Below are 115,343 nucleotides of genomic sequence, written 5' to 3'. Positions count from 1 at the left end.
TCCCGCAGGGGCCGGTCACCGGCGCCATGCCACTGCTGCCGATCCAGCGCCGGTTTTTACAAGAAGCGGGCGACCGCCAGCATTTTAATCAGGCCGTCCTGTTACGTGTTCCTGCCGACCTGGACAGCGCCGCACTGCAAGCGGTGGTGCACCACTGGTATCAACGCCACGATGCCTTGCGCCTGCGCTTTGTGCAGGATGCCAACCACCACTGGAGCGCCGAGCACCAGCCGTTGGACGACGCTATGCTGGCCGCCAGCTGGGAACAGGTAGACTACCGCGATGCCGACAGTGTAAGTCGCAACGCCCAGACCCAGCAGCGCGCCATGAACATCCACACCGGCCCGCTGTTTAAAGCGATCCACTACCGGCCAGACGACGGTGCCCCAGACGGTTACCGGCTGTTGCTGGTAGCACACCACCTGATTGTCGACGGGGTGTCCTGGCGTATCTTGCTGGACGACGCACAACAGTGGCTGGGTCAGGCCAGCCGGGGCCAACCGCTACGGCCTGCCGCCAAGACCAGTGCCTACCAGCAGTGGGGCGAGTGGTTGCAGGATTACGTTCACAGTGACGCCTTCCAGTCGCAAAAGGCCTACTGGCATCAGCAGATATCACGCCTGGCCAGTGCCGACGCACAGCGACTGCACGCCGAACAACCGCGCTGCCAGCACGGCGACGCCGGGCACATCACCCTCGACTGGAGCGCCGAACACACCCGCGCGCTGCTGTCCCAGGCCGGGCGCGCCTACCGCACCCAGGTCAATGAGCTGCTGCTGTCCGGGCTGCTGCTGGGGCTTAGCCGCTGGTCCGGTTGTACTCAGGTCCTTATCGACCTGGAAGGGCACGGCCGTGAGAGCCGCGACGAACGCATCGACCTCACGCAAACCGTGGGCTGGTTTACCAGCGTTTACCCCCTGGCGTTGAGTCTGCCGGACGGCGACAACGACGACCTGGGCCGGTTAATCCAGCAGGTAAAACAGCAGTACCGCGCGGTGCCCGATCACGGTATCGGCTATGGCCTGCTGCGCTATCTGGCCGATGACCCGGTGCTGGCCGATGGGCCCCAGGCCCCGGTGGTGTTCAATTACCTCGGCCAGTTCGACCAGGTCGTCAACGACGATGGCCCGTTCGCGGGGGCACCGGAATCCCGTGGCGATGACGTCAGTCCTGAGCGCGCCATGAGCCATGCGTTGAACTTCAACGGCCTGGTCGCCGACGGCTGCCTGTCGTTTGACTTGAGTTATGACCCCCAGCAATACAGTGCCGAGACCATGGCGGCGCTGGCGGACGCGGTGCAACACAGTGTGACGGCGTTGATCCAACACTGCCTGGACCCGGAAAGCGGTGCCGTCAGTGCCGCGGACTTCCCGTTGGTGGCTATGGACGATGCCGTGGTGCGGGACTGGCCACACCAGCTCAACTGCCGGCCAAGGGATGTGGAAGACCTCTATCCCGCCACCCCGATGCAATCCGGCTTACTGTTCCACAGCCTGTTGGTACGCAGCGCCTACGTCACCCAATTGCGGCTGACCTTCGAGGGGGATCTCGACACCCAGGCCTTCCGCCAGGCCTGGCACACCTTGCAGCAACGCCACGCCATCTTCCGCACCGCCTTTGTGGGCGAAGATCACGGCCAGTTGCACCAGGCGGTACTCGCCAATGCGCCGGTTCCCTGGCATAGCGATAACCTGCGCCACTTATCGGCCGAGGCGCAAAATGCCCATATCGAAGCGTATCGCGACGCCGAATACGAGGCGGGGTTTAATCTGCATGCGGCACCACTGATGGCCGTTGCGCTGTTCCAGACCCTGAGCGCGGCGGGCGAACCGCAAACGCAGCTGCTGTGGAGTCACCATCACGCCCTCAGTGATGGCTGGTGCCTGGGGCTGATCTTCAGCGAACTGCAAAGCGCTTACCGCGCCGCATTACACGGGCAGGCCCCCGCGCTGCCCCCGGTCACCCCGTACCGCGAGTACATTGCTTGGTGGCAGCGCCAGGACATGGCCGCCGCGCGCACCTACTGGCAGCAGGTGCTGGCCGATATCGACGGCCCGACCCCCTTACCCGGTGGACGGGTGAGCGTCGACGACCTCGCCGCACCGGCCGTCCAGCATCACCTGCAGCTCAGCGCCGCCGCCAGCGACCGCCTCAGCGCCCTGGCGCGATCCACACAAACCACCGTCAACACCCTGTTACAGGCGGCCTGGTCTTACCTCCTGGCACGCTACAGCGGTGACGATACCGTCGTGTTCGGCACCACGGTCTCCGGACGGCCCGCCGACCTGCCCGGTGTGGAAAGTATGGTTGGCCTGTTTATCAATACCTTGCCCGTGGTGGTGACCGTCCCCAACGACAGCCCCATCGAGACCTGGCTGCAGACACTCCATCAGCAACAACATGCGCGCAACACCTACAGCTACATCCCGCTGGCGGATCTTCAGCGGGAGCGGGGCATCAGCCCGCTGTTTGACAGCCTGCTGGTGTTTGAAAACTACCCGGTGGATCGCTTGCGCGAGCAACGTGATGAGGTCGATCCGGCGGCGTTGCGGGTGGTCGGTAGCGCCAGCGTGGAAGCCACCAACTACCCCTTATCGATCACCGCCAGCCTGTCGGACTGCCTGCATGTGAAACTGACCTATCAGCCGGCCCAGTTGTCCCAGGCCCAGGTGGAACGCCTGGGGCAGCAGCTGTTGCGGGTGCTGCAACAACTGGACAGCGCCACGCACGTCGGCGAGCTGAGTCTGCTCAGTGCGGCGGAGACCCAGCAGGCGCTCACCGCGCTGCAAGGGCCGAGGGTGGCGTACCCCGATACCTGCCTGCACACCCAGTTCGAAGCCCAGGTCACACGGACACCGGATGCAATAGCGGTTGTCGCCGACGACGGCGAACTCAGCTATGCCCAGCTAAACGCGCAAGCAAACCAGGTGGCGCGGGCGTTGCGGGCGAGGGGGGTTAGCACCCAGACCCTGGTTGGCCTGTGCGCCACGCGGTCTTGCGCCATGCTGGTCGGCCTGATCGGCATCCTCAAAGCCGGCGCTGCCTATGTGCCTATCGACCCGAACTACCCGCCTGCGCGGCAGACGCACCTGTTGGAAGACAGCGGCGTCAACTGGGTGGTCACCGCCGGGGTCAGCGAACTCGCCAGCACCGAGCACCAGTGCCAAACCCTCGCCCTCGACAGCGACCACATCCAGGCCGAACTCCTTACCCTGGATAACGACAACCTCAACCTCAGCGACATCAACCCCCGCGCGCTCGCCTATGTCATCTACACATCCGGATCTACCGGAAAGCCTAAGGGTGCGCAGGTGTACCAGTACAGTTTCAGCAATCTCTGTGCATGGTATGCAACGAGCCTTGGCGAAATCTCGCGCGGGCATGTGCTTGTATTCAGTTCTTTGTCTTTCGACTTAACCCAAAAAAACCTTTGGACGCCGCTGTTTAAAGGCGGCACTCTGGTGCTTCACGAAGCGTCATTCTTCGATCCGAAAGTCATTAACAACACAATTGCCAAACACCGTATCGACTATATCAATTGTGCCCCGAGCGCCTTTTATCCATTACTCGAGCAATGCAATGCGGAAACCGAAATTGCGGGCCTGAAAGCGGTTTATCTCGGCGGTGAACCTATTGCCTGGGCCAGAGTGCGCGACTGGTTTTTAACGAGCGATTGTCGGCTTTGGAATTCTTATGGTCCCACCGAGTGCACAGATGTGGTGGCGGCATATGAGTTTGATCGTGACGATGCATTGTTAAGTGAAAACGCCTGGAATCCGCCAGTTGGGAATGCGCTTGCCAATATACATCTATTCGTATTGGACGAATCACTCAAGCCATGCCCGCAAGGTGTTGCTGGTGATTTGTATATCGGTGGTGAGTGCGTCGGAGCCGGTTATTTTGGCAATACGTCCCTGACCAAAGAAAAATTTATTCCTCACCCTCATTCTCTCCGTTCAGATGCGGAAGAAAAAATTTATAAAACAGGTGATAGAGCCTATTGGAATGAATCAGGCGGTATTTATTTTATTGGTCGTGACGACGACCAAGTAAAAATTCGCGGCTACAGAATTTCGCTGTCCGAAATTGAGCGTCATCTCGGAATGCTTACGGCAGTAAAACGCGCTGTGGTTCTGGCCCAAAATGGTTCACTTGTGGCATATGTGGTACCGGAAAATCTGAATCAGAACGCAGAGCAAAAAGAAACGCTTATCACCCAGTTGTTAGGCGAGCTGGGAACGCGATTGCCGGAATACATGGTCCCCAGTCGACTAATGCTGCTCGATGCGATACCGCTCTCACCCAATGGAAAGGTTGATAAGAAAGCACTGCCGGCGATTGACACTCTTAGCCATCTCCAGGAGTTAACACCCTTAACTACTGATACGCAACGCAAGCTTGCCGGTATTTGGGCAAAGGTATTGAGCATCCCTACGGAAGCCATTGGGGCAAACTCTCATTTTCTTCGTCTCGGCGGTCACTCATTGCTGGTGGTGCAACTGGCCTCCGAAATACGTCGCGAGTTCGCGATTGAAATTGAAATTAGTGCACTGTTTGAATCAGCCGTTCTGGAACATACCGCCAAACAAATAGACAGCATTCAGTTACAACACTATTTAAAGCAGCGGGAAGCCGCAGTAGAAATAAAAAGTGAAGGATCTCTGTAATGGTTGAAGCCTTAATAAAACGCGCTGCAGAAGCGGGCGTATTTCTTTTCGTCGAAGATCGCGGGCTGCGTTTCAAATTATCGGTGGATGAATTTCCTGAATCAATAAAGCAGGAGATCCTGGCGCACAAGCCAGCGATTATCGACTATTTAACGCTGGCATCTGAGAAATCCGATACATCTGAACTATATCGGATCAGCCCGGTACCCAGAGATGGTCAACGTCTACCGGCGTCTTTTTCTCAGCAGCGCTTATGGTTTATCGATGCGATGGATGGGGGTAGTCAAGGTTATCACTTGTCTGGAGCGTTTTCGGTAACAGGTGATTTTGATGAGGCTATTGCAGAGGCAAGTTTACAAAACCTGATCAATCGCCATGAGGTCTTGCGCTCAGTCTATGAGCACGACGGTGAAACAATCTGGCAGCAGGTTCAGGACTACCCCAGTTTTAATCTGGAACGTGTTCTCCTCGATGATCTATCCGATAGGGAATTCACATTAACAGTTAACACAGAGATTACAAGCTTCGCCAACAGGCCGTTCGATCTGGCAAATGACCTCATGCTGCGCGCCTGCTTCTTTCGTCAAAGCGAAAGTCACGGGGTTTTACAGTTTACTCTCCACCACATCGCGGCCGATGGTTGGTCATTAAATTTGCTAATGAGCGAATTCTCGCAGCTTTATGAGGCAATTGCCGACAGAAAGACCTCTTGGGACGCTTGCAGCCAGGACAACAAAGATTCAAGTCAGCATTCGGTGGCCAACTACATTTTACCGGAGCTGAATATTCAGTATGCAGATTATGCTCACTGGCAAAAAAAGTTTCTCCAGAGCGACCTGTTCAGTAATCAGCTGGCTTACTGGAAAATTCAACTTGCCGACCTTCCGCAGGTCCACAGTTTACCGTTAGATTTTCCTCGCTTACCCGTCCAGAGCAAGCAAGGGGCGCAGTACATCAGTCGTTGTGCATTTGGTCTGAGTGAATTAAAAGCCTTTGCTGCTGAACAGGGTATTACGCCATTTATGCTGTTGCAGGGTGTTTTTGCACTGCTGATTGCGCGCCACAGTCAAGATGGCGATGTGGTTATGGGTACGCCAATCGCGAATCGGGTAGACGAAGCCAGTGAACATCTTGTCGGCTTTTTTGCCAACACCCTGGTGTTGCGAACCCTGTGTGACGACAATCTCCAGGCTGAGAATTTTCTGCAACATATTAAAGCGGTCCATGTTGCTGCCCAAGCCAACCAGGATGTGCCTTTTGATTATTTGGTTGATGTTCTTAACCCGCCGAGAAGCACCAGTCACGATCCGGTTTTTCAGATCCTGTTTAGCATGAATACTGTGGCGGAAACCGGCCAAAGTAACGAGCGCTGGAATCTGAAGTCCTTGGCAACCGACGTTACTTCAGCCAATTTTGAGATAACGCTAGACGTTCAAACACACGGCGAAGAGTTGGACTTCCATTTCATTTACAGTACGGATTTATTTACGCCGGCTTCCATTCATCGTTTGGCTGCCCACTACCAAACGCTGTTGCAAGGGGTAATGGAAAACTCAACCCAAACGATAATGCAACTGCCATTGATGACTGGCATCGAGTTAGATGAACTTAGCGAAATTGCAGAGGACCAGGTCTCACTGGAAGACCTAAGCGGAACCAGTGAATTTAGTAACACCTGTATTCATCAGCTGTTTGAACGTCAAGCTGAGATGTCCTCAGAAGGTGTTGCTATCCATTGCGGCGATGAGTCTCTCACGTATAGAGAACTGAACCAGCGCGCAAACCGCCTAGCTCACTATCTGCTGGAGCAGGGCGTGCAACGGGAAACACCGGTCGGGGTGTCGATGCCTCGCAGTATGGATTTGGTCGTCGCATTGTTGGCAGTATTAAAAGCTGGTGGCGCTTATGTGCCAATGGACCCGGCATATCCAACACAACGACTGAAAAACATTATTACGAGCAGTGGTTTACAAATCATACTCAGCACTTCAAACGTACCGCTCGATACGAGCGATTCCTCGCTCCAAATTATTCAGGTCGATAACATCTGGGAGCCGCTGCAATGTTATGCGGTGACAAACCCGAACCTTCCAGTTACAGCAAGTAATCTGGCGTATATTATATATACCTCCGGCTCAACCGGTTTACCCAAAGGTGTTGAAATTGAGCATCGCAATACCTGTGCTATGTTGCGCTGGGCGCAAACGGTCTTTTCGGTCGAGGAGTTATCGTTAACCCTCGCAAGCACCTCTATTAATTTCGATTTGTCAGTGTTTGAGATTTTTCTGCCTCTGGTGTCCGGCGCGACTGTTTTACTCGTTGAAAATATCCTCGCGCTGATCGATCAGCCGTATTTCCCTACACTGATAAATACGGTGCCGTCCGGTATCGCGGCTTTAATCGACGCGGATTGTATCCCAAGCTCGGCAATTACAATAAATCTGGCCGGTGAGCCACTGCCGGAAGCAACAGTCAACGCATTACTCACGGGTTCTCAATGTGAGCGGGTGTTGAATCTTTACGGGCCATCGGAAGATACGACCTATTCAACCATTGCCGAATACAGAGAACCTACCAGCAAAGTCACTATTGGGCGGCCTATATATTTTTCTCAAGCGTATATTCTGGATGCGTACTTGGAGCCAGTACCTAAAGGTGTTGTTGGCGAGCTCTATCTTGCTGGAGAAGGTGTCGCTCGAGGTTACCGCAATCGTACTGACCTTACGGATGAGCGTTTTATTACTACACCATTTACTGGCGATTCACGCCTATACAAAACCGGTGATTTGGTGCGTTGGCTGGATACCAATGAGCTGGAATATTTAGGGCGCGCAGACGATCAGGTCAAAATCCGCGGATTTCGTATTGAGTTGGAGGAAATTAAGCAGCAACTTCTCCAATTCTACGCAGTAAAGTCGGCGGCCGTTATTGTGTGTACAGATACATCTTCGGGGCCCTATATTGCAGCCTACGTCACGTTGACTGAAACTATCCCTTACCCCGAAGACAAGCTACAAAAACATATCAAGCAAGTACTGCCCGATTATATGGTGCCGTCGGTATTTGTGATTCTAGAAACAATGCCACTTACGGCGAATGGAAAGATTAATAAAAAGGCATTGCCGGTACCCGAACGCGCAGTGGCAAGTGCTGAATTTGTTGCGCCGAGCTCTATTTTGGAAAAACAGGTGGCGGGAATCTGGGCGGAATTATTTCAGCTTCCCGTAGATTCCATTAGTCGCAATGGAAATTTTTTCTCACTGGGCGGGCATTCACTGTTAACCATTCGCTTGATTACGCTCATCGCCAAACGTATGAGCGCGGACATTTCAATTCGCGATGTGTTTGAGAACAGCACTTTGTCACAATTGGCTGACTGTATTGCTCGGAGTGAAAACAACAGCATCCACAAGCTGCCTTTAGTTGCACAACCCCGCAGCTTTACGTGCAATGAAGATCAGCGCCAAGCTGAGGTATGTTTCCCGCTCTCCTACGCGCAGCAGCGTTTATGGTTTGTAGACCGGTTGTCGGGAGGTAGTGCGCACTACAATATTCCGTCGGCACTGCGGTTATCGGGTGCGTTTGATGTGGTGTCGGCGGAGCAGGCGCTGCAGCGGATCGTTGCGCGTCACGAGCCGCTGCGCACGGTGTTTCGCGAGAGCGGGGAGGGCGCCGAGCAGGTGATCCGGGAACAGGTTGAGTTCACGCTTCGTCGCACCGATTTGCGCGAACGGCCTGCAGCCGAACAAACCGCAGCGGTACAGGCCGCGGTGGATGCCGATGCATTGACCGCGTTTGACCTGGAGCGCGACGTGTTATTGCGCGCGCATTTTCTCGATTTGGGCGTGGACGATGGCGTACTGCTGTTTACCATGCACCACATTGTGTCCGATGGCTGGTCCATGGGCGTACTGGTCGATGAGTTCATCACCCAGTATCAGGCGGTTCAGGCTGGCGAGCCTGATCCACTGCCACCCTTGACCATTCAATACGCCGACTTCGCCCACTGGCAGCGCCAGTACCTGCAAGGTGAACTGCGTGACCAGCAGCTGGACTTCTGGCGCACGACCCTCGCCGACCTGCCGCCGGTGCACAGCCTGCCGCTGGACCGCCCGCGCCCGGCTGAACCGGGACACACCGGTGGCCACGCCAATGTCACCGTTGCACCGGCCACCACCGCCGCCCTTAAACAGCTGGCGCAAGCGCACAACGCCACCGTGTTTATGGTCCTGCACGCCGCCGCCACCTTGTGGTTGAGCCGCCACAGTCACAGCCGTGACATCGTGCTGGGCACCCCGGTCGCCAACCGCCTCGACGCCCAGCTGCAACCGCTGGTGGGCTTCTTTGTTAACTCGCTGGTGCTGCGCACCCAGGTGCCTGACAGCGACAGCCGCTTTAGCGACTACCTGGCCCAGGTCCGCAACGTCAACCTCGACGCCCAGGCCCATCAGGATATTCCGTTCGAACTGCTGGTCGACGACCTCAAGCCCGAGCGCACCCCGCAGTACGCACCGCTGTTCCAGATCATGTTCAGCATGAACACCAACACCGCAAGCGGCCGCAGCCTGCCAGGCTTAACCCTGAGCCCCCTGGCCAGCGATGCCATTACCGCCAAGTTCGACCTGATCATTGCGGTAGAAGAACATGACGATGAGGCGCTCACCGTCACCCTCGAGTACAACTGCGATCTCTGGCACGCCGCCACGGTTGAGGCGATGGCCGCCCGCTATGGCACCTTGTTGCAAGGCTTGGCCGCCAACCCCAACAGCCGGCTCAGCGACCTGCCGCTACTGACCGACAGCGAACACCAGTGGCTGCAACAGCACAACGCCACCCACAGCGACTATCCCCGCGATACCGATCTGACCGCACTGGTTGCCGCCCGCGCCGCCCAGCACCCGCAGCGCATCGCCGCCCGCTACGGCGACGCCAGTCTGACCTACGCCGCCCTTGATCAGCGCGCCAATGGTGTCGCCCATCACCTGGTGGATCATGGCGTGCGCCCCGGTGATCACGTGGGGCTGTATGTGGAGCGTTCGCTGGACATGCTGGTCGGCATGCTGGGTATCCTTAAAGCCGGTGGTGCCTATGTGCCGCTGGATACCACATACCCCGCCGACCGTCTCGCGTACATGGTGCAAGACGCCGGTGTGCACTGCGTGTTGACCCAATCACACCTGCCGCCACTGGCGTCAGTTAATCCGGTGGCGCTGGACCAGTGGCAGCGCAGTACAGACCACCCGCCCGCCGTGACCATTGCGCCCACCGATCGCGCCTACGTGATTTACACCTCCGGCTCCACCGGCCAACCCAAAGGCGTCGCGGTAACCCATCGCAACGTCGTGCGCCTGGTACACCCGGGCAGCGCGGCGCGCAACGACTACCCGGTGGTTGAGACCGATATCGTCGCCCAGGCCTCCAACCACGCCTTCGATGCCGCCACCTTTGAAGTCTGGGGCGCCTTAACCCAGGGCGCCCAGCTGGTGGGGATTAGCAAAGACGACCTGCTTGACCCGGTAACCCTGCGCCAGCAACTGCGCGATCAGCACGTCAGCGTCCTGTTTGTCACCACCGCACTGTTTAACCAGATCGCCCAGGCCGCCCCCGACAGCTTTGCCCATGTGCGGGTGCTTCGCTTCGGCGGTGAAGCGGTCGATAACCAGTGGGTGCGCACCATCCTCCACCATGGTCGGCCTGCGCACCTGCTTCACGTGTACGGTCCCACCGAGAACACCACCTTCAGCACCGCTTACGAGGTCACAGAGGCCGAGACCGCGAGTTATCCCATCGGCTTTCCGCTGGCACAGTCCAGTGTCCATGTCCTGGACCCGTGGCAACAGCCGGTCCCGCAGGGCAGTGAAGGGGAACTCTACGTGGGTGGCGATGGGGTTGCCGACGGCTATTGGCAGCGACCGGAACTCAACGCCGAGCGCTTTGTACGCGATCCGTTCAACTCCGACCCGGGCGCGCGGCTGTACCGCACCGGTGACCTGGTGCGCATGCGCGCTGACGGCGCACTGGTGTTTGTCGGCCGTGTCGACCACCAGATTAAGCTGCGCGGCTTCCGCATTGAACTGGGCGAGATCGAGCAGGCCTTGCTGGCACAGCCCGGTATCCGCTCAGCCATTGTGATCCTGCGCGAAGACAGCCCCGGGCAAAAAGCCCTCTGTGCCTATGTCGTCAGTGATGAGCATCCCAGTCTGGATGCCGCGACCGCCGATGCCCTGCGCACCCGCCTGCGCGACGCCTTACAACAGGACCTGCCGGACTACATGGTGCCCGCCGCCATTGAACCCCTGGCCGCCTTGCCGCTCACCGCCAACGGCAAGATCGACCGCAACGCCTTACCGGTACCCACCCTGAGCGAGTCCGCCGGGGCCGACTACCAGCCCCCGGCCAACGCCATCGAACAGCAACTGGTCAACCTCTGGGCGGAGCTGCTGGGTCGCGATCCCGCCACCTTGAGTGTCAACGCCAACTTCTTCGAACTGGGCGGCGACTCGATACTGTCGATCCAACTGGTCTCGCGGGCATTGCAACAGGGCTTGCAGCTGAGTGTGAAACAGCTTTTTGCCCACCAGACCATCCGCCGCCTCGCGCCGTGCGTGACGCAAGGGCAGGGTATCGCTATCCCGCAGGGGCCGGTCACCGGCGCCATGCCACTGCTGCCGATCCAGCGCCGGTTTTTACAAGAAGCGGGCGACCGCCAGCATTTTAATCAGGCCGTCCTGTTACGTGTTCCTGCCGACCTGGACAGCGCCGCACTGCAAGCGGTGGTGCACCACTGGTATCAACGCCACGATGCCTTGCGCCTGCGCTTTGTGCAGGATGCCAACCACCACTGGAGCGCCGAGCACCAGCCGTTGGACGACGCTATGCTGGCCGCCAGCTGGGAACAGGTAGACTACCGCGATGCCGACAGTGTAAGTCGCAACGCCCAGACCCAGCAGCGCGCCATGAACATCCACACCGGCCCGCTGTTTAAAGCGATCCACTACCGGCCAGACGACGGTGCCCCAGACGGTTACCGGCTGTTGCTGGTAGCACACCACCTGATTGTCGACGGGGTGTCCTGGCGTATCTTGCTGGACGACGCACAACAGTGGCTGGGTCAGGCCAGCCGGGGCCAACCGCTACGGCCTGCCGCCAAGACCAGTGCCTACCAGCAGTGGGGCGAGTGGTTGCAGGATTACGTTCACAGTGACGCCTTCCAGTCGCAAAAGGCCTACTGGCATCAGCAGATATCACGCCTGGCCAGTGCCGACGCACAGCGACTGCACGCCGAACAACCGCGCTGCCAGCACGGCGACGCCGGGCACATCACCCTCGACTGGAGCGCCGAACACACCCGCGCGCTGCTGTCCCAGGCCGGGCGCGCCTACCGCACCCAGGTCAATGAGCTGCTGCTGTCCGGGCTGCTGCTGGGGCTTAGCCGCTGGTCCGGTTGTACTCAGGTCCTTATCGACCTGGAAGGGCACGGCCGTGAGAGCCGCGACGAACGCATCGACCTCACGCAAACCGTGGGCTGGTTTACCAGCGTTTACCCCCTGGCGTTGAGTCTGCCGGACGGCGACAACGACGACCTGGGCCGGTTAATCCAGCAGGTAAAACAGCAGTACCGCGCGGTGCCCGATCACGGTATCGGCTATGGCCTGCTGCGCTATCTGGCCGATGACCCGGTGCTGGCCGATGGGCCCCAGGCCCCGGTGGTGTTCAATTACCTCGGCCAGTTCGACCAGGTCGTCAACGACGATGGCCCGTTCGCGGGGGCACCGGAATCCCGTGGCGATGACGTCAGTCCTGAGCGCGCCATGAGCCATGCGTTGAACTTCAACGGCCTGGTCGCCGACGGCTGCCTGTCGTTTGACTTGAGTTATGACCCCCAGCAATACAGTGCCGAGACCATGGCGGCGCTGGCGGACGCGGTGCAACACAGTGTGACGGCGTTGATCCAACACTGCCTGGACCCGGAAAGCGGTGCCGTCAGTGCCGCGGACTTCCCGTTGGTGGCTATGGACGATGCCGTGGTGCGGGACTGGCCACACCAGCTCAACTGCCGGCCAAGGGATGTGGAAGACCTCTATCCCGCCACCCCGATGCAATCCGGCTTACTGTTCCACAGCCTGTTGGTACGCAGCGCCTACGTCACCCAATTGCGGCTGACCTTCGAGGGGGATCTCGACACCCAGGCCTTCCGCCAGGCCTGGCACACCTTGCAGCAACGCCACGCCATCTTCCGCACCGCCTTTGTGGGCGAAGATCACGGCCAGTTGCACCAGGCGGTACTCGCCAATGCGCCGGTTCCCTGGCATAGCGATAACCTGCGCCACTTATCGGCCGAGGCGCAAAATGCCCATATCGAAGCGTATCGCGACGCCGAATACGAGGCGGGGTTTAATCTGCATGCGGCACCACTGATGGCCGTTGCGCTGTTCCAGACCCTGAGCGCGGCGGGCGAACCGCAAACGCAGCTGCTGTGGAGTCACCATCACGCCCTCAGTGATGGCTGGTGCCTGGGGCTGATCTTCAGCGAACTGCAAAGCGCTTACCGCGCCGCATTACACGGGCAGGCCCCCGCGCTGCCCCCGGTCACCCCGTACCGCGAGTACATTGCTTGGTGGCAGCGCCAGGACATGGCCGCCGCGCGCACCTACTGGCAGCAGGTGCTGGCCGATATCGACGGCCCGACCCCCTTACCCGGTGGACGGGTGAGCGTCGACGACCTCGCCGCACCGGCCGTCCAGCATCACCTGCAGCTCAGCGCCGCCGCCAGCGACCGCCTCAGCGCCCTGGCGCGATCCACACAAACCACCGTCAACACCCTGTTACAGGCGGCCTGGTCTTACCTCCTGGCACGCTACAGCGGTGACGATACCGTCGTGTTCGGCACCACGGTCTCCGGACGGCCCGCCGACCTGCCCGGTGTGGAAAGTATGGTTGGCCTGTTTATCAATACCTTGCCCGTGGTGGTGACCGTCCCCAACGACAGCCCCATCGAGACCTGGCTGCAGACACTCCATCAGCAACAACATGCGCGCAACACCTACAGCTACATCCCGCTGGCGGATCTTCAGCGGGAGCGGGGCATCAGCCCGCTGTTTGACAGCCTGCTGGTGTTTGAAAACTACCCGGTGGATCGCTTGCGCGAGCAACGTGATGAGGTCGATCCGGCGGCGTTGCGGGTGGTCGGTAGCGCCAGCGTGGAAGCCACCAACTACCCCTTATCGATCACCGCCAGCCTGTCGGACTGCCTGCATGTGAAACTGACCTATCAGCCGGCCCAGTTGTCCCAGGCCCAGGTGGAACGCCTGGGGCAGCAGCTGTTGCGGGTGCTGCAACAACTGGACAGCGCCACGCACGTCGGCGAGCTGAGTCTGCTCAGTGCGGCGGAGACCCAGCAGGCGCTCACCGCGCTGCAAGGGCCGAGGGTGGCGTACCCCGATACCTGCCTGCACACCCAGTTCGAAGCCCAGGTCACACGGACACCGGATGCAATAGCGGTTGTCGCCGACGACGGCGAACTCAGCTATGCCCAGCTAAACGCGCAAGCAAACCAGGTGGCGCGGGCGTTGCGGGCGAGGGGGGTTAGCACCCAGACCCTGGTTGGCCTGTGCGCCACGCGGTCTTGCGCCATGCTGGTCGGCCTGATCGGCATCCTCAAAGCCGGCGCTGCCTATGTGCCTATCGACCCGAACTACCCGCCTGCGCGGCAGACGCACCTGTTGGAAGACAGCGGCGTCAACTGGGTGGTCACCGCCGGGGTCAGCGAACTCGCCAGCACCGAGCACCAGTGCCAAACCCTCGCCCTCGACAGCGACCACATCCAGGCCGAACTCCTTACCCTGGATAACGACAACCTCAACCTCAGCGACATCAACCCCCGCGCGCTCGCCTATGTCATCTACACCTCCGGATCTACCGGAAAGCCTAAGGGTGTGATGGTAGAGCATCGCTCGATAGTCAATCTTGCCTGCTGGATGAATGCGCTGGCGAATGAGCAATTTGGTCACCATGCGCAAAACTGGGCACTTAACGCGCCCGTTGCGTTTGATTCGTCTCTTAAAGTTATCACTCAGCTTGGCTTTGGTCGCACTTTATACCTGATAAATGCGGACATTCGCTTAGATCCAGACGCGCTCATAACTTATCTGACGGACAACGCGATTGATGTAGTTGACATGACGCCGTCACTTACCGAAATCGTTTTAACCTGCGCAGAAACCAGGGCGCGCCGTTTGCCACACATTCTGATTGGCGGTGAAGCGATAACTCAGCGTCTTTGGCAGCAACTGGTGAAAATTGGCAGTCAGATTGATCGCAATTTTATCAACGTTTACGGTCCAACAGAGGCAACGGTCGATACGACCTATGCCGTCATAAATGAAAGCCAGACAAGCACGATTGGTTTGCCAATAGATAATATGGTCGTGCACTTGCTGGACAGCAGTAGACGTAGTGTACCCGTCGGTTGTGCAGGGGAGATGTATATTGAGGGAACTGGCCTCGCGCGCGGATATTTAAACCGAGCGATGAACACTGAAGAGTCGTTTGTCACAGTCTCTATTGCAGGTCACGATCGGCGGCTTTACAAAACTGGCGACAAAGCACGCTTAACAGAGAAAGGGACCCTGGAGTTTATTGGTCGTACAGATAATCAGTTGAAAATTCGTGGTTTTAGAGTGGAGCTCGACGAAATCAACCAGCATGTGTCCGATCACCCCTCTGTTGTCACTTCATTCAGCTGTGCGCAGCACGGTAAAAATACGGGCACGCAAATCGTTACTTATGTAACCCTTGCCAGCGGGCCAGAAGACGATGCCACTCAGGTTGCCCAAATTAGACAGGCGTTGTTGTCCCTACTGCCAGACTTTATGGTTCCCGCGTTTATAGTCCCGCTCGACAAGCTGCCGCTAAACGAAAACGGCAAAATTGATAGATCGCGTTTGCCCATACCAGCAGAGACAATGGGCGATGGTGACGTAGTCAGACCGACGAACAAATTGGAAAGCCAACTTCTGTCGATCTGGAGCGAACTGTTAGAACTGGACGAGAACAGTATCAGCGTTACCCAAAATATATTCTCACTAGGCGCGCATTCATTACTCATGCTTAAGGTGTTGGCGAAAATGAAGCAGCAGGGAATTGACGCATCGCTCAAACAGCTTTATGAAAAACCATCTATTCGCGATTTTGCGCGAACACTAAAACAGCCAGGTACGCAAAATCATGGTCGATGTATTATCCGCTTAAATCAGTGCACACAGGGCAGTCCGCTATTTATATTTCATCCCTACGGCGGTCGCTGTGATGGCTATCTGGGTCTCGCCAAAGCACTCGAAAAAGTATGCCCTGTTTATGGTGTGCAAGCCCCCTTTAACGATAGTCAGGTAGTAAGGTTTGAACAGTTTAGCGAGTTGGCTGAATTTTATATTCATGAAATGCGCGCTTATCAACCATCAGGCCCGTACAACATCGCCGGTTGGTCAGCAGGGGGTAATATCGCAGCAATGGTCGCAAACAGGCTGGTTCGTCACAAGGACGAGGTACAGCGATTGTTTATCATCGACGCACTTTTACAACGTACCAATAAAGCGGAACAAACTGACGAGCAACACTTGATGGATGTGCTTCAAATAGAGCTCCAGGACGAAGAAAGTCCAGAAACGTCTTTTGTTCTTCCAAGTGATATCCAGTCAGCAATCAATGGTAAGCCCATGACAGAACAAATCACGCTCGTTGCGGATTACCTCGCGAACCTGACCGGTGCGGATAATCCTATGTCAGCCGAGCAGATCTCTGTGGGATTGCAATTTGGAATCGACTTTAACAAAGTCGACAGGTCTGTTCCGGAGTTCAGCATAGGCGGAAAGTCCATGCTAATTACCGCCTCCAAAAACCCATCGCAACTCAAGCGCGACATATTCGAAGACTGGCTTAACACCGTACATGCAAGTGAAAACCAGCACTGCGAAATCTCAGCGGAACATCACCTCATGATGCGTGGGGAAGCGGCAGCTGAGATTGGCGGGCTTATTAAAAAAGAGATGCAGCGAAATCGAAAATGGGTTTCGGCCTGATAGCTTTGTACTCAGAGCGAACGATTGGAGCGTTATCAGGGCGGGCATTGTAAAAAATGCCGCTTACCGCTGAACAATCTGCCGCTCTCCAAGAATCCAAGCTTTATGAATAAAGGAATTGAGTCAATCATATGAGCCAACAATTTTACTTAAAAGAAGACGTCTATATTGAACCACTGTTTAACCAATGGTACGCGTGGCCATATCTTATTGCCCCCGCAACCGCAGCTCGTCATATCACCAATACTCACCGCCGCATAATGAAGTCGTATGTAAAAAATCACGAACTGCATATATTGGCGAAGGACTATAACTCAATGACTGGTGGCGATTTCGTTGATTGTTCACTGGAACAATTGGGCGATATAAAGCGTTTGATTGGAGAAATTGAACAAAAATGCGGTGATCTGGTTTCTCTATCGACAGATATTAAAAAACTGAACGAACACGTGGCTAATCACACCAGCGGCGAAAGTATCGATTACCTTTATCAACAGGTACCCGACGGGTTAAAGGGATATGTTGAACTCTTTATGCACTTGGATCACCATCCATCCTATCGATTTATCGAACCGCTCATGTACCGCAGTCCGTATTACAAGCCGGAGCTACAGTCGCTTTCAATAGGTATGATTTCTAAAGTAGGGGATCGTCCATTCGTTTTTAGCACACCCAGACTGCCGGATGAAAACCATCTGCAAATTAATGCGCAATTTAATGACGAGTTCTGGGATATTTTATGCAAAAGCCGAGAAACACCAATATCAGCGAGCGAACTGGACGCCTTATTCGCCGATAAAACGCTGAATGGCGGGCTCTCAGTCGGTGAGATATTTACCGAAAGCGCACCCGCAAAACAATACGTTCGGCCAGCCGCGTCCGAAGTCCGATTAACCTATACCGGGCACGCCGGTTTTATGGTAGAAACATGCGAAGTGTGTGTGCTGATCGACCCAGTAATCGCGAGCAGAGGTGAGCAATACGCTGATGAAATTATTAGCTTCAGTGAACTTCCACCTTTTATTGATTACGTATGTGTAACCCATAATCATCAAGATCACATCAACATCGAGACGCTATTACAGCTTAGATACAAAATAGGCACTATTCTGGTCCCCAAAAATAACGGTGGCAGTTTAGCGGACCCCTCAATGAAGCTAATTTTGAGGCAACTAGGCTTTAAAGTGGAGGAAGTTGAAGACTTGGATCAAGTTAATTTGCCCGAAGGTAGAATAACCGCCATCCCATTCCTCGGCGAGCACGGCGACCTGGACATACGCAGTAAATCTGCGTGGCTGGTTGAGCTACAAGGTAAGAAATGCTTTTTCGGTGCAGATTCCGCCAACCCGGATATAAATTTGTACCGTCATTTGCAACCTCTATTACACGATGCCGACATTTTTGCTGTGGGCATGGAATGTGTCGGGGCACCCTACACCTGGTTATACGGCGCGCTTAACACAAAAAAAGTCGCACAGAATATTCGTGACTCGCGACGTTTGAACGGGTCGGATTCTACCCAGGCACTTGAAATAATTGACCTGTTGGCACCGAAAAGCGTATTTATTTATGCGCTTGGGATGGAGCCATGGTACAAGTACTTTATCGGTCTGGATTACACCGACGATGCAGAGCAAATACAGGAGTCACAAAAAGCTTTAGACGAATGCGAAAAGCGCAATATTCCAGCTGAACGATTATTCGGAAAAAAAATAATCGTACTCTAATACTCTGCTGAAAATTATGTTTAGTGGGGGATTTACCCCACTATTTTCGGTTATCTAGCACACCGGAGGTGCAGTTTTCATATAGAAAAAATGCTTGACTTGAATTGGCTTGAAAGAGTATATGAGCCTTTTGTATTCAACACATCAAGCATAGTTACATCAAGCATAGCTAGCTGAACTCTAGCTTCAATTTCATCTTCGTGACGGCTTTCTCCTAGGCTTTCACTGAACGTCTAGTATGTCGGCAATAAGTTTAGCGAAGCTTTTAATCGCCTTTTCGTCTTTAAATTTTCAAACGAGTTTTTGCGAATAATACTAGAGTGCCGAATAGGTAAGCTTACCGAATTCTACCTTGCCGCCACCAACGCTGAACAGTCCCACTCGTAGCGCCAAAAAACCTCCAAACACATTGTGATGCAGCCCAGAAACTTCCATTCTGGTGGGGTGCAGTCGCCAGGTTTTACCTTTGTCGTGGGAGTAATAAAACGTTAGTACGTTCTTATTATTCACCATCCTTGCACGAACTCTTTTTGTATTTACGGGTACACGAGCCCAAGGGTGCTCTTCCGCATATTGGTAGTTTTTAACAAATGTTTCCGTGAAGCCAACACCTACAAACGCTTTGTGATTGTAAAAAACCATCAGGCCACCTTCAGCATTTGGCTCAATTTCAATATCCACCTCCACCTGGTAGGAACGATCAGGGACATTGAACACGAGAGGGGAGCTGTCTGCGGGTGACGTACCCGCGGCCTTTAGCACGAGAGCGCCGTTCTTATATGTTACTCGTTGGTTCTCGCTACGTTTTGGCTCGTGAAAAACCCATTGCACGCCGAATTTATTAGTGGAGAACTCATCGGACAAAGCACTACCATTGGGTTGATTTTCCAGATCTGCCGGCTTAGATAAGGGGAGAGACAAATCTCCACCTACCGCGCGGAACCAACCGTCTTCCGTCCATTCAATAGGCTCGAGCAGTGTTTGCCGACCAAGTGTCCGAAAGCCATTCTCGTAGGCGTGGTACACCATATACCATTTACCATGAGGCCCCTCCACCAGGGTCGCGTGACCTTTGGACCACCAGAGTTCTTGATCTGACACTGTGCGCACCAGTGGGTTATTCGGACAGTGCTCCCATGGCCCATGTATGGATTTTGAGCGTGCGGCAATGACCATGTGCCCAGTTACCGGGCCCGCGGTACCACCAACAGCCGTTACTAAATAAAACCAATCGTCTTTGCGTAGTAATTTGGGGCCTTCTGGAGCAAAGTTTTCTACCACCCAGTTTTCTGGGTAGCGCCACGGGTCATAGGCGTGAACTAATGTACCGTCAGTGGCCAAACCGTCATCTGTCAGACGAATTTTTCGAATCCCATTTACGAATAAGTAGCGTTTGCCATCTTCCCCCACAACGTGACCAGGATCTATACAGCCTTCAATTTTTAGATCGATCGGATCGCTCCATTTGCCACGGATATCATCTGTCCAGATAACATATATTGACCACGGCTTGCCCTCTGGTGCCGCCGGAATATACACATAGTAGCGATTCCCCACCTTACACATGTCTAGCGCCCACACCGTGCCGATGTATTGTTGCAGGACGGAGCCGATAGGAACCCAGTTCACCAGATCTTTTGAATGCCAAATGGTTATACCGGGATAAGAATTGAAAGATGAAAATGTCATGTAATAATCGTCACCATCTTTCAACACAGTCGGGTCAGGGTGATCTCCCGGTACAATCGGGTTGATATAGCGCCCATTGCCAAGATCTGCCTTTCGCTGCCCCTCAACGCCGACACCCCATTGTATTGGAGGGTTGGATTCACAGGGATTTTGTGGTGATGAGAAAGCAGAAGTTGCCGTACCTCCAAAAGCAGGGAGAGGAAGGGCACTTGCGCCTATGCCTTTAAAAAGAGTTCTACGCTTGATATTTTTCATATTATTTACCGAAGTTTCTTTTTAAAAATGATGTTAGACCTAATGTAATCACGACCCGATAAATCACACATACTAAGTGTCAAGCGCACTGTGCGCCAGCCACCTGTTCTCATTTCTCCTTGCGAAGCAATGGCGTATAAAAAATACATAGATGGCAAAACTCTCCGCAATTTTAATTAGGTGTGATTTTTGTCGTTACAAAACATTTCTAACAGCTAGACACAGTCGAAGCCTTTACACAAATGACGCGTACAGCTTGATAACTTAAAAAGTTTCGATCTTGGTAAAAAAGTGTTCTGGTTAAGCAATGGCCAACAAACTAGGTCAGCAAAGTCTATCTGTGTTTGGAAGCCCTAGCACAACACTTGAGGCGTGCTAGCGCAGAGGTTCCGTTTAAACGCTGACCGGGCCAATTTCGCTGTGGTCAGGCATCGATACTTTTTTTTGGGGGGGCTGGGAGGGGAAATATTGGTAAAGTGCGCCCTCGACCGCGAGGTAGTAGCACGCGTTTGCATTACCTCAGTTAATTGGTTTTATGAGTGTTGCAAAAAGCTTTGCCGATATCTGTGGAAGCGAAAATTACTACGAAATCACTGAAGTCAGCTTGTGTATAGAATTAATAACGCAGTTACATTTACCACAATGTGTAGTGGTTGCAGTATTTTTGTGTGATATGTATAAGTGATATGTACAAGTGATATGTACAAGTGATATGTGTGGAACTAGTAGTACGATTAAACGGACCACTTACGTAGCTCGTTATTTGTTGGATTGTCTTCATGCTAATTCTAGGGCCAGAGAGAGTCATTGACCCCAGAATAATAGTTGCTCACATGAAGCTGCGTCGCGTTTTATTTTTTAACCGCAGACGCAGAGTAAAGCGTCGGTTATTTATCTTCAAACAGGGTCAGATCTACGGCATCAGCCAGCGTTTTATAGCCTGTTATATTCAAATGCAGATCATCGACAGCATACTCCGGTAGCATATGCGTCGGCTTTTGCGGATCGCGCACGATTTCATCGAAGTCAATAAACCCGTCGTAATAGCCTTCTTTCTGCGCGGTTACGCGTATCCAGTGGTTTACCTCTTGCCTGACATTCTCTTTGTCAGCGTCTTCGCTGTGTTTGCCCATAGGGGTAATCGTAACACCATAGACCATTAAGCCTTCCGCGTGAGCTTTGTCTGCCATCGCTTTGTAGTTGTCGATAACATATGAAGCCGGGCGATTGTTGCCATACACAATATCGTTAACCCCAATAAAAATAATCAGCCAGTTCGCGCCCTTAATATTGCTAACGTCCCGACCATAACGTTCAACGGACATTTCGGAACCTGCGCCGCCGATACCAACGTTGGCCATACCAACCGTTGCAGTCGCCGGATTGTTGGTCAGGCGCTCGGCGAGATAGTCGGTCCAGCGGGTGTGGTGATTGTATTTGGTACCATAGCCATCGGTGATGGAGTCACCCATCGCAACGATAGTTTTAAATGAGTCAGGTTGTAACACCTCAATGGCCGTTGTGGTGTACCAAACATCTTTTTTAACCGCATCGGCCAAGTTCGGTGCAGACACTTTATCACCAGTTGCGAAGAAAGAGGTCGTACGTGCACCTCTATGGCCGGTAATCGGTTTCTCTGCGATATCACCATATTTAACGCTCAACGCAACAACGTCCAGGGGAGCAAGTTTAAATTCTACCGGGTCGGAGTAGACAGTTTCGCCAGCCGCTATTACCGTTCCAGTCGCTCCACCAAAGGTCAGGGCCGTGTCGGTGGCCGTGTTAATCGCACCATCGGTCGCGCTGGCGTCTGGCGTAGCCGCTTCCGCGATATGCGCAACCTGAATGGTTATCGGGCTCATGCCAAATTCGTTCGAGAATTTAATGCGCAGCGTATCTCCGCCGATCGATGTACGCATAAACATTCGCAGGGTGTCATTTTTTAGAGGTTTGGGAGGAAAATGGCCTTTGGACATCCAAAACCCTTCCCGTATATCCTCGGTGGCGGTTGCCCAGGTTGTTACCCAGGCGCGATTGTCTGAATGCGGTTCAGACGTTGACATACAACCACTGAGCATTAAAACGAATAGTGCGGAAATAAATGTAATAGCCAATTTGGCGGACGTTGAAATAAACTTCATACTCAACTCTTATTGGTAGTTTGCGCAATACGGCAACGGATTAGGAATGTGTTGCTGCGCGATTTTGCTGCTTAGACTCTTGAAGATTCGGCAGCGGCACAGCAACGATTAATATAGTCCTGATGACCGGGAAGGGATGCAGCGGTTTTATTTACCGCATCCTTGAGGTGCTGCATGTTTGCCAATAGTGATTCGACAGGTATGCGATCAACAAACGCATCGTAATTTCGCGGCTGAACCTTCTGGCCCAGCATTACAGCGAGCCAGCTATGGGGGCGGAATAAATCCTGTGGAATATCCACTACGCGCCCGCTGCTGCGAAAGAGCTCCATGCGGTTCGACAAGGAGTCAGGCACTGCCATATTTTTTACCGCACGCCAGAACGCCGTGTCTTCCCGATCGGTTGCCTTATAGTGAAGCACAATAAAATCGCGAATGCGCTCATAGTCCTCTGTCATTTCACTGTTGTAGTGTGCCGTTTCGGCATAATTAACGCCGTGAGCGGGCCAAAATTGAATAAGCCTCTGGATACCCACTTGAGTCAAATGAATACTCGTTGACTCCAGGGGTTCGATAAATCCACCGGCGAGGCCAATAGCAACACAGTTTTTTACCCAGAATTCGTGGCGATGGCCCGGTTTAAAGCGCAGCGGTAATGGTTCTGCCAGCGAGGTTCCATCTATCGCATTCTGTAGGTCTCTCAGTGCCGTATCATCATCGGTAAACTGACTGGAATATACGTGGCCATTGCCCATCCGCGTTTGCAGCGGAATTCGCCAACGCCAACCGGCGTCGCCCGCAGTCGCGCGGGTGTAGGGCAGGGGTGAGCCAGACAATTCGGTGGGTAATGCTATGGCTCTATCGCAGAGTAGGTAGTGACTCCAATCAACAAATTCGCTTTGCATCGCGTCCTCGATTAGGAGCGACTTAAATCCACTGCAGTCGATGAAGAGGTCGCCGCAAACCGATTCCCCCGATTCCAGCAGAACAGATTCAATAAACCCACCTTCTGGACTACAGCTTGCTTTGACGATATTCGCTTCTATTCTGGTAACGCCTTTGGCCTCGGCATAGCGTCGTAACATTTTCCCGTATAGGCGGGAGTCAAGATGATAGGCGTGGCGCATTGTCGCCAAAATGGTATCGGCTCCACCTTGCGCAGGCGCAAACCGGCCCTGATAGGCCGCCGCTGTACACAGATTGAAATCGCTGATTTCGCCAGCGGCTTCCGCCGGGGCTAAACCTTGCGTTTCCATGTGCTTTAAACGCAGCCAAAGTTGGTGAAATGGAAAGTCCGGGGTATCGCGCCCATAAAACCCGAATGGGTGAAAATAACTTTTGCCAAGAGCCTGCCAGTCGCTGAATTCGATACCCAGCTTGAAGGTACCGTGGCACTCGCGAATAAGGTCGTTTTCGTTGATGCCGAGAAAGCGATTGAATTCGATAAGCGTGGGAATTGTTGCTTCGCCAACACCGATTACACCAATGTCACTGGATTCGATCAGGGTAATGCTTGTGTTTGGTGGCGACGCCCGAGCGATAGCTGCGGCGCACATCCAACCCGAGGTCCCGCCGCCAACGATTATTACCCGCTTCACTTGCGAGGGGTTCATGCACGAGCCTTGGCTTTGGGGCGAAAACCGTTGGTCACGACCTCGCTGACAAGGTCGCGATGGGTGGGAACCGCATTCATCGCATTTTCGCTCTGCTTGCGAATATTCTCAAATTCCTGACGCGCGTCATCGTAAAAGCGCAACGCATCAGCGCGCGCCGAGATATCAGTCTTGAAGTCCATACCATACAGTATGTACTGCCAACTGTTCTCGTCAAAAATATCGTGGCTTGCATCAATATCGAGGAACGACGGCGGGCGATGTCGCCACTGTTCCAGTTTGTTTTTCAAATTGTCTGACGCGGTTTCCGGCGCCCGGTTTTCCCGCCAGAAAGCGGTGTCTGTACGTTCGCTCAAATAGTAGTGCAATTTAATAAAATCGATGACGTGCTCAAAACGCTTGGTCATCGCTGCGTTAAATTGCTTGGCGGAAAGTTCCGTGTCACCCGACCATGGAAACAAGTTGCACAACATCAACGCTGCCACCTCCGCGAAGCTGATACCGGTGGCCTCCAGGGGTTCGATAAAGCCAACGGACAAACCAATGCCGACACAGTTTTTATGCCACTGTATTTTGCGGAATCCTGCTTCAAACGCGAGCTGCCTCGGTGTGAGATTGTCTGCCGCAGGCCCGATGTAACGTTTAAGTGTGGCTGCGGCTTCGTCGTCGCTACAGTGGTCTGATGAGTACACATAGCCAATACCGCGACGGTTATGAAGACCGATATCCCACGTCCAGCCCGCTTCTTGAGCGGTGGCATAGGTACACGATGGAATAGGGCAACCCGGTTGTTCGTAAGGCACTTGCAGGGCTACGGCGCGGTTACAGAACAATTGATCGCGATAGGACGTAAACTCGGAGCCGAGTGTTTCGCCAATCAGGCGCGCTCGAAACCCGGTGCAATCAATATAGAGATCTGCGGTCAATTCGCCGTGTGTGCGACCTATCACCGAAGCAATAGCGCCTTGCTCATCGAGTTTTACATCTTCGACCGTATCGATTAAACGGCGCACGCCCATAGACGTAGCGCGTTTACGCACGACCTCGGCAAGCTTGGATGCATCGAAGTGATAAGCGTAATTCAGTGGAGCATTGTAATTGGAATGGGTGATTAATTTTGGAGCCAGGCTGGATTCAACCACGCGTTCCTGTACGGTGCAAGCTTCCGCCCAGGGCACCTCGCCAGCAACACCCAGCAACCAATAGGGCAATAGATCCATATCCGTGTGCTGAGAAGCAACTTGGAAAGGATGAAAATACGTATCGTCCGGGCATTCTGCCGGATTTTTTTTCCAATGGTTAAACCGAATACCTTGCTTAAAAGTGGCATCCGCATCGCGAATCAACTCACTTTCATCCAGGCCAATACGGCTCATGGTTTTACGAATGATGGGGAAGGTACCCTCGCCAACGCCGAGAATACCTATTTCGTCAGATTCTACTAACGTAATGGAAACGCCCCCTGGGGTATCTGCAGCCAACATGCGCGCCATGTAAGCTGCAGTAATCCAACCTGCGGTGCCGCCTCCAACAATCAAGACGCTCTTGCTCATATCAAGACCTCTAAAAATTACACGGTTACTACATCGATATAAGTGCGCTCAAGAGCGTCTTTATGCTTACACCTTACTTTTTGCTTACACCTTAAAAATTAAAGCCAAAGTGCAGGCTGATACGACGATCCGCTACGAACACCGCACGATCAACAAACTTGCCGTCCAGAATTTCCATTTCGGTACGCTGATCTGTATCGGTCAGGTTCTGCAGGTTCAGTTTTACGTTCATAGTGTCGGTAAACTTATAGGAAACGCTCGCATCCAAACGACCTGAGGACGCCGCATAAACGGGTAAACCGTATTGGATTTCATCTCCAGAGAACGGGTCAGTGTACACGTTGGTAGTACCAGAGTCGTTGGTGGTGGTCAAGTAACGGTCACGCCAGTTCCAAGACAGGCGCGCACTCAGCTTGTCGCGGTCGTACAAGAGCGTCGTAGAGTAAGCCCACTCGGAAAGACCGATAACAGGCACGCTGAGTTGATCGCCGTTAATGTCTTGCGCGAAGGAATCCGGTGCTTCGTTGTCGATAAAGGTCACGTTCGCTTCAACACCAAAACTGCTCCAGATACCGGGCAGAGTATCGAAATAGGTGCGGCCACCAAATTCGAAACCTTTTACGATGGTGTCGCCATCTGCGTTCAAGTTCGAACGGCTGGTGACAGGGCCATCGATTAACACGCTCTGGCCACCGCCGGCCGGTTCTGACTGAGGGTAATCTTCTTCATTAAAGAAGGTGCTCGCAGGTGCAGAGAAGTTGTTAAACGTAATGTAGTTCTCGATCGTTTTGTGGAACAAAGCCAGATACATTGACGACGCTTTACGTGGATACCACTCCAACGAAATATCGTGGTTATAAGACAGTTCAGGCTCCAGGAAAGGATTACCTGTGGTGTTAGTGTAACCAGCGAAAATATCGGGAATCGAAATATCGTCATCCGGGTACGCAGCATCAAGTTCTGTATTGATTGGGTTAGCCGTTGTCTGGGATGCAACCACACCTTGCGCTCGAATATCGGGATAACGTGGGGCGGTCAGAGTTTCAGTAAAGGCGTAACGCAATATCAGGTTTTTATCAGACTCGAACTTGATATTGAATGAAGGCAGCAAATAATCCTTCTGAAGACTACCAGTACGCACTTTCTCATAGCTGACAGTATTGTAGGACAGTGGCTCGTCTACGCCGTTGTTGTCTTCTTTCCACTGTTTAACGTTGTCAATTCCACCCATGGCCTCGATAGATGCTTGCGCATCCGCCAGTGACGCATAGTAACGACCACCAGAGTTGAAGTTAAAGTTACCCTCAGACTCAATATCGTAATTCACCCAACGCACGCCGATATTACCGCTGATATTGGCGAAGAAATTTTCGCTATCGTTTGCGAAACCGGCCATGACGTAGGCAGATTGCGTTTTGTGATTGGTGGTGTAGATCTGCGGCAACTGATCAAAGTTTGGATCTCGTGTTACACCATTCTGAGTGTAGAGATAGGTTGTCGCGTTTGGATCGTTGGCACACTGGTAGTGAAGATCGGGTCCACAAGCCAAATAGGTGTCGTAAACATGATCAAATTGGGCTTGAGAGTTGACTTGCGTACTGCCCACCCAGGCACCACCTAAAGCGGGTTCGTCACCTTTAAAGAAATCAGAAAATTCTTCCAGGTAAAAGTCGCCTTCGGGCGCTGTATCCACGGAAGCGCGTGGTACGCCGTTCCAACCGCGACCAGTCGCTGACCACCAAGTACCTACGAAGTTATCGGATTCTTCACGATCAGCAGCCCGCACACCGGTAGCAATTTTTTTGAAGAAGCCATCGCCGATTTCGAAGTCTGCATCCAACTGTATCGCGTGGGCCTCACCTTCGTTTTCATCATTCAGCCAGTTGATTCGTGACATTAACGCAGCTTCTTGCTGTGTGGATATGGCATCACCAGCAATCGCCAATGGTCGGTCTCGACTCATATCCATCTGAATGTTTGGTACTTTAGCGCCGATAGTGCTACCCAAACTATATTTACCCAAACTGGAATCAGCTTTTACGTATTGGTAGCTACCGCTCAAATCCCAGCCATCACCGCGATACTCAAAGCCAGTACTGTAATCAGCGGTTTTACTGCTTGAAGGTGAAAAGCTTGAGTTCGCGCTGGCATCTAAACCCGATGCCAGATCTGTACTCGAAATTGTGCCCTTAACAAAAATACCGTCATCATCGAATTCCGCACCAGGTAAAACACCAACAGGTGCCGCAGGTTCTACGGTAATAATCTGGCTATAGCGATCGCTATCACGCTCAGAAATAAACGTGGTGTGGAACAGTTCCAGGCGATCGTTTGGTCGCCATTGGAGTGCCGCATAATAGCCTTTGCGCTCACGTTCGAACTGGTCCTGAGTGTGTCGAATACCGCCGGGTGCGTATACACGCTCACCTTCGTATTCGGTGGCGAAATAGGGAGGAATAATGATGTTGCTGTCATTGGAAGAGATTTTGGAGTATGCCAGGTTCAGTAACACGCCGATCTCACCAATACTGGTGTCGTAACGGTTTGAAACGAGGCCAGACAGCGCAGGGGTCACTTCCTCGGCGAAATCGCCGTAATCCAAGGAAGCCGCGGCGTTAACCTTAAAGCCGTCAAAGTCGAATGGCATATAGGTTTCCAGGTTAACAGTACCGGATACACCACCTTCAATCAGGTCGGCACGGCTGGATTTCAATACCGAAACTGAGCGCAACAGTTCTGGGCCAACGTCTGCCCAGCTCAAGCCGGAACCACCGTTTGCGGAGAAAACTTCGCGGCCATTTACGAGGGTTTTGGTTTTGTTAAGGCCGCGAACCTGAACGTTCGAACCTTCGAACGCGAAACCATCGGGCGAGCCGTCGGAGCCGGCACGGATGCGGTTCATAGTCACGCCAGGCGCGCGTTCCAGAATTTCCAGCAATGATGTGCTCGGGACTTTGCCGGCTTCATCGAGTACCAGAGAGTCTCCGATTGTGTCGGACTCACGTTTGAGGTCAATCGCAGTTTCCAGAGCTTGACGCTGCCCTGTAACCATGACTTCCTCAAGATTAATATCGTCTTCAGTCGTTTCAACATCTTGAGCCAACGCTTGTGAGGTGCACGCGATTACCGCAGCAGCTAACAGTGAGCGTCGAAAACCAGGAAGTGAATGCTGAACGAGATGGGCATAACGGGGGTTTTTATTCATTATTTCCCAAAGCCACCGAGGGTGACTCCTCCATAAAAGGCCTAAAGCAAGCCGTCGGGTACTGCTGACAGCAAACAAACGACAGGCGTTTCGGCAATTGATTTTATTGTAAGTATGTACAGGATCGCTCTAAGAACATTGACACAGAGCGGACCCAGATTTTTATCAGTTATTCTCTGAGTGCAAAATATTCACACAAAGAATTCTGGTGTGTCAACAGTCATGCATACAAGTGTGCCACATTCCCTTGTAATTTCGTTTCGAAATAGCTCTATAACCCCCATTTATGAGAAGAAAGGAGGGCGTATCTGAGGAATAGACGATCGGTATTGCTGCACCAGGACCAGACGCACGCGCCCGCTCTTAGCGTATGCCTGCGGCGCATCCGACCAGATACGGTATATCAAATCGTGCGCACCGCCCGCCGCATAATTGTGTAAAACGGGCACCTCAAACAATTGTTTGGTTTGCAAAGAGGTACCACCCGCATGAAACATCCCCGTGGAACATTTTTACGGGCAGGCAAATCAGCCGAGCTGTAGATATTTTTCCCTATTGCGCTTTGTAAGCGAACAAGGACATCTCGAATTAATAGCGGGTCGTTTCAAATTAGCAGTTCCCAACGAAACAGGCTGAGCTCGACTATAGACCTACTTATAGATTCAATTTGAATGTCGGTAATCGTGTACCTATCAAGCTGTTACACCAAGCTGTTACGCCAAGCTGTTACGCCAAGCTGTTACGCGAAGTTGTTACGCCGACAATTTTTTGGGATGACAATAAAAGCTTGTCGTTTTTTTTATTACCCCGGCAACTAAACAGACGATACGATCCATTTAATTCCGCGCTATTGAACTATTGGCAAGAATGGTTGACTTTTATGATTAATTGCGTGCTTCTAAACTATTGACAAGAATCTTGGACTTTTCTGATAAATCAAGGGCTTCCGTCGCCATTTGAGTAATGGCGTTACTCCCTGTACCCGCTATTGCTTCGCAGTTTTCATTGCCACGTTTATAGAAAACCTACACAACGAAACCTTAGTTTCCAGGCGCTTTTATTTAGTCGTGTTTCGTTTGACATATCCATCACATTTAAAAGGGCCACCGCGACACCAAAATAACCGTCGGTTTACGGCAAACTGCTTAATTACCGCAAAGGTCGCACTCCAGTTGATAACTCAGGCGTCTGAGCTTTAACGAGGATTATTTGAACTAATCTCATTATGCGGTAAGGAGTGATTCGGTAGAGACGCTACATCTGTTACACATAGGGAAATATTTATCTAACACCACACAATAAGTTAATCATCAGACTGAACAGTACAGAGCACAACAGCGGCTCCAATATTCACACCGTAACCACATTGTTTTATAGCGAGTCAGCTATCCATGCAGTCTCCGGCTGTTAGAGTCGACACCACGCAAACAACACGAAAAAGCCTAAATAAAAACGCTAAAAGGGAAATTTTCATGATCAAACGACAATATTTGTTCCCACCCAAAATGACGACGAAGCATTTGTTCTGTGCACCAGTATTTACGTTGCTCGCCTGCCAGGCACATGCGCTCGAGTGCGGCTATGACGTCACTAACGATTGGGGCTCGGGTTTTACCGCTGGCATTACGGTAACGAACGATGGCACCTCAGCGGTAAATAATTGGCAAGTACAGTGGCAGCAAAACGGCGGCTCCGCTGTAACGGGCTTGTGGAACGCAACCTTTTCTGGAACCAACCCGTACACCGCTACAGATGCAGGCTGGAATGCCACCATAGCGCCTGGCAGCTCGGTGTCCTTTGGTTTTCAGGGGGAGGGCGATGACCCCACCGCGATAATTTTGAGTTGCACAGCCGGTGGAGCCTCCTCTAGTTCATCGTCATCCAGTTCTAGCTCATCCTCCAGTTCTAGCTCATCTTCGAGCACTAGCTCTTCCGCGAGTTCTTCATCAAGTTCGAGCGGCAGCAGTAATACAAGTACTGCCGTCATTCAAGAAGGGGAGGGGCTGTGTAGTGTGGAAGGAACCATTGATAGCAACAACGCGGGATATACCGGTTCAGGGTTTGCCAATACGGAGAATGCGGCTGGCAAAGGTGTTGAGTGGTCTGTGGCTGCCCAAGGGGGCAATTACCAAATGCAGTGGCGTTATGCTAATGGCTCCAGCGCGGACCGCCCTGGGGATGTATTTGTTAACGGCGCTTTACAAACAAGCAGCGCGTTTGGTAGCACGGGAGGCTGGACAACCTGGGTTGACTCTTCTGCTGTCAGCATAAATCTAGCTGACGGAATTAACACTATTCGTTTACAGGCGTCCAGCAGCGAGGGGCTTGCAAACATCGATTCGCTGAGTGTCACCGGCGCCTCGCCTGACTCCGCCGCTTGCAATAATAGCTCGAGTTCAAGCAGCTCATCTTCTAGCTCAGGTGGGCCGCTCTCTACGTTGACTGTGCAGGAAAATACTGCTGGATTTTGTGGAGTCGATGGCTCAGTAAATAACAACGAAGCGGGTTTCACCGGCGGCGGATTTGCCAATACCACGAATGCCGTAAACACCAGCGTCAACTGGGCTGTCGATGCAACAACCGCAGGGTACTATGACATGACTCTGCGCTTCGCCAACGGCAGTGGCGCTGCGCGTTCGGGAGTGCTAACGGTAACCAGTGGTGCAAGCGTGAGTTACGATATTACCTTTGCGACTACCGGTGCGTGGTCAACCTGGGCAACAGAAATTATGCCCATATTTTTAAATGCCGGTAAAAACGTGATTACGCTTACCGCCACCGGTGACAGTGGGCTCGCGAATATCGATTATCTGAGTCTTACTGGTAGTAGCGGACTTCGCGGCGTAGTGTGCCCGGCGGCGAGCGCAACGGTTTGGCTGGCTGGTGACTCCATCGTCCAAACCTATACAGATACGTCCAGCACCCGGGACCAAGCGGGATGGGGGCAAATGCTGCGCGAACAATACAATACCAACGTCACGGTAAACAATCTGGCCATTGGTGGTCGTACGGCTCGTCGGTTTATAGAAGAAGGTCGACTGGACACCATCTGGTCCAACGCTAGCACCGGAGACTATCTGTTGCTGCAATTCGGAACCAACGACAGCCATAGGACTGCAACCTATGTTATCGATGGCGTGACCATTCCATATTATCTCGATCCCCAAACGGATTTTAAAGACTATTTAAAACTGTATATCGACGGTGCCCGCAACCGCGGCATTCATGTCGGCCTTGTTACACCAACGCCACGTAACTCAGCATATTGCACCGGCGGAAATGGCACTGGTGCGTGGGCCCAAGCGATGCGAGAGCTTGCCGATGAGGAAGGAGTACCGCTGATCGATCTAAATTTAAAAACCGTAACTTTTTTAACGGCTATTTGCCCCGCTCCAATCCCGGAAAATTTCTTCTTTCTGCGGGCGGATGGGTCTGTTGATGGAACGCATTTTCAGGAAAATGGCGCACGTATCCTGTCCGGCTTTGTCGCGGATGGAATAGGTGAGGCGGTTTTGGGGCTGGACTATTTTCGTAATTAATTATAGCCCGAAAAATTAAAGGACTATTACTATGTTAAATACATTGCTATTGAAATGCTCCCAATATCGACATGCTGTTTTCAGGACTTTGCTGGCGACGCATTGCGCTATGTTTTCCTGGCATACACTTGGTCAGGAGTGTAGCTACGAGGTTAGTAATGATTGGGGTTCAGGCTTTACCGCGAGTATTACCATCGCCAACAATAGCGCGGCCACCATCAACGATTGGCAAGTTAAATGGCAGCAAAATGGAAGTTCTACTGTAACCAGTTTATGGAATGCAACGTATAGCGGGTCCAACCCTTATACCGCTACCAGCGCTGGCTGGAATAACAGCATCCCACCCGGAGCCACTGCAACTTTCGGCTTCCAAGGTGATGGCACCGATGCAGCTGCGACGATTTTGAGCTGCACGGCTGCCGGAATCACGTCGAGCAACAGCACGTCCAGTGGCTCGTCTTCGAGTTCATCCTCAAGTGGTGGCAACTTTACCACGTTGGTTCTGCAGGAAGCGGATGGACTGTGCCATGTCGAAGGTAGCATTGACAATAATAACCCCGGCTTCAGCGGTGCTGGATTTGCCAACACAGATAATGCTGTAGGGAGCGGAATAGAGTGGGCTGTCGCCGCCGTCGGAGGCAATTACGATTTACAATGGCGCTATGCAAACGGATCGATCGCCAACCGACCGGGCAAAATATTTATCAACGGTGTCAATCAGGCAGACCTGGACTTTCCAGCCACGAGTGAATGGACAATCTGGAATGATTCGATGTTGGTCCCCGTCAACCTGGAGAGCGGTATAAATATTGTTCGCCTGGAAGCAATAGAAACCACAGGGCTCGCCAATATAGACGCTTTAAGTGTGACTGGACTATCTCCTGCGGCAGCTTCCTGTAGTGGAGCTGGCAGCTCTAGCACGTCAAGTTCATCAAGTACAAGCAGTAGCTCCTCGAGCTCGAGCGGCGCAATTGTTTCCTTGGTAGTGCAGGAAAATGCCGCTGGATTTTGCGGTGTTAACGGCACTATCGATAACAATAACGATGGATTTACCGGTGATGGGTTTGCAAACACGGGTAACAATCTCGGTAGCGCAGTGAGCTGGAGCGTCCAGGTTGGCACGGCGGGGACCTATCAGCTTGCACTGCGCTACGCGAATGGTGGCGGCAGTGCACGGCCAGGAGTTTTGGCCGTGAACGATAGTTCAAGCGGGACCTACGATATCAACCTTACCGACACAGGATCGTGGAACATATGGGCTATAGAAACGCTATCCGTTTTTCTCAACGAGGGTACTAACACCCTGAGGCTGACAGCCACAAGCGAAAGCGGGTTGGCAAATATCGATTACCTCGAAGTAACCGGAAGTGACTTGAGCGCTGGCACCTGCCCGGAATTACCGAATATTTCCGTGTGGCTAGCAGGCGATTCTACAGTCGCCAACGGCGTGACACCTTGTCCTACGGGGTGGGGTAAAAGTTTTCAAAGTTACTTCAACAGCAATGTAACAGTGAGAAACTATGCCGCTGGCGGGCGCAGTGTACGAACGTGGTTATACGATGTTCAGTCAACCATGGGTGGCGACGGGGAGTGCTTGTTAAATACCAGCAACGGTACACCCATATTGCAAAGCCGCTGGCAAACCCTGTTGGACGGTATGCAGAGCGGCGACTACCTTTTTATCCAGTTTGGTATAAATGACGGTGCGTCTATTTGCCCTCGTCATGTAAGTAGCGCAGCTTTTATGCAGGAATACGCCATGATGGCCAATGCAGCAAAAGCGCGCGGTGCGACGCCAATATTTATTACACCTGTGAGTGCCATAGCGTGTTCGGGTTCAACTGCGGTAGCGACACGTGGATTTTTATCAGAAACTTACAACGCTGGGAGTGCCAACGATGTTGATGTTATCGATCTACACGCCAGAAGTGTGCAACTCTATAATACGTTGAATTTCTGCCCCATACCCGGAGGTGGCGATATCTCTGCTACAACGGGTGGTGCGGTAGGCGAATTTTTCTGCGATGACCACACGCATTTTGATGCCGACGGCGCAACCGAAATCGGCGGTTTAATTGTAGAGGGAATTCGCGATCTAAACCTGCCTCTCGCAGAGTATCTGAGGTAGATCCACCAGCGATGTCAGCTCGCTGACGCGGCTTAGGTCCCCGCCAAAGAATCATTGGTGGGGACCTAAGCCCACTGATAAAGCACACAGCCTAAGGCCCTCAAAAAAAGCAATATCTCCCAAAAAATTAGACCAGCCAAAATAGCAAGCCCTCCGACAACACAAGATATCAGCCCACGTATAGAAACCAAGACAACAACAGCTTGACGCCTCAGACATTTTTAAAAAGATCGTATAGTTTTTTTGCAAAACCAAAATAGAACAAGAAAATGAAGTGCAGTCAAATTTAGCAGACTTTAAATTAGACCCCACGATGAGCCTGACCAAAAATGAAATTACCCCCATCTGTTATACCACGCGCTAAATTTTTAGAACGCCCCAGCTTGGACCGCCTCGACAAAGTGGGGCGCGCCATAAACATCAACACACATTTCCACAGCCATTTACGGAGAATGAAAAAATAGCCGCCATAAAATAGCGTATTGGAGGCGGCCAAAAACCATTTTAACTAAAAAGATCAAAAAAATAACAAATAGCGCCAAAATAACCACGAAGCAAATACGCCTATCTAAATTTATTAATGTGTTATGTTTTGTATCACCATTTCTTCACTCCTCATATCAGATACTTTTTTTACGAGACACGAAATCAATTCGCGCGCACACGAACGAAAAATAAATTGATACGATCGTTTGCTGCTCATGTTTGGGTGCGCAGAATTTTATGCACTCTCCCGCAACTGAGCACACCAAAGATCAGCAACACAATGCCAAGAAAGAGAGATAAATATTTTTTGATTGCTCTTTTAGCCATGCCAGCACAAAAAACACACTGCAACAACTTGTAGCGTCAAGCAAAACCAGCACAACTGTACGATTTAAGAAAACTCACACAGGCCGTAATTTTCTATCACTCGACTTTTCTATCATTCGATACTGATTATGTGGCTACGTGCTCGTAAATTTAAGCAATACTGAATCCGGAGCAGGAACTAGAACATCCTGGCAATACAAAGCGCGCCATAAAACACTCGCTTAAAATAGCGGCTTAGGCGCTGAAAAGCTGCATTTCAACTTGCAACGCAAAAAGGAATGACTATGGATAAATATCTCAATGTAAACGGCATTAAAGTGCATTACAAAAATTTTCCCGGGGGAGGAAAAACGCTCCTGTTAGTCCACGGACTGACACAAAATATTGCCTCATTCGACGGCTTGATCGATGAAGGGCTGGCAAACGATATCAATGTGGTTATGCCGGATTTGCGTGGGCGCGGGTTAAGCGAAAAACCAGAAACAGGTTACAGTGTAGAAGATCATTCAAATGATCTTCTGGAACTGATAAAAGCGCTTGATTTAAACGATGTTGCTCTAGCCGGTCACTCTTATGGTGCGCTTCTTTGCTACTACCTGGCAGCGAAAAATCCGAAAACGATTACGAGCCTTATCAGCCTAGATACACCATGCGGGTTACATCCTGAAATTCGAAAGCAAATACAGGCTGGTGTATCTCGCATTGGTAAGAAATATTCCTCCTGGGAAGAATTCATAAACGGTGTCAAGCAAATGCCACATTTAAAAGGGTGGTGGAACCCCAGAATCGAGAGTCTTTACAGGGCCGATGCTGAAATCTTCAGCGATGGATCGGTGACCACACGTTCCAGCGCTATCGCAATTGCAGAGACGGTGGATAAAGCTTTCCTAATCGATTGGAATCACGTTCTTAAAAGTATTGAGCAGCCCTTGCTGATGTTAAACGCTACAGGCCCGTTCGGTGGTGCTGGAGCCCCACCAATGCTTCCCAAAGACAGTGCTATGGCAGTGGTTAATGGGGTAAAAAATGGCGTCTATGTAGATATTCCCGGAAACCACATAACCATGCTCTATGGAAACGGCGCAACAAAAATTGTTTCCTCAATAAAGCATTTTTTGTGTGACTAGCGCGCTTTTCGCGTAACAAGCCAGAAAGCTATCTACTATCGCAATAGGCTATGCGCCCCTAGTTATTGAAGTACGCAAGCTCTTCTAATTCTTAACCTATACGGGAATTTTACAATGATTAACGATCTGTTTAACTTATCCGGAAAAATTGCACTTATCACAGGTGGCACACACGGTATAGGCATGGCGTGTGGCCTTATGCTTGGCAAAGCAGGGGCCAAAATTGTTGTAAACGATATTGACGAGGAAAAACTGGAAACCTGCAAGCGCCACTATAACAATGAAGGAATAGATGTATATATATTGAAGTTTGATGTCGCAAACGAGACCGATGTTCATAGAGGCATCAGTCAAATAGAAGAAGAAATCGGTTCTATCGATATTTTAGTAAACAATGCGGGAATAATAAAACGCATCCCCATACTAGATATGCCCACGGATGAGTATAGACAGGTCATTGATATCGACCTTGTAGCTCCATTTATCGTTTCCAAACGGGTTGCACCCGCTATGATAGCGCGCCGTGAAGGCAAGATTATCAACATGTGTTCAATGATGAGTGTGTACGGCCGTCAGAACGTGGCGGCTTACGCTGCAGCAAAAGGTGGGCTTAAATTATTAACTCAAAACATGTGCTGTGAATGGGCGAAATACAATGTACAAGTGAATGGCATTGGTCCAGGTTATATTGCGACTCAACAGACGGCGCCGATTCGAGTTAATGGTCACCCATTCAATAATCTAGTGATGACGCGTACACCAGCCAATCGCTGGGGAGAGCCGGAGGATGTTGGTAAAGCAGCGTTATTTCTCGCGTCTAAGGCTGCGGATTTCGTGAATGGTCAAGTGCTCTATGTCGACGGTGGGATTATTGCAAATTTTGGCTATGTCGAAAACGAAAACACGTCAGAGAATATATCTCAAGCTCCGCTAGCTGCTGTGCGATAACTATGTGTTATTTGTTGGCAAAACTGCGACTGCAACAATTATACGGTTAGAGGTGATTTATGAGTACAACAGAAATTAGCGCTGCGTATTACAAAGGCAGCAAGCAGTTTGAGATCGCTAAAATTATGGCACCGCCTCCATTGGCGGGTGAGGTTCAAATCAGAACAGCCTATGTCGGCATATGCGGAACAGATTTGCATGCTTTTCATGGCCGCATGGATACACGAATTGGTTGCAATCGAATTATTGGTCATGAAATGTCTGGAATCGTCGAAAATGTGGGGGAGGGCGTACGCCATCTAAAGCCTGGACAACACGTCGTGGTGCGTCCGTTGGCTCACTGCTCAGAATGCCCCGCGTGTAAATCCGGGCTTCAACACATCTGCCATAATTTAAAATTTCTCGGCCTTGATACAGATGGCGCTTTTCAACAACTGTGGACCGTACCCGAATATACAGTTCACCAGATTCCTGAATCCCTACCGCTGGAATGTGCCGCGTTAATAGAGCCAGTTTCTGTGGCTTGTCATGGAGTGAGCCGCAGCCGCCTGCAAGCTGGTGAAAATGTTTTGGTGATCGGCGGTGGACCTATAGGGTTGCTGATTGCGATGGTGGCGAAACACGCTGGCGGCAACATCATTATTTCTGAAGTTAGCGAGGCAAGGCTTGCAATAGCAAAAAAACTTGGGTTTAAGGTATTAAACCCATCGCAGCAAGATATTGTGGCGAGCGTAATGACTGAGACTAACGCTAGAGGCGTCGATGTTATTTTTGAAGTTTCGGGCACCCAGCCCGGTGTTGATACCATGACAAAAATCGCTGCGTCCAGGGCAAGAATTGTTATGACGGCCATTCATTCAGAAAAGCGCCCCATCGATTTGTTTCAATTCTTTTGGCGTGAAATTGAGTTGATCGGGGCGAGGGTTTACACCCACGAAGATTATGAAAAAGCTATCGAATTGGTAACTAATGGAGCCATTGACACAGGCACCATTATTACTGACGTAGGCTCTTTAGAAAACATTCAGCAAGCATTTGAAGCGCTCGAAGGCAATCCAACGGCCATGAAAAGTTTAATTAAAGTTGCTGATTGGTAGTACAAAAAAGCAGGTTTCATCACCTTAGTCTCTAAGGTGTTGGAATCTGCTATCTTTGATAGTTTACATATTAGCCAGCTCTTAAACTCTATGGTTTGTACAGCATTTTATACTGTTTTTATGCTCTCTTTATACTCTCTTTTATACTAAAGAAGAACCGCACAATATGCCTATGCAACCTAATGCACACAAAAAACCCGAAGCTGGACGATCCTATTAACCATTACTGGCTAAAGCTCGGAATCCAGGGGCTGAGGATATTATCGACCGTATATTGCGACGCCTGTGAAGCGCTAAGCTGATTTGATTGCGGTGCTCTTTGCGAAGTGGCGGACCCGGGCCCCGTATTCTGATATTCACTAAAACGCGATGTATCCAGGGTATTCGAGCCCATGGGGCGCCAACCTTCGGGTGCGATATGCGTATCGAGATAGACTCCGATAAACGTCGCTGCTCCGTAGGCTCCCCAATTGCGACCTAGCGCCACTGCACCGTCGCGTACCGCAGATGCTTTAGTTAATTGGCCGCCGAGAAATACCAGGCCGTAACTCCTTTCGATTGCCGTATTCGGTGCGACGACCGCCGTTCCATTCACCAAACTGTGCACGTGGCAATTTTCAAAAACAGCGGTGGCCGCGCCAAAAATATAGTCAACGCTACCTTCAACATAGCAATCCCGGAAGTACTGCGTTCCACCATGGGTATAAAGGGTATCTTGATAGCCCAGGAAGCGCATGTTTTTAAACTGGGCGCGCTCCGCAGAAACTCGCAATGCAACGCCTTGCGAGCCAACACCTCGGGTATTTTGGATCGTCAAGTTTTCCATCGAGATATCGTTGGCAGTAATGGACACACTGTAACTGGCGGAAGTACCGCCGGCTGTATCAGCACCATCGCTGTAGGTGAGAATAGTCGAGCTTTCTGCACCCGTTTCGCCACAGAAAGTGATATTGGGTCTGTTAATTAGTAATTTTTCATAGTAGGTGCCAGGGCGAATTCTTATGACAACCTGCTGATTATTGGATGATGAAACACTGTTGACTGCCGATTGCACGGATGAGTATTGTGCAGAACCATTGGCAGCCACCGTTAGTATTGTTCCGCTTGTGATATTGTTGCAGTCCTGCGGCAGCGGGCATGATGCTGGAGCAACGCTAATTCCGGTCAGTGCCAGCGAATCAATATTAGCCAGACCTTCGGTGGTGCTGGACTCAAGGCGGATGCTATTTACACCCTCCTCGAGGGCAACAGAGACACGGGTATCAGCCCAACTGGCCCAATCACCTGTCGTCGGAAATGAAACCGTACGCACCGTATTTCCATTCACCTTTAGTGTACCCGCGCGGTCGATTGTGGAGCCGTTTGCGTAGCGCCACTCGAGCACATAGTTTGCCGCACTCGTATCAACACTCCAATTTATTGCTTGCCCCGTCATATTGTCCGTATTGGCATAGCCGCTTCCCGTATAACCTGAATTTTCATTATCAATACTGCCGTCTACAGAACAGAATCCGTTAGCGTTTTCCTGAATAAACACGGTTACGTCCGCAGGTGGTGGTGTCGGCGTAGGGCTAGGAGTAGGGCTAGGAGAGGGTGAAGGCGTCGGGGTCTGGCAATCTACCGCATTGACGCCGTTGCCCAGCAGTGTCAGCGAATCCACATTTGGGAGGCCTTCGTTCGTTTGTGCTATTAGCGTAATCGTATTATTGCCCTGAGCCAGATAGAGCTGCGCTGAATCGATTGTCCAGCTATCCCAAGCACCAGTCGTCGGGAAATTAACCGTACCTAAGTTCGAGCCATTAACACTGACCGCCGCACTGCGACCGTTTGTAGACGCACTCGCATACCGCCAGTCGAGCTGGTAGTTACCCGCGAACTCCGCTTGCACTTGCCAGGTTATCGTTGCACCAGCAATGTTACTGGTATTTGCAAAGCCACTCCCGGTAAACCCGCCATTGTTTGTATCAATTGTGCCATCTACACCGCAGAACCCCGGTGTATTTTCTTCGATAACCAACTCACCACTCACTGGCGTAGGCGTAACCGTTGGGGTCGGCGTGATTGAAGGTGTGCTGGTTGGTGTTGGCGTAACTGTTGGACCTGGGCTTGGGCTGGGAGATGGGGTTGGAGTAGGTATACCAACACTCGACGCCGAACAGGATGGCAAACTAAAATTGCCATTATGGGTACCCTGAAAACCAAAGCTTGTACTTTGACCGCTCTCTAAAAACCCGTTCCAGGAAACGTTTGAGGCAATCACTGTGCTACCTGATTCCTCAATATTTGCACTCCAGGAACCTGTAACCCCAGGATTTTGATCGAACGCTAGTTCAACTTGCCAACTATCAATTGCGCTACTACCGTCATTCACAACCGTCACATTTATGACGTATCCACTTCCCCAAGTGTCCGCCGAAGCGGAACAGCTCAACGCTAATGCTTTGTGTGTTAGGAAAAGACTAACGGTAGTCACTGCGAACACCAGTAAAGTGCGTATTATTTTATTCATAAAATACCTGTAGTAGTTGTGGTGCCAATAGTTAGACTTAGGCGAACAGAGTCGGATACCAGTTTTATTAGTAAAATAGCGAAGCGATTTATTTTTATTTTTGAAATACAACATATTAGAGATATGCTACCGAACAATAACCCTGCGCTATCAGCTCGGCTACCAGGCTATATAACTAATAATTAGCCTGCATGATAATTTAAAATGCACATTTTTTATCGTCTTTTACATACTTTTTTGAAATACAAAATCAACTTTTTAATTGTGCAAAGTTAGCGAGCAACAAAAATATCATCTGGATTATTGTCTCATTAATAGTTTGAGCGCTACTACAGCGAGCTACAACCTTGTGAGCTTAACAGAGTAAACATCGTTCTCTCGCAAAGGTAGTTCCAGGTCGAATCGACCACTTTTATCTATCCGAATAATCCGCGTGGTGTGGGGCGCACCTGTTGCGGTCTTTTTCAACTTTTCAACTTGCCTCCGAGTGAGTTGATTGGGTGATCCCATATCAATATATTCAGAGTAGGCGTCATTTTTCCTAAATCCCACCTGTGCGATCTGTAATTGGTAGCGCCCCTTTATAAGCCCATCCAGATTCAACTGGACGTTACCTTTTTCTCGTGGTTTTTGTAGCCTGTTATAGAACTGCTGATTATTGGTCTTTTTAGGTAGCGTGTAGGTGTAATCCCAAAGCAACACGTGCACATCACCATTCTGGCTCTTGCTGGCAAATGATTGTTTATCCTCATTTTGTAGCGAGACCTTTTCGAGATCATTCAAAAATTGAAACGCGAAATAGGAGGGCTTTTTTATTCCCTGCATATTCATTAAACCGAACCCACCGTGAAAAACTTCGTAGCGGGGCCCAGCCTCTTCAAATATGTCGGTAAATGTCCAATAGGACATAGATTGGGCGGCGTCACCCACTTGTTTAATTTTCTGCAAGATATAAGCAGCGGAATGGTAGCTATCGTGTATTGGGTCTGCAGGGGTATAGGATGTACTCCATTCGGTATAATGTAACGGCAGCGCAGGCATGCTGGAGCGCGTAATTTCCTCACGGTTTTTTAGTATGTCATTCGTAATAGCGCGCTCTTCGTTGGCGAGCACTGTCCCTGTAGTACCGTATTCATCCAGGAAGCCTTGGCTGACACCGTATGAATGACTGCTGACAAAATCCAAGGGAACGTCATTTGCTACACAGAATCCTATAGTGTCGGTTATCCAGGCCGCACCTGCCGTCGCTGGACCGCCTACCTTGTAATTAGGGTTTACGCTTTTTACCGCGTTAGCTGCGTATTCATAAAGTTTAAAATAGTCCGCTTGACTGCCTTGCCAAAAGCCTTCCAGGTTTGGTTCATTCCATACTTCGAAATACCAGGATTCAACTTCTTTGGCTCCGTAACGATTGGTAAAGTGTTGAGTTAAAGTTTTAACAAGCGCACCCCATTTTTCGTAACTGTGTGGCGGAGTTACATTTCCTCGCCACCAAAAAACCGTTTGCTCACCACTGGCCAATGCGTTTGGCATAAAACTCAATTCAACGAAGGGCTTCATCCCAATGCTCAAAATGTAGTCGTAAAGATCGTCCACATACTGAAAATTAAACTGATCCTGACCTTTATCATCAATGCGATAAACCGCCATATCGTCAGTGAGCAATCCGTGCATCCGAATATATCTAAAGCCAGCATCGCGATGTACTTCTGCAAGCTGTTGGCGCCAGTCCGCTCGCATTCCCTCATTTGCACGGCCCGCGCCGACGCTGAGATTATAAAATCGGTTTATTTCGCCATCGGTTTTGGCTAGGTTTATTTTAATACTACGTAAATAGTCATCTTGCCCCAGACTTTCGCAAGACAACGATAGAACACAAAGCAGTGTTAATATTCGAAGCACGTCGGTTTGCCTTTTTTATTTGTCTTTTGGATGTGCAATATCAGGTGGTTATTCCGCTTCGCGGGCGGGTTCAGCCGCACTCTGTACCTGATAGTTAAAGATGAAAAAAATCCCGGCGTACCGGGATGAAGGTCTCAGGAAATAAAGCGTTTACAATTTAGCGTGTAGCGCAAAACCCGGTGTTTGTATCTGTTTCACCAGGGTCAACCGTGTTGTGCCAAGCCGCAGCGGTTACGCTTAGCACCGAACCATTTTGCGTGTAGCTGCCGCTCCACATACTGGTAACCGTGCCTTCTACCGCAAATGAAACCGCATACGGCTGTGCGCTATTACCTGGGTTGTACACACTCAAGTTCGCGCAATAACCAGCGCCCCAGTCGCTAGTCACTACTACGTTTACGGCCAGTTCATTTGAAGTAGAGCCACTACTGGAACTGGAGGAAGAGCTTGAGGACGAAGAACTGGAAGAACTAGAGGAGGAACTGGAGGAAGAGCTAGAACTCGACGAAGAACTACTTCCGCCACCACAGCTTCCCAATGTGGTCCAGGATGCATCGCTGCCAGGAATACTGTTGGTGTACCAGTTAGCCTTATAGAGCGTGCTCTGATAAACCATCTGATCGCCGGCTTCCGCGTGATTGGCAACGCCTCCAGCCCAATCTTTTGCTGTCCAATTGGGGTATTCATTCACACCAGCGCAATCTCCACCACCAGAACTGGAGCTAGACGAGCTGGAGGAACTGGACGAAGAGCTGGAAGAGCTAGAGCTGCTGGACGACGAGCTGCTCGAACTGGATGAAGAGCTGCTTGAGCTGGATGAGGACGAGCTGCTGCTGGAAGAATTTTCACCGCTCAGCACAATATGGTAAGCCGATGCAGCGGGCAGCGAATACGTGAATGCGTTATCCATAACATTGATCGAGCCCAGCTGCTGGACCTCGGCCGCAGTTTGCTCAATACCGTACACCTGCCCGCTGTTGTAGCTTACGCTGGAGCTAATATCAAAAGTCCCCGTCAGTGTTTCGTCCAAACTTTTGTTGGTGACAATTACGTGCAAATCACCGCTTGCTGAGTCCAAAGACGCATAAACCGAGCTGCTCTCTTTATCGCTCATAACAGCTTCAACACTTTGGTCACCAAAGGTTCCGTTGTTGCCGTCGTAGTTACGGAACAACCGATAGGCCGCTGCGATGTAGGAGGAATCGGTTTCCAGCAACCAAGCAGTCGCGGATTCAACGTTGTATTTGCCGAATATGCCCAGCGCGTCAGCTTGTGCGATAGCGCCTGTTATATCTGCTGCGCCACCGAAACTGTACTCAGTAAAAGCTAAGCCAGTACCTGGGTAGTAGGTATCAATTGACGCTTGCAGGTGAGGAATAAGTGGCAGGTCTGCGGAAAACCACTGGCCGATCCAACTGTTTTCAACATAATCCGGGTCCCATAGGGTACGCGTACTTTGTAAGCGTGCGAGCTGGTCGTTGCGCGAAGTTGCGCTCGAATCAATTACACGAGAATCCCCGGTTGCTTCGGAGTACCAATGCAGATCCAGCACATCCAGCAGGCGTTTGCCCTCATTGCCGGAAGCAATACGCATCTGGTCCAAGTAGTAGTCAATGTACCAGGGGTAGGCACCGGAGTAGCTCGCCCAGTCGGGGGCGCCGACAAGGTCGGTGTAAGCTCCGAAACCAAACAGGGCAGGGCCATAAATTTGCGCACTGGGGTCGACATCTTTGATCGCAGATGCCGTAGCAGTAGAGCGCTCTACCAGTTCAGCGGCACCGAGTGCTTCCGGGTGTATTAACGAATGGGTGTGATACCACAACGCAGGCTCATTATCGAGTGAATACGCATGAACACCGCCTTGGTCCGCACGCCCATAGCGATCCACCAAAAAGTTAACCATTTCATCAATATAAACCGCGTTGTCGTTCAGGTCGGGTGACAGTACGAAGGGGCTACTTTTACGTGGATACACGGGTACCCAGCGCGAAGAGGGTGCAGCCTCAGCTTCTGAGACGGAGCCATCCCCATCGGCGGATACGTAACCTGCCATCTGTACCGTAACCAACGTTTTAGCACCTGGAGCCACGTCATTATCAATAAAATCGGTATAGGTGATGCCGGGAATACTCCCATCCACACCGGTGGGCACCATGTAGGTATCGCTGGAATTCAGCCAATCCGATCCAGCGTTTGAAAAATTGTTTTCCCAGTTGTACGCCGAAAGACGGTTTCCGCCAATCCGATAGAAACTGATATTTTCATTCCCAGTCATATACATACGGTGGTTGGTGCCGTAAATAAGTGGGCTGATTTCGTGTTTTACGCTGTCTGCGTTAATTGAATAAGAAACATCCAGCGCAAACACTGGCTGAGCTACTGCGGCAATAGCCGCTGCAAGTAGCAGACGTTTGGGAGCATTCATGGAAAGTCCTCGTGACTATTTGATATAGAGGCGGGTTGGCCCGCGTTATTTTTTTATATGTATCCGGCCTGGATGAGCATCAGGCCTAGGGGCAAGTTTATCTTTTTTGAAAAAAACGATGAGGAGCTGTAGCAGGTTTTGTAGAAATTTGCATTTTTTTAAAGTAAAAGTGCATTTTGTATAATGACACTTAATACTAGTATAAGAAATTTTGTCAATTAGTCGGTAAGCGGGTGCGCTGTTTGGTTATCGTTAACACGTTTACGATAAGTAGTGGGAGAACAGCCGTATTCAGTTTTAAAAATCCGGTTGAAATAGGAGGCATTATTGTAGCCAACCGAGTGCGCAACCTCCGCGATACTGGCTCCGTCCGCCTTCAACAATAACCGCGCCGCTTCCTCAAGCCTCAACTTGTTCAGGTAGCTACTGAAGGTTAACCCGGTTTCTTCGCGCAATATGCTGTTTAGCTTTGTACGGTTGATGCCCAGTTGCGAGATCGCCTGGTTAAGACTTAAGTCAGCACGGGTGTATTCGGTGGCAAGGTACTGAAGCACCGCGAATTTTTCGCGATCTTTCTTGGTAGTTACTTGCAGATGTTTCACTACTACAGCATGCTCGACTTCATCGGGCTCAACTTGAGCAGACCCAACTTCGAACACTGGCTGCGTTTCTATGCTCGAGAGCCTGCTGCGAACAATCGCATATAAAAACGTATATAAAAGTAGGGCGCATCCACTAAATACGCAGCCAACAGCCATTAACAATAAGTGCAGATCCCACCCTGTCAGCGTCAACTGATCGACCTCCACGCGCACCGGCTTGGAACGTGGAGTTTGGCGGGAGTTAACCAGGGAAATACTGTATACCCTGTGTAAGTCGTAAGAGGTATCCGTAGGCGGTAGCCCCTGTTCGCTGAGCCACCAATCCTGAGTGACCAGAGACCGTAATCCGATCTCCACCGGCGTGCTTCGCGCTCCGCAGGGAAAAGAAACCAGGGACGGCCGCAAGTTCTCAAAACGGGTGGCATTGTTCGACTCAGCATCCAACGTATACAGCACCAGATTCAACGTTGTGGCAGAAGAACACTGTACTTTAAATGCTATCTTCGAAAAGCGAGTCAGGTCTTGCAAGTTGTTCCCGCGCGTATTGTCCTTAAAAACAAGACCAACAGCGGCGTATGGGTAGGAAAACGCCGCATCCAGTTCAAATTTAAAAACCAAATGATCCTGCAAACTCATAACGGAAATTTCCGACTGCCCACCAGCGCTCGTATCGGAGCTGGACACCAGACTAAACGGCAGGTCGCTCGCCATTGCCGGCAACAACTGTACTCGCAGCCGGGATAGCAACAAAAATGCAGCGGCCGCACAGAATGTGAGCACGGCCAAACAAATGAACAACTTACGCGATTTCATTTAACTCGTGAGAAAGTAAGGGTTTATCGCGATATCTTACCGGCAGATTCACCATCAGCAAATGGCTTTCGGGGTGGGATTGCCTGAGTTATAGATGACTTGCGACAGATGCGATAATGACTCGATATTGCCGACTGTTTCGAAGAACAACGCCACAAGGGCAGTGTTATGGACACTTTAATATTCCGATAATTGTTATTATCGGAATATATGGGTTTGGCGGTTGAGCTTGGTGTTTGTGGTCTTTAGGCGCCCCTCAGATCGTCGCACACCCTATGTTCCCGCTCGCCGCGAATTCCTCAGCTATATCGGCCGAAACAAATCCGAACACACATTCACCCGATTCAGGAACGCAACCGAGCGATTCTTGTTGTGCGTTTTCCTGATCAAATCTAAGCCTATGCTGATATTCTGGAATACGCTGACTTTTGTTGGCAGCCGCCAGTTTCCTGGATCTGCACGGCGAACCGTGAAAAGTTTGATTTCCATAACGGACATTACACGCAAAATAAGTGATGGGCCACATTCAGACTACAGCCCCCTAAGGAAGCCTCCTGGATTGCCGTCATTTCATTAGGGCGGTCCAAGGCAAGGAAATATCGAGGGTGGCTCGTTGGTTGGTTGGTTGGTTGGTTTAAGGGAAAAGAGAATCAGGAATTTAATATGGTGTGACCTAGAATTCTTCAACGCAAAAGGAAAGAAAGCTGAGCGGTAATCTCGCCCAGCCTCCTCTACGGTTCGACGTTGTTAAGTCCAACAGTTATCTATTGAAGTATGCGCAACCCATAATCTTCAACGATTTGATCGTATACCGCGAAATCCGAACTGTTAGCATAGTAACTATTTCCTTGTTGGGAAAATATGGCATTTCCCCAATAGCCGGACTCCGTTGGCTCCCAGAAAAATGTCCCTAAGCCTCGCCCGTCGGGAATTTCTCTTAAAATATCAGCCAGCAATCGACCGCGGGGGTTAAACTCCACAATCGCAAATGAGAGCTGCGGATACCGGGAGGCCAGTCTCTGCATAGTTGATCGCCAGGCGCTGGCAGGACCTTGAAATTCCTCATATGCGGATAACCCAAGTACGTCAAATTGCACACCGGCATTGAGTGCGCTGTCGACCCACCACTCCACGCCCGCGGGGTCATCGAAATTTTCGATATGAAGTACGGTTTCAATATTCGGGTCAATTTGGTTAACACCTTGGATGCCTGCCGAGAGCAGTGCGCCAAGATTACTCCAGTTGCTGTTGCTGGCGCGGCCGTTTGGACCACTTCGCGCCGCCGAGTTATTTCCCCAGCAGTCGGTGCTGCTGGTTGCCTGGTGTACGATCATCCCCGGGGTGATTTCATTACCGACCTGAACCATATCCGGCAGAGCATTCTCCGCTTGCAGGGCTTGCATCACATCGACGGTGTAGGAACGCACCTCAGCAGCGAGTTGTTGAATTGAGCTGGTATAGCGCCAGGCGTAGGGAATAACCTGTTTGCCCGGATCTGCCCAGGTATCGGAATAATGGAAATCCAATAAAAATCCCATTCCAGCCGCTTTTATCCGCTTGGCCATTCTGACTACATCAGCCGTGCCGTTATATGCCTGAGCTTTACCTGAGCAGCCGCCAGCAGTTGAGGCGTAGCCGTAGGGCGCTGTCGGATCTACGAATGCGCGCAGGCGAATAAAATTGATGCCGTGGTTTTTAAAAAGAGTCAGTAAATCTTTGGCCTGCCCATCGGTGTCCACATAAGTCGCGCCGCGATCCAGCTGCTCCGACCAGTAAGATATATCCATTCCCAGAATAAACTCACCCTCCTGGTACCCCCCGCCACTGCTACCGGACGAGCTACTGGAGCTTGAACTGGAACCACTTACGCTTACATTAAATGTGTAATCAGTCGTTGCCCCACAGGCGTTGGTGTAACGCGTGGCAGCCTGACAGCTTTGTGCAGCGATTACCGTTTGCTCTCGGCTGCTGCCGGAAGTACCACAGCCAGTCCAGTACCACGATCCACCAGTGACTGGCTGAGGTCCAAATTTTAGGGTCGCTCCGCTGTTAACCGACACACTGCCGGTTTGCTGCCAAGTACCGCCATTAACTTGTACATAGGGCGTGACGGTGCCTGGAGGACAGGCAGAACCAGACGAAGAGCTTGAGGAACTCGAGCTGCTGGAGCTGCTACTCGAGCTACTGGACGACGACCCCGTACACACTGTCACGACTCCGCCAGCACCAGTTTGACTGTTGCAGGTATCGATACCGACACAGCTCTGTTGGTTCTCCCAGCCCCAGCCGGAATTTTGGTTTGTGCAGATTGGGCGAGGTTCATCCTGGTACCACTGGCACATCTGCTCGCACTGACCTCCCCCACTGGTGCTCGAACTGGAAGAACTGCTGCTTGACGTGCTACTCGTGGAAGCGCTGCTAGCCGACGAGCTACTGCTTGAGGAACTGCTAGAAGATGAGCTGCTGCTCGAGGAAGAGCTGGAAGAATCTCCTACTACACCGTAGGGAGCGGGTTGTGTGGTGCAGGTGCTCGTGGAAATACAACTCTGGTTATTTTCCCAGCCCCACCCTACCTCCGTGGTTTGGCATAATGGGTAAAGTGTGCCCCACCAATTGCACTGCTGCGCAATGGCTTGAGGAATCAAAAAGAGCAGGCATCCAGCCAAATACCACTTGAATGTACCGGGTTGAAAACGTCTATATGTTTGCATCACGAAAATTCCTCTTTCTGTCTATTTTTATAGTGTTAAGAGAGATACAACAGGCAACATCTCGCAGATTAGTTGTAAAACGGGTCTAGCAAACGCCAGTTGATAAGTACCCATGTTTGATATGCATGGGTACGTTATGCGAGTCATAGTCTGCGCTGGCAAAAGCTGTTTAAATTGCTGCCAACACGGTACAGGACATGCCACTGACGGGCATATGTATCATATATATTAACATTTGCACTCGGGGGCGATAAAAGATCGCGACCCCACATTTCAATCTGTTAGCTTAGGTTAGCATTGCACGTATTGTTCGATTCATTAATTTGTGGCTAACTAAATCGCTCTATCAAGTGATGCATTATTTTTCTCACTCGTGCAGCCGGCAAAACAAACCTTAAATTGCCCAGGCCGCAGCCCGCTTTAAGCATAAAAAACTCGTTCAGCTAGATCGAATTGAATTGGTTTTCACAGACCTTAATTAACATCCGACACGCGCGGGCAACAGAACTAATTAAATAGGCAATGCGAAAAGCCATTCGAAAAACCGGTATTTCTGCTGGGAACGGTATGTGGTTTAGCGGCCTGGAAAATTGACTGAACAAAGACGCCTTCCGAATTATTGGGCGCAGCGCCGGCCTTCAGCAGCAGTCTGAGTTTGAGACCAGTATTTTGTTTTACTTGTTATCCAAATAACGAAGCTACCTGTCGATAATATATGATATATAAGATATTCTGTGCAGATTATGCCAAGCGGAAATGCGTGTATGCATATCTGCCGCTCTCTATAACAACGAAAATAACTATTGGGGGAACAAATGAACATCATTGAAATACTTCTATTTGTGACCGCGGTCGCCAGTGTCATCAGTTTTGGTATATGGCAGGGACGAAGCACTGCCAGCGATGGTTCCGGTGCTGCGAGCGGCTATTTTTTAGCTGGCCGCCACCTCACATGGTATCTGGTCGGCTTTTCGCTTATTGCCGCAAATATTTCAACTGAACAATTTGTTGGAATGTCTGGCAAAGCAGCCGATTGGCTAGGCATGGCGATTGCCTCTTATGAATGGTTTGCTGCGATCACTCTGGTTTTTGTCGCCTTCGTTTTTCTTCCTAAATTCCTCAAAACCGGTATATATACTGTTCCAGAGTTTCTTGAATACCGGTATGACCCTTTCTCTCGCCAAGTGATGGCGCTGGCAACGCTGGTTATTCTCGTCGGTGTTCCCACTGCCTCCGTAATTTTTTCTGGCGCTAAAGTTATTTCAGGCTATTACCCTGATGTGCCCCTACTCGGTAATTTAACTGCTTCTTGCTGGTTAATCGCACTATTAGCGGCTGGTTATGTGTTTGTTGGAGGACTTAAAGCTTGTGCATGGACAGACCTCATTTGGGGGGCATCCTTGATTGTTGGCGGTGGTATAGTCGCCTGGCTCGCATTCGATGCACTTGGCTCTGCAGAACCAACCATGCTCGCAAAAACAGCCACACTCAAAAATATTGATATTAACCAACTCGAGCAGGCGGGTGCGTGGCAACGATTCCAAATGCTCAATGCAGGAACCGCAGCCGAGGGTGGCAAACTGCACATGGTTCGCCCTATTAATGACCCAGAGATACCTTGGTCAGCGTTAATTGTTGGGCTATGGATTCCCAACTTTTTTTACTGGGGCTTTAATCAGTACATCGTACAGCGAACCCTAGGCTCCAAATCCCTCGCGGAAGGTCAAAAGGGGATTGTGTTCGCCGCCTTTCTAAAATTACTGATACCTTTTGTCGTGGTAATTCCCGGCATTCTTGCTTTCAACCTGTACTCCGAACAGTTAGCCTCAGCGACCGGCAACTACGATTATGATGGCGCTTTTCCAACACTCTTGCGAAACCTGATTAAACCCTACCCGTGGATTAGCTGGTTTGTATTGGCAGCAATCTTCGGTGCGATCGTAAGCTCCCTGGCCTCCATGCTCAATTCTGCTTCGACAATTGCGACTATGGATCTGGTTCGCAAATATGCGCCTGGTATTCCCGAAGAAAAGTTACCCGCATGGGGTCGCGCATTTGTGGTCATTTTTGTAATTATTGGGGCGCTAATCGCCCCTTCACTCTCTGCACCTGAATTCGGTGGAATTTTTACTTTCATTCAGGAATTCCAAGGCTTCATAAGCCCAGGCGTAATTGCAATTTTTCTGTTTGGGCTGTTGGTACCCCGTGCACCTCGGTTTTTGGGTTGGAGTGGCATCGTACTCAATGCATGCCTTTACGGCCTGATCAAATGGTGGCTCGGTGACATTGTTGTCCACGCTGGGCTTTGGTTCTCGGACGAGATTTCCTTTTTAGACCGAATGGCAATCTGTTGCTTTCTCGTTTTAGTCTACTGCGCGCTCATGACGATCGTTCGCCCTCTACCCGCCCCTGTCGAACTGCCAGTCAATGCAGATATGGATATGACACACTCACCGTCGGTGAAAATCGCAGGCATTGCTGTAGTGTTGCTTACAGTTCTGCTATATGTATTATTTTGGTAAATTGAATTGCGCTGCTGGTTTACCAGCGGCGCATTGCCGCCAAAACACTGCATGGTGATAGGCAAAATTATTTGTGAATCGCTGGCGTATAGTCGCGAAGATAAATTTTTTGTCTCCATCAGGATTAAGTCAACCCTCCGCAAGTGAGGCAAATGCACCACCAGCTGCCTGGCAAGTGTGAATTTCCGGCTGCAAGCCCGTGTTAGAAAAATACTGTTCGTTCACTGATTGAATAACGCTGTTTTCCAGTTCGCGAGGCACCAGTGCGACAACACAACCTCCGAAACCACCACCAGTCATCCTCGCAGCCCCCCTTCCCTTCAGTGTCTGATTGATAATGTCGACTAAAATATCAATCTCTGGAACAGTAATTTCAAAATCGTCACGCATTGATTCGTGCGATTCAACCATTAGTTTACTTAGCGCAGTTATATCTCCTCGCGACAGCGCATCAGCAGCGTCCAGTGTGCGTCGATTTTCTGTAATCACATGGTATGCACGCTTGTATGGCAAAATGTCAATGTGCGCTTTATTCGCAACGAGCTGTTCTAGCGAGAGATCCCTTAGTGCATCGACACCAAAATACGAGGCTACGGTTTCACATTGCTGACGGCGTATATTGTATTCACTGTCCACCAGCCCACGCTTCACATTAGAGTTAATGATGACGAGGCTTAACTCAGCAGGCAGATCGACCATGTGCGCTTGCAGGGAGCGACAATCTAACAGCATGGCTTTTTGGGGTTCGCACAAGGCAGACGCCAGTTGATCCATCACTCCGCAGCTACAACCACAAAAATTGTTTTCGGCGGCCTGTCCAAATAGAGCTGCCTGAACCCCAGAAATGGCTTCATCACTGAGACCGGTAAGCGCCGCGGCAGAAACAATTTCAAGCGCAGCCGAGGAACTCAATCCTGCACCTAAGGGTACATTGCCGGCAATAACGATATTTGCACCGCATAGCTGATAACCCGCACCCAGCAATTCAATAACCACACCGCGCAGGTAATTACTCCAGGAGGCATCAGCGTCCCGCGTAACGGGTTCGTCCAAACTAAACTTTACGCGCGATCCTTTTTCGTCGAGCGCGATTGCCTCGATCACTCGATCTTCGCGCTTCGATGCAGCGATTGCAGTAAAATAATTCAATGCCGCAGGCAATACGAAACCATCGTTATAATCTGTGTGTTCGCCAATTATATTTACGCGGCCCGGTGCTTTAAAGATACGTTCAGCCGCTTTCGAAAAGTGTTTTTCATGTGCCTGGGCTGCCCGCACATCAGGTGTTACTTCAGTCATGGCTCACCTCGCCACCTAATGCTGCTTTGTAATGGCTGGCGGGCAGAGATCGCAGCTTATCCGCGGCTTGTTCGGGCGTTAAATCGCGCTGTGATTCGGCCAGCATTTCATAACCCACCATAAATTTTCTCACGGTAGCCGAGCGCAGAAGAGGCGGAAAAAAATGGCCGTGCAGCTGCCAGGCAGAATGCTCCTCACCATCGATTGGCGCACCGTGCCAACCCATTGAATAGGGAAAAGACATATTAAATAAATTATCGTATCGGATGGCTATTTGCCGGACTACATCTGCCAGCGACAACCGTTGACTTGAGTTAAGATCTACCATTTTTTGGACGCTAAAACGCGGTAACACCAAGGTTTCAAATGGCCACGCCGCCCACCAGGGCACCACAACTATCCAGTCATCATTACTCACCACAAGTCGTTGGCCGTCTTTGAGTTCTCTCTCCGCATAATCCAACAATAACGCGCGGTTGTTATTCTCGAAGTAAGTGCCTTGATGCTCATGCTCTTTCGCGACAAGGGTCGGCATGTTCTTCTGCGCCCATACCTGGCCATGCGGATGCGGCATAGAACACCCCATCATAGAACCCTTATTCTCAAAAACCTGGATATGAGCGTAGCGACCACTGAGCTCCTTTGTCTGCTCTACCCAACATTCGACAATCTTTGTTATTTGAGTAAGCTCCAACTCGGGAAGTGTTTTGCTGTGATCAGGTGAAAAGCAGATCACTCGAGCTTCCCCCTGCTCCGCTTCAAGGCGAAATAGCTCGTCATCGCTGTACATATTCGGTGTATTCGCCTGGAGAGCGGCGAAATCGTTCGAAAAAACGAACGTGTTCAAGTAATTTGGATTCTCATCTCCGGTTATACGTTTGTTGCCCGGACACAAGTAACAATCAGGGTCATAGCTTGGGCGCTCGGTAACATCTAGAGTCTCAGATTGCCCTTGCCAGGGGCGTTTAGCCCTGTGTGGTGACACCAACACCCACTCTCCAGTTAGCGCATTAAAACGGCGATGTGGGTGATCCTTTGGATCAAAATTCATTGTCATTAACCCTTCTCGACAATTTACACCAGGTACCTTTTCGGGTTCGCAGACTGCCAGCGCTAGGTATTATCCACCATACGCTCGATATCAAATTCGGCAACCCATTTTCGCTCTGCTTTTGCCAGCGCTATATTGGCGCAGTAATCATCAATATCGCTTGAGCGCCTCGCTGTGCTATCACCTGGTTTCTACTTTTTTATATCGAAATTAAAAAACAACACAAAGCAAGGCCACAACAAAACCAATGCATATTTATCATATTAATGTGACTACATGCGAATAACAATAGTCGACAAGGTTCAACGCTTTCGAGCAACGTCCAACGTTTAGGCAAAAGCTAGTCGATTCAAAAGAAGTCAGGTGTACTTAGATTTAGCGCTTTTCCTTACCTATTAACTCGACAAAAAAAATTGCGACCTTACTAGGCAGTGCAAGGATGCGCCGCGATTGCCCAAAGGGCAATGTAAGCCTTTGAAGTATTGGAAAATTCACACATTTACGCCAGCACGTCAGGGGCGCGCGATAAAAAAGATAGGATCATCTATTTTATCGCCGGGTTAATAGTGAGCTGTCGATCAAGTCAATGGCCTCGTTAAGAAGCGCTTTTATTGCGGTGCGCGCCGATTCCGGGTTGCCGGAGATGATGGGGTCGCAAACACGCTTGTGGTCTGCGAAGCTGGCAAAATGTACATTTTTTATGCGATTAGTGTGGGTAATACTTACCCGAAGTGCAGTCTCAATAAAGTCACGCAACTGAATGAAGAAACGATTTCCGCTTGCGAGCAAAATCGTCGTATGGAATTCGATGTCGGATTCGAGTGCATCGTCGTTACCCAGTTCCGCCTGACGCATGCGCTCCAATGCAGCGAGAATGTCAGTCTTTTGCTCTTCGGATGCCCCTTGGGCGGCGAGCGCGGCAGCTTCGGGCTCTATGGCTACGCGGAGCTGGGTAAATTCTTTGAGGAGTTCAAGCGAAGGGCGACTGTTCAGTGTCCACATCAAAACATCGGAATCGAACATATTCCATTCAGAAGTAGCTTGCAACCTAATACCCTGCCTGGGCCGCGAAGAGATAAGCCCTTTCGCTGTGAGCATTTTCACTGCTTCTCGCATAACACTACGACTGATATCGTACTGATCTGCCAATTGGGCTTCTGTCGGAAACTCTCCTCCGAACTTGTATTTGCCACGTACGATATCTAACCCAAGATTGTAAGTCACTTGGTGAGTCAGATTATGGCCACCGTTTAAAATCTTCATATTTTTCCAATAATAAACTTGGTCCGGATTGTATTACCAATACAGCCGGGTATGCAACGCGATAACCCTCTGGAACGCGCGCTAACACCGGTGTTTGCAGGCTCGCAACCTCAGTCCTAAGTATTACTGAATGCGCTCTGTCGAATTGCTCAGATGGGAACGAAAATCGGCAATAGCCAAGAGGATAGTCTGCGCATAAAATGACTAAACGCCAGCGGCTTGGCTACTCGTTAAACGAGTCGAAAATTGCCATGCTTAGACAGGCGTATTCACATGATTCGTCATTGACTTATCGCCATCCGAACCAGCACAACTACGCCGGAGTTGGCTCGCTACTGTGTCTTTCCGAAAGCAAACGAGTAACGCTAAAATCATTTGCGCCTAGCAAGTCTTTAAGATATGCAGCCTCGTCCTGCTGCCCTTTAAACGCGAGCTGTATCACCAAGCCGTTGGCAGAGGGGTAGGCTTCGAACAATATGCCTTCAAAATCTCGCAATACTTCCTTCATATTTACTTTCGATACAATTATCTCTGTTTGTGCGGTTAAGCTTTGCATAACGAAGTTAAATACAATCTCTTCTGTTAGTTTAGGAGCCGCAGCTTCGCAGGCATCAAAACCGCTTTGCTTTAAAGCTAGGAAGTTTACGTTGTTATTAACCAACTGCTCCACTTTGCTACTGACCTCTGCCAACGTTGTACTCGTGTTTACTACCATTGGAATTTTATCCAGAAACAATCCCACTTGATCGTAATACGTCTTTTGGCCGACCTTTCGTCCGTATTGGTTTAGAGTCATGACAAACTGGTCGAGATCAAATAAGTAGCTCACTATACGTTTAAATATTTCGAAAGCCTCTTCCGCCATACGAAATTTGTCAACGAACGGGACTTCCAGTTGTAGGTGCATCAAATCAAATGCCTTTCGCAGCTCCCCCCTTTGACTAACCAGGGTTCTCAGCCGAACAATTTCAGTAAAGTTCAGCAGCGAATCGGCAATATCAAATGCATCGTTTGTGGCCCCGGACCAGACTTGCGCGACATAGTCTCTGTAATTTACGGGAAGAGGACCACTTTCTTGGTCTAGCAATTGCTGTAGGCCCTGTTCGATAATAGTGGCGGATGCACCGTCGGTCACCAAATGGTCTGCGGCCATGATAAAGTGATGCTCTGTGTCGCTGACGCTTACCCAGACCGCAGCATAATTCAAATACGATTTTTTACAGGTCTTTAGAAGAGTTTCGATAACCTCTTGTAAAATTTCGTCTTTCTCTGATTGCGAAGCGAGTTCTACATTTAGTAGAGGAATAGTGATTTCGCTGCACTCCGTACGCATTTCATTCCATAAAATCGCGTTTTTATCCAGCCATGCGTGCAATAGATCGTGTCGATTGAAAAATTTCTGGCTCGCACGTTGAAGCTCCTCAGCCGAATAGGCGCCATTAAACACCATCCATTCCACGCCCTCGCGCGCGTCCCACATCAGCCATTCCTTTTGCATCGGGCTGAGGGGAAACTGGGATACAATTTCAAGCGCTAAAAGATCCTCCTCGTATTTTTTCAGCGCTGCATCCAGTTGAACGAAAGACGTGTATTGCGTCGATTTTTCGTTGCGCGGCAAGGAGGCGAGTCCGTTTCTTTGCAAGTCTTGCACTGCGTCGTCTAAAGAATCAGTAAATCTAATAAATGCAGGATATTTTTCACACCCAAATTCGTTAGACCTGCGCAAATCAAAAAATCTGCTTTGGTAAATCTTATTGATCAACACGATATGTACTGACTTACCCTCAATCTCCAGTTGCAATTCTCGGAAGTCAATATCCGCGCTCGAAAGCCAATCCCCAATTTCGCGACTCGCACGAACAAGACCTTCGCAACAATCAACTAAAACTGGATTTTGATATATCTCATTAATAGATAGTTGTATATCGCACACCTTGAGACGACTGAGCATACTGATAGCAAGCAGGGAGTTTCCGCCCAGATCAAAAAAATTGTCGTACCGACCGACGCTTCCCACGCCTAGTACATCCTGCCATATATTCGCCAAAACCGTTTCAATCCGCCCCTCGGGTGCTACATACTCGTTACGTCGCCAAACCTTTTCATCGGGAATTGGCAATCTGCGACGGGCCACCTTACCATTCTCTGATAGCGGAAAAGCATCGAGTTTTATGCATATTGCAGGCACCATGTAATCGGGAAGACGCTCCCTTAAAAAGACTCTAAGCCCGTCCCAGGAAACAGCGTCGTCCGCCACCAAGTAGGCAACCAGCTGCTTTCCAAGCTCACCCGAGTCTACCGGATGGACGACAGCCTGCGCGACCCCCGGATATTTAAGAATATTTTTCTCAATTTCACCGAGTTCAATGCGAAAACCCCGTATTTTCACTTGAAAGTCTTTTCTGCCAAGATATTCCAAACGACCGTCGTTATGTCGTCGAACCAAGTCACCGGTGAGGTAGAGTCGCCGATCGCTCTCATCAACAGCGTAGGGATTTTGCACAAATGCGGCTTCTGTGAGGTCGGGTCGGTTTAAATAACCTCTGCCTAATATTGCACCGGATACCGCCAGCTCACCTACGGCGCCCATCGGTACGAGGCTTAAATTTTCATCGACAATATACAGGCGTACGTTGGGTGCTGCGTTGCCGATAAATACTTTCTCGCAAGGCTCACTAATAATGTCGAAAGCTACGGTGTCGGAACACTCAGCAGGGCCATAGTCGTTATAAATTGGAATGCCCGGGTACTGGGCGAACCAACGGTCGGTGAGCGACGGTGGAAATGCTTCACCTGTGGAGTGCAAGCAGCGCAAACTCGGCAGAGGTTGCTTAAAGGGCAGCAGCGCATGTAGAACGGACGGAACTACTACCCATATACTTACCTGATGTTGATCTAGATACTGGAGAAACCGTTCAGGATCGATTACCAACGCGTGAGGCACGATTACCACTGAGCCACCGAATGTCACAGCGCCGAGAAACTGAAAAACAGAAACATCAAAACACTGCGACGCAGTTTGGGCAATGACATCTGCTGAGGTCGTCTCCAATGGATCGAGCTTTGTATGCATATTGTTAAGCATTCCAAAGTGCTCAACCATCGCCCCTTTGGGTTTGCCCGTCGAACCCGATGTGTAAATAACGTAAGCCAAATCATCAGACTTAGGAAAATTTAAACTTTCATTAGCCTCAGGCTCGCTGAGTAGTTCGCCAAAGCTAAGCAGGCGTTTAATCTCGATCGAGCCTTCTACGGTACTTCGCTCATTGCTCAACCGATGCCCTATAATGGCCAGATCGGGCTGAGCTTCTTCAAGAATATCGCACCACCTTTGCGGGGGGTGTGTCGGGTCAATCGGTAAAAATGCTGCTCCCGCCCGCAAAACAGAAATCATCATAATGACGAGGTCGATATCCCGATGATCCAGCAACGCAACTATCGAGTCGCGCTCGATTTTCCTACTTCGTAGTTTTTTAGCGATACTCGACGTTATCTGCTCTAGCTCCGCGTAATCAAGTACCTGATCCAGACATTTGACAGCTATTGCATGAGGTGTGGCTGCAGCCTGCGCTTCGAATATTTCTACCCATGTTTTGGTACTGTTTTTAGCGCTTGCAACAATAGGAATATCTGAAGTCGCCTTAGTTTCTTTTAATTGCACCAGCTCACGAAGCGTGTTGAGATGAGTTAAATTTTCATAAACAATTTGATCTTCGATGCCGAAATCGATCAAACACGCAATTTCATCCACGCCAGCCAATTGCAATTCGTCAACAATAGGTTTGCAACTTTGCGGTGTCCCGAGTAGAGCGCTGGTTTTATAGTAACGACTAAACGCTCTTTCGATAAGAACTTCCATATCGTCAGACTGTGATTCTGAGGAAGCTGCTACACCGAGATGTTTTTGCAGAAATTGCGGAGAGCCTATCGATTCTTTTAGATAGGCTTTAAAGGGTTCCTTCACCATGCTGTATACATAGTTTTGGTCACTCGATACGAAAGTGTGTATTAAAACACTCACGCTACCCCGCCCCCTATGCCCGGCGTTTCGCCAGGCAGCGCGATATGCAGATATTTTGTCACGCAGCTCTGCTGCAGTCTGGCCCATAAGGTGGGTAAGCAAATTAATACCCATAGTTCCAGCTCGTTTAAAAGATTCAATATTACCAGTGGTTGTTAGCCAGATAGGCAACTCTGCTTGTATTGGCAGCGGCCTAATATTCACGCTCTCAATTTCACCCAATCCATTTTTCAATGCTATTGAGTCTCCACGCCATAATTGTCGGATAATTTCAACTTGATCAAACAGCGACGTCTGTCGTGATTCGTAAGACGCAGGGGCAATAGTAAAATCTTTAGGATGAAATCCCGCAGCGATACCGATCCCTACCCTGCCACCCGACATATTGTCAATAACTGACCAGTCCTCTGCCAAGCGTATAGGACTATGAAGAGGTAGTACGCAACTTCCTGCCCGGATTTTTATTCTGTTTGTCACTGAAGCAATCGCAGCAGATGTAATCGCGGGATTTGGATAGAGCCCACCAAAAGTATCAAAATGTCGCTCCGGAGTCCAAACAGCCTCAAAAAAATTCGCATCAGCATATTTTGCGCCCTCCAACAATAGTTGGTATTTGTCCGCGGTGCGCCCACCGGTATCATTAGCGAAGTAAAACAAGCTGAATTTTAGTTTTTCGGTACAGTTTCCATCATGTGGCAACTCAGTCTCTTGCACCGGCATGGGCAAAGCGGGTTTAATCCCACCCGGATAACTCCGTAAGTTAAAATCAAATAGCAGTTGTTCCCTCTCGCGCTCGGAATATAGCGGTAGCTTACTTGCCGGCAAACTCGGATTATTGACAATACTGTCAAGCAGTACCGAGAAATTAACCGCCATGCGTTCTATAGTTTCACGTTCGAAAAGACTGCACGGATACTCCCAGCTTGTTGTAATACCGTCAGGTGTTATGGAAACGTATAGGGTTAAATCGAACTTACTGTATGGCAGGTCTCCAGGGAGAGGCGTAAAGGTTCGGCCGTTATCCGCACTATACCAATCCGACTCATGGCCGAGGTCCTGGTTCAAAATGGTTAAATGTATTTGTACCAGAGGCTCATAGCTCAGGCTGCGCTCGGGATTGAGCGCCTCTACCAGTCGTTCAAACGGAAAGGCTTGATTGGCATAAGCAGAAGTAAGATTTTTCTTAGTCTTTGCAAGAAAATCCAAAAATACAGGGTCATCCGAAAGATCGGAACGTAAAACAAGGGTATTGACGAAAATACCCATAACATTTTCCAGTTCAATGTGGGGGCGATTCGATACCGAAAATCCCACCACAATATCGCTCTCACCGCTGTAACGTGATAGAAACACGGCGAACGCAGCTTGCAACGTCATAAACAGTGTTGCACCGTGAGCTTTTGAAAATTGCTCAAGGTTGTTGGCCGTCTCTTTGCTAACCAGTAAATTTACCTGCCCGCCAATGGTGTTTTGTTGAGGCGGTCGCACTTTATCCAGCGGCAGGCTGTGTACTTGAGGTATGCCATCCAGGGTTTTCTTCCAATAGGCCAACATGTTTTTCATGGCCTGAGACTCTAACAGCGATTCCTGCCAGATTGCGTAATCGATATAGTCAACAGGCAAAGCGGGTAATGAAGGCTGCTCACCACGATTTAGTGCATCGTATACGGTGTTTAATTCGCCAATAAGCAGGTTTGTCGTCCAATTGTCGAATGTTATATGGTGCTGGGTAAGCATCACATTGTGAGAATTGTCAGGAAGTTGAATCAACGTGACACGAATCATCAATTCTTCCGATAAATCGAATTTTCTCAGTGTATCCGTACTTATTAATTCTCTTATTTTTTCGACTCTCTCCGCTTCCGACAACTGCGCATAGTTCAACTGACGAAGTGTAAAGCTATAGTCTTCAAGGACCTGTTGATAGGGTACACCCTCATCCATCATGTACACGGTTCGTAATATTGCGTGTCGCTGAAGAATCCATTCAAACGTTTTTTGAAGCGCACTAATATTGAGATCATGCACTTTAAAGAAAAGCACACAGTTGTAGGCGGAGACTTCCTGCTCCAGAAGCGACACAATCCATAATCGCTTCTGCGAAGATGACAGTACCGCCCGCCCGTTGTGGTTGGTACGAGCAATAGCGGGCAGGGTCTCGCTCGCATCCGAGTTCTGCAGCACACTAATCTCATTCGCCTGCTCTTGAATCGATGACATCTCGAACATGCGTTCCAGCGATATCTCTACCCCCAATTGATTGCGAATTTCGGTAATCACTCTGATTGAGAGTAGCGAATCAACCCCATATGAGAATAGATCTTCCGTTACACCAATACTCTCGCGACCGAGATGTTTACACCATATTTCATGTAAAGTAGTGCAATGAGCATTTGGCAACAATTCACGGTTGGTATCCTGCTGATCTTCAATGGGGGTTATTGCCTCTTTAGCGTCCACTACGGATCGTTCCGCGCGCGCATATGTATCTTCGCTCGACACTTGAGAATCATTGGCAGAATCAGCTAAATTAGGTACGTTCGCATGATCTGGATACCAATATTTTTGGTCAAAACTATAGGTTGGCAGGTCGAGCCGTCTTCGACTCTCATTGCCGTAGTAACTATGCCAATCGACAGATATGCCCGCGCAGTACAACTCGCTCAACAAGACTGCCAGCGATCCGCGGCAAGATTTACTAGCACCAGCACCGCCAATACTCGCGATAACTTTTTTATCTTTTTTAAAGTTCGCGTTTTGCGATACAAGCTTGCCAAGTGCCTCTCCAGGCCCCACCTCAACAAAAGCCCAGTTATGATTGCGCTCGAGAAACTCCACCCCTGAACCAAATTGAACTGGCGATCGGAGATGAGATCGCCAGTAGCCTGCTAGCTGCACCCTAGCGGGTTCCGCCCATTTTCCAGTCACGTTAGAAACAAATTGTTTTGTCGGCGATGACGTTGGGATAGCACTCGCAAACAATTCAAATTCGTCTAAAATTGGCTCCATAAAAGAGGAATGGAAAGCATGTGAGGTACGCAACAAAGAATTGGGCACACTCGAAGCGTCCAATTTCAATCGAAGATCCTCAAGTTCACTGGTATCGCCCGCAAACACAATACGATCGGGCCCATTAACAACGGCAATCTCGATGGAACCACGCAAATATTGCTTGCCCTCCTCAGGTGTAAGCAGCGCGCTCAACATCCCTCCCGGTTTACAGGATTGCATTAGCTCTGCACGCTTCAAAACCAATCGCATCGCATCCTCTAGACAGAATACCCCTGCCAAATGTGCCGCGACATACTCACCCAAGCTATGGCCGAGCATTCCTTCGGATTGAATGCCCCAATGCGCAAGCTGCATCGCTAATGCACTCTCAAACATAAACAGCAGCGGCTGGGCAATATGAGTTTGGCCAATCACTTCTTCTGTAGACTCTTCCGAAACCAGGCAGTTCAGGAGTGTCTCTTTTACGTCAGGTGCGCAGATTTCCAGGCATGCATCAATGCAGCTTCGAAAAACCTCCTCCGTTTCGTACAAAAATTTACCCATGCCAGCAAATTGCGCTCCTTGCCCGGGAAACAAGTAGCATAGTTTTTCGCGCCGCTTGGGGTCGCAGAAGTTTATTTTGGGAGCCAGTAAAAAGGCTTCTAGCTGAGCAACCAATTCAGCTATATCGTTCACAACGCATGAAAATCGGTAAGCCAACTCGCGACGACCAACACTCAGGGTATAACAAATGTCCGCTAACGTTTTTTCGTCGGCACTCATCCAACGGTTCTTTATGTCCTGAACGAGATTTTTTACATTATTGATAAGTGACTGTTCAGTATTAGCGGATAGGCAAACAACCTGTGATGCGCGCGAAGGCGAGGATCTGAAGACATGGTTATACTCTTCTAAAATACAATGTGCATTTGTACCACCGATACCAAAAGAACTTATTCCAGCGCGTCTGGGAAGACTCGACGAGCTCCATCGGCGAAATTCGGTATTCACCTCGAGCCCCGCGCCGGTCAAATCAATATTTGGGTTCGGGGAGTTAAAATGCAAACTCGGGAAAAAGCATTGGTGTTGTAGAGAAAGAACCGTTTTTATAACGCCAGCTATACCAGAGGCTACACCTAAATGCCCGATATTGGTTTTTACTGCGCCTATTGCGCACGGTTCCAGTGAAGAGAAATTATAGGCATCGGCTAGCGCTTCTATTTCTATCGGATCACCAAGCTTTGTGCCTGTACCATGAGCTTCTATGTAGCCAACACTGGTTGGTGGTATTTCTGCGCGCTCCAGTGCTGCGCGGATAACGCTTACCTGACCTTCAACACTCGCAGCTGTATACCCTACTTTCATCTTGCCATCGTTATTTATCGCGGATCCCTTTACGACCGCAATTATAGTATCGCCATGCTCGATTGCGTCTTCGAGCATCTTTAGTACTACAACGCCACAACCCTCGCCCACCATAGTACCGCTAGCATCAGCATCGAATGCTCGACAACTGCCGTCTTTGGACAAAATCATATCCGGATGATAGAGATAGCCCGTATCTTTCAAACTTTGGATCGAAACACCACCGGCCAGAGCTATATCACATTCGCCGGCTATTAAGCTTTGACATGCGAAATGCATCGCGACCAACGATGTAGAACACGCTGACTCAATGCGAACCGCTGGCCCACGGAGATTTAACTTATGCGCAATGCGAGTGCACAAAAAATCTGGCTGAGAGAGCGTATAGTTGTTAAAATTTTCCGCGAACGAGTTCGTGTCACCAACCGCGTCTACCGGTAGCTTTACTTGTGCTGCAGCCCCGGCAAATAGCCCAATCAGCCCGCTATACGTCTCGGAGTTATACCCGGCGCTTTCTAACGCTTCCCATACACATTCGTGAAACATAGCTATTTGCGGGTCAAGACTGGCCGCATCTGCGGGGTTGTAATTAAAAAGATCTGCATCGAAATAGCCCTTACCGCTAACACTGGCCGTTTTTTTAACGTAATTCTCGTTACTGATTAGATTGTAACAATTGCCAGCCTCTATTAACTCCAGATCAGTTAATACTCGTGTACCTTCCTGCCCATTTTTTAGTAGCTCATAAAACTCAGCAATATTTTCTGCCTTCGGAAAGCGACCAGCCATTGCGATGATTGCGACTTCAAAACCTGTTGTTGAGGTCATGCATTAACTCCTTTGTCTTCCCTCGATTTCTTGCGTTTTAGCTGCCGCATTCGGGCTTTACCGTTGTGAATAGCGGCGCTATGCGTTGTCGTTTGCCTCACTGATGAACTTAGATATTGAGCAAACAAGTCGATGGATGGATAGCGAAATATTTTTGCTGGTGCGATTTCAATATTGAGGGTGCCGGATAGCTGTTTTACCAGAGTCATCACTTTGAACGAATCACCGCCAATTTCGAAGAAATTATCATGTATCCCGACCTGATCGGTGTTGATACCTAACACGTTGGACCAGCAGTCAACGAGCATGCGCTCGATCTCGTTCGAGGCGGGCACGTAAGCCTCATTCGATACTGACGCGCTACTCGGCGACGGGAGTTTTTCTTGATCCAGCTTCCCGTTCACATTCAAGGGAAAGGCGTCGACGAAGAATATGTGTGCAGGCACCATGTAGTCTGGCAGGTGCATACGGCCAAAATATTTGAACGCGCGTATTAGCTCAGTATTGCTGGCCGTGTTCGATTGGCCCTGATCCTCATTCGCGGCCTGTTTACTGGAGCGGGTTAATATCAGATACAACGTCAATACGGTACTTTGAGCGGCGTCTTTTCTTGCCAACACCCTTACCTGCTCAACTTCCGAGTGACGGGCATAAACGGATTCGATTTCACCCAACTCAATTCGATAGCCTCGAATTTTCACTTGGTCGTCTATCCTCCCGACTACATCAACACTCCCGTCTGGATGACGTCTTCCCATATCGCCTGTTTTGTATATTCGACCTTCGCCAGTAAAATAATTTTTGATATATTTTTCACTATTCAGACTGCCCAAATTAAGGTAACCCTGAGCGACACCATCCCCACCGATCCAAATCTCGCCGATAACATTGTCGGCACATAGCTGGCCAAACTGATCGACAACGTAAATCGACGAGTTATCAATTGGCGAACCAATACTGATGAACGTGTTTGATTGAATCCTATCTCCATAGCAAAAACTCGACAGCACAGTCGTTTCTGTCGGACCGTAACCATTGATATAGCGGCAAGCCTTGCTCCAGGTATCTACCAAATGACGCGAGGGCGAAGCGCCCGCAGTTAGTACTACACTATGCTTATTAACATAGTTTGGCTCCATTTCATTCAGGTACTCGGGCGGAAATGCAGAGAATGATATTTGATTAAGCTGAAGGTACTTACCGACAGCGAGTGGGTCTTTGGTCAAACCGTCAGACAAGATGTGGAGTTCAGCTCCGATCCATAAACTCGCAAATATTTCGCCCGCTGAGGCATCAAAGGTGAAAGGCGCAAACTGCGTAACTTTAGAATGCTCTGCTATCAATCCCTCACGGGAGACCCAACAGCAAAAATTTGCAATGTTTTTGTGTGTAATTACAACACCTTTGGGCGTTCCCGTGGTACCAGATGTATAGATGACATAAGCAGGTTTTTCGACGTCTTGCCGATGTTTGGGTTGTAATCTGTATTCAATATTTTCTGAAACGTCAGATACATCGAGGGAATTACAGGACAGGGATCTAAATTTTACTAAGTGCTCCGAATCGGTTATGAGCCAACGAATAGCGGCATCGGCTATTACGTGAGCGCAACGGGCCTCAGGCTGTTGCGTACCCAAAGGAACATATGCACAACCCAGTGCGTGTAGACTTAATATCGCGGCGATAAAATCCGTCGATTTTGGCAGCACAATCGCGACATATTCGCCTGGTTCGATATCCGCGTTGACCCAATTCGATGCGAGATAATATGCACGGTCACGTAGCGCCGAATAGGTCCACGCTTTACCTTCGTGTACAACCGCCACCCTCTGGTTATTGCGTTGAGAGACCGCCAAAAACCGATCCCAGATAGTTTCCGCTTTATATGCGTACCGAGTTCGTTCGTTTAGACGATGCAGCTCTTGCAATTGAAATCGGTTCAGCGCTTGTACATCGGCTAACGGACGATCAATAGCAAAAGCGATTTCAGATAGTATTTGCGCGTAACTGCTTAGGATAGTTCTAGCATCAACATCGCTATAGGATGCCGTGTTGTATACCAGATCCACAGCTACCTCTTCACCAGGGTGAACAATCAAATTGAGTCCGAAGTTATTGTGGCCCAGCGTTTTAATTTCGTGAATATCTAGGCGCTTAATCTGATCGCCTTTCGCGAACGGCAAATTTTCGGTTGTTACAAATGTATCGAACAGCCTCTCAGATGATGGTAGATCACCTAGCTTGCTGATTTTATCAAGCGATAAGAATTCGTAATCCGACGCAAGTTCAAGCTGATTCTGTACACTGTTTAGTAACTGTCGAATACTGGCTTCGCCGGACAGCTTTAACCGCATAGGCAGTGCATTTAGACACATACCAACTAAATCAACAATGCCATCTAATTCCGCTGCACCGGCACGACCACTCACAGCATAGCCAAAAAGCACGTCATTTTCCCGGCTAAACTTGCCGAGCAATATGGCCCACGCCAACTGAACGACAGCGTTCGGAGTTAATTGCTCGGCTACGCAAAGATGATAAAGCCTCTCCGAAGTTTCCGCGGATAAGGTCTCTGAAACCAACTTCTGAACGTAAACTTGCTCGGAATTGGGTTTAGCAAACGAGATGTGAGTTGAAGCCTTAAAACCTTTTAAGTAATTACGCCAATATGATTCTGCGGGCTCAACTTGCTGATCGCTCAACCAGGCAATATAGTCTTTAAATGGAACAGGAGTTGTAAGCTCATCCGCCTGCTGATTAAGCAATAGTCCAGGGTAGATCTTTTGCAGTTCGTCAAGCAATAAATTTAACGACCAGCCGTCGAGTAACGCGTGGTGGTAGGTCCAGACCAGAACACTGCATCCATCTGCCCTACCAATGAATAGAAACCTGTTGGGTGAACGACCTAAATCAAATTGTTTAACCCTTTCCTCTTCAGCAAGAGCGCTAACGCTAGTAGTTACATCGCCCCCGGATGTAGAGGGCAAATGAACTTCTCGCCAATCGATAGGTTGCCTGATCAGCACCAACTGCAATAGCTCTCCGCGCGCACCCTTTTCAAATATAGTTCGCAAAGCATCATGTCGCGCTATCAGTATTTCGATTGACTGTTTTAACGCGTTGGAATTGAGGGGCCCCATCGTTAGAATCGCTTGAACCGCATAGCTACCGCCACGCTGTTCTATACCGGAAAAGGAGATCATCCCACGCTGCATGTCTGTCGCCGGATAGATATCGTGCAAATCAGGGTGCCGCTTCAGAAATTGCCTTAGATGAGCTAAAGGTTGTATTGCAAGAGGGTAATTGGCAGGAAGTACTGGGCCAGCCGAGTTGAAATGCGCTAGAATTTTCGCATCCTGCTCTCTCAAATTAAGATAAATTTTGTCAGCGAGAGCGGCGATATCCGAGTGCCACCCTCCGATTTTAAGCACGGGGCAATCGTCCAAGCCCGATATATCAATGATAAGCCAATAATCGCTATCGTCTACTTCGCTTGGATCTATTTTTGAGCGGTTCGTTGAAAGACGGACAAGAATGCCCGACCCACTAGTAACTAAACGACTCGCTTTCTCATTATCTTCAACAATGTTTTCAGCTGCTGTTAGATTATGTAACTGCGACAATATCGCTACATATTCAGCTTTTGTCCGCAACAGGCGCTCTCCGACATCGCGAATCGCTGAAGGCAGTAAAATTGGAAAACACAGACGACCTGTTCCAAAAATATCATTTTCAAGTCTGTTTTTACAAAGATCGCTGGGGATACTCAAATTCAGCACAACGGTTGGCGACCCTGCTTTTAAGATACCCAGAGTAGACTCCAGTGCCGACCCAATAGATGTCAGCAGAATATGCGCTTGATCAGTGAGGTAAATATCGTTAAAAACAGCATTTGCCGCATAGATTGATGAATCTAGCCTGGTGCCCGGTGACCAAGTAAGACAGCTTGTATCTAGTACGCGATCGCAGAAAGAAGTAGGCTGTTTATAAAACGACTTGGCGCAATACCTGTTTTGCCAGAACTTAACCCCCTCATTAACAGCTTTGGCAATAGGATCAGAACCAGTTTTTGGATTAACTAAATTAATGTTCATGCTCGCCTCCACTAATGGATATGGCGTTTTAAACTCAGACGCAGTTTGAAGGATTTAGATTGGCTGATAAGTTTTATTTTTCTATCTTTATCAAATCCAGCATTCACTACTATTGGCATTTGTGAATGCCACTTTTGCAATGGCGCGCCATAGAGCACCATTATTCCTTGAAGCACACATAATCGGCGAAGCACGATACTCCAAAATGGTTTTATTGTTCCGGGACAGGATTCACAGTTAAAGTTACAACAAATTTACATTAAAGATGCATGACGACATCAGTGACAGAAAAACGTGCCTTTTATTAACGGGTTTTTTGGGGGGCAAACTAAAGAGTCGATTACAATACATAAGCAGGTATCAAACGACACAAAAGACAACTACCTACTTACTCAGAACACCTAATCATGAAAGTAGCCTATAAGGCTAAACGAGAAGAAAAAACCAATCACAATTATTTTTTACAGGTGAAAATCGTGGAGTGAAATATCATGCTAACTAAGCTGCACATGAATTCCGTAGCGACTGAATCCGCGATAGCACGTAAGCTACAAAAAGCAGCAAATATAAAAGTGTATAACGCAAACCCGATACACGTTCAGCAAAAATCAGCAAGAAATAGGCTAGGGCCTGTTAACACTAATTCAATTCGCTCTGCTGGAGCCTGTATTTTCAGGATGAAAGGCATTTTTGGCGTTGTTTAGCGGGCTAAACGAGTGAAAAATAACGCATCAGCCTGTAAATACAGGCCCAGCCCTGCGGGTTGCGGCTAAAATCCCGCTCTCAGCGTTGTTTGTCGCTCATTTGGAACAACCAAACTACGCTCCAAACGCCTTGATAGCGAAATTTTAGCCGCAACAGAATAAATCGAATTAGTGTTAACAGGCCCTAGAGGACAGGGACGCGAGGCTCACCATTTGGCGGCAGAGTGCGACTTACGCCAAGCCACAACGAAACGCAAGTGGGGCTATCACCGACCCCAAGCATCGCTGTAAGGACAACATCAGAAAAGCCTACATTATTGATTTTTCATATACCGTTAACTATTCTTGCACATGGCGCGCATATATACATTAGGGCGTGACCTGCGATAGCATGTTAAGTCGAATTTATAACAATGTGTTTTCAAAAATTAACTAACACAAGCTAACACACCTCTAAAATTAACGCTAAACCATTGAACAAATCTGAAACTCCTGCAAATCGCTGATTATTCCATAGAGTACTATTTTCACATCTGGATCACTTATTTTCGGAAATTTTTATGCTATTTATTCCCACCAAATCAAGTTCCATCCTAAAAGCAGTGGTTTCGATTGGCCTTTTATTTGTCATCGGCTGCAATAACTCGAAACAGCTATCTGGAGAGGACGTCGTTACGGACGATCATTTCGAACGCAAAACACTCTATGTAGATCTTGGGAACGCGATTAAGCCGGTGACGCATGTCGCCTCGGGCGCTCTCTACGGCGTAGTTGAAAATATTCCGACTAACATTGATGGGCTCGTTGCACCTTTGAACCCTAGCTCCTACGTCCAGCCAGCACTTTCCGGCGAAGGAGCACAACAACCTTACGGCAGTGCGATAGCAGTATCCAAAAGGCTGTGGAAAGTGACTAAGGCAAAAGTTGCCATTCGGTTAGCCGACGTACACCCTGGCTGGCCCTACCAATGGAGTGGCTGGAACAATTGGGAAAAAAAGGTTCGAGAAGTTATTACCGCAAAGCAAAGGTCCGGGCGAACGAATTACTATGGGTATGAAATCTGGAATGAACCTAAAGGTACTTGGCAGGCACAGAACGGTAATTTTTTGACTACTGTTTGGAAGCCCACTTACGACTTACTGCGGAAGCTCGACCCATTATCCAAAATCATAGGTCCTTCATCTGCTTACTACGCGGAATCCCAAATGGAGGAATTTCTACGTTTTTGCAAAGCCAACGATTGCATGCCAGACATTGTTAGCTGGCATCAGTTACAAGGCTCCCAGACAATTGCTAACAACATCACGAACTATAGAGCCCTGGAAAACCGTCTTCAGATTACTCCCCGGCTTATAAGTATCAACGAATACTCCCACGATAATCACGTCTTTGAGGGTGCGCCCGGCGTAGCGGTTCCCTTTATCGCTAAATTTGAGCGTCATGGCGTTGATACCGCAAATATTTCGTGGTGGTTCCCTGCCCTACCCGGGCGCTTGGGTAGTTTGATAACAGCCGAAGGCGCCCGCAACGGCGGCTGGTGGCTCTATAAGTGGTACGGCGAAATGAGTGGCGAAATGGTCACGACTACGCCTCCGAATGAGGCTAGCGATGGCCTGGACGGCTTTGCCAGTCTGGACATGAAAAACCAACGGGCAAGTATTATCGTTGGCGGCAATTTTCTGGGAATCGCGGATGTAAAAATCAGCGGCATTCCTACTTCATTTGCTGACAGGATACGGGTAAAGGTTGAACATGTTACATGGTCAAGCAAGGAGTCACCAGTTAATGGAACGGTAGTAGACTCAGATTCGGTTTACAGCATTCAAACAGGCACACTGACTGTGCCTGTAAAAATGACTAACCCGCTCTGGGGTTATCGAATCTCCCTATCTCGGGAGGACTCACCCTAAATCTACAGCAGCAGAAAATATCCTCTAGTGGCTTATAAATGGCAACTAAATCAATTCGGATCAATTTCATAACTAAAAACTGCTTCTATACCCACACCAAACACATGCGCAATTCTGAAAGCCAGTTCTAATGAAGGGGAATATTTGTTAGCTTCGATAGCAGAAATTGTTTGCCTTGTAACTCCGGCAGCTTTAGCTAAACTAGCTTGACTCATTTCGCTAGCTTCAAAGCGAAAGCGACGAATATTATTTGATATTTTGATGGGGCTCATTAGTACCCCCGACGATAATGGAATAGTTGGACGAGCGCTTTTGTACAGTCAGAAATAAAAGCCGCCACCAATAAAATATGTAAAATAATAATGGGCTCTAGGGGTTTAGTGATATTGTCTACCCAAGCCCCCTGAAATCCAAAATGCTCTGACACATACCCCAAATACAGGTAGCCAACTAAACATATGATACAAGTATGGAGGGTGTAGAGCGCCGACCTGTTTGCTTTAGCTTCGAATTGATAATCACGCTCATCCGCAGGTTCCTCGGCGGGCTGATCTCGTCGAGAGGATTGAAACGCTATCAGCCCATAAAGAACAATTGAAACGAGGATTGAATAATTAATGACAGAAATGAGGACAGAGGTCATATCACCTGCGCTGGAATACAAACCTTTATCCAAACTCCCCACCTTAAAAAAATACATTGCCATTGCGCTGATATCGATGAACAGTGTCACCCAAAGGTTTTTTTCTCGATTCGTTAATTCAAACAACATTGAAAGCTCGCTCCTTAGCAAAATTTGACTGCTACAGCAGCCGGACACCTACATACTCTGTTAGTTACATTTATCTTTGTGTAACTTTATGCTTACAAATGGTATACCTTGCTTTACATTATGTCAAATATATTTGTCATCAAAGATAAAAAGGGCTAACAGGTACAACTCCCGCAACTACGGTAAGCAACTGATTTTTATAGATAATTTCTAGTCTAAGCGAAGTATGGCTTTAGGAAAGCGTTCAGAGGTGACGTACGCGCATTGTTGAAGCGTTTTATGGACCTGTTTCTTCTCGAATAGTGTACCAAACAGGCCAGAATATCAGCCACCCTGCCATGACCCAAGGGATAGCTGATATAGAGTCCGTCAATACATGTGTTTTATCTGCTTGGCCAACGAACAACACCCCGCTATATAAGAAAATTGCCGTTATTGAAGCTGCCAGACACCCTTTTAGCCACTGCTTCCATTCATAGATTGTCCGGAGTCTACCGTGTTTAGGAGGAGTTAGAGGTTTAGTCCCACCTGCGAATCTATAGGCGGCGTAGTTATCAATCCATCGAATACCGCTGTGGCCATACACGAGAGATAGCCCTAAATATATGCCAGATAAAGCATGCGCAAGCTCCGCTTCAGCTCCTTTGTGCAAGTCAACGCTTGCCGCTACAAATAGAATGAAATCTAGTAAAGGAACGCATAACAAAAAGAGCGTTCCTAGGCGAGGCATGTGTAGCAGGTATCGAACCAACATGCCTAACGCCAGCATTACCCAAAATCCAATTTCACAAACAACAATTAGGGCAATTAGCATAAATACTGTGCCAGCTCGCAACTAAGCGTCGCCTATTAGCAGCTTGATATCACAACGATTTAGACGATACCAAAAAAAGCTTCCTGACCATGAAAGCAAAACCATTACGCAACTTGTGATTCTTTTGCGCTTGCCATAAGAACTGCCAAATCAGATCCCTTTCTCGGTAACACTAAATTGATTAAACGATTTTCATCTTTAAATACCAAACCATTTGATCGTAAAAATTCAAGCTCACTTTCAAGACTAAGCTCTTTAGAAAACTTGTCAATTAAACAATCGTGGGACCTGGGTTTATCAAGATAATTCAACAATTCACGAGTCTCTGCACTAATCTCATAACTTTTTATTTCACCATTTCTTGAATCATAAATAGTGTTTTGATCCACAAAGTACAGCTCGGGTTGATATTGATGTAGCTCGTTCGTTACAGACTTATCCAGATTAGCTTTTTTCCAGCTATCATTCCAGCGAGCTACGATAGCGTTTAATTTTGAAATCCAACGAGACATCATATTTATATATGGTGAAGCGTAATTGCTATCGTAAAAGTAGTACGCCATATTATTCAAGGTGTTTTTATCAAATGGATAAAGGTATTCGTAAAAATCGAATGGTTTTAACCACAAATCATACTCTTTTGAATTCATAAAATAAGGGCTATAGCGATCAAAACGAACAGGATAACATCCTCCTGGTGGAGGCAGATGAGAGAGCAGAGGCAAGTCGTTCGCATACTTGATAAAGACATGTTCTTGTTCCCCGGGGAACCCTATAAGCAAGTTCCAAATAGGCAAAATATCGTACAACACACAATTTTTTAAAAATGATATATTTGTAAAAGAAGATGTCCCTTTCTTCATCAATTTGAGCGTTGAAGAATCTAGCGCCTCGATCCCTGGCTGAAGTAATTTAACCCTGCTTTTCGAGAGCAGCTCCATCTCCCACTCTTTCAAAGATGCTTTTACCTCGTAAAATATATTGACATTATCCGGAGGGTTAATGTGAGGAAAGACATTGTGGGTATATTTTTGCGGGATAATATTATCGACACTCGAGAAATTTTTACATTTACCAGAATATTTAAAAATATCGTCAAACTGACCTATGGCGACTTCTGGCGCCATTGTTTTATAAGCCATAGATTGACTATTTAAACCACAGAAGGTGCAATGCGCCCTTTCACCCCACCAACAACCGCGTGATGTTTCAAAGAGTATCAATTTTGAATCTTTTATTTTCGGAAAAGCTTCGTCAAACTGCCTAATAAAATCAGTGTAATCAAGAGGCAAGTAGTCATCTAAGGGGCGTTCCTTTCCTATCCGATTTTGTTTCGTTAAAAAATCAACATTATTTTTGCTAAGAACCCCTTGAATAGCATTGCACGATTGCAAGTTCCTCTCAGCATAATGCTTTAGGAATTCTGGAAAAGAAACCAACGAGGGGCCAGAAAAAACAAAGTCAATTTGCGGAACATTTTTAGCGATTTCCTCTCCCATTGGAGACTCGCAATTAGCACCACCGATAACTACACATATACTTGACCTCCTTTGTTTAAGTTTTTTAGCCAACGCAAAACTAGCGCCATTTTGAGAAAACATCGAAGAGAAACCGACAATGTCATAGTTGTCTAGACCGTTATCATTGATAAGTTCATCTAGCTTTGCATCAATTTGTTCCCTAAATTGGAGCAACCCCTTCTTAAACGCGAGAGTTTGCGGATCATTCTGCGGGTAAAAACGATTGAGGTATTGTGTTTTATTGTCCGGTTGTTCGGGAAATGCAATATGGCGGAACAACCAGTCACCTAAACCAGAAGTAAACTGATTAGAGATAAAATCAAACATATCTGTGCCAATCAATTTACAAAACTCGTGATTAAAATAATATACGTCAATCTTTTCCACAACCGACTGACTTACAACCGCCTCCAGTTGAGACAAGCCTAATGAAGGCCGCTGTATATTGGCAAAAGGCATATTGATAAAAGCGACTCTCATTTCTTTATCCCGCGCTATTCAGGTAACAGGCTATCTAAAATTAGTTTTATTAAGTCACAGCCTCGCTTTGCTGACTCGCTAGCTCAAATAGCTCGAGCATATAGCTTTCATTTGAAAAAACGTCGACAAAGGATTCACTTCGAATACTATCTATTTTTTGGTTAAATTCATAAAACTCCCCTAATCTATGAGACCAATCTTCTGCATTCATATAACTCGTCACATCTTTTAACCACTTGATCATCAACGCTGGCAAATTCTCGGCCTTAATAAATGCCGCTACCCGGCGATCTATTTCTTTTTTATGAGCTAAGGGTAACAGCCTGATATTGTAATACTTAGGCTCTTGAACAATATTTAAAGTTATATCTTCATAGCGACAAATACCCTCAGATACTATACGCTTTAAAAGATTGGTGATATTAAATATATTTAACAGAGTTATTGTTGGAGAGACGCGTATATAAACGTTGGGAGCCTCTCTCTTAATCCTCATGGCATTATTTCTAATGGTCTCGAAATCGGACCCTTCCCTTAAATACGGAGTGCGTTCATCAACCTCGTCTATACTAATCGCAACATTTACTGATTTAAACTGTTTCCATAGCTCAATAACATCCCAATCTTTTAAGTGCAATAGTGTCATATTTGAATTATAGCCTATAATGGCATCCGTTCGACCGCGATCAATTAAGCGCTGTAAAAGTTCGTAATGTTGATGCATCATAAGCGGTTCGCCGCCAGCAAAATAAAATTCCACCGCCTTATCAATAAAAGGATCCAGCTGATCCACCATCCGCTGAGCCCCGTCACTGGTTATCAAAGCTTTATCAGAGACAGTCAGGTTAAGTTTTTTTGCATCATTAAACCAAGAGCTACTTGACCCATGCCAGCACATCCGACACTTTAAATTACATATATTTGAAAAATGCACATGAATACACAGCGGTGTATCTGAGCGCAGCTTGGGATCCTGTATATATTTTAAAATAAAACTACGATTCCAGCGAAGTCGAAAGCTGTCAGCACCGGAATCTTCAAGTTGATAGCATATCTCGCAGCCTTCGACCTGCTTACCCCCTAATATTTCTTCTCTAAACTGTTCCATCTGATCGCCGGACCAAATATCACTCAGAGACTGCCTTTTTGAATTACCAAAACTGCGAGTACTGGTGCAGCAAGGAGTCACATTCCCATCATTTGCTATATTCATATGAACAAACGGCGCAGTACAATATGTTTTGCTCATTTTCTACTCCCCTTTTTTAAAACCTAGCTGCAGGCAATTGATTTTTTTGTTTTATGGGTAGACTTTAATTAATCCAGCTTAACTGCTACGACTAAATGCATTAGCATGTTTACTAATGGATTCTCTAAATCCGCAAAATCTGCCAAACCATGATCCGAAATATGGACATTGTGATATCCGGCCTCGCCAAGCATAAACTTCAGTTCCTTTCTTTTATACGTAAGCAAATCGTATTCTCGATTAATAGTTTTTGTTTTCCCTATACCTTTTTGAATTAAAAGAGTTTGCTTGGTGTTAAGTATCCCCTCAGGGCGGCTAAAATCAAACTGTGTAAATCTAATTAAAAATTGATTACCTTCTTCCCTCGCCTGATCAATAAACTTATGCCTCGGGAGCAATGGCATAACATCTCTGTTAAAAATATCAAAAATAAGCAATCCGTTTTTGCTAAGATTATTTTTAGCATTAACAAGTGTTTTAAACAGCTGCTCTTTCGTGAGATGCCCGATAGAGTTAAACATACTTATTACAGCATCGAACTTACCCAGATCCAAATACTGCATATCCCCAACATTGAATTGGATAGCCAAGCCTTTAGATTTTGTTTTGGTTATTTCTATCATCTCGCGACTCAAGTCACTAGCAGTCACATCAAACCCATGACGAGCCAACGCGATAGCTTGAGCACCTGTACCGCAACTCATATCGAGCACGGTTTTAACAGAATTTTTTTCTAGTATATTTATAATTTTTTGATTTGTTATGTCAGAGGTACCCTTTCCCCTCAACTCAAAGTCATCATAGATATCTGCAGACTCAGTATATATTCCCAAATCCATAAAATGTTTCACTTGTTTAGTGTAAGTAAATTCGACATAAACTCGAGCGTCTCTATATAATCCTCAAGCAGACCGTCTGCTGCATTTTCATCAATAAAATTTGTGTTATGTGACACTTCGATACGTGGTAATTCGTCGGGAAATACAATAATGGTAAAAGGTTGTGTAGAATACCAACGCGACTTCACCAGTGTGTAGCATATATTTTCTGGCAACGAAGGGAAGTTTTGATAGACAAAAAGTGACCATAATTTTCTTTCATACTGTGCGGGCAACCCGGCATATTGACGGATTTTTTCTATATCCTCATACCCATATTGAACAAGCTTGTTGGTGGATTGATCGATTGATTTGATTGCTGGAACGAGGCTATTTTTTTTGCCAACTTTTATTTGATTGGGCACTAAATTTATACAGAGACCCAACAACCTATCAATTGCATTGATGGTAGTCGGCCTAATCGAAACCGCTTGTAAAAAATCAACGCAATCAGTCTCTTCAAAGTCGCTTAGCGATTTCGCCCATGCATATAAAAACAGAGAATGGAGAGAAACCAGATGTGTTTTTGCTAACTGATTTAATCGCACAACGAGATCAGGCCGAAAAAGCTTTGTGATATAGCGGGGTTCAACCGATTTTTTGCGAGAAAAACGATCATCTACAGCGAAAACTGTAGAGGCCCCGAAAACCGACAAATGATCCTTCCAAAATCTTTTACTACCATCTTCTTTATTATGCGCAATGGATTTCATGCGCGCCACATAGTCACCGTATGAAATCAACCTTGGAATGGTTTTGTCATCCCCTTTATAAACCCGCCAAAAATCTTGAATAAACAGGCTCTGACACCACCCGTCGATAATTGCGTGATGAAATGAGAAAATTGCATATGCGTGCGTTTTGCACCAATAAACCTTTACTCTTACTAATCTGCCTTTTAAAACATCAAACCCTAACTCAGCATCGGTTGACATGGCATCATCAAGATCAAATTTTTCTGAGAGCGGTAGAAAGCCACAATCTATTATTGCTGTGTTTTCTGTACTAAAGTAAATACCTGTTTTAGCTATAGAAATCGTGGCCCTCAATAAACTGTGAATGCTTGCAAGTTTTTCTAAGGTGGCGAGCAGTTGGTGCTTGTTATATGAATCTATTTTAAGAGCGAACTGCTCTATATTAATTGCTTTGTGCTGGCTAGTGAGAGATTGAAAAAGCATCTTGCTCTGTAAATTTGTTGCCTTAAATCTTAAGCACTCTTGGTACACGTCTGGCAGGCCGCCGCCAGCTCTATATATACCAGCACACCCCTCTATCGTCGGTTTACGATAAAATTCATCAAGAGGTATTTCATAGCCATGCTTATTGAGAGCGATGAGAAAGATTTGTGCTTTAATAGAATCTCCACCCAAGGCAAAAAAATTATCAGTAATAGAAAAACCAGTGATCCCTAGAGTATCTTTCCAAATGTTATAGAGAAGTCTTTGAAAATCAGTATTCGGAGTTATTGCTTCGCCAAAGATATCAGGCAATTTTTGTTTATCTAGCTTGCCATTGTTCGTCTGCGGGATTCGAGGGATGTTGGTGATTACAGCGGGAACCATATATTCTGGCAACCGTTGTTTTAAGAATGAAATAATATCATCTTGTAAGACGTTATCGAAAACCGTTTTCTGATTATTCAAAACCACATAGGCTACAAGGGCGCGAGCATGTTCTGCCTTGGACATAGACCTGCTAACGACACACGAATCTTTTATTAATTCATGGCGTGATAATTGATACTCAATTTCTCTTGGCTCTATTCTCACCCCATGAATTTTTATTTGATCGTCAATCCTACCTCCATATTCTAAGTTACCGTCGGGCAACCAACGCACTAAATCCCCCGTACGATAAATTAATATCTGTGTCGATTGGATGGTAACAATAGTGAATTTATCATTAGTAAGTGTGTCATTAGAATATCCCGCAGCGAGATTTTCGCCTGCTATGCATAGCTCTCCAAACGCGCCAACAGGTTGCATCTTACTACATTCATTTAACACAAAACACTGTACATTTTCTATGGGCTTACCAATGGGAACGGATTTTTTCATTTCTGACTCAACTTTATAACAAGTTGAGCATACCGTACCTTCCGTAGGTCCATAGGCGTTAAACAACCGGACCTCGGGCAACATTTCTCTTATACTATTTGCCAATTGTGGGGGAAATTGTTCTCCGGCAACAATAAGTGTCTTTAATTTTTTGAGACGTTCAAGTGGGTAGGTTTGGAGAAATATTGGGGGTAAGGTTGCACAGGTCACGCCGGTGTTTGCCATATGATCAGCGAACTGATCGATGTCAATTTTTCTCCCAGGTGAGATAACACTTAATCTCGCTCCTATACTAAGCGCCATCAACCATTCTGATACCGCCGCATCAAACCCTACTGATGCAAACTGTATAACGCAATCGCTAGAATTTAAACCAAATGTTGCGCGCTTGTAAAATGCCAGGTTTAACAAAGATCGATGGGTTACTATCACACCTTTTGGTAGGCCAGTAGATCCAGAGGTATAAATTACATAGGCGGGAAATTCCGATCCGGTATTATGTTCCAGATCTACGTTCGTCTCGGGATACTGCTGATATAAACGGTCATCTACAGAAAAACGACAACATTGTTGAATCGTAAGAGGTAATAATGATTCACTTCCAGTCGTCAGGACATATTTAATTTCGGCGTCACTCAACAGATAGCGAATACGCTCTTCGGGTAATTTGGGATCAATGGGGATATACGTACAATGTGTTTTTAACGCCGATAATATCGCTACAATATACTCAAAGGACTGGTCGATAAATATACCGATTCGCTCACCAGAACCAAGACCTTCCGCTAGAAGGTGATGTGCTAATTGATTGCTACGTTGATTTAATTCTCGGTAGCTTACACACCGAAAGGAGTCAAGTATCGCTATATTGTCCGGGGTAAGGGAAGCTTGCTCCTCAAAAAGCTCATAGACATAACAGCGTTCATGTTCGCTAGCACGCTTACTTGTATTATTCCATTTTTTTAACAAGCGTAAATCATTGTCCGGAATAATGTTAAGCTTGTTGACATTCTTTTCCGGTGCTAAAAGACTATCCTCAAGCAATAACAGAAAGCTCTCTGCTTTTCTCTTGACAGTACTTTCATTAAACAATTGTGCATCAAAATGCCATTCACATTGTAGAACATCTTGCTTGTTATAAATTGTGAGAAGTATATCAAGTGACAGGCAATCATTGTCATATGAGAGTTGCACTCCGCGACTATTATTTAGAGAAACATCATGTTCTTTCACAGTGACATATGATATGCCCACCTGAAAAACCGGATGAGCGTGCAAAGTGTCGGACGTTTCTGTTACCTGTAGCAAGCTATTGAGTGGAATTCGGATATGAGACAACGAGCGCAAGTATGACGACTGCGAGTCCAGCAACAATTCTTCAAAGGTTAACTCTGACGAGAATTGGCTTCGCAAAGGAATGAAACCCATACTCTGTTCGCTGTTAATCTTATCGAATTTGTTTACATCCCTCGCTCCAACAACAATATCCTTCGAGCTTGAAAATCTAGCTATAAGAATAGAAAACACAGTCTCTAAATAAATGAGAGCGTTTACATTGTAATGATCGCAAGCAATGTTAATAAGTCTAGTTAACCGTTTATTAATTGAACATTGTATTGAAGCGTATTGCGATTTGATCTTACCTGTGCGCGCGCCATCTAACGAAAGGTTATGAATATCCGGAATATCCAATAGATAATGTTTCCAATATCTTTCGTTTTTTTTGATCTCTTGACCGACATCCATTAAATGGCGTTCGCTTTTGTTTTCACCATAAAGTGGATGTTCGGAAGCGCTCCAATTATCGTCTTGCTTCACGGCTTACTCCTCATCGATACCAACTTAACGCTTACAAACCACATTAACGATATCTTTTTAAAAATAGGAAGTTGTCGATAAAGCAGGGGTCATAGCTTTCGCTCGCTACATGAGCATATTTATCAGTAATATTTTCACAGCCGTGTAGTTTGCTAGCCCATTGGTTTAATTTTTCTTTGTTAAAAGATGTCAAATGTCCATAGGCCTTCGTTGGAATTTCCTCGAAAGGAACATGAATGAGCAGCAAATCTTTTGTTCTTGCCCAAAGCTTACAAAGCACATCAAATGACTCCTCTTCATGAAAATGTTCGAGAATATCATTAGCGATGATAACATCGGCTTGCTCTAGCAACTTATTGTCCTGAGTTAGATCAAGTTTAATTAAATCAAGCCGTCTACCCTTTTCCGGAAAGCACGAAAGTATGTTATCAATACTTTGTTGACCATACTCTGGGTGAATATCGGAGCATATTATTTCTGTAAACTGAAGATCAAAAAGCTGTTCTTCGTCAAGGCAATTTATCAAAAGAGGAAAATGAGCAGAATTTGTCGCCACATCGTGCAGTTTAACTTTATTAGTCATTTCAAATATTTCACGTATTGCACGAAGTTCTACATAATATATCCAAGAAAAATATTCAAGATGCTTAGAGGCTGGAAATGGATTTCCACCTACAATAGTTTTGTGGTTACTCAGCAGATGCTTGAAGGAATTTTGTGCTTGGATCGCAAAAGCATCATCTAGCTCAATAGAATTAACAAGCGCTATTGCCCATGTATGGGCAACACATATCGAACAAAACGTTTCATGGTCACACTCAGCCAATAAACGGATACCATTTTTCTTACCCTCGTCCCGAATTTGATTATTGACCACTACAGCGATAGATTGGTTAAATACGTCGTAGTTTTGCATGATATCATTGTCTTGTGCCGCAATAATCAAAGCAGTTTTATCTTCAAACTCAACGTAAAGCGCCTTTACATATTCAGTAGTGATCGCTTTTGTGCGATACCCACTCACTTCTTTCTCATCAGCTGACAAATCAAAAGCATCAAGCGAGTCGACAGCGTAAACGAAGTCGATAAGGCGATCCTCAGCACCCGCAATTATTCTAAATCGCGAGTTTTTTTCATGCAGGTTTGATAAGTTTATTGCTTCCATTATTCTCTCCCAAAAATTACGAGACTAAGCCTTTTCCAACTGTCTAAACCCTGAATATTGACTCCTAACCTCAGGCGCACCAGATAAAAGCTTGTTAATATTATTTTCGAAACTACTCAAGATCTCTTTTACTACGCCCTTGTTAAAATCCTTATCGGAATAACTAAGCCCCACGCTGAGCTTACCCTTTATAATAATAGCGTTCAATGTAAGCAAAGAATTTAAAGCGCCTTGTTTTTTATGCGCGCTCGCTATTTTCGCCAAATAGCCGTCTTGTGAAAGATGGAAGTATTTATTTTCGATGAAATCTGATTGAAAACCTCTGAAATTTATTTTCAATACACTTAAGGCGTCCCTGCTTGGCAGATCTTTCAGATATGTTCTCACAGTATCAAACCGAGTACTTTCGAGCTTCCCGGAAACCAATTGGTCCGATAAGCATTTTACATCCTCAACGATATCCGAAACAGAAGCTAAATTCAGAAAATATTTCTGTTCTTCAGTAAACCACCCGATTGTATTTTGTAAATTAAAATTCTTAAACTCTATACGGTCCCTTCCATCCGAAACAACGGATGTAAAAATAGTTTGAATATCAAATTGACCGGCAACGGCACGGGCAATAGACCAAACAACTATATTCAGGAGGGATGTATTTAACGAGGTCGCCACTTCATTCATCAGGCACTCAGTTTTTTGCAGGGAAATATCACATTCAACGATTATCTCTTCATCTGGATTGATGGAGGTTTCTTTGCTTAGATTTTTCGGTATGGGTTTGATATCCTTCCAGGAATGATTCCTCCAAAAGGATATTGATTTTTGCAATCCAGCCCCTTCTGCAAACAGCTCACCCCATTTTTTAGATATATCAAATATACTGTCCGATTTGGCTTCCAGCAATACCTCTCGCCCTGAGGCTAAATCGTCTAGCACTAGATATAATTGTCTTAAGAGAATGTATATAGATGGGCGATCGTGAACCAAATGATGAATCAGAATTATTAGTTTAAATTCATCTTTTTCTTCGATTAAAATCCAGTGATTTAGATTACCTTTTACTTCACTGATTTCCATATAGGCATGCGAGATTTCTTCAAGAACCCTAGCATATTGCGCTTCCCTTATTGACAGATCCGTGATCATTTTATTGGGTATTTTATTATCAACATTCGCTCCCCAGGTCCTATATAGAAAGCCGTCCCGAACAGGGGGTTGCAGAGGGTAAAACGTGCTTCTTAGTCCATCGTGATACGCAATTAAGGTCTCAATTGCCAGCTTTATATGTGCCTTCTCTACTCGAGCAGATAAACTCAATTCGTAAACATTAACCCATGATACGGCATCATTTCGCCTTTCTTCCAGGGTATCTAAATACCACTGCTGTAGTACAGTTGGTAGCAACGCACCACTTTGCATACTCGACTTAACTTCATCCACTGTCATTTTCGAATCAATGTTCTGGGCGCGTTCCAATTGCTGCGCTAACGTCTTGAGGTTCGCAGCGCCGTAAAGCATCTTTACCGGAATTTTAACGGAGTACAGCTGCTCTATTTTCCCAATGAGACGTATAGCTAACAAAGAATGGATATCGAGACTATGAAGAGAATCCGCTAAACTTATATCTTGAGGGTTAACGCTAGCCAATTCGGAAATTATATTTACCAGTGAGACTTCAATCTCCGTTTCTGGTCTGATATATTTTTTTTCGCTTGGCGCAATCATCCTTATATGATCGAGTTTTGATTTGTCTATTTTTCCATTAGATTTTCTGGGAATCTCTTTTACCTTAATGTATTGACATGGCAGCATGATAGATGGCAAGACATCTGCCAAAGAATTTGAGAGATGGTCAATAGACTTTTCGAAGGCTACATAAGCAAGGATTCCCCTATTCTTTTCATATACACAGGCAGCATCGGTACCAGTGAGACCGCGGATACGCGCTTCGATCTCACCCAATTCAACTCTATATCCATTTATTTTTATTTGACCATCCCCTCTACCTAAACACACGACCTGGCAATCAGAGTTGATATACCCCTTATCTCCTGTTAAGTACATTCTTTGGGAAGAGTTACCAACAAAATCGGGAATGAATTGACTTGCAGTAGCTTGAGGTTGGCTTAAGTACCCATTTGCCAAATTACTACCTGCAATAGCGATCTCCCCTACACAACCAAACGGTACTTCATTGCCATGACTATCAAGAATCGCGACGCGATTACTTTTTAGCGGCGCACCTACGGGGTAAATTCGCGGATATCCCTCTATTTTAATTTCATGAGCGAGAACCCCTACTGTTGTTTCAGTGGGGCCATAATGGTTCAGAACTCTACCCTGCCAACCTAGTGATCTGATTTCTTGAACGAGAGCACCAGTTAGTATCTCCCCGCCCAGAATGAGCAGACGTTTTGGCAAAACATCGACACCAAAATTGATAATTGTAGAGAGGTAGGATGGTACAACCTTTAAGCAATCAACTTGTGAGGTTTTTAGCTCTATTAGTAGTTCATAGGGAGAAAGTAATATCTCTTGATTAAACACCCGTAATTGCCGACCAAAACACAGTGCTCCAAATAGGGTTGTATACCCTAGATCTGTCGCTACAGACGCAAAAGAGCCATATATGGCATTTCGTGGCATGCGTGTTAAATCTTCCATTGCTACCACATAGTTACTGATCGCCTTATGAGAGACCACCACACCTTTGGGCACGCCTGTCGACCCGGAAGTGAAGACCAGATAGGCGGGTACCAAATCTCCAACAAAGTGTTCAAGTGGGCTATCATCTAACTCTTGATATTCATGCTTATCACGATCCAGCAAAATCAGCTCGGCTGTAAAGTCACTGAGTTCTTCCAAATGGCTAGATTCACTCAATATCACTTGGCAATTTGCAGCTTCGATAGCCGCGTTATTCCGTTTAAAAGGGGCTTGAGGGTCAATGGCGATAAACGTTGCACCGACTTTTAAAACAGAGAAAATAGCAATTATTTGTTCAACACAGGCGTTAAAATACACACCGATACTAGCTTGCTCACCTGTAGTTACCTCCATTATTAACCTAGCGATTTTATTTGTTGCGCTTTCAAATTCTCGGTAATTAATAACGCCTGCGCGACTGCTCACCGCAAGCTCTGTCATGTCCTCAGGTAAATTATGATAGTAAAGAGAAATTAAATTTTTAAAATCAGGGCTGAATTCATTAACGGCACTTGAGTCCTTCAAAGGTATTCTATTACCAAAAGAGAGCAGTTCTCCTACCCTCAAATCACAGTCACTAATAGATCTATTAAGTAAGGATAGAAAGTTATCCAGCAAATTCTCCGCAAATAGTGATGAAACACGCTTGCTATCATATTTCAAGATAATTTGCCTATTCGGCACAAATACAAGCGTTAGTGGATAATGATTCAGTGATACATAATCTTTCAACTGAATAACATCTGATGCGCTGTTCCCTAAAGATGGGTAGTTATCAAAATTTAATAGGCTCTCAAAAAGAGTTTCTCCCACGCCTATATTTGCCAAACGACTTATTTCTGTTAAAGATAAGTAATCATATGCCGAACTTTGTTGCTGGTTCTTCATAGTTTGAGCCAGCAGATCAGCAAAAGTATCAGCTCTATTCGCACGAAATACTACGGGAACTGTATTAACAAGAGGTCCAACGATATCCAAATCATCACTAGAAAGATGGTTTCGTCCAGAGGTTACGCTACCGAAAACGGCGTGCTCCGACTGATTGTAACGACAAAGCAGAAGGCCCCAGGCTACTTGGAATATAATGTTAAGGGTGACCTTATAGTTACCGCTCGCGCGGGTTAACTTGTCCACTAGAATAGGGTCTAAAAGCCGATAGCACTCCGCGCTTTTTGGCTTACCGCAATAAGCAATAGTTTCATCTTGAGGGATTTTCCCTGCATCGTGTATATTGTCGATAGCTAAGTAGCTAGACCAATAGGCGCTAGCGACATCAATATTTGACTGCTCAGTAATACGAATATAGTCTGAGTATTGCTTGCGAGAAACCTGATTGGGACTTTCGCCAGCTAACGCATTTAGATATAAATTCTTCCATTCAGACATCACCACTGATTTAGACCAACCATCTATTATGGCATGATGTAAGGTCCAGATAAAAATATACTCATTTATATCAATTTTTACCAATTTTAAGCGCATCCAGCTTGGATCTTTCGAAGTGAATTTCGTACGAAGCTCGTCCTTACATAATTTTTCGATATACGCTTGAGAATCAAGCTCATCTATCCCGGCACTGTCACTAAACTCGAATGGAGTCACTACCCTCTTATTTACAACTTGGACTGGACATTCCGTAAACATGCCAACAAATCGAGTTCTAAATATATCGAAACGCTGGGTAATCTGGTTCCAAGCATATTTAAAAGCTTTCACGTCGATCGCTTCGTTGATATGCATTACTGACTGAATAACATAGGCATCAGACGACGTTTCCGCGAGACTGTGATAAAGCATGCCTAATTGATTTTGTGCAACGGGATATATATTTTGTATATTGTCTAGATCTACAGCCAGGTCTTCGTGTGACAGTAGCTGTTGAAACTGATTTTGATTGCATTTTAATAAGGGAAAATCACAGAGATTTAGGAAGGTGTGATTTGCTTGTATCACTAATTCGCATATTTTTTCACAGACTTGATGGGTTGAATCAAGGAAGCCGTTAATAGTCTTTTCATCATATAGGTGCTTATTATATAGACATACTGCCTCAAACCCCCGTTCACTTGCACCAATATTAATGGTGATAGGTCCGTGCATAAACGTGTTTGGGCTGCGAGTATTTTCCACCTGCCAATCGCATATTTCTAGATTAGAGAGTCCATCTATGCCTGAATCCGTTATTCCGAGGTAGCAGAATACTAGATCTACAGGGCAGTCTAGTTCCTCTCTGATAGCGCCATCAGGATGCATGTAACGAAGACTGCCATATCCAAGTTTATCTTTTATCGGTGTAAGCTGTGCTTTGATATCTTGCAACGTGGGCAGTAGAGCGTGTTGCTCAAGGGAAAAAACCAAGGGAAATAGCTTAGTGAACCAACCCATTGTTTTAGATAAATCGAAATCCCCTTCCCTGCCGTGTCCTTCCATTAACACCCGAATATTCTGGCTACGCGCTATCTCCCTGTAGGAGAACAGAACTATAGCCAATAGGATTTCCTCTACACTTAGATTAAGTTTTTTTGCTGCACGAGTGCACAACGACAAATCAAAACTAGGGCTCAGACTAAAGTTGATCGAAGAAATGTCACCAAACGTCGTAGACAAAGACTGATTTTCTGATGTTTTACTGTGACTCAGGTGTTTTTTCCAGAATTCTAACTCGCTTTTTTCTAAAGAACTTAGCTGTTTATATTTATCAATAGCCCAGTGACGATACGCAATTGTTTTTTCGCCTAATGCCTGCAATAGATCTATTTCGCCAGGCTCCTCAGAGGCCAGACCAAAAAGTGTTGATATATCCTTGAGAAAAATGCGCCAGGAGACACCATCAACTAATAAATGGTGCGCTACGACCAACAAATAACTGGTTTGTGGAAATTTAACATTCCAAACTCTGAACAACCCCCCTTGCTCAAGAACAAATTCGCTTTGTCTTTCTGAGGCAAAGGCTAGCACTGCTTCTCGCTCACTACGGGCGCCTTTCTCAAACTCTACACAGCTAAAAAATAGAGATGACTCTGGAGTAATATATTGCTTCCAAACCGTCCCACTTTTTATGAAGCGGCTTCGTAGAACATCATGATGATCGCCAATTGCTTTAAAAACCTTAGACAAAAAGGCTTCGGAATATGATCCATTTATCCTAAAAATAAAAGAATGATTATAATGATGCCTATCACGAGGATTATCCGCAAAAAACTTCAATGCTACCGGGCTAAGATCAAAACTGCCATATGAACTCTCCCGCGACTTTGCGGCCGGTTCAATTTTAATTGTTTTCGCTATTTCTAGGATTGTTTGCTTTTCAAATATATTTCTTAAATCAATTGAAAGGCCTGCATCTTTCGCCCGACTAACAATTTGGATCGCAATAATTGAGTCGCCACCTAAATGAAAAAAATTATCTATGATACTTATTTCATTTTTTCCAAAAACATCCAAATATATATCGTACAACACCGTCTGTTCTGGTGTTGTTGGGCCTAGCGTTTGAATTGACTTATTACCCTCTACAACCAAAAGAAGGGATTTTTTATCAATCTTATTATTAGCTAATCGGGGTATGTTTTCCACGCGTTGAATAACGGAAGGGAACATATAATCAGGCAATCTTTCTTTAAGAATAGCAGCCAGTTTTTCGATGCAGCTATGGTTAGCTGCAACAACACCGCCAGCAATGTTTTCAACAATAGCAACACATATTCCGGTGTTTTTGCTGTATATCACCGCATGTTCACGAAAAAGTCTAGACTGCGTGACCAATGACGATATTTCATCAAGCTCGACGCGATAACCCCTGATTTTTACCTGCTCATCAACTCTGCCACGAAAAAGAATTTCTCCAGCGCTATTGGCAACACCTCGATCACCCGTTTTATATAATCTTTCACCTGATTTAAAAGGATTGGGTAGAAAGGCCCTGGCGGTGCCCCCTGGATCGTTAATATATCCACGAGCCAGATTTTTACCCCCGATATAAATGTCGCCCTCGATTCCAATCGGTAATGGTTGGAGAGTGTTATCTAGGATGTAAACATCATTATTATCCAGCACGCTGCCAATAGGAATCTCATTGTAGACGCGATGTATATCATAGCTGTGCACTAGTACACCAACGGCGGTTTCAGTGGGGCCATAATGATTAAACAGTTTGGGCAGCGGTCCTTTTTGTTTAAGACTATCGATGATGTCCGGGGTCAATTTTTCCCCGCCAAAAATGAGTACGCTTTTAGGATAAATATGAGTGTTTTTTGAATGGACTAACGCGTGTAAAAATGAAGGAATGGTTTTGAGTAGGCTCACAGGATTGCTTGCCAAGCTACGTGAAATCAATGAACTGTCTAACGATTCCTCTTTAGTGAAACTACGTATTGTTTTACCGTAGCATAAAGCCGCAAAGGTCGCCGTATAGCCCAAATCCGCAGCACTCGAGCTAAACGCCAGAAATTCTTGTGCATCTTCCAAAGTAAACCGTTTTTCGATGCTTTGGAGATAATTAGCAATAGCCTCGTGGGGAACACCCACTCCTTTAGGTCTACCAGTAGATCCGGAAGTAAATATGACATAGGCTAATTGCTTACCCAAGATGGATACCTGGGGGCGTGTATCTTGGTACCCTTCAATTTCGTACCAATCTCGATCTATGAACAGTTTTTCACATTGAAGGTTTTCCACTTCCAGCATACTATCTTGACTTGTGATTAAAAAATCACAAGCACCGGTAGAAAGCATATCCGCCACTCTCGACTCCGGTGTACTCGGGTCTATTGGGAGATAAGCCAAGGACGCTTTCATAATGCCTAGCAGGCTAATGATCTGGCTTGTAGAGGGTGATAAAAGAACTCCCACTACCGATTCACGAGGCAAATCAACGTCTAATAGAAAATGGGCAAGCTTATTGCTCTTTTCCTCTAATTCCAATGTTGTCAACTGGCACTGTTCACTGCGATAGGCAATAGTATTATTGTCATCAGCATAATTAGAATAATACAAATCAACTATTGTATTGCTAGCAAAAGGGGTTACAGAACTTGCGCGGCGAAATAAGTGTTCTTGAGAGACACCATAAGTTATATTTTCAATACTACTGTAGCTCAGTTCTGGACCTTGACAATAAAGCGACAAAATCGAATCGAATAATGCAGTAACGTATGCGAGCTCCTCACCCTTGAGGTGAGAAGAGGAATACTCTATTTGACATTGTATGCCACTGGAATCCTCATAAACTGCCAAATTCATAATACTAGGCGCGGTGAAGCTATTCGCGTCAACCACCTCTAGTATAGACTGTTCATTTTGACGATAAGAATAACCAAAAGGAAAGTAACCTGGTTTTTCTGAATATTTTTCGATGCTATATGTATCCGCAAAATCTATATTTTTAATCAACACATCCTGCAGTTTTTGTAAATCAAAGTGTAGATCTTGAGTTTTTTTTGAATTTACACTCAAGTAGACTGGCCTTGACAAAGGAAAAATAATGTCTTCTAGTTCTTCCTCTTCTCGTCCCGAAACCATATACCCTAGATATATATTTTGGCCGTAAAACAACCTAGACAGAGCTTCATTCCAAGCAAAGCATAATAGAGACTCTACATTAATGCCGTGATAAACAGAAAAACATTGGATATTCTTTATTTTCTCTTGGGACAATATTAACGACTTCTTATCGACGGCCTTTATTTTTTGGTCAAAAGCAGCACATGTTAGTGATGAAATACCTATAACATCCAAATTTCCCGATTCGCCATTCCAATACACTTGACCTTCAAGGTCTTCAAGCGACTCATTGAGATAATTACTTATTTGTTCAGGGGCGATAGATGAGCCAAGGCTCTCGTAGTTCAACCATTGCATAAGACAATGTTCTAACAAGGCTAAATCTGCAAACACACTGCTCACACTTATTGTAATTTGCGTTTCAATGCATAGTGTTTTTTTGTTTTCAGCTTTCTCTATACTTAAGCCCAGGCACTCTCCAGCGGACACATTAAGGCTCAGCTTTCCATTCTGCACATCATTTTTCACGAACCAGCTTTCAGATATCTCAACACCTAACGCCTTCATCAATTGGGAAAAATAGGCTTTACTTAAAAAGTGTTTTGAAAAATCATCTTTTACCAGCAGGGCAAATTTTTCAAAATCGAACCCCTCGTCCACAACTACGGTTAATGTGGTTTTTAAAAGGTTCAGCCCAATTCGACCAGACTGAATATATTCCAGCAATTGAGAATGTTGAGGACTATAGCTAACCATTTCTAATTTAATTCCCTATGAGTCAACTCTTCCGACATTGCTACCAACACTTTTCTTTGACCTTCAAACGGCCTTCTGCCGTGGGCCATTTTTAAGTTATCCAAAATCAATAAATCGCCAGGCTGCCAATCAAAAAGTATTTCATTGGCATTGAGTGTATCTCTGATGTGATCTAACATCCCTTTCGGTATTACTTCCCCGTCTGCAAAAAGTGCGTTTCGCGGTATATTATTCAAGCCGTACACATTTATGAGATCCTGCGCCCCCTCTCCTAGATTACTATAATGAAACAGATGAGCTTGATTAAACCAAATATCCTCTTTGGTGTCGGGGTGAAGTATCGACGCAGGACAACACTCTTCCGTACGCAACTGGTTTTTATTCCATTTGTAATCAATGGAGTGCTTTTCACAGTATTCACTTACTTCCTGCGGTTTATCTGTACCAAACACCTCCTGCCAGGGCAGATCTATCTCGCCATAATTTCTCACATAACGAACGCCTTTACCTAGAAATTCATCTTTGACCTTCTCATCAAGAGCTTGATGTATTAAGGCACTATTCGCTAATGGTGTCTCCCCGCCAGATATGCTTTTTTTCAAACAGAAAAAATACAAATATCGCGGAAAAGTATGTGTGTATGAATTTTCATTATGCAAGGGAATGAATGCATCGGACGGATATTCTGTTGAAGTAAAAATTCTATCTATAACTTGAGATCTTGGTGTGGATTTATTTTCATAGTTACAAAGCTTATTTCCTGAAAGCGTTTCCACTGCCGTTAGAAAATCTTTAGCACCATTCAACTTAAAACGACGAAGAAGTAACGCCCCCTGCTGACGCACCACTGCACCCAATATACTTTTTGACTCAGTTAAAAAACCTTGAGTATTTATACGTTTTCTAGGTGACACTACAGAAATAAGACCACCCTTATAGGGTATGGTATCTATATCTATATGTTCATCCAATTGATTTAACAAGCTCATTTCACTCACCCAGCTACAACGAAAGCTCTTTCAGTTTTAATTTTTTTTGCCTTTTATTTCTTGTATTTGCCAGCTGGAAGTAACTCAACGCCTCTGTGGGCGACTGCATCACTTTGTCTAGCATATCCAGAAAGTGTTTGAGCAACAGCTCGGCTTGCTCTTCCTTGTACTCAAAACCATTGTATTTCACCACAAACTCTATTTGTTCTGATGGATACACTACCAGTGTTACTGGGTAATTGTTTTGACTCACGTGGTGCAAAACTTTTAGCCCCAATTGGACATCAACTTTAGGGTAGTTATTAAATATAACTAAAGAAGAGAACAATTTTTGCGCCTGATCACTTTTCACCCAAGAAGCAATCTGCCGTAACGATATATACTCAAATTTTACTTTTTCCATTTGCTGACGTTTGAGCATGTTAGCAAGATCAATAAATGATTTATTTATATCCAGATCAGCGACTACTGGATAGCTATTAAGAAATGGCCCTACAATTTGCTCAACTTGCTCTATCGTTTCCGGTCGTCCAGAAGCAGTAGCGCCAAATATCACTCTAGACTGGTTACCGTAGCGACTTAGAATTAGCGCCCAGGTCGCCTGTATAATCAAATTGACAGTAAATTGCTGAGACTTAGCTAATTCACGGAGATTGGCTGTTTTTAAAACTGAAAGCTTTCTCCTAACTTCAAATTGTTTTCCTTGCTCAGGCAACCCTATGCTATTCAAAGTAGTTTTTAACAGTGGTTTGCTAACCACTTCTGTTTGTAAGAGATTTTTCCAATAGCTTTTAGCTAACGACACGTCTTGTTCTGCTTGCCATGATACATAACGTTTAAATGGAACAGGGGTGGGCAGGTTATAAGTGGATTTTTCACTAATACTGCTATATATCTCAACCATTTCTCTAGTGATCACTGCTTGCGCCCAGCCATCGCCTATACAGTGGTGAGACGTCCATAGAATACGGTATGTGTCATTGTTAAATTTAAACACTTTTACACGACTTAACCCGCATATACCTTCATCAAATCCATTTACCCAATCACTATATCGATATGACTCATATTCAAATAGTTGTTCATCTGGCTGTTTATTTGTCCAATCATTTAGCTCTACTGGGGCAGCAACAGTTTGCCGTACAATTTGCACCGGAAATCGTGTATCTGCGCCGATAAACTGACTTCTAAGAATGGCATGCCTGTTAATTATCTCTTGCCAGGCCGCATAGAATATATTGAATTCAAATGATTTATCTTGAATTTCGAAGGTCGTTTGTACGATGTAATTACCGCGCCCAGGCTGAACCTTAGACTGAAGTAGCATTTCCTGCTGAATGGCAGTCATCGGATAAATGTCTTCGATAGGACTAAGGGCGTAATGCTCTTGCGCGATGTTTATAGAGCTATAAAGGTCTTCCTGGCCGCCTCTAAACAAAGGGTAATTTTCGATGCTGCTTCCCTTAATACAGGGATTTTCTGTACCGCCGGCTTCTTTAAGCGCGTTATTCCGTGTACTCGAATCCGCAGCCCCTACCATTGGCTCAATCACGGAGCGGTTTACGTTATCGTTTTCATTCCCGCGAGCGAAGTCTTCTAGTGCACCAATGGTTGGCTGAGCAAAAATGTCTTTTATGCTTATACTGAAACCTTGCGATCTCGCTTTAGTGACACATTGAATAGCAATTAGGGAATCGCCCCCGAGTTGGAAAAAATTGTCTTCAGGTGATACAGATTCTAGGTTCAACTGGTCTGCAAAGATTCTTGCCAAAATGGAGTCTTCATATTTACTATCGCTAGATTCGCTGACTTTTATCCGTTCAGGTTCTGGCAATGCTCCGTAGTCGACTTTTCCATTGATGTTAAGAGGAAGTCCCTCAAGGCACACAAAATAAGAAGGTATCATGTAGTCTGGCAAGTAACTCTCCAGGTGCCTGCGTAAAATGTCGTGGAAATTCGCGGTGCTGTCATCGGGTTTATACATTTGCACATAGGCAATTAACTGTTTATCCGCTGACAATATCGCAATAGATCTTTTTACCAGTGCATGCTTATCTAACACACTCTCTATTTCTCCCAGCTCAACTCGGTGGCCGGATACCTTAATTTGTTTATCTTGTCGACCTAAAAACTCTATATTCCCGTCCAGCAAATAGCGACCATAATCGCCTGTTTGATACAGGCGTTCGCCACTTTCAGGGTGGTGAACAAAGGAATGTTGAGTTTTTTCTTCATCCCGCCAATAGCCAAGTGCCAAGCCTTCTCCTGCGATCATTAATTCACCTGGAACCCCAGTTGGGCAGGAGGTAAAATCAGGTTTCATAACATAAATGTTTTGATTGGCCAGGGGCTTACCATAAGGAATACTACGCGGAAATTTCTCGTTCTGGGAAATTGGATAATATATAGACCAAATAGCGGCTTCAGTGGCTCCCCCAAGACTTATAATTTTAACATTGGGATTCAGCTTATAAGCTCGTTGAGATATGTCTTTGGGAATCCAATCGCCGCTTAACATTACTAGCCGAAGGGATACTGGAAGTTGAGCACCGATGGATTCTAAATAATCGATCAGCAAATTAAATAACGCCGGCACACTATTCCAAATAGTGACCTGTTCTTTTTTCAAATAAGCATACCAGGATTCAGGGTCTTTTTGCTCCCACTTGGTGGGCACCACTATACGTCCTCCGACCCGCATCAAACCGAATAAGTCGTAAACCGAAAGGTCGAAATTAAATGCAGATATGGAAAAAACCACATCATCTTTGGTGACTGCAAACATTCGATTAATATCAAATATTGTATTGATAGCTGCCTGATGACTGACAGCAACCCCTTTCGGGGTTCCCGTGGAACCAGAGGTAAAAATGATATAAGCGGGCCCTGCCACCTCACACTCTATTTGTTGTTGTAGTACTTCCTGCCCCTGTGTTTCTCGCTCATCAAATATAATAATATTATGTGATGTCAAGGGTAGCTGTGCGACATTCTCCCCCGGAGAAATGACCGCAACCTTAATGCTCGCTTCTTCCAAATAATTTGCAATTCTTTGACTGGGCAGGTCTGCATCTATCGGAACATAACAACCACCGGCAAAAAGTACCGCAAGCGCCGCTACATGTTGTTGCCAGCCTTTCCTAAAAATAACGGCAACAGGCTCATTTGCTGTTAAACCAGTTTTATGTAATTGCATTCCCAGGTAGCGAACGTACCTTTCGACATCTGCATAGGTAATTGTCTGTTCGCCCGCAACAAACGCTATATTTTGTGGATAGTCTCGAGCCGATTCTAGTGTGGCCTTATGAAGGTGTTCTATTGGATATAAGCGCTCCTCGACTAAAGATGCGCGTTGAGCCAACTGAGACGCTGGTGCTTCTACAACTTTGCGTTTGTTATAAATGGAGTCATTACTCAGCTGGAGCAGGTGGGCTTCGAAACACTCGAACATGGCATCGAGAACGCCAGGTTCAAAAATATTTTCCATAACATCCCAATTAACTATACAGCTACCATTTGTTTCGTATGCTTGGCAGTCGATCCATACCTGTGAAGTTTGCGTGATGCTGTACGTGGGTATGTGATACTCGCCTCCACGTACCTCTTCGACGCCGATACCAAAATCCACGCCCAAAGCACTGGTAAATACCACTGGCATATTGATGCGACTTGCAGAATCATTTTGTCGGTTAATATCCCTTAACACATCAACACCGGAATATAGCCGATGATCTATGTCACTCCATAGCTGATATTGAAGTATTTTTATTCTCTCTAAATACGTCTTGGTACGATCCACACAACATTCCGTCAGATTCATCGATGTAAAATCGCCGACTATTTTGTGGATATCTGGATCCAATTCATGTCGATTAAACAGGGAAAGATTTATACAAAAATGATCAGAGGCAGACCAAAGTGCGATGACTTCAACATAGGCACTTAGTAATAAAGATGTCGGTGTCAGGCGAAATTGTCGAGCGAGGGTCTGAATGGTCTCCCAATGTTCCGCAGGTATTGTGACGGACCTGCGCACAAAGAGATTGTCTGCGGATTTAGAGGCAATAACCGGCAATTCCGGCGCTCCTGGCAAACCATCTAGCCGCGCTTGCCAGTAACCTTTTGCTTGAGAGTAGGCATCTTCTTGCTTCATGCCTTCAAAAGCTATTTGATAGTCCCTAAAGGTGAGTCCCAGTTTTTCCAGAGGAGCGTTGGTTTCATAAGCTAGGGCTAAATCTGAAAAGAAAACCCCCACACTGGAAAAATCCATTAGCATGGCGTCCATACTAAAGTGTAAACGAAAACGATCCAATTCGAGTTTAGTCACTCTCACCTCAAAAAGAGGAAAGCTAAACGCATCAAATACTTGGTGTGACAGCATATTTCTTATTTTTTCAATTACTGCACGTTTGCCATCACTATCGAACTGAGATATATCTTCAAGGTCTATTGAAAAATGGTTAACTTCAGGTTGACATTGCTGCTCGCCGTTACGAGTCAAACACATTCTCATCATGTCGTGCTTATTAATAGTGTGCTTGAATGCCTCACCAAGACGATTGACATCAAATTCTGCATCAACCACGTCCACTTCAAAATACCCATGGGTGGACACGGCTTTTTCCTGCTCACCGAGATAACGACCCAACCAATAGGCGCGTTGTATTTCAGTTAAAGGAAAGGGTTCAAACCGGTGCTTAAAACGCGGCTCGATTTTTTTCACAGTAGGGCAGCTGTTTGAGCTAATACTTTCGCCCTTTATCTTCGCCGCGAGTGCTTCTGGGTTGGGTATATCATAGAAATCGACAAGCGAAATATTTACTGAGAAAGTATCATTAAGTTTTGCCACCATCTCCATGGCGCTGATCGAGTGGCCTCCCATTGAAAAGAAATCATCGTTTGCCGTAATATTTTTTGTTTTAAGAACGCCCTCCATGAGTTCGGCAATCCGAACCGCAATTTTACTCGTGAATTCTCGATTTTGACGCTGATTTTCAAGGTACTCAGCGGCGAGGACATTTAAGGCTGCTAGATCTATTTTTCCATTTTCTGTTAGCGGCATCTCTTCTACCGCTACAATATGGGCCGGCACCATATGTGCTGGCAAATGCTGTCTCAGTTGCTGCTTTATGTTATCCCGCTGATGAATGTTTGTTTCTTCATAGCAAACAAATGCGATAATTTGCCCTACTTCCGTTGTTTCAACGCAACAAGTTTTAACGACATCAATACAGCGCAAAGCAGATTCTATCTCTGCTAATTCCACCCGAACCCCATTGATTTTAACTTGTCTATCCATTCGTCCTACGTGGTGCAGCAAGCTATCCGAACAACAAATAAAGCCCAAATCCCCCGAAAGATACAAGCGTTGACCGTCTGTGCTCCATGGGTTTGGTATAAATTTTTCTGCAGTTAGTCGTGGGTTATTTTGGTAGCCATGGGCCAGGCCAGCCCCCGCAATACCAATTTGGCCCACTCCTCCAACCGGCACATGATTATATAGTTCATCAAGAATGTATAACGACGTATTATCAATGGGCCTGCCAATTGAAATCGACTCTTGTGGGTGACTAAATTCAAGTGAACACACTGAAATTGATGCTTCAGATGGGCCGTAGGCATTAATAAAATGAAATCTGTCAGCGAATGCTTTGACTAAATTGGCGTTACAGCTTTCGCCGCCACTTAAAATCCATTCAATAGAGGGCAAAGGCTCGTTAATTAACGTGGATATTACCGACGATGTTAAGGTTACATGGGTGATATGGTTTACCGTAATAAAACGAGCGAGATTGCTACCAATAATACGCTCAACGCTAGGCCGTAAAATGTAACTGGCTCCCCCCACTAACATATGAAAGAATTCAAACATGAAAGAATCAAAACATATGGAAGCAAACTGAAGCACTCGAGAACCCCTATTAACTTCACATGTTTTGGTGTAATAACGGGCCGTGTTGAGATACCCCCCATGCGTGGTGATGGATCCCTTGGGAACGCCCGTAGTACCGGAGGTGTAAATGATATAAGCCGGATGCTGGGCCGTCAGCGCAGGAACCTCATAGGGCAACCCCTGCAGTTCGTCGGGGTTGACACTGTCCACGAACACCCGTGGAATTGTCGGGCAAAATTCTCCTGGAGCTTCTTCACGGCAGATTATGGCCGCGAGTTGGGCATCTTCGGCCATCACTTGCAAACGGGCAGCGGGATAATCGCGCTCTAGCGGCACATACACACCGCCAATTTTTAATATGGCCAGCACACTCGCGATCATTGCGCTGTCGGCCTGTTGATATACGCCTATGCGGTCTTGCACTTGCAACCCTGCCGCTTGTAACACCGCCGCCAGTTCATCGGACCAGGCATCCAAACGGCTAAAGCTGATGTGCTGCTCCCCTTCTACCAGAGCAATGCTGTCCGGGGCGTTTTCCACACACCCTCTGAAGGCATCCACCACGGTGGTTTGCGGGGCAAGTGGCTGGGCCGTTTGGTTCCACAGATCAATGGCCGCGGCATCGGCCTCGGTTTGCCAGTTAAGCTGCGCCGCCGATTGCTCGGGGTTTTCCATCGCCGCCTGTAACAGGGATTGATAGTGTGCCAGTAGCTGGCCGGCTTCTGCGGGGGCGAGCCGTGATTCATCAAAGCACAATTGCAGTTCGTAATGATCGTCAAAGGGTTGAACGATAAGCACGATGGGATACTCCACCGCATTGCGACCGTCCACCGCTCCCAGCTGGAGATCATTAATCTGCTGGCTCCGCAAAATATCGTCAAAGGGGTAGTTTTCGAACACAAACAAACTGTCAAACAGGCCCACATTCGCACCCAGTTCGTTTTGTTTTTGGATCTCGAGTAACCCGAGCAGTTCGTGCGGCTGACACGCCAAACGATCCCGGTGCAACTGGTTGACCATCCCTGTAAATGGGGTGTGACTGTCCCAGCGGATGCGCACCGGCACGGTGTTAATAAACGGCCCAACACAATGATTGGCCCCCGGCCACGTGGCGGTGCGACCCGACACAGTTAAACCAAACACCACGTCAGCCGTGGCACACAAGCGACCAAGTAATAGACCCCAGGCTCCCTGCATCACGGTGCTTAGGGTGATCCCCTGGCTCTGGCTATAGCGAGTCAAGGACTCTCGTGTGGCGGCGGATAATGGTACCCGCAGCAACCCTTCCCGGGCGGCACCGCGCCTACTGCTCAACTGGGGCAGCCGAGCCGGCTGATCAAAGTCACTGAGATAATCTCGCCACCAGGTTTTCGCCACACTCATGTCACGGCTGTGCAGCCAGTCCAAATAGTCGCCGTAATGAGGATTTTCCTCGCGGGTAAACTGGCCAACCCCGTCCCGGTAGTCCGTCATCGCTTGTTCGAGCAGGAGGGATTTGGACCACCCATCTAACAGGGCGTGATGATACTGCCAGACAAAACGCCAGTGCTGTGGTGACAACCGCAGAACACTAAAGCGCACCAATGGCCCCTGCTCTGGTTTGGGAATCGCGCTCTTTTGCTCATTGAGCCATTGGCTAAAGTGGTGCTCAATATCGTCTTCGGCCTGCCAATCAAGGGTTTCCCAGGGCAGTGCTATAGGACAATTAAGCAGCTGAAGTGGATGCTCTGCGGACACATCGATAAAGCGGCTGCGCAAAATAGCGTGACTGTCCCACACCTGTTGCCAGCATTGCCGCCAACGGTCTTCGTCCAGGTTGCCACGCAATTCAAACCAGGTTTGAATCCAGTAACGGTCTTGGCCTTCTGTGTGTAAAGTGGTGTGCAACATGCCTTGCTGCAAAGGCGTTAGCGGGGCCACATGGGCCTCGTCGCCCCCTTGTTCACCCGCCCAAACCACCAACGTTTGGACGGCCTCCCCTTCCCCCGACTGGCCTTCTCGACGGGCGTTATTTACGGCCCGCGCGACAAGTAAGCTTGAGCTCGGCTCCCCTTCGGCCAAGGTTTCATAGTCCTCGTCCGCGCCCCCTTGGATATAGTCTGCCAATGCAGCGACGGTCTGATGCTCATAAAGGGCTTGCATGCTCAAGGACTCCCCCAGCGCTTGAAGCCCTGAGAGAATCTGGATGGCCAGGATGGAATCTCCACCCAGTTGAAAGAAGTTGTCGTGGCGACCGACCTCATCACACCCCAATACCCGGGACCACAATTGGCACAGGGTTTCTTCCAGGGGATTCGCCGGGGCTTCGTAACCTTGGACCTGACCACTAAAGTCCACTTCCGGTAAAGCCCGGCGGTCAACTTTGCCATTGGGCGTTAGTGGAAATTCCGCCAACAATATAAGCTTCACCGGCACCATGTAGGGGGGCAATGTCTGCTTAAGGGCTTGTAACAGGATGTCCTCATTTACGGTTCCATCCTCAAGAGCGCCGCCCCCCACTTCAGAGATTGGGGCTCTCGACCCAACAGCCACGTAGGCCACTAGGCGTTTGGTGTCTCGCTCGTCCGTCACCACAACGGCGTGGCTTTGCGCCACCGCCGGCAGCGCTTCCAATGCGCTGTTAACTTCCCCGAGCTCCACGCGGAAACCACGTAATTTAATTTGGTCGTCCCGGCGACCTAAAAAGTCTAACGCGCCGTCACTATTCCAGCGCACGATATCTCCGGTGCGATAGAGTCGCTCGCCGCTGTTGGCGAAGGGATGCGGAATAAATCTTTCCGCCGTTAGCCCGGAACGCCCTTCATAGTGCGAAGCCAACCCTTGCCCACCGACATAAAGTTCCCCTGGTACCCCGACGGCCACCGGTTCCAGCCCTTCGTCAAGCACATAACAGCGACTGCCTGTGATGGGGGAGCCAATGGGCAACGCATCCTTCACGGCGGCGCTATCGTCGATAACATAACAACTTGAAAAGGTCGTGTTTTCCGTTGGTCCGTAACCGTTGATAAACTGGCTAGATGGGTAACGTGTTAAATACTGTCGCACATATTCAGAGGAAACGACATCGCCCCCCGCCACACAGACACGCAACGTGGACATCCGATCAAGATGTTCCCGCACCATGGTGCTGAACAAGGCGGAGGTCAGCCACACCACTGTAACGCCATGCTGCTGGTAATAATGCCCGAGATTGTGCATGTCCTTTAATATTTCGGGGGCCAACACCAACCGCGCGCCATTTAACAGCGGGCCCCAGATATCAAAGGTGGCACCGTCAAATGAGATGGGTGTGGACTGCAGAAATACATCGTCCGAACGTATGTCGATGTAATTGGTGTTGCACACTAAGCGGGTAATCCCTTGGTGTTTCGCCACCACACCCTTGGGAACGCCCGTAGTACCGGAGGTGTAAATGATATAAGCCGGATGTTGGGCCGTCAGCGCAGGAACCTCATAGGGCAACCCCTGCAGTTCGTCGGGGTTGACACTGTCTACGAACACCCGTGGAATTGTCGGGCAAAATTCTCCTGGAGCTTCTTCACGGCAGATTATGGCGGCGAGTTGGGCATCTTCGGCCATCACTTGCAAACGGGCAGCGGGATAATCGCGCTCTAGCGGCACATACACACCGCCAATTTTTAATATGGCCAGCACACTCGCGATCATTGCGCTGTCGGCCTGTTGATATACGCCTATGCGGTCTTGCACTTGCAACCCCGCCGCTTGTAACACCGCCGCCAGTTCATCGGACCAGGCATCCAAAACGCTAAAGCTGATGTGCTGCTCCCCTTCTACCAGAGCAATGCTGTCCGGGGCGTTTTCCACACACCCTCTGAAGGCATCCACCACGGTGGTTTGCGGGGCAAGTGGCTGGGCCGTTTGGTTCCACAGATCAATGGCCGCGGCATCGGCCTCGGTTTGCCAGTTAAGCTGCGCCGCCGATTGCTCGGGGTTTTCCATCGCCGCCTGTAACAGGGATTGATAGTGTGCCAGTAGCTGGCCGGCTTCTGCGGGGGCGAGCCGTGATTCATCAAAGCACAATTGCAGTTCGTAATGATCGTCAAAGGGTTGAACGATAAGCACGATGGGATACTCCACCGCATTGCGACCGTCCACCGCTCCCAGCTGGAGATCATTAATCTGCTGGCTCCGCAAAATATCGTCAAAGGGGTAGTTTTCGAACACAAACAAACTGTCAAACAGGCCCACATTCGCACCCAGTTCGTTTTGTTTTTGGATCTCGAGTAACCCGAGCAGTTCGTGCGGCTGACACGCCAAACGATCCCGGTGCAACTGGTTGACCATCCCTGTAAATGGGGTGTGACTGTCCCAGCGGATGCGCACCGGCACGGTGTTAATAAACGGCCCAACACAATGATTGGCCCCCGGCCACGTGGCGGTGCGACCCGACACAGTTAAACCAAACACCACGTCAGCCGTGGCACACAAGCGACCAAGTAATAGACCCCAGGCTCCCTGCATCACGGTGCTTAGGGTGATCCCCTGGCTCTGGCTATAGCGAGTCAGGGACTCTCGTGTGGCGGCGGATAATGGTACCCGCAGCAACCCTTCCCGGGCGGCACCGCGCCTACTGCTCAACTGGGGCAGCCGAGCCGGCTGATCAAAGTCACTGAGATAATCTCGCCACCAGGTTTTCGCCACACTCATGTCACGGCTGTGCAGCCAGTCCAAATAGTCGCCGTAATGAGGATTTTCCTCGCGGGTAAACTGGCCAACCCCGTCCCGGTAGTCCGTCATCGCTTGTTCGAGCAGGAGGGATTTGGACCACCCATCTAACAGGGCGTGATGATACTGCCAGACAAAACGCCAGTGCTGTGGTGACAACCGCAGAACACTAAAGCGCACCAATGGCCCCTGCTCTGGTTTGGGAATCGCGCTCTTTTGCTCATTGAGCCATTGGCTAAAGTGGTGCTCAATATCGTCTTCGGCCTGCCAATCAAGGGTTTCCCAGGGCAGTGCTATAGGACAATTAAGCAGCTGAAGTGGATGCTCTGCGGACACATCGATAAAGCGGCTGCGCAAAATAGCGTGACTGTCCCACACCTGTTGCCAGCATTGCCGCCAACGGTCTTCGTCCAGGTTGCCACGCAATTCAAACCAGGTTTGAATCCAGTAACGGTCTTGGCCTTCTGTGTGTAAAGTGGTGTGCAACATGCCTTGCTGCAAAGGCGTTAGCGGGGCCACATGGGCCTCGTCGCCCCCTTGTTCACCCGCCCAAACCACCAACGTTTGGACGGCCTCCCCTTCCCCCGACTGGCCTTCTCGACGGGCGTTATTTACGGCCCGCGCGACAAGTAAGCTTGAGCTCGGCTCCCCTTCGGCCAAGGTTTCATAGTCCTCGTCCGCGCCCCCTTGGATATAGTCTGCCAATGCAGCGACGGTCTGATGCTCATAAAGGGCTTGCATGCTCAAGGACTCCCCCAGCGCTTGAAGCCCTGAGAGAATCTGGATGGCCAGGATGGAATCTCCACCCAGTTGAAAGAAGTTGTCGTGGCGACCGACCTCATCACACCCCAATACCCGGGACCACAATTGGCACAGGGTTTCTTCCAGGGGATTCGCCGGGGCTTCGTAACCTTGGACCTGACCACTAAAGTCCACTTCCGGTAAAGCCCGGCGGTCAACTTTGCCATTGGGCGTTAGTGGAAATTCCGCCAACAATATAAGCTTCACCGGCACCATGTAGGGGGGCAATGTCTGCTTAAGGGCTTGTAACAGGATGTCCTCATTTACGGTTCCATCCTCAAGAGCGCCGTCCCCCACTTCAGAGATTGGGGCTCTCGACCCAACAGCCACGTAGGCCACTAGGCGTTTGGTGTCTCGCTCGTCCGTCACCACAACGGCGTGGCTTTGCGCCACCGCCGGCAGCGCTTCCAACGCGCTGTTAACTTCCCCGAGCTCCACGCGGAAACCACGTAATTTAATTTGGTCGTCCCGGCGACCTAAAAAGTCTAACGCGCCGTCACTATTCCAGCGCACGATATCTCCGGTGCGATAGAGTCGCTCGCCGCTGTTGGCGAAGGGATGCGGAATAAATCTTTCCGCCGTTAGCCCGGCACGCCCTTCATAGTGCGAAGCCAACCCTTGCCCACCGACATAAAGTTCCCCTGGTACCCCGACGGCCACCGGTTCCAGCCCTTCGTCAAGCACATAACAGTGACTGCCTGTGATGGGGGAGCCAATGGGCAACGCATCCTTTACGGCGGCGCTATCGTCGATAACATAACAACTTGAAAAGGTCGTGTTTTCCGTTGGTCCGTAACCGTTGATAAACTGACTAAATGGGTAACGTGTTAAATACTGTCGCACATATTCAGAGGAAACGACATCGCCCCCCGCCACACAGACACGCAACGTGGACATCCGATCAAGATGTTCCCGCACCATGGTGCTGAACAAGGCGGAGGTCAGCCACACCACTGTAACGCCATGCTGCTGGTAATAATGCCCGAGATTGTGCATGTCCTTTAATATTTCGGGGGCCAACACCAACCGCGCGCCATTTAACAGCGGGCCCCAGATATCAAAGGTGGCACCGTCAAATGAGATGGGTGTGGACTGCAGAAATACATCGTCCGAACGTATGTCGATGTAATTGGTGTTGCACACTAAGCGGGTAATCCCTTGGTGTTTCGCCACCACACCTTTGGGAACGCCCGTAGTACCTGAGGTGTAAATGATATAAGCCGGATGTTGGGCCGTGAGCGCAGGAACCTCTAAGGGCAACCCCTGCAGTTCGTCGGGGTTGACACTGTCCACGAACACCCGTGGAATTGTCGGGCAAAATTCTCCTGGAGCTTCTTCACGGCAGATTATGGCGGCGAGTTGGGCATCTTCGGCCATCACTTGCAAACGGGCGGCGGGATAATCGCGCTCTAGCGGCACATACACACCGCCAATTTTTAATATGGCCAGCACACTCGCGATCATTGCGCTGTCGGCCTGTTGATATACGCCTATGCGGTCTTGCACTTGCAACCCCGCCGCTTGTAACACCGCCGCCAGTTCATCGGACCAGGCATCCAAACGGCTAAAGCTGATGTGTTGCTCCCCTTCCACCAGAGCAATGCTGTCCGGGGCGTTTTCCACACACCCTCTGAAGGCATCCACCACGGTGGTTTGGGGAGCCTTCTCCATAGAGTCTAGTGAAGGCAAGTTTTCCCTAAGTCGTTTTGCAATAATAGAATTAGGAGATTCGTTGCTACGTGTTAAGAGGTGTTTTATCAACCACTGAGTTTCATCTACAAGCGCAGATATACGTCTTTCGCTATATAAATCGCTGCGGTAGTTTATTCGGAATTGTAACCCCTCGCCCAACATTTGAACCGTAAACACGAGGTCTGTTACAGCGCCTTTTAATCCGCTGGAAAGAGACATGATCTCCTCGGTGAGAATTTGCTCATCGTAGGATTTTTCGAGGTCATAGATTTTGTTTTCATCATAAATTTGATGCCAATTGAATATAGTATTAACTAGACCCGAATCGGCTTGAGCTTTAGTCAACTGGAGCTTTGCAACGAGATCCGGATAGTCAATTTGATCATATTGCAGTGCTGCAAACACTGACCGCTGTATTTTATTCACGAACTCAACCAGCGGTAAGGCAAAAGCATCGGCTTCAATATTAATCGGCAGTGTATTAACCAGTGAGCCAACTACTTTAAGTTGTTTAGGCTTATTTCGCCGAAGTGATGGGACACCAACAACAATGTCAGCGGATTTGTCCGTTGTATATAATCGGGATAGGATAAAATAAACTGAAAGAATTAAAGTATATAGGGTGGTTCCACTTTCTCGCGCGAAGGAGTTCAGCTGCACGAGGGACTGATCACTTAGTTTCCATGCTTTATTATAAGCTTGTGAAGGTACTGCAGGCTTTTCATAAGGTATACCAGATACCAATTTTCTACCTTGGAAGCGGGACTTCCAATAATCGAGGCTTCTAGTTCTTTCGGTGAAACAATTGTCATCTATAGTATCGTCGAAATCATATTCAACGGGAGCAAGCGTAGATTTATAAGGTGTTTTCAACAAATCATCATAAGCTCTTGCCACATCAGAGGTAAAGACCTGCATGGCTACAAAATCCATAATAATATGGTGTGCCACGAGACAAAATTCACTTTCCGTTTTCCCTTGGCCACCAATATTTTTATGTATAACCAAACATCTGAACAGGGGGCCTTTTTCCAAATCAAATGGTGCATCGCAAAATGACTCTACAACCAAAGCACTTTGCTCATCACAATCTATATAGCGGATTTCGATGCAGTTATGCATTTCTGGATAAACGGTTTTTACTAGCTCGCCATTTTTCTCTTGAAAGGTACTCCTGAGCATGTAATGACGGTCAACCACTATATTAACCGCATTCTGCAATTTCCCCAAATCCACATCCGCCAACAACTTAGTTATGGAAACCAAGTTATAGGCGGGATTCAATACCTCCGACTTCCATTTATAAAAATATGTTTTTTGCAGTTCGGTCGTCGCAATTGGGTAAATATTTAGTCGCTGCGAAACCACATCAACGAGTGCCTTTTTGTTCTGCTGCAAGAATCGAATAGTTTGTTTACTTAAAATGGAAAGAGGCCCCCTAACATCTACTGAACCTCCATTTAAATGGAACTCAATACCTTTTCTTCGTAAACTCGATATTAATTTTGTAATATCTTTTTCCATTCTTAACTCTCACACTCTACAGTGTCACTTATAGTTTTTAAGATGCCACGCTAAAACTTGCAATAACGCTCACCTTCAAGACGAATATTTATATACTTATTGAATCGTTATCGGCAAAAACACTCGAACTCTCTTCAGGTAAAGGCTTATCCAGGATCATTTCGCTTACCACTTTGCTAACCAAATCTTCGATTGAGATTAAATTACCATTTACAAAATCTTCGATAAATACGTCCACCTCGCACCGATCCTCTATTTCTTGCCGAAGCCTTACGATGATCACTGAATCAGCACCTATTTCAAAAAATTTATCATTTTCCGTGATTTGAGGATTTTCAAGATAGCCCTGCAGCCGCTCCAGTATCAACTCACTAACAAATGCGCGTTTTTCCATTTTTTTATCTCAAGAAGGTTTGTTAAACAAGGGGTACAGTGGCGGCCAGACTCGAACATCTTTAGCGCAATACGGGGTAGATGTGCAAACATTAAAGCCAAGCGCGAACATCTTTGCTCTAACGTGATGAATCGACTGACATTGAAAAGCACCAATTATCTCTCGCTGGCCTTCGGCAGATTCTACCTCGAAAATACTGTCAGCACGCTGAAAACTATATGTCTCATCATCAACATCTGGTGACATACTGCTATTTCTGATTACTTCGTCAAAATCAGGAAACTGTCGATTAAAATGTCGGTTACTCATAAGCGATTTAAAAAACGATAAAAACATATTTTTTTTGTATTGATCATTCATATCGTCTTGTAAGTCGGCGCGCTCTTCAGCAAAACCATTCATGGAACGAGATACGAACCTTCGAAGCTCAGGCTCATTTCCCTTAACAAATGACAAAACATTTCTGACGTTGACGAACAGCTCAGGTTCATGCTGTGAACACCCAGAATATATTTCATTCGAGCTGGAACCATCGATATATTTTTTTAACTGATCTATTAAGCTGACTCTATCTGAATAAACGACAGAAATGCGAACCGCCAGATAACGCTGCGCTTTAGAGGCTAATTGAACAAGCGGAATCGCATTGTTCTCTCCGACTTCTAAAGCTCTGACATAGTCTATTACACGGTTCTTCAAGGCATCTTTAGTATGTGCTGATAGCAGAAAGACCTGCTCGTCTGATTCAACGGCATTAGGATCGCTATGTTTTGTTGTATGACTGCTGAGTATCGTATGAACGTTAGAGCCACCCAAACCAAAATTATTGACAGCAGCAAAGCATTGACCTTTTTCGCAAGCCAGCTGCAACGTACTGTATGACTTTTCTATAAGAGGAAATACTGGGTCCAGAGGGTCGTCGATCTTTTGAGAAGGTATTTTTTTATCATGCAGCAGCAAGACCGCCTTAATAAGAGCAATCGTGCCGGACGCAGATTCAAGATTACCTATTAAGTTCTTCAAAACACCCAAATATAAATGGGTATTACGATTTTCACAGAAATATTGTTTTAACCCGCTGTATTCGATTTTATCTCCGAGCGAGTTACCAGACGCACTGGTTTCAATAAAATCAATGTCGCTAGGGGAAACGCCTGATTTGCCATAAGCGTCCTCATACAGAGACAATTGAGCTTTTAGATTTGGACTCGTAATATTTAATGATGTGCCATTATGATTTGTATAACATCCTTTTATCACTGCATATATTTTATTGCCACTCTCTAGCGCTTCATCGAGTCTCTTCAACACAAGAGAACCCCCACCTTCGCCACGAATAAAACCATCCGCAGAATTAGACAACGGCCTACACTGTCCTTTTTTGCTAATCAAACCACTATTTTGGTACAAACCATCGACGTAATCAGAAGCATGAATATGGACCCCACCAGTAATCGCAAGGGATATTTCTTTGGCGATCAATGCGGAGCAAGCATGCTTTACAGCCAGCATTGATGAAGCACAACTCGCGTCAACAACCATACTAGGGCCAGTAAAATTGAAAAAGTTTGAGACTCTATTAGCTATAAAATTGTTGCCTAAGCCTGGCAAACGAAATTTGCAAGAATCAGATTTCCTTTTATTCATCGCAAATTCAAAGGAAGAACTTCCCACATAAACACCAGTTTTTTCAGGGAACTCACTGCTACAAATAAGGGAATCTTCCAGCGCCCAATAAGCCATGGCGAGAAAGAGCTTTTGTTGAGGGTCCATCGCTGCGGACTCTTCGTCAGTAATAAAGAAAAACTTATTATCGAAACCCTTATACCAATCTTGATCAGAACAGCTATTCAAAGCTCTGCTACGAGGATCAAACAGGAGGCGATGAAAATCTTCTACGGAGGATACTCCGGGAAGTTTACAGGACAATCCAACCACAGCTATATCGGACATTACGAAACCCAAGAAGCCTGTACGCGCTCTAAACCACGTATACCTGGTGAGCTAACCCAACTGAAATCCTTGAAGTGTATAGCCAAGTCAGGGCTAGTGATAAGCCGTTTTATGACTTGCTCTGCAATGACCAAAGACAAATGCGCCCCTAAACAGAAATGGTGTCCAGCGCCAAAAATAAGTGTGGACCTCTTACTTCGATGGATATTCAAGGAGTCGGGTTCACTAAAGCGCTCGCCATCCCTGCACGCGGCACTTACTAAAAAATATACCCTCTCCCCCGCTGCAATCTTTGCATCGCCAATATAGGTATCTTCTATAGCAACTCTGGGCAACATTGAAACTGGAGCATTGTATCGACCACACTCCAAAATAGATTGATTTAACAAACTTGTATCGCGCCTAATTGCTTGCAGTTGCTTACCATCTGAATAGAGAGCTTGCAGAGAATTACCGATCAAATGTTTGGTTGTATCTAGCCCAACACACATCACCAGCGATAGAGCGCCAATGATTTCGTCTTCCGTTATATCAGCACAGCTTTTCTTTTTAAGAAGGTATTGCACGAATCCTTGTTTGCTATGTTCACGATCCAAGTCTTCACGGAGGCTGATCGCAAAATATCGAGCGGCTTGTTCTAACGAATCATACTCATTGACCGGTACCGGAGGGTTTACTATCTTGAATAACTCCAATGCATACTTTTCTGTTTCCCGATTGTCCATCCGAGCACAATCAAGCAGGTGAGATATTGTGGTAAGGGTCACCTTGGTGGATAAGTCGCCCAATACGTCGAATGAGTGCTCAGCTTTTAATGTAGAAAGATTATCCTCTATAGATTTAAGTAATATTTTGTTTATTTCGCTCACCTTTGAAGGCGTAAACCATGCAGCCATTATTTTTCTAATTTTTTCGTGACGATCAGCCTCCATAAAAAAGAGCCAATTACTCATCATGGATTTAAGATATAAATATTTTTTTTCGTTTTTATTGTTTTTTTCCCGACCAGCAATTTCATTTACCACATCAGGCTTTACCAGAGAACGATCTTTAAGGGCAGAAGACACATATTCATACTTGGCCACAACCCACTCTTTACCATGCAAGCCTTTTACATAAAAAATGGGTGCGTCAGATAGCAGAGTTTTATAGGTGTTAAAGGGGTCGTTCCTAAATCCAAGTGAAAACGTCTTAAATTTGATGTTTGCCGGCAATAAAAAATCGTTAGACATCCTATACACCTATCTTAATATCCGTGTCACCCATCAATCTGATAACAAGATCCTCAATTGTTTCAACTTCCAGAAGCAAGGTAGGCTCCAGAGAAACGCCAAGCTCCTTACCGAAAGACGCTGTTAGGCCCGCAGCGGCTGAAGAATCAATTCCCACTTGAAAAAGCGGCGTATCAACAGACAAAGTACCTCCTGGCAGCTTGAGCTCTTGATGCATCTTATCGATAATATATTTAGCAAGGGATTTTCTATCCCTCGGTACTACAATCGCGTTGCCAAGCTCCGCTTTTAGCTTTAAGTCCCTACGAGAATATTTATTTAATACTGAAAAACTACCATCCTCTAATAATTTAGCCAACTGAATCCGTTTTATTTTCCCACTTGTAGTGCGGGGCAACTTCCCTTTAACAACTAGGCCAATGAATGCGGGCGCAATTGAAAAATAACTTGACACGAAAGAGTAAATTCGATTCTCCAGATCGCGAAAATCCAACCGTTTAATTTCGAAACGCTCCAACTCTTGAACGATAACTAGATTTTCGCATTGATTACCAACAGAAACTGCTGCTGCTCCATTTTTTACGAACGCTGAATGTAACTCGCACACAGCACCTTCAATATCATGCGGAAAAATATTTCTGCCGCGTATGATAATCATCTCCTTCTTTCTGCCGGTAATAAACAATTGTTTATTTTCTATTTTTCCATAATCTCCAGTCCGGTAAAATAGTTTTCCTTTTTCAGAAGCCAATTCTCTTAAGTGACTCTTGTCGCTAATTCCCCAGTAATCGGAAAACAAAGATTCTCCAGAAATCCAGATCTCGCCAATATCACCGTCTTTCAACGGGATATCATGATCCGGATCCACAACCTTAACGATCCACCCATCACATACAGGCCCAGAAGAGTGTATTTTGAATTGAGTGTTTGGGCATTGCTGGACTGCACTTGATATATCAATGCTATCTAAATGTGATCCGCTGACCAGCAATGTCGCTTCCGCCATACCGTAACAGGGAAGAAAAGACTTTTTATCAAAACCATTCTTAAAAAACTTATCGCTAAAAGACTGAATCGTCGACGGCCTTACGACTTCGGCACCATTAAAGGCGGTCTTCCAGCTCTCAAGGTCTAATTGCTCTTGCTCGTTGTCTGTTATTTTTTCAACACATAAATCATACGCAAAGTTTGGCCCGCCGCTAGTGTTTGCCTTATATTGGGTGATACTCTGCAGCCAAAGCAAGGGCTTTTGCATAAAGATATTTGGCGACATCATGTAACTGACACCGCCAACATAAAGCATCGACAACAAATTACCCACAAGCCCCATATCGTGAAACATGGGCAACCAGCCAACCAATTTCGAATCTGAAGATAAACGAAAAGTTTTTTGGATGATCTCCAAGTTACTTAAAAGTGCGCCATGACTTATCACGACCCCTTTTGGGTCACCTGTAGTTCCTGACGAAAACTGAATAAAGGCTGCATCTTTTAAGCACGTTCGATTTGCAAAGCCACCAGTAGAACCATTCAATAATTGCTTTACAGTACGAATATCAAATTCATTAGCTTTAGTGTAATTTCTTACTTCTGAAACCAACGTTTTGTGCTGCTCGCCAACGATCACCAACTCTGCCGATACGCTATCTAAAATACATTGCAGCCTTCGAAAAGATTCACTATTGATTCTTCGAGGCGGCGCCGCAGGCACTGCAATAGCCCCACTATAAAGGCATGCTAAAAATGCAACAACGAAGTCGCCAGTGGTTTCGCCTATAATTACCACAGCTTTTTGCCTAAGATTTCTTTTTTCGTATTCTAAGGCAAGCCTTCTCGCCTCATGATGCATTCGACTGTATGAGAGCGAACTACATACGCCGCCCCAGTCATCCAAGAAATGTAACATTGGCACATCATCATATCTAACGGCATGCCTTTCTAAGACGCTTGGAATGAATTCATGCGAATCATTTAAATACATTTTAAATACCGAACCTAACTATTCCTTAAGCTAAGAGGCCTCATATCAGTCCAATGAGTTTCGATATAACTTAAACATGCGTCTTTACTCATTGGCTCACCAACACTTACCCAACCACCAGGAATTTCCTTTTTAGAATTCCATATTGAGTATTGCTCTTCATGATTTACTACCACATAGTACAAGTCACTTAGTTCAGACATGTCAATTCTCCTAACGTCTAATCACAACAGTTCCCATAGAACCAGGAATATCTGGCGTAGCACTTTTTTTCAATAAATATCTACAAGTATCGGCCCACGGGGTAACGCTTCCTACACCAATACACCACCCAATGCCTTAATTTTGATTTAATAGCCATTGGTTTTTGCCCTTTTTTTGGTATAACGCAACATACCGACAAACCCACCAGCCCCAACAATTGTCCATACTAGAAGCATAGAATAAGAGTAAAAATAGTATTTGATATTGAGCTCGCCAGACATCACCAAATGCCTAGCCTGTATAGAATCTGCTACAAAAGGTAAAAATAACCACCATTCAACGCCTGAATTAGTAAACTGCTGCTCGAAGGGAAATATAAGTAAGTAAAGAAGAGGCAGTTGTAATGCGGCAATGACCATTCCAGTGCGCTTTACTCTCACACCTAAACCGCCAATAAGTAGGCTCATACCAAGAGCCGTTAGTATCACAGAAAATATCGAAATACACACTTGCCAGGTAATTTGTGGTACAACACCAGTAACAATGATGAGCACGCTAAGAATACACAATGAAATCACTATTTGAAGCAAACAATGAGCGAGCCCACGGATATAAAATAAAAATGCTGTTGAATAAACCGACTGCAAAACCTGCTCAAATGTACCAGCTTTTGCGTCCTCTTCTATCGACTGGGGAATAGAAGAAATGGTAGGAAGTGCGATTGTCCAAAAAAAATAATTAACTAACATTAACTCTACCCGCTTTACTTCGATCACTTCCGAGTGAAACATCCCACCACCCATTAACAACAAGTAAAACAACGATACCGACATGACAACCTGGATAACAAAATTGGTCGGATACCTTATAGCCATGAAAAATGATCTATAAAATTCAATAAATATGAGATCCACTTTACTTCTCCAACCTCGTGTTAAGAAGGAGCTCTTCTAGATCATTAGCGAGCGATTTAATATTGATTATATTAGCTGGCTTAACGGCATCTAAGAATTGGTACAAATGTTCTTTAGATACTAAAAAGTTAGCATGATTTTCCTGTATAACCTTCCCACCAAATTTTTCCAGTTGCTTTGCCTCATCTCCTCCCAACTCATCTGCAAGAATCACCCTATATCCTGAATCATCTATCCAAGCATTTAATTCTTGCATTTTTCCGTACTTAACGAGCTTTCCATTCTGGATCACACCAAATGAGTTCGAGGTACGTCCGACAAACTCCAAGTCGTGTGATGTCAACAGTATTGAAATGCCCATGTTTTTCGCGATATCACTGATAAACCTAGAAAAAAAGTCTTTCGTAGGAACATCTAGGCCTAGCGTGGGTTCGTCTAAAATCAAAACTTTTGGTTCATGCATCAACGCAACCTTAATAGCTAACTTTTGTTGCATTCCGCGAGACATATTCTGCACCAATAAATCCTTATATTGATCAAACTGAAATTCCTCCATAAGTGCCGCACCTTTTTTTCTAGCCGCCGCAATACTCATCCCTTTCAAAACACCGAAGTACACCAAATTTTCTAATGCTGTAAGCTGCCAGTACAAATTTCTATTACCCTCAAGAATTGTACCGATTAATTTCTGTGTTTTGCTATTACTCGGGTCTAACCCAAATATTCGCACCGTACCTGAATCAGGGATTGTCAGTCCGGAAATCATTTTTATTGTTGTTGTTTTACCAGCACCATTAACACCGAGCAAACCAAAAATCTCGCCAGGACGAATATCAAAGCTGATCTCATCAACCACAAGATGCGCTTTACCCTTGTAGATGTACTTTTTTGACACTTCGGAAATTGATACGCTATCCAAAACTCTCTATACCTTTATCTTTAGGCTAATGCTGAAAAAGTAAACTACTACACACTAATCAACTATATCTTTTGGTAAATATTTCTAATATGCCGAGTGCTAATAGCCAACATTGCGATGACATTTTCTATAATCGACAGCGTCAATAACACAGTAATACCCAACAAATGATTGTTGAAAAATATTCCATATAAAGCTGCAGCAATAGCTATATTTGTACCTAACCAAATAAGCACATAATACCTTCTAAACTTTCTATACTGACTTTTCGTACTGCTCTTATAATCCGGAGAATCAAGCCCTTTCGTTCCCCAACTATTATCATGTATATTTGTTACGGCATATGCCCAAAGAGTCAACGAAACCGCCGGATTAATTAACGAATATTGAATACTGGATTTGGCAAATGGAATTACGACATTAGATGACTGCCTATTCTTAATACAACTAAGAACGATAGTACCAACAAATATTGCCATAACAATTAGAATAAGACGTAATAAACCAGGATTCATCCAAACAGCAGCCATCCCAATGACGAAGGTGACCAACACCTGAACAATTACAGAAAAGTAGACAATTTTTTGGGATAAATCACTTTTAATATCATTCGCAAAAACCACTATTTGAACCACCAAAGGGGTAACAACTAAAGCGATGGTGGATAGCGTAGCAATATTTGAGTAATGACCTATAGCACCGCTGTTAAAAGCAAGACCTGTAAGTGCAACAATAGAATACAAGAATATCCCTAACAGCAACCATTCAAAAACCCCCCAAAATGTATGCAAAGCAGAAGACATAGTTCTGTCTAGCTTTTGGGAAATGCTATTCTCACCTTTAACGTAACGTTTT

The 115,343-nt window shown here is 47.3% G+C and carries 45 protein-coding genes (2 of these 45 running past the window's edge); 10 read left to right on the top strand and 35 right to left on the bottom strand.

Annotation, left to right across the window (positions count from 1 at the left end; translation table 11 throughout):
* From TERTU_RS10320 to TERTU_RS10310, 3 genes are all read left to right on the top strand, one after another.
* Positions 1–4,667: the 3' portion of a non-ribosomal peptide synthetase gene (locus TERTU_RS10320; RefSeq protein WP_015818373.1), read on the top strand. The gene continues 3,391 nt to the left of window position 1, outside the view; 4,667 of the gene's 8,058 nt are visible here — the last part of the coding sequence; its start codon lies beyond the left edge, outside the window; it ends in the stop codon at positions 4,665–4,667.
* Positions 4,667–16,744 carry a non-ribosomal peptide synthetase gene (locus tag TERTU_RS21365; RefSeq protein ID WP_015817911.1) on the top strand — a complete coding sequence of 4,026 codons (12,078 nt, stop codon included), beginning with the start codon at positions 4,667–4,669 and terminating at the stop codon, positions 16,742–16,744. Before TERTU_RS10320 ends, TERTU_RS21365 begins: the two co-directional genes overlap by 1 nt.
* Positions 16,745–16,875: 131 nt before the next feature.
* Positions 16,876–18,471 carry an MBL fold metallo-hydrolase gene (locus tag TERTU_RS10310; protein WP_015818468.1) on the top strand — a complete coding sequence of 532 codons (1,596 nt, stop codon included), beginning with the start codon at positions 16,876–16,878 and terminating at the stop codon, positions 18,469–18,471.
* Positions 18,472–18,786: 315 nt separating this feature from the next.
* Here TERTU_RS10310 and TERTU_RS10305 read toward each other — a convergent pair whose 3' ends face one another.
* The 6 genes from TERTU_RS10305 to TERTU_RS10280 form a co-directional block, all read right to left on the bottom strand.
* Entirely contained in the window at positions 18,787–20,415 is a 1,629-nt protein-coding gene (locus TERTU_RS10305; protein WP_015819259.1) for a family 43 glycosylhydrolase, read from the bottom strand.
* 887 nt (positions 20,416–21,302) lie between these two features.
* Positions 21,303–22,556, bottom strand: coding sequence for a GDSL-type esterase/lipase family protein (locus tag TERTU_RS10300; RefSeq protein ID WP_015819458.1), 1,254 nt, complete (start codon positions 22,554–22,556; stop codon positions 21,303–21,305).
* A gap of 71 nt (positions 22,557–22,627) precedes the next feature.
* A complete protein-coding gene (locus TERTU_RS10295; protein WP_015818892.1) occupies positions 22,628–24,169 on the bottom strand; it encodes a tryptophan halogenase family protein in 1,542 nt (513 codons plus the stop codon).
* A complete protein-coding gene (locus TERTU_RS10290; RefSeq protein WP_015817251.1) occupies positions 24,166–25,722 on the bottom strand; it encodes a tryptophan halogenase family protein in 1,557 nt (518 codons plus the stop codon). Before TERTU_RS10290 ends, TERTU_RS10295 begins: the two co-directional genes overlap by 4 nt.
* Before the next feature lie 91 nt (positions 25,723–25,813).
* Positions 25,814–28,927, bottom strand: coding sequence for a TonB-dependent receptor (locus TERTU_RS10285; RefSeq protein WP_015820728.1), 3,114 nt, complete (start codon positions 28,925–28,927; stop codon positions 25,814–25,816).
* A 284-nt stretch (positions 28,928–29,211) separates the two neighbouring features.
* Entirely contained in the window at positions 29,212–29,400 is a 189-nt protein-coding gene (locus tag TERTU_RS10280) for a hypothetical protein (RefSeq protein WP_143876288.1), read from the bottom strand.
* Positions 29,401–30,399: 999 nt separating this feature from the next.
* Here TERTU_RS10280 and TERTU_RS10275 point away from each other — a divergent pair.
* The 5 genes from TERTU_RS10275 to TERTU_RS10255 all read left to right on the top strand — a co-directional run bounded on the left by TERTU_RS10275 (position 30,400) and on the right by TERTU_RS10255 (position 38,579).
* Complete coding sequence (locus TERTU_RS10275) at positions 30,400–32,466, top strand: cellulose binding domain-containing protein (protein ID WP_015817812.1); 2,067 nt, start codon at positions 30,400–30,402, stop codon at positions 32,464–32,466.
* Between the two features lie 109 nt (positions 32,467–32,575).
* Entirely contained in the window at positions 32,576–34,594 is a 2,019-nt protein-coding gene (locus TERTU_RS10270; RefSeq protein ID WP_015817754.1) for a cellulose binding domain-containing protein, read from the top strand.
* Between the two features lie 1,097 nt (positions 34,595–35,691).
* The gene (locus tag TERTU_RS10265; protein WP_015818098.1) at positions 35,692–36,534 is read left to right on the top strand and encodes an alpha/beta hydrolase; all 843 of its coding nucleotides are present in this window, start codon (positions 35,692–35,694) and stop codon (positions 36,532–36,534) included.
* Positions 36,535–36,648: 114 nt separating this feature from the next.
* On the top strand, positions 36,649–37,482 hold the full coding sequence (locus tag TERTU_RS10260) for a gluconate 5-dehydrogenase (RefSeq protein WP_015818690.1): 834 nt from the start codon (positions 36,649–36,651) through the stop codon (positions 37,480–37,482).
* Between the two features lie 59 nt (positions 37,483–37,541).
* Positions 37,542–38,579 carry a zinc-dependent alcohol dehydrogenase gene (locus TERTU_RS10255; RefSeq protein WP_015817187.1) on the top strand — a complete coding sequence of 346 codons (1,038 nt, stop codon included), beginning with the start codon at positions 37,542–37,544 and terminating at the stop codon, positions 38,577–38,579.
* Between the two features lie 223 nt (positions 38,580–38,802).
* On the opposite strand, the gene TERTU_RS10250 is transcribed toward TERTU_RS10255, so the two are convergent.
* From TERTU_RS10250 to TERTU_RS10230, 5 genes are all read right to left on the bottom strand, one after another.
* Positions 38,803–41,202, bottom strand: coding sequence for a pectinesterase family protein (locus TERTU_RS10250; RefSeq protein WP_015817779.1), 2,400 nt, complete (start codon positions 41,200–41,202; stop codon positions 38,803–38,805).
* A gap of 225 nt (positions 41,203–41,427) precedes the next feature.
* Entirely contained in the window at positions 41,428–42,990 is a 1,563-nt protein-coding gene (locus TERTU_RS10245) for a GH39 family glycosyl hydrolase (RefSeq protein WP_015819919.1), read from the bottom strand.
* Between the two features lie 157 nt (positions 42,991–43,147).
* Positions 43,148–45,415: a glycoside hydrolase family 44 protein gene (locus TERTU_RS10240; RefSeq protein ID WP_015818975.1), complete on the bottom strand. Its 2,268-nt coding sequence runs from the start codon at positions 45,413–45,415 to the stop codon at positions 43,148–43,150.
* Positions 45,416–45,633: 218 nt separating this feature from the next.
* A complete protein-coding gene (locus TERTU_RS10235; protein ID WP_015819601.1) occupies positions 45,634–46,830 on the bottom strand; it encodes an AraC family transcriptional regulator in 1,197 nt (398 codons plus the stop codon).
* Positions 46,831–47,594: 764 nt separating this feature from the next.
* Positions 47,595–49,541: a glycosyl hydrolase 53 family protein gene (locus tag TERTU_RS10230; RefSeq protein ID WP_015818803.1), complete on the bottom strand. Its 1,947-nt coding sequence runs from the start codon at positions 49,539–49,541 to the stop codon at positions 47,595–47,597.
* 815 nt (positions 49,542–50,356) lie between these two features.
* On the opposite strand from TERTU_RS10230, the gene TERTU_RS10225 reads away from it, so the two are divergent.
* Complete coding sequence (locus TERTU_RS10225) at positions 50,357–52,063, top strand: sodium:solute symporter family transporter (RefSeq protein ID WP_015818224.1); 1,707 nt, start codon at positions 50,357–50,359, stop codon at positions 52,061–52,063.
* Positions 52,064–52,192: 129 nt separating this feature from the next.
* Here the strand turns inward: TERTU_RS10225 and galK are convergent, their stop codons facing one another.
* The 5 genes from galK to TERTU_RS10200 all read right to left on the bottom strand — a co-directional run bounded on the left by galK (position 52,193) and on the right by TERTU_RS10200 (position 68,975).
* Complete coding sequence (galK, locus tag TERTU_RS10220) at positions 52,193–53,362, bottom strand: galactokinase (RefSeq protein WP_015818959.1); 1,170 nt, start codon at positions 53,360–53,362, stop codon at positions 52,193–52,195.
* Positions 53,355–54,419: a UDP-glucose--hexose-1-phosphate uridylyltransferase gene (locus tag TERTU_RS10215; RefSeq protein WP_015820454.1), complete on the bottom strand. Its 1,065-nt coding sequence runs from the start codon at positions 54,417–54,419 to the stop codon at positions 53,355–53,357. Before TERTU_RS10215 ends, galK begins: the two co-directional genes overlap by 8 nt.
* Positions 54,420–54,962: 543 nt before the next feature.
* Positions 54,963–55,676, bottom strand: coding sequence for a FadR/GntR family transcriptional regulator (locus tag TERTU_RS10210; RefSeq protein WP_015817141.1), 714 nt, complete (start codon positions 55,674–55,676; stop codon positions 54,963–54,965).
* A gap of 313 nt (positions 55,677–55,989) precedes the next feature.
* Complete coding sequence (locus tag TERTU_RS10205) at positions 55,990–64,881, bottom strand: hybrid non-ribosomal peptide synthetase/type I polyketide synthase (RefSeq protein WP_015818777.1); 8,892 nt, start codon at positions 64,879–64,881, stop codon at positions 55,990–55,992.
* Positions 64,878–68,975, bottom strand: coding sequence for a non-ribosomal peptide synthetase (locus TERTU_RS10200; protein WP_015817949.1), 4,098 nt, complete (start codon positions 68,973–68,975; stop codon positions 64,878–64,880). Before TERTU_RS10200 ends, TERTU_RS10205 begins: the two co-directional genes overlap by 4 nt.
* A 1,264-nt stretch (positions 68,976–70,239) precedes the next feature.
* On the opposite strand from TERTU_RS10200, the gene TERTU_RS10190 reads away from it, so the two are divergent.
* The gene (locus tag TERTU_RS10190) at positions 70,240–71,589 is read left to right on the top strand and encodes a glycoside hydrolase family protein (RefSeq protein WP_015820953.1); all 1,350 of its coding nucleotides are present in this window, start codon (positions 70,240–70,242) and stop codon (positions 71,587–71,589) included.
* Positions 71,590–71,639: 50 nt separating this feature from the next.
* Here TERTU_RS10190 and TERTU_RS10185 read toward each other — a convergent pair whose 3' ends face one another.
* The 19 genes from TERTU_RS10185 to TERTU_RS10100 form a co-directional block, all read right to left on the bottom strand.
* Entirely contained in the window at positions 71,640–71,861 is a 222-nt protein-coding gene (locus TERTU_RS10185; protein WP_015819762.1) for a helix-turn-helix transcriptional regulator, read from the bottom strand.
* Entirely contained in the window at positions 71,861–72,361 is a 501-nt protein-coding gene (locus tag TERTU_RS10180) for a hypothetical protein (protein WP_015818287.1), read from the bottom strand. Before TERTU_RS10180 ends, TERTU_RS10185 begins: the two co-directional genes overlap by 1 nt.
* A gap of 277 nt (positions 72,362–72,638) precedes the next feature.
* A complete protein-coding gene (locus TERTU_RS10175) occupies positions 72,639–73,175 on the bottom strand; it encodes a hypothetical protein (RefSeq protein WP_041590190.1) in 537 nt (178 codons plus the stop codon).
* Positions 73,176–73,279: 104 nt separating this feature from the next.
* Complete coding sequence (locus TERTU_RS10170; RefSeq protein WP_015818630.1) at positions 73,280–75,175, bottom strand: RiPP maturation radical SAM C-methyltransferase; 1,896 nt, start codon at positions 75,173–75,175, stop codon at positions 73,280–73,282.
* A 49-nt stretch (positions 75,176–75,224) separates the two neighbouring features.
* Positions 75,225–76,424, bottom strand: a complete 1,200-nt coding sequence (locus tag TERTU_RS10165) for a twitch domain-containing radical SAM protein (RefSeq protein WP_015817043.1) — start codon at positions 76,422–76,424, stop codon at positions 75,225–75,227.
* A 68-nt stretch (positions 76,425–76,492) separates the two neighbouring features.
* A complete protein-coding gene (locus tag TERTU_RS10160) occupies positions 76,493–77,263 on the bottom strand; it encodes a class I SAM-dependent methyltransferase (protein ID WP_015818312.1) in 771 nt (256 codons plus the stop codon).
* An 8-nt stretch (positions 77,264–77,271) separates the two neighbouring features.
* Positions 77,272–81,177 carry a non-ribosomal peptide synthetase gene (locus TERTU_RS10155; protein WP_012779324.1) on the bottom strand — a complete coding sequence of 1,302 codons (3,906 nt, stop codon included), beginning with the start codon at positions 81,175–81,177 and terminating at the stop codon, positions 77,272–77,274.
* A 43-nt stretch (positions 81,178–81,220) separates the two neighbouring features.
* Positions 81,221–82,342: a DEAD/DEAH box helicase family protein gene (locus TERTU_RS10150; RefSeq protein WP_015817107.1), complete on the bottom strand. Its 1,122-nt coding sequence runs from the start codon at positions 82,340–82,342 to the stop codon at positions 81,221–81,223.
* A 24-nt stretch (positions 82,343–82,366) separates the two neighbouring features.
* Positions 82,367–91,306, bottom strand: a complete 8,940-nt coding sequence (locus TERTU_RS10145; protein ID WP_015817734.1) for a non-ribosomal peptide synthetase — start codon at positions 91,304–91,306, stop codon at positions 82,367–82,369.
* 2 nt (positions 91,307–91,308) lie between these two features.
* Complete coding sequence (locus TERTU_RS10140; RefSeq protein ID WP_015820701.1) at positions 91,309–92,295, bottom strand: TauD/TfdA family dioxygenase; 987 nt, start codon at positions 92,293–92,295, stop codon at positions 91,309–91,311.
* A gap of 13 nt (positions 92,296–92,308) precedes the next feature.
* On the bottom strand, positions 92,309–106,891 hold the full coding sequence (locus TERTU_RS22200; RefSeq protein WP_015819354.1) for a non-ribosomal peptide synthetase: 14,583 nt from the start codon (positions 106,889–106,891) through the stop codon (positions 92,309–92,311).
* A gap of 88 nt (positions 106,892–106,979) precedes the next feature.
* Entirely contained in the window at positions 106,980–107,285 is a 306-nt protein-coding gene (locus TERTU_RS10130; RefSeq protein WP_015820247.1) for an acyl carrier protein, read from the bottom strand.
* Positions 107,286–107,294: 9 nt separating this feature from the next.
* Entirely contained in the window at positions 107,295–109,238 is a 1,944-nt protein-coding gene (locus tag TERTU_RS10125; protein ID WP_015819680.1) for a polyketide synthase, read from the bottom strand.
* Positions 109,238–110,470, bottom strand: a complete 1,233-nt coding sequence (locus tag TERTU_RS10120) for a cytochrome P450 (RefSeq protein ID WP_015819199.1) — start codon at positions 110,468–110,470, stop codon at positions 109,238–109,240. The genes TERTU_RS10125 and TERTU_RS10120 overlap by 1 nt, the downstream gene beginning before the upstream one ends.
* 1 nt (position 110,471) lies before the next feature.
* Entirely contained in the window at positions 110,472–112,451 is a 1,980-nt protein-coding gene (locus TERTU_RS10115) for an AMP-binding protein (RefSeq protein ID WP_015818632.1), read from the bottom strand.
* A gap of 14 nt (positions 112,452–112,465) precedes the next feature.
* The gene (locus TERTU_RS21345) at positions 112,466–112,654 is read right to left on the bottom strand and encodes an MbtH family protein (protein ID WP_015819596.1); all 189 of its coding nucleotides are present in this window, start codon (positions 112,652–112,654) and stop codon (positions 112,466–112,468) included.
* Positions 112,655–112,801: 147 nt separating this feature from the next.
* Positions 112,802–113,569 carry a hypothetical protein gene (locus TERTU_RS10110; RefSeq protein ID WP_015819009.1) on the bottom strand — a complete coding sequence of 256 codons (768 nt, stop codon included), beginning with the start codon at positions 113,567–113,569 and terminating at the stop codon, positions 112,802–112,804.
* Position 113,570: 1 nt separating this feature from the next.
* On the bottom strand, positions 113,571–114,488 hold the full coding sequence (locus TERTU_RS10105; RefSeq protein WP_012779320.1) for an ABC transporter ATP-binding protein: 918 nt from the start codon (positions 114,486–114,488) through the stop codon (positions 113,571–113,573).
* 62 nt (positions 114,489–114,550) lie between these two features.
* A protein-coding gene (locus TERTU_RS10100; protein ID WP_015820607.1) for a glycosyltransferase family 2 protein crosses the window boundary here: on the bottom strand, positions 114,551–115,343 show its 3' end. 1,178 nt of this gene lie beyond the right edge of the window; 793 of the gene's 1,971 nt are visible here — the last part of the coding sequence; its start codon lies off the right edge, out of view; it ends in the stop codon at positions 114,551–114,553.

This window comes from Teredinibacter turnerae T7901, from assembly GCF_000023025.1.
GTDB classification, from domain to species: Bacteria; Pseudomonadota; Gammaproteobacteria; order Pseudomonadales; family Cellvibrionaceae; genus Teredinibacter; species Teredinibacter turnerae_B.
Note: the sequence above shows the minus strand (reverse complement) of the source record. Positions and strands in the feature narration are given on the sequence as shown.

What these genes read in the sequence shown, in the direction of transcription:
- TERTU_RS21365 (WP_015817911.1), top strand. Translation starts at nt 4,667, where the DNA reads ATGGTTGAAGCCTTAATAAAACGCGCTGCAGAAGCGGGCGTATTTCTT.
- TERTU_RS10310 (WP_015818468.1), top strand. Translation starts at nt 16,876, where the DNA reads ATGAGCCAACAATTTTACTTAAAAGAAGACGTCTATATTGAACCACTG.
- TERTU_RS10305 (WP_015819259.1), bottom strand. Translation starts at nt 20,415, where the DNA reads ATGAAAAATATCAAGCGTAGAACTCTTTTTAAAGGCATAGGCGCAAGT.
- TERTU_RS10300 (WP_015819458.1), bottom strand. Translation starts at nt 22,556, where the DNA reads ATGAAGTTTATTTCAACGTCCGCCAAATTGGCTATTACATTTATTTCC.
- TERTU_RS10295 (WP_015818892.1), bottom strand. Translation starts at nt 24,169, where the DNA reads ATGAACCCCTCGCAAGTGAAGCGGGTAATAATCGTTGGCGGCGGGACC.
- TERTU_RS10290 (WP_015817251.1), bottom strand. Translation starts at nt 25,722, where the DNA reads ATGAGCAAGAGCGTCTTGATTGTTGGAGGCGGCACCGCAGGTTGGATT.
- TERTU_RS10285 (WP_015820728.1), bottom strand. Translation starts at nt 28,927, where the DNA reads ATGAATAAAAACCCCCGTTATGCCCATCTCGTTCAGCATTCACTTCCT.
- TERTU_RS10275 (WP_015817812.1), top strand. Translation starts at nt 30,400, where the DNA reads ATGATCAAACGACAATATTTGTTCCCACCCAAAATGACGACGAAGCAT.
- TERTU_RS10270 (WP_015817754.1), top strand. Translation starts at nt 32,576, where the DNA reads ATGTTTTCCTGGCATACACTTGGTCAGGAGTGTAGCTACGAGGTTAGT.
- TERTU_RS10265 (WP_015818098.1), top strand. Translation starts at nt 35,692, where the DNA reads ATGGATAAATATCTCAATGTAAACGGCATTAAAGTGCATTACAAAAAT.
- TERTU_RS10260 (WP_015818690.1), top strand. Translation starts at nt 36,649, where the DNA reads ATGATTAACGATCTGTTTAACTTATCCGGAAAAATTGCACTTATCACA.
- TERTU_RS10255 (WP_015817187.1), top strand. Translation starts at nt 37,542, where the DNA reads ATGAGTACAACAGAAATTAGCGCTGCGTATTACAAAGGCAGCAAGCAG.
- TERTU_RS10250 (WP_015817779.1), bottom strand. Translation starts at nt 41,202, where the DNA reads ATGTTGTATTTCAAAAATAAAAATAAATCGCTTCGCTATTTTACTAAT.
- TERTU_RS10240 (WP_015818975.1), bottom strand. Translation starts at nt 45,415, where the DNA reads ATGAATGCTCCCAAACGTCTGCTACTTGCAGCGGCTATTGCCGCAGTA.
- TERTU_RS10235 (WP_015819601.1), bottom strand. Translation starts at nt 46,830, where the DNA reads ATGAAATCGCGTAAGTTGTTCATTTGTTTGGCCGTGCTCACATTCTGT.
- TERTU_RS10230 (WP_015818803.1), bottom strand. Translation starts at nt 49,541, where the DNA reads ATGCAAACATATAGACGTTTTCAACCCGGTACATTCAAGTGGTATTTG.
- TERTU_RS10225 (WP_015818224.1), top strand. Translation starts at nt 50,357, where the DNA reads ATGAACATCATTGAAATACTTCTATTTGTGACCGCGGTCGCCAGTGTC.
- galK (WP_015818959.1), bottom strand. Translation starts at nt 53,362, where the DNA reads ATGACTGAAGTAACACCTGATGTGCGGGCAGCCCAGGCACATGAAAAA.
- TERTU_RS10215 (WP_015820454.1), bottom strand. Translation starts at nt 54,419, where the DNA reads ATGACAATGAATTTTGATCCAAAGGATCACCCACATCGCCGTTTTAAT.
- TERTU_RS10210 (WP_015817141.1), bottom strand. Translation starts at nt 55,676, where the DNA reads ATGAAGATTTTAAACGGTGGCCATAATCTGACTCACCAAGTGACTTAC.
- TERTU_RS10205 (WP_015818777.1), bottom strand. Translation starts at nt 64,881, where the DNA reads ATGACCTCAACAACAGGTTTTGAAGTCGCAATCATCGCAATGGCTGGT.
- TERTU_RS10200 (WP_015817949.1), bottom strand. Translation starts at nt 68,975, where the DNA reads ATGAACATTAATTTAGTTAATCCAAAAACTGGTTCTGATCCTATTGCC.
- TERTU_RS10190 (WP_015820953.1), top strand. Translation starts at nt 70,240, where the DNA reads ATGCTATTTATTCCCACCAAATCAAGTTCCATCCTAAAAGCAGTGGTT.
- TERTU_RS10185 (WP_015819762.1), bottom strand. Translation starts at nt 71,861, where the DNA reads ATGAGCCCCATCAAAATATCAAATAATATTCGTCGCTTTCGCTTTGAA.
- TERTU_RS10180 (WP_015818287.1), bottom strand. Translation starts at nt 72,361, where the DNA reads ATGTTGTTTGAATTAACGAATCGAGAAAAAAACCTTTGGGTGACACTG.
- TERTU_RS10175 (WP_041590190.1), bottom strand. Translation starts at nt 73,175, where the DNA reads ATGCTAATTGCCCTAATTGTTGTTTGTGAAATTGGATTTTGGGTAATG.
- TERTU_RS10170 (WP_015818630.1), bottom strand. Translation starts at nt 75,175, where the DNA reads ATGAGAGTCGCTTTTATCAATATGCCTTTTGCCAATATACAGCGGCCT.
- TERTU_RS10165 (WP_015817043.1), bottom strand. Translation starts at nt 76,424, where the DNA reads ATGAGCAAAACATATTGTACTGCGCCGTTTGTTCATATGAATATAGCA.
- TERTU_RS10160 (WP_015818312.1), bottom strand. Translation starts at nt 77,263, where the DNA reads ATGGATTTGGGAATATATACTGAGTCTGCAGATATCTATGATGACTTT.
- TERTU_RS10150 (WP_015817107.1), bottom strand. Translation starts at nt 82,342, where the DNA reads ATGGAAGCAATAAACTTATCAAACCTGCATGAAAAAAACTCGCGATTT.
- TERTU_RS10145 (WP_015817734.1), bottom strand. Translation starts at nt 91,306, where the DNA reads ATGGTTAGCTATAGTCCTCAACATTCTCAATTGCTGGAATATATTCAG.
- TERTU_RS10140 (WP_015820701.1), bottom strand. Translation starts at nt 92,295, where the DNA reads ATGAGCTTGTTAAATCAATTGGATGAACATATAGATATAGATACCATA.
- TERTU_RS22200 (WP_015819354.1), bottom strand. Translation starts at nt 106,891, where the DNA reads ATGGAAAAAGATATTACAAAATTAATATCGAGTTTACGAAGAAAAGGT.
- TERTU_RS10130 (WP_015820247.1), bottom strand. Translation starts at nt 107,285, where the DNA reads ATGGAAAAACGCGCATTTGTTAGTGAGTTGATACTGGAGCGGCTGCAG.
- TERTU_RS10125 (WP_015819680.1), bottom strand. Translation starts at nt 109,238, where the DNA reads ATGTCCGATATAGCTGTGGTTGGATTGTCCTGTAAACTTCCCGGAGTA.
- TERTU_RS10120 (WP_015819199.1), bottom strand. Translation starts at nt 110,470, where the DNA reads ATGTCTAACGATTTTTTATTGCCGGCAAACATCAAATTTAAGACGTTT.
- TERTU_RS10115 (WP_015818632.1), bottom strand. Translation starts at nt 112,451, where the DNA reads ATGTATTTAAATGATTCGCATGAATTCATTCCAAGCGTCTTAGAAAGG.
- TERTU_RS21345 (WP_015819596.1), bottom strand. Translation starts at nt 112,654, where the DNA reads ATGTCTGAACTAAGTGACTTGTACTATGTGGTAGTAAATCATGAAGAG.